The 110559-nt window shown below is 68.1% G+C and carries 114 protein-coding genes, 1 tRNA gene and 1 pseudogene (2 of these 116 cut by a window edge); 57 read left to right on the top strand and 59 right to left on the bottom strand.

All coding sequences use genetic code 11. From position 1 onward, the window contains the following. The 4 genes in view from ODR01_RS18585 to ODR01_RS18570 are tightly spaced (at most 17 nt apart) and all read right to left on the bottom strand, a layout consistent with a single transcriptional unit that may run on beyond the window. Positions 1-441, bottom strand: the start of a protein-coding gene (locus ODR01_RS18585; RefSeq protein WP_316979195.1) for a hypothetical protein. Its footprint begins 1635 nt before the window's first position; only the first 441 of its 2076 coding nucleotides appear in the window; it begins with the start codon at positions 439-441; its stop codon lies off the left edge, out of view. Beyond that, positions 438-3167, bottom strand: coding sequence for a DUF4159 domain-containing protein (locus ODR01_RS18580; RefSeq protein ID WP_316979194.1), 2730 nt, complete (start codon positions 3165-3167; stop codon positions 438-440). The genes ODR01_RS18585 and ODR01_RS18580 overlap by 4 nt, the downstream gene beginning before the upstream one ends. 1 nt (position 3168) lies before the next feature. After that, positions 3169-4050: a DUF58 domain-containing protein gene (locus tag ODR01_RS18575; RefSeq protein WP_316979193.1), complete on the bottom strand. Its 882-nt coding sequence runs from the start codon at positions 4048-4050 to the stop codon at positions 3169-3171. Between the two features lie 17 nt (positions 4051-4067). Beyond that, positions 4068-5060: an AAA family ATPase gene (locus ODR01_RS18570; RefSeq protein WP_449441457.1), complete on the bottom strand. Its 993-nt coding sequence runs from the start codon at positions 5058-5060 to the stop codon at positions 4068-4070. A 56-nt stretch (positions 5061-5116) separates the two neighbouring features. Here ODR01_RS18570 and ODR01_RS18565 point away from each other — a divergent pair, with 56 nt between their 5' ends. From ODR01_RS18565 to ODR01_RS18530, 8 genes are all read left to right on the top strand, one after another. Continuing rightward, positions 5117-5686, top strand: coding sequence for a DUF1285 domain-containing protein (locus ODR01_RS18565; protein ID WP_316979191.1), 570 nt, complete (start codon positions 5117-5119; stop codon positions 5684-5686). After that, positions 5683-6291 carry a CoA pyrophosphatase gene (locus tag ODR01_RS18560; RefSeq protein WP_316979190.1) on the top strand — a complete coding sequence of 203 codons (609 nt, stop codon included), beginning with the start codon at positions 5683-5685 and terminating at the stop codon, positions 6289-6291. The genes ODR01_RS18565 and ODR01_RS18560 overlap by 4 nt, the downstream gene beginning before the upstream one ends. After that, a complete protein-coding gene (locus ODR01_RS18555) occupies positions 6288-6560 on the top strand; it encodes a DUF6111 family protein (protein ID WP_316979189.1) in 273 nt (90 codons plus the stop codon). Before ODR01_RS18560 ends, ODR01_RS18555 begins: the two co-directional genes overlap by 4 nt. 90 nt (positions 6561-6650) lie before the next feature. Then, complete coding sequence (locus ODR01_RS18550) at positions 6651-7046, top strand: response regulator transcription factor (RefSeq protein ID WP_316979188.1); 396 nt, start codon at positions 6651-6653, stop codon at positions 7044-7046. Next, positions 7043-8299, top strand: a complete 1257-nt coding sequence (locus tag ODR01_RS18545) for a YaiO family outer membrane beta-barrel protein (protein ID WP_316979187.1) — start codon at positions 7043-7045, stop codon at positions 8297-8299. The genes ODR01_RS18550 and ODR01_RS18545 overlap by 4 nt, the downstream gene beginning before the upstream one ends. A 16-nt stretch (positions 8300-8315) precedes the next feature. Then, a complete protein-coding gene (locus tag ODR01_RS18540; protein ID WP_316979186.1) occupies positions 8316-9422 on the top strand; it encodes a HEAT repeat domain-containing protein in 1107 nt (368 codons plus the stop codon). Next, positions 9419-10867, top strand: coding sequence for a glycosyltransferase family 2 protein (locus tag ODR01_RS18535; protein WP_316979185.1), 1449 nt, complete (start codon positions 9419-9421; stop codon positions 10865-10867). Before ODR01_RS18540 ends, ODR01_RS18535 begins: the two co-directional genes overlap by 4 nt. A gap of 58 nt (positions 10868-10925) precedes the next feature. Beyond that, positions 10926-12191 carry a CCA tRNA nucleotidyltransferase gene (locus tag ODR01_RS18530; RefSeq protein WP_316979184.1) on the top strand — a complete coding sequence of 422 codons (1266 nt, stop codon included), beginning with the start codon at positions 10926-10928 and terminating at the stop codon, positions 12189-12191. Between the two features lie 166 nt (positions 12192-12357). Here the strand turns inward: ODR01_RS18530 and hemF are convergent, their stop codons facing one another. From hemF to ODR01_RS18510, 4 genes are read right to left on the bottom strand one after another with little or no spacing between them, the layout of a single operon-like run. Beyond that, positions 12358-13236: an oxygen-dependent coproporphyrinogen oxidase gene (hemF, locus tag ODR01_RS18525; RefSeq protein WP_316979183.1), complete on the bottom strand. Its 879-nt coding sequence runs from the start codon at positions 13234-13236 to the stop codon at positions 12358-12360. Next, entirely contained in the window at positions 13236-13700 is a 465-nt protein-coding gene (locus ODR01_RS18520; RefSeq protein WP_316979182.1) for a tRNA (cytidine(34)-2'-O)-methyltransferase, read from the bottom strand. Before ODR01_RS18520 ends, hemF begins: the two co-directional genes overlap by 1 nt. A gap of 33 nt (positions 13701-13733) precedes the next feature. After that, the gene (locus tag ODR01_RS18515) at positions 13734-14351 is read right to left on the bottom strand and encodes a cation transporter (protein ID WP_316979181.1); all 618 of its coding nucleotides are present in this window, start codon (positions 14349-14351) and stop codon (positions 13734-13736) included. Further along, positions 14352-14651, bottom strand: a complete 300-nt coding sequence (locus tag ODR01_RS18510; RefSeq protein ID WP_316979180.1) for an ArsR/SmtB family transcription factor — start codon at positions 14649-14651, stop codon at positions 14352-14354. It lies immediately after the preceding gene. Positions 14652-14865: 214 nt separating this feature from the next. Here ODR01_RS18510 and petA point away from each other — a divergent pair, with 214 nt between their 5' ends. The 4 genes from petA to ODR01_RS18490 all read left to right on the top strand — a co-directional run bounded on the left by petA (position 14866) and on the right by ODR01_RS18490 (position 18710). Next, entirely contained in the window at positions 14866-15420 is a 555-nt protein-coding gene (gene petA / locus ODR01_RS18505; RefSeq protein WP_316979179.1) for a ubiquinol-cytochrome c reductase iron-sulfur subunit, read from the top strand. A gap of 11 nt (positions 15421-15431) precedes the next feature. Continuing rightward, positions 15432-16688 (top strand): cytochrome b, encoded by a 1257-nt coding sequence (locus tag ODR01_RS18500; protein ID WP_316979178.1) that lies wholly within the window; start codon positions 15432-15434, stop codon positions 16686-16688. Further along, positions 16688-17446, top strand: a complete 759-nt coding sequence (locus tag ODR01_RS18495) for a cytochrome c1 (RefSeq protein WP_316979177.1) — start codon at positions 16688-16690, stop codon at positions 17444-17446. The genes ODR01_RS18500 and ODR01_RS18495 overlap by 1 nt, the downstream gene beginning before the upstream one ends. Before the next feature lie 73 nt (positions 17447-17519). Continuing rightward, positions 17520-18710: an MFS transporter gene (locus tag ODR01_RS18490; protein WP_316979176.1), complete on the top strand. Its 1191-nt coding sequence runs from the start codon at positions 17520-17522 to the stop codon at positions 18708-18710. Between the two features lie 54 nt (positions 18711-18764). Here ODR01_RS18490 and ODR01_RS18485 read toward each other — a convergent pair whose 3' ends face one another. The 6 genes from ODR01_RS18485 to ODR01_RS18460 all read right to left on the bottom strand — a co-directional run bounded on the left by ODR01_RS18485 (position 18765) and on the right by ODR01_RS18460 (position 23824). Next, on the bottom strand, positions 18765-19160 hold the full coding sequence (locus tag ODR01_RS18485) for a c-type cytochrome domain-containing protein (protein WP_316979175.1): 396 nt from the start codon (positions 19158-19160) through the stop codon (positions 18765-18767). Positions 19161-19285: 125 nt separating this feature from the next. Further along, on the bottom strand, positions 19286-20173 hold the full coding sequence (locus tag ODR01_RS18480; protein ID WP_316979174.1) for an S-methyl-5'-thioadenosine phosphorylase: 888 nt from the start codon (positions 20171-20173) through the stop codon (positions 19286-19288). 98 nt (positions 20174-20271) lie between these two features. Next, a complete protein-coding gene (gene ychF / locus ODR01_RS18475; RefSeq protein WP_316979173.1) occupies positions 20272-21372 on the bottom strand; it encodes a redox-regulated ATPase YchF in 1101 nt (366 codons plus the stop codon). A 111-nt stretch (positions 21373-21483) separates the two neighbouring features. Beyond that, on the bottom strand, positions 21484-22110 hold the full coding sequence (gene pth, locus ODR01_RS18470; RefSeq protein WP_316979172.1) for an aminoacyl-tRNA hydrolase: 627 nt from the start codon (positions 22108-22110) through the stop codon (positions 21484-21486). Positions 22111-22143: 33 nt separating this feature from the next. After that, positions 22144-22791, bottom strand: a complete 648-nt coding sequence (locus tag ODR01_RS18465; RefSeq protein ID WP_316979171.1) for a 50S ribosomal protein L25/general stress protein Ctc — start codon at positions 22789-22791, stop codon at positions 22144-22146. Between the two features lie 100 nt (positions 22792-22891). Next, positions 22892-23824, bottom strand: a complete 933-nt coding sequence (locus tag ODR01_RS18460) for a ribose-phosphate pyrophosphokinase (protein WP_316979170.1) — start codon at positions 23822-23824, stop codon at positions 22892-22894. A gap of 377 nt (positions 23825-24201) precedes the next feature. Here ODR01_RS18460 and ODR01_RS18455 point away from each other — a divergent pair, with 377 nt between their 5' ends. The 4 genes from ODR01_RS18455 to ggt all read left to right on the top strand — a co-directional run bounded on the left by ODR01_RS18455 (position 24202) and on the right by ggt (position 30069). Further along, positions 24202-25164, top strand: coding sequence for an extracellular solute-binding protein (locus ODR01_RS18455; protein WP_316979169.1), 963 nt, complete (start codon positions 24202-24204; stop codon positions 25162-25164). Between the two features lie 70 nt (positions 25165-25234). Further along, positions 25235-26311, top strand: coding sequence for an ABC transporter ATP-binding protein (locus tag ODR01_RS18450; protein WP_316979168.1), 1077 nt, complete (start codon positions 25235-25237; stop codon positions 26309-26311). Further along, positions 26311-28380, top strand: coding sequence for an ABC transporter permease (locus ODR01_RS18445; protein WP_316979167.1), 2070 nt, complete (start codon positions 26311-26313; stop codon positions 28378-28380). Before ODR01_RS18450 ends, ODR01_RS18445 begins: the two co-directional genes overlap by 1 nt. 96 nt (positions 28381-28476) lie before the next feature. Beyond that, on the top strand, positions 28477-30069 hold the full coding sequence (gene ggt, locus ODR01_RS18440; RefSeq protein WP_316979166.1) for a gamma-glutamyltransferase: 1593 nt from the start codon (positions 28477-28479) through the stop codon (positions 30067-30069). 14 nt (positions 30070-30083) lie between these two features. On the opposite strand, the gene ODR01_RS18435 is transcribed toward ggt, so the two are convergent. Both ODR01_RS18435 and ODR01_RS18430 read right to left on the bottom strand, forming a co-directional pair. Further along, a complete protein-coding gene (locus tag ODR01_RS18435) occupies positions 30084-30896 on the bottom strand; it encodes a DUF6973 domain-containing protein (RefSeq protein WP_316979165.1) in 813 nt (270 codons plus the stop codon). A 30-nt stretch (positions 30897-30926) separates the two neighbouring features. Further along, positions 30927-31340, bottom strand: coding sequence for a hypothetical protein (locus ODR01_RS18430; RefSeq protein ID WP_316979164.1), 414 nt, complete (start codon positions 31338-31340; stop codon positions 30927-30929). A 442-nt stretch (positions 31341-31782) separates the two neighbouring features. Here ODR01_RS18430 and ODR01_RS18425 point away from each other — a divergent pair, with 442 nt between their 5' ends. The 4 genes from ODR01_RS18425 (at position 31783) to ODR01_RS18410 (ending at position 34440) form a co-directional block, all read left to right on the top strand. Further along, positions 31783-32211: a DUF1127 domain-containing protein gene (locus ODR01_RS18425; RefSeq protein ID WP_316979163.1), complete on the top strand. Its 429-nt coding sequence runs from the start codon at positions 31783-31785 to the stop codon at positions 32209-32211. A 174-nt stretch (positions 32212-32385) separates the two neighbouring features. Continuing rightward, positions 32386-33117: a sulfite exporter TauE/SafE family protein gene (locus tag ODR01_RS18420; protein WP_316979162.1), complete on the top strand. Its 732-nt coding sequence runs from the start codon at positions 32386-32388 to the stop codon at positions 33115-33117. A gap of 299 nt (positions 33118-33416) precedes the next feature. Then, positions 33417-33851, top strand: a complete 435-nt coding sequence (locus ODR01_RS18415; RefSeq protein ID WP_316979161.1) for a hypothetical protein — start codon at positions 33417-33419, stop codon at positions 33849-33851. A gap of 304 nt (positions 33852-34155) precedes the next feature. Beyond that, a complete protein-coding gene (locus ODR01_RS18410) occupies positions 34156-34440 on the top strand; it encodes a hypothetical protein (RefSeq protein WP_316979160.1) in 285 nt (94 codons plus the stop codon). A gap of 26 nt (positions 34441-34466) precedes the next feature. On the opposite strand, the gene ODR01_RS18405 is transcribed toward ODR01_RS18410, so the two are convergent. From ODR01_RS18405 to ODR01_RS18380, 6 genes are all read right to left on the bottom strand, one after another. Continuing rightward, positions 34467-35369, bottom strand: a complete 903-nt coding sequence (locus tag ODR01_RS18405) for a hypothetical protein (RefSeq protein ID WP_316979159.1) — start codon at positions 35367-35369, stop codon at positions 34467-34469. A gap of 122 nt (positions 35370-35491) precedes the next feature. Next, positions 35492-36259 (bottom strand): peptidoglycan editing factor PgeF, encoded by a 768-nt coding sequence (pgeF, locus tag ODR01_RS18400; protein WP_316979158.1) that lies wholly within the window; start codon positions 36257-36259, stop codon positions 35492-35494. A gap of 81 nt (positions 36260-36340) precedes the next feature. Beyond that, on the bottom strand, positions 36341-37435 hold the full coding sequence (locus ODR01_RS18395) for a class I SAM-dependent methyltransferase (protein WP_316979157.1): 1095 nt from the start codon (positions 37433-37435) through the stop codon (positions 36341-36343). A 3-nt stretch (positions 37436-37438) separates the two neighbouring features. Then, positions 37439-38233 carry a prolipoprotein diacylglyceryl transferase gene (gene lgt / locus ODR01_RS18390; RefSeq protein ID WP_316979156.1) on the bottom strand — a complete coding sequence of 265 codons (795 nt, stop codon included), beginning with the start codon at positions 38231-38233 and terminating at the stop codon, positions 37439-37441. Positions 38234-38260: 27 nt separating this feature from the next. Beyond that, complete coding sequence (rfaD, locus tag ODR01_RS18385; RefSeq protein WP_316979155.1) at positions 38261-39247, bottom strand: ADP-glyceromanno-heptose 6-epimerase; 987 nt, start codon at positions 39245-39247, stop codon at positions 38261-38263. Between the two features lie 80 nt (positions 39248-39327). Continuing rightward, complete coding sequence (locus ODR01_RS18380) at positions 39328-39684, bottom strand: hypothetical protein (protein WP_316979154.1); 357 nt, start codon at positions 39682-39684, stop codon at positions 39328-39330. 98 nt (positions 39685-39782) lie between these two features. On the opposite strand from ODR01_RS18380, the gene ODR01_RS18375 reads away from it, so the two are divergent. From ODR01_RS18375 to ODR01_RS18355, 5 genes are all read left to right on the top strand, one after another. Next, complete coding sequence (locus tag ODR01_RS18375) at positions 39783-40070, top strand: HigA family addiction module antitoxin (RefSeq protein ID WP_316979153.1); 288 nt, start codon at positions 39783-39785, stop codon at positions 40068-40070. Between the two features lie 106 nt (positions 40071-40176). Further along, complete coding sequence (locus tag ODR01_RS18370; RefSeq protein WP_316979152.1) at positions 40177-40503, top strand: accessory factor UbiK family protein; 327 nt, start codon at positions 40177-40179, stop codon at positions 40501-40503. 228 nt (positions 40504-40731) lie between these two features. Then, a complete protein-coding gene (locus tag ODR01_RS18365) occupies positions 40732-41235 on the top strand; it encodes a type III secretion system chaperone family protein (protein ID WP_316979151.1) in 504 nt (167 codons plus the stop codon). Between the two features lie 8 nt (positions 41236-41243). Continuing rightward, positions 41244-42056, top strand: coding sequence for a pyrroline-5-carboxylate reductase (proC, locus tag ODR01_RS18360; RefSeq protein ID WP_316979150.1), 813 nt, complete (start codon positions 41244-41246; stop codon positions 42054-42056). 92 nt (positions 42057-42148) lie between these two features. Beyond that, on the top strand, positions 42149-42811 hold the full coding sequence (locus ODR01_RS18355) for a TetR family transcriptional regulator (protein ID WP_316979149.1): 663 nt from the start codon (positions 42149-42151) through the stop codon (positions 42809-42811). Here ODR01_RS18355 and ODR01_RS18350 read toward each other — a convergent pair. Together ODR01_RS18350 and ODR01_RS18345 are read right to left on the bottom strand one after the other, a co-directional pair. After that, positions 42808-44130 (bottom strand): ATP-binding protein, encoded by a 1323-nt coding sequence (locus tag ODR01_RS18350; protein WP_316979148.1) that lies wholly within the window; start codon positions 44128-44130, stop codon positions 42808-42810. The genes ODR01_RS18355 and ODR01_RS18350 overlap by 4 nt on opposite strands. Before the next feature lie 5 nt (positions 44131-44135). Then, a complete protein-coding gene (locus ODR01_RS18345; RefSeq protein ID WP_316979147.1) occupies positions 44136-44825 on the bottom strand; it encodes a response regulator transcription factor in 690 nt (229 codons plus the stop codon). Between the two features lie 169 nt (positions 44826-44994). Between ODR01_RS18345 and ODR01_RS18340 the strand changes: the two genes are divergently transcribed. Beyond that, positions 44995-46002, top strand: coding sequence for a zinc-dependent alcohol dehydrogenase family protein (locus ODR01_RS18340; RefSeq protein WP_449441456.1), 1008 nt, complete (start codon positions 44995-44997; stop codon positions 46000-46002). Between the two features lie 11 nt (positions 46003-46013). Here ODR01_RS18340 and ODR01_RS18335 read toward each other — a convergent pair whose 3' ends face one another. Then, the gene (locus tag ODR01_RS18335) at positions 46014-46511 is read right to left on the bottom strand and encodes a MarR family winged helix-turn-helix transcriptional regulator (RefSeq protein ID WP_316979146.1); all 498 of its coding nucleotides are present in this window, start codon (positions 46509-46511) and stop codon (positions 46014-46016) included. A 112-nt stretch (positions 46512-46623) separates the two neighbouring features. On the opposite strand from ODR01_RS18335, the gene ODR01_RS18330 reads away from it, so the two are divergent. After that, complete coding sequence (locus ODR01_RS18330) at positions 46624-47517, top strand: branched-chain amino acid aminotransferase (RefSeq protein ID WP_316979145.1); 894 nt, start codon at positions 46624-46626, stop codon at positions 47515-47517. 71 nt (positions 47518-47588) lie between these two features. On the opposite strand, the gene ODR01_RS18325 is transcribed toward ODR01_RS18330, so the two are convergent. From ODR01_RS18325 to uvrC, 8 genes are all read right to left on the bottom strand, one after another. Beyond that, the gene (locus ODR01_RS18325) at positions 47589-48407 is read right to left on the bottom strand and encodes an LOG family protein (RefSeq protein WP_316979144.1); all 819 of its coding nucleotides are present in this window, start codon (positions 48405-48407) and stop codon (positions 47589-47591) included. Positions 48408-48450: 43 nt separating this feature from the next. Continuing rightward, entirely contained in the window at positions 48451-49098 is a 648-nt protein-coding gene (locus ODR01_RS18320; protein WP_316979200.1) for an HAD family hydrolase, read from the bottom strand. 19 nt (positions 49099-49117) lie between these two features. Next, entirely contained in the window at positions 49118-49582 is a 465-nt protein-coding gene (locus ODR01_RS18315) for a molybdenum cofactor biosynthesis protein MoaE (RefSeq protein WP_316979143.1), read from the bottom strand. Between the two features lie 3 nt (positions 49583-49585). Continuing rightward, complete coding sequence (moaD, locus tag ODR01_RS18310) at positions 49586-49837, bottom strand: molybdopterin converting factor subunit 1 (protein WP_316979142.1); 252 nt, start codon at positions 49835-49837, stop codon at positions 49586-49588. Further along, positions 49834-51090, bottom strand: coding sequence for a molybdopterin molybdotransferase MoeA (locus tag ODR01_RS18305; RefSeq protein WP_316979141.1), 1257 nt, complete (start codon positions 51088-51090; stop codon positions 49834-49836). The genes moaD and ODR01_RS18305 overlap by 4 nt, the downstream gene beginning before the upstream one ends. Next, positions 51074-51604, bottom strand: a complete 531-nt coding sequence (mobB, locus tag ODR01_RS18300) for a molybdopterin-guanine dinucleotide biosynthesis protein B (protein WP_316979140.1) — start codon at positions 51602-51604, stop codon at positions 51074-51076. The genes ODR01_RS18305 and mobB overlap by 17 nt, the downstream gene beginning before the upstream one ends. A 77-nt stretch (positions 51605-51681) precedes the next feature. Then, entirely contained in the window at positions 51682-52257 is a 576-nt protein-coding gene (pgsA, locus tag ODR01_RS18295; RefSeq protein WP_316979139.1) for a CDP-diacylglycerol--glycerol-3-phosphate 3-phosphatidyltransferase, read from the bottom strand. A 52-nt stretch (positions 52258-52309) separates the two neighbouring features. Continuing rightward, positions 52310-54289: an excinuclease ABC subunit UvrC gene (gene uvrC / locus ODR01_RS18290; protein WP_316979138.1), complete on the bottom strand. Its 1980-nt coding sequence runs from the start codon at positions 54287-54289 to the stop codon at positions 52310-52312. A 9-nt stretch (positions 54290-54298) separates the two neighbouring features. Here uvrC and ODR01_RS18285 point away from each other — a divergent pair, with 9 nt between their 5' ends. Next, positions 54299-54670 (top strand): hypothetical protein, encoded by a 372-nt coding sequence (locus ODR01_RS18285; RefSeq protein WP_316979137.1) that lies wholly within the window; start codon positions 54299-54301, stop codon positions 54668-54670. Here the strand turns inward: ODR01_RS18285 and ODR01_RS18280 are convergent. The 15 genes and pseudogenes from ODR01_RS18280 to rplU all read right to left on the bottom strand — a co-directional run. Then, on the bottom strand, positions 54667-55080 hold the full coding sequence (locus tag ODR01_RS18280; RefSeq protein ID WP_316979136.1) for a dihydroneopterin aldolase: 414 nt from the start codon (positions 55078-55080) through the stop codon (positions 54667-54669). The two genes, ODR01_RS18285 and ODR01_RS18280, sit on opposite strands and share 4 nt — an antisense overlap. A gap of 41 nt (positions 55081-55121) precedes the next feature. After that, complete coding sequence (locus ODR01_RS18275; RefSeq protein ID WP_316979135.1) at positions 55122-55892, bottom strand: SDR family oxidoreductase; 771 nt, start codon at positions 55890-55892, stop codon at positions 55122-55124. A 14-nt stretch (positions 55893-55906) separates the two neighbouring features. Beyond that, positions 55907-56431, bottom strand: a complete 525-nt coding sequence (locus tag ODR01_RS18270) for an RNA pyrophosphohydrolase (protein ID WP_316979134.1) — start codon at positions 56429-56431, stop codon at positions 55907-55909. Beyond that, positions 56428-57744 (bottom strand): divergent polysaccharide deacetylase family protein, encoded by a 1317-nt coding sequence (locus ODR01_RS18265; RefSeq protein WP_316979133.1) that lies wholly within the window; start codon positions 57742-57744, stop codon positions 56428-56430. The genes ODR01_RS18270 and ODR01_RS18265 overlap by 4 nt, the downstream gene beginning before the upstream one ends. Before the next feature lie 45 nt (positions 57745-57789). Beyond that, positions 57790-59076, bottom strand: coding sequence for a S41 family peptidase (locus tag ODR01_RS18260; RefSeq protein WP_316979132.1), 1287 nt, complete (start codon positions 59074-59076; stop codon positions 57790-57792). Beyond that, positions 59073-60395, bottom strand: coding sequence for a murein hydrolase activator EnvC family protein (locus tag ODR01_RS18255; protein WP_316979131.1), 1323 nt, complete (start codon positions 60393-60395; stop codon positions 59073-59075). Before ODR01_RS18255 ends, ODR01_RS18260 begins: the two co-directional genes overlap by 4 nt. Position 60396: 1 nt before the next feature. After that, complete coding sequence (gpmI, locus tag ODR01_RS18250; protein WP_316979130.1) at positions 60397-61938, bottom strand: 2,3-bisphosphoglycerate-independent phosphoglycerate mutase; 1542 nt, start codon at positions 61936-61938, stop codon at positions 60397-60399. A 91-nt stretch (positions 61939-62029) separates the two neighbouring features. Beyond that, entirely contained in the window at positions 62030-62500 is a 471-nt protein-coding gene (gene rlmH, locus ODR01_RS18245; protein ID WP_316979129.1) for a 23S rRNA (pseudouridine(1915)-N(3))-methyltransferase RlmH, read from the bottom strand. Between the two features lie 52 nt (positions 62501-62552). Further along, entirely contained in the window at positions 62553-62903 is a 351-nt protein-coding gene (gene rsfS, locus ODR01_RS18240) for a ribosome silencing factor (RefSeq protein WP_316979128.1), read from the bottom strand. Positions 62904-62955: 52 nt separating this feature from the next. Further along, the gene (locus tag ODR01_RS18235; protein WP_316979127.1) at positions 62956-63567 is read right to left on the bottom strand and encodes a nicotinate-nucleotide adenylyltransferase; all 612 of its coding nucleotides are present in this window, start codon (positions 63565-63567) and stop codon (positions 62956-62958) included. After that, positions 63564-64844, bottom strand: coding sequence for a glutamate-5-semialdehyde dehydrogenase (locus ODR01_RS18230; RefSeq protein WP_316979126.1), 1281 nt, complete (start codon positions 64842-64844; stop codon positions 63564-63566). Before ODR01_RS18230 ends, ODR01_RS18235 begins: the two co-directional genes overlap by 4 nt. Positions 64845-65011: 167 nt before the next feature. Further along, the gene (gene proB / locus ODR01_RS18225) at positions 65012-66136 is read right to left on the bottom strand and encodes a glutamate 5-kinase (RefSeq protein ID WP_316979125.1); all 1125 of its coding nucleotides are present in this window, start codon (positions 66134-66136) and stop codon (positions 65012-65014) included. Then, positions 66133-67170, bottom strand: coding sequence for a GTPase ObgE (gene obgE / locus ODR01_RS18220; protein WP_316979124.1), 1038 nt, complete (start codon positions 67168-67170; stop codon positions 66133-66135). The genes proB and obgE overlap by 4 nt, the downstream gene beginning before the upstream one ends. Positions 67171-67267: 97 nt before the next feature. Further along, entirely contained in the window at positions 67268-67528 is a 261-nt protein-coding gene (gene rpmA, locus ODR01_RS18215; RefSeq protein WP_316979123.1) for a 50S ribosomal protein L27, read from the bottom strand. 264 nt (positions 67529-67792) lie between these two features. Next, positions 67793-68101, bottom strand: a pseudogene (gene rplU / locus ODR01_RS25370) (50S ribosomal protein L21); the annotation flags it as partial. Between the two features lie 253 nt (positions 68102-68354). Between rplU and ODR01_RS18205 the strand changes: the two are divergent. Further along, positions 68355-68444, top strand: a tRNA-Ser gene (locus tag ODR01_RS18205). Between the two features lie 206 nt (positions 68445-68650). Beyond that, entirely contained in the window at positions 68651-68788 is a 138-nt protein-coding gene (locus ODR01_RS18200) for a hypothetical protein (RefSeq protein WP_316979121.1), read from the top strand. 13 nt (positions 68789-68801) lie between these two features. Here ODR01_RS18200 and ODR01_RS18195 read toward each other — a convergent pair whose 3' ends face one another. From ODR01_RS18195 to ODR01_RS18180, 4 genes are all read right to left on the bottom strand, one after another. Next, positions 68802-69728: a bile acid:sodium symporter family protein gene (locus ODR01_RS18195; protein WP_316979120.1), complete on the bottom strand. Its 927-nt coding sequence runs from the start codon at positions 69726-69728 to the stop codon at positions 68802-68804. Between the two features lie 89 nt (positions 69729-69817). After that, positions 69818-73051, bottom strand: a complete 3234-nt coding sequence (locus ODR01_RS18190) for an efflux RND transporter permease subunit (protein ID WP_316979119.1) — start codon at positions 73049-73051, stop codon at positions 69818-69820. A gap of 34 nt (positions 73052-73085) precedes the next feature. Continuing rightward, positions 73086-74297 carry an efflux RND transporter periplasmic adaptor subunit gene (locus tag ODR01_RS18185; RefSeq protein ID WP_316979118.1) on the bottom strand — a complete coding sequence of 404 codons (1212 nt, stop codon included), beginning with the start codon at positions 74295-74297 and terminating at the stop codon, positions 73086-73088. Between the two features lie 18 nt (positions 74298-74315). Beyond that, positions 74316-75065 (bottom strand): SDR family NAD(P)-dependent oxidoreductase, encoded by a 750-nt coding sequence (locus ODR01_RS18180; protein ID WP_316979117.1) that lies wholly within the window; start codon positions 75063-75065, stop codon positions 74316-74318. A 102-nt stretch (positions 75066-75167) separates the two neighbouring features. Here ODR01_RS18180 and ODR01_RS18175 point away from each other — a divergent pair, with 102 nt between their 5' ends. Together ODR01_RS18175 and ODR01_RS18170 are read left to right on the top strand one after the other, a co-directional pair. Next, positions 75168-75779 (top strand): TetR/AcrR family transcriptional regulator, encoded by a 612-nt coding sequence (locus tag ODR01_RS18175; protein ID WP_316979116.1) that lies wholly within the window; start codon positions 75168-75170, stop codon positions 75777-75779. 198 nt (positions 75780-75977) lie between these two features. After that, entirely contained in the window at positions 75978-77906 is a 1929-nt protein-coding gene (locus tag ODR01_RS18170) for a potassium/proton antiporter (protein WP_316979115.1), read from the top strand. Between the two features lie 12 nt (positions 77907-77918). Here the strand turns inward: ODR01_RS18170 and ODR01_RS18165 are convergent, their stop codons facing one another. Both ODR01_RS18165 and ODR01_RS18160 read right to left on the bottom strand, forming a co-directional pair. Then, on the bottom strand, positions 77919-78758 hold the full coding sequence (locus ODR01_RS18165) for a 23S rRNA (adenine(2030)-N(6))-methyltransferase RlmJ (RefSeq protein WP_316979114.1): 840 nt from the start codon (positions 78756-78758) through the stop codon (positions 77919-77921). A gap of 76 nt (positions 78759-78834) precedes the next feature. Beyond that, the gene (locus ODR01_RS18160) at positions 78835-79473 is read right to left on the bottom strand and encodes a LysE family translocator (RefSeq protein ID WP_316979113.1); all 639 of its coding nucleotides are present in this window, start codon (positions 79471-79473) and stop codon (positions 78835-78837) included. 328 nt (positions 79474-79801) lie between these two features. On the opposite strand from ODR01_RS18160, the gene ODR01_RS18155 reads away from it, so the two are divergent. Both ODR01_RS18155 and gltA read left to right on the top strand, forming a co-directional pair. Beyond that, positions 79802-80566: a TrmH family RNA methyltransferase gene (locus tag ODR01_RS18155; RefSeq protein ID WP_316979112.1), complete on the top strand. Its 765-nt coding sequence runs from the start codon at positions 79802-79804 to the stop codon at positions 80564-80566. Between the two features lie 362 nt (positions 80567-80928). Beyond that, positions 80929-83940: an NADPH-dependent glutamate synthase gene (gltA, locus tag ODR01_RS18150; protein WP_316979111.1), complete on the top strand. Its 3012-nt coding sequence runs from the start codon at positions 80929-80931 to the stop codon at positions 83938-83940. Positions 83941-84072: 132 nt separating this feature from the next. On the opposite strand, the gene ppnP is transcribed toward gltA, so the two are convergent. Then, positions 84073-84354, bottom strand: coding sequence for a pyrimidine/purine nucleoside phosphorylase (ppnP, locus tag ODR01_RS18145; RefSeq protein WP_316979110.1), 282 nt, complete (start codon positions 84352-84354; stop codon positions 84073-84075). A gap of 278 nt (positions 84355-84632) precedes the next feature. Between ppnP and ODR01_RS18140 the strand changes: the two genes are divergently transcribed. The 4 genes from ODR01_RS18140 to ODR01_RS18125 all read left to right on the top strand — a co-directional run bounded on the left by ODR01_RS18140 (position 84633) and on the right by ODR01_RS18125 (position 88812). After that, complete coding sequence (locus ODR01_RS18140; RefSeq protein WP_316979109.1) at positions 84633-85565, top strand: sugar ABC transporter substrate-binding protein; 933 nt, start codon at positions 84633-84635, stop codon at positions 85563-85565. 22 nt (positions 85566-85587) lie between these two features. Next, the gene (locus tag ODR01_RS18135; protein ID WP_316979108.1) at positions 85588-86727 is read left to right on the top strand and encodes an ABC transporter permease; all 1140 of its coding nucleotides are present in this window, start codon (positions 85588-85590) and stop codon (positions 86725-86727) included. Next, positions 86727-87521 carry an ATP-binding cassette domain-containing protein gene (locus ODR01_RS18130; protein ID WP_316979107.1) on the top strand — a complete coding sequence of 265 codons (795 nt, stop codon included), beginning with the start codon at positions 86727-86729 and terminating at the stop codon, positions 87519-87521. The genes ODR01_RS18135 and ODR01_RS18130 overlap by 1 nt, the downstream gene beginning before the upstream one ends. Before the next feature lie 163 nt (positions 87522-87684). After that, complete coding sequence (locus tag ODR01_RS18125; RefSeq protein WP_316979106.1) at positions 87685-88812, top strand: Gfo/Idh/MocA family protein; 1128 nt, start codon at positions 87685-87687, stop codon at positions 88810-88812. Here ODR01_RS18125 and ODR01_RS18120 read toward each other — a convergent pair. From ODR01_RS18120 to ODR01_RS18110, 3 genes are all read right to left on the bottom strand, one after another. After that, on the bottom strand, positions 88809-88964 hold the full coding sequence (locus ODR01_RS18120; RefSeq protein WP_316979105.1) for a DUF1127 domain-containing protein: 156 nt from the start codon (positions 88962-88964) through the stop codon (positions 88809-88811). The genes ODR01_RS18125 and ODR01_RS18120 overlap by 4 nt on opposite strands. Positions 88965-89117: 153 nt before the next feature. Beyond that, positions 89118-89615, bottom strand: coding sequence for a DUF2937 family protein (locus tag ODR01_RS18115; protein WP_316979104.1), 498 nt, complete (start codon positions 89613-89615; stop codon positions 89118-89120). Between the two features lie 40 nt (positions 89616-89655). Continuing rightward, positions 89656-90285: a LysE family translocator gene (locus ODR01_RS18110; RefSeq protein WP_316979103.1), complete on the bottom strand. Its 630-nt coding sequence runs from the start codon at positions 90283-90285 to the stop codon at positions 89656-89658. Between the two features lie 179 nt (positions 90286-90464). Here ODR01_RS18110 and ODR01_RS18105 point away from each other — a divergent pair, with 179 nt between their 5' ends. The 5 genes from ODR01_RS18105 (at position 90465) to ODR01_RS18085 (ending at position 95360) form a co-directional block, all read left to right on the top strand. Beyond that, positions 90465-91181: a GntR family transcriptional regulator gene (locus ODR01_RS18105; protein ID WP_316979102.1), complete on the top strand. Its 717-nt coding sequence runs from the start codon at positions 90465-90467 to the stop codon at positions 91179-91181. Next, a complete protein-coding gene (locus ODR01_RS18100) occupies positions 91178-92323 on the top strand; it encodes a mandelate racemase/muconate lactonizing enzyme family protein (protein WP_316979101.1) in 1146 nt (381 codons plus the stop codon). Before ODR01_RS18105 ends, ODR01_RS18100 begins: the two co-directional genes overlap by 4 nt. Positions 92324-92374: 51 nt before the next feature. Beyond that, positions 92375-93343: a tripartite tricarboxylate transporter substrate binding protein gene (locus tag ODR01_RS18095; RefSeq protein WP_316979100.1), complete on the top strand. Its 969-nt coding sequence runs from the start codon at positions 92375-92377 to the stop codon at positions 93341-93343. A 70-nt stretch (positions 93344-93413) separates the two neighbouring features. After that, positions 93414-93842 (top strand): tripartite tricarboxylate transporter TctB family protein, encoded by a 429-nt coding sequence (locus ODR01_RS18090; protein ID WP_316979099.1) that lies wholly within the window; start codon positions 93414-93416, stop codon positions 93840-93842. Between the two features lie 33 nt (positions 93843-93875). After that, positions 93876-95360, top strand: a complete 1485-nt coding sequence (locus ODR01_RS18085) for a tripartite tricarboxylate transporter permease (protein WP_316979098.1) — start codon at positions 93876-93878, stop codon at positions 95358-95360. A gap of 9 nt (positions 95361-95369) precedes the next feature. Here the strand turns inward: ODR01_RS18085 and ODR01_RS18080 are convergent, their stop codons facing one another. Next, positions 95370-96593 carry an ROK family protein gene (locus ODR01_RS18080; protein ID WP_316979097.1) on the bottom strand — a complete coding sequence of 408 codons (1224 nt, stop codon included), beginning with the start codon at positions 96591-96593 and terminating at the stop codon, positions 95370-95372. Positions 96594-96858: 265 nt separating this feature from the next. Here ODR01_RS18080 and ODR01_RS18075 point away from each other — a divergent pair, with 265 nt between their 5' ends. The 14 genes from ODR01_RS18075 to puuE all read left to right on the top strand — a co-directional run. Next, entirely contained in the window at positions 96859-97359 is a 501-nt protein-coding gene (locus ODR01_RS18075; protein WP_316979096.1) for an ureidoglycolate lyase, read from the top strand. Between the two features lie 42 nt (positions 97360-97401). Next, positions 97402-98172: a (S)-ureidoglycine aminohydrolase gene (allE, locus tag ODR01_RS18070; RefSeq protein ID WP_316979095.1), complete on the top strand. Its 771-nt coding sequence runs from the start codon at positions 97402-97404 to the stop codon at positions 98170-98172. Between the two features lie 44 nt (positions 98173-98216). Further along, positions 98217-99242, top strand: a complete 1026-nt coding sequence (locus ODR01_RS18065) for an aspartate/ornithine carbamoyltransferase family protein (protein WP_316979094.1) — start codon at positions 98217-98219, stop codon at positions 99240-99242. Between the two features lie 30 nt (positions 99243-99272). After that, entirely contained in the window at positions 99273-100310 is a 1038-nt protein-coding gene (locus tag ODR01_RS18060; protein WP_316979093.1) for an asparaginase, read from the top strand. A 54-nt stretch (positions 100311-100364) separates the two neighbouring features. Beyond that, the gene (arcC, locus tag ODR01_RS18055) at positions 100365-101336 is read left to right on the top strand and encodes a carbamate kinase (RefSeq protein ID WP_316979092.1); all 972 of its coding nucleotides are present in this window, start codon (positions 100365-100367) and stop codon (positions 101334-101336) included. An 81-nt stretch (positions 101337-101417) separates the two neighbouring features. Then, on the top strand, positions 101418-102617 hold the full coding sequence (locus ODR01_RS18050) for an ABC transporter substrate-binding protein (protein ID WP_316979091.1): 1200 nt from the start codon (positions 101418-101420) through the stop codon (positions 102615-102617). A gap of 78 nt (positions 102618-102695) precedes the next feature. Next, the gene (locus tag ODR01_RS18045) at positions 102696-103568 is read left to right on the top strand and encodes a branched-chain amino acid ABC transporter permease (RefSeq protein WP_316979090.1); all 873 of its coding nucleotides are present in this window, start codon (positions 102696-102698) and stop codon (positions 103566-103568) included. 7 nt (positions 103569-103575) lie between these two features. Further along, entirely contained in the window at positions 103576-104556 is a 981-nt protein-coding gene (locus tag ODR01_RS18040; protein ID WP_316979089.1) for a branched-chain amino acid ABC transporter permease, read from the top strand. Beyond that, a complete protein-coding gene (locus ODR01_RS18035; RefSeq protein WP_316979088.1) occupies positions 104553-105332 on the top strand; it encodes an ABC transporter ATP-binding protein in 780 nt (259 codons plus the stop codon). The genes ODR01_RS18040 and ODR01_RS18035 overlap by 4 nt, the downstream gene beginning before the upstream one ends. Before the next feature lie 3 nt (positions 105333-105335). After that, positions 105336-106052, top strand: coding sequence for an ABC transporter ATP-binding protein (locus ODR01_RS18030; protein WP_316979087.1), 717 nt, complete (start codon positions 105336-105338; stop codon positions 106050-106052). Positions 106053-106071: 19 nt separating this feature from the next. Then, positions 106072-106782, top strand: coding sequence for an aspartate/glutamate racemase family protein (locus ODR01_RS18025; protein WP_316979086.1), 711 nt, complete (start codon positions 106072-106074; stop codon positions 106780-106782). A 33-nt stretch (positions 106783-106815) separates the two neighbouring features. Further along, positions 106816-108372, top strand: coding sequence for an amidohydrolase family protein (locus ODR01_RS18020; protein WP_316979085.1), 1557 nt, complete (start codon positions 106816-106818; stop codon positions 108370-108372). Positions 108373-108437: 65 nt separating this feature from the next. Further along, positions 108438-109898, top strand: coding sequence for an NCS1 family nucleobase:cation symporter-1 (locus tag ODR01_RS18015; RefSeq protein WP_316979084.1), 1461 nt, complete (start codon positions 108438-108440; stop codon positions 109896-109898). A 163-nt stretch (positions 109899-110061) separates the two neighbouring features. Beyond that, positions 110062-110559 carry the 5' portion of an allantoinase PuuE gene (gene puuE / locus ODR01_RS18010; protein WP_394356850.1) on the top strand. 408 nt of this gene lie beyond the right edge of the window, so only the first 498 of its 906 coding nucleotides appear in the window; its start codon is at positions 110062-110064; the stop codon falls past the right edge of the window.

Here is a 110559-nt window from a genome sequence, read left to right as displayed (position 1 = left end):
GACGACCAGCGCGCCGGCGAAGCGGCCGGCCGGGATGTCGGCCACCGCCGACTCGAGCGCTTCGAACAGCCGGGTGCCGTCGCCGCCGCCCGGACCGTCGCCGCCCGCCTCCACGATCCTGACGTCGAGATCGGCGATCCCGGCCAGCGCCGCCTTCAACTCCTCCAGCGCCGTCGCGGTCTGGGCGCGGCGCTGGCCGACCCCCTGACTGGGCGAGGTGTCGGCCAGAATGACGGCGACGTCCTTCTGGGGATCGGTCTTCTGGTGGATCCAGCGCGGGTTGAAAAGCGCCAGCACCAGGATGGCCAGCGCCGTCAGCCGCCAGAATAGGCCGCGTCCGCGCCGAAGCGCGCCCACCGCCAGCAGGACGGCGCCGACGCCGCCCAGGGCGGCGATCAGCGGCCACGGCAGCAACGGGGCCCAGGCGATGCCGGCACTCATAGCCCCAGCCTTTCCATGATCGCCGGCACGTGCACCTGGTCGGCCTTGTAGTTGCCGGTCAGCGCGTACATCAGAAGGTTGATGCCGAAACGATAGGCCATCTCGCGCTGGCGCTCGCCGCCGGGCACCGCCGGATAGAGGGGGCGCTGCTCGGCGTCCATCGCCCAGGCGGCGGCCCAGTCGTTGCTGCCGACGATCACCGGCGATACGCCGTCGTTGACGCGCTCGCCGGCCCGTTCGACCCACACGGTGCCGCCGGCCCAGCGCCCGGGATAGTCGCGCAGCAGATAGTAGGCGCGCGACAGCACGTGTTCGGCCGGCGCCGGAATCAGCGGCGGCAGCCGCAGGCTGTCGGCCAGCCGGCGCAGGGCACCGATCGACACCGCGCCTTCCGGGTCGCGGGTATCGAACAGGATGACGCCGCCGCCGTCCATGAAGGCCCGGAGCTTGACCGCCGTTTCCACCGACGGGGCGACGGATTCCGTCACCGGCCAGTAGAGGAGGGGGAAGAAGACGATGTCGTCGCGTTCGAGGTCGACGCCGACCGGGGCTTCCAACTCGACCGCGGTGCGCCGGCCGGCGATGACGCTAAGGCCGACGAGGCCGGCGCGGCTGACCGCGTCGATGCGCTCGTCGCCGGTCATCACGTAGGCGAGGCGGGGTGAGCGGCTGGCCTCTTCGGCGAAGGCCTCGCCGCCAAGGCCGTCCAGCGACTGGGCCCGCGCCGCCGGGGGCTGGGCGACGACGAGCAGCGCCACCATCGCCACGACGGCGGGTGCGGCCCGGGTGCGGCCGCGCAACAGCCCGCGCAGCATCAGGCTGGCGGCGAGGTCGATCAGGGCCAGCAGCAGGGCGGCGGCCAGCAGCCAGGGCTGGAACGCCACCTGGCGGTCGCGGCCGTAGGTCTCGGTGGCGACGCCGGCCGGCGTCGCCGCCAGGGCGCGGGGGTCGGGCAGGCTGGCCGACAGGTTGAGCGCGCGTCGGGCGTCGGCCTGGCCGTAATAGCCGGGCGGATGCTCGGGGCCGGGCACGGCGCCCTCGAAACCGTCGGCGGCGAGGCCCAGCGCCCCACTCGGCGGCGCACCCAGGCGTCCGAAGCCGTCCAGCGATTCGAGCGGCGGCAACGGTGGTCCGCCCGGCTGCGCCACCGCCCCGTGGCTCAAGTCGACCACGCGGCGCAGCATTTCGACGAACAGGCCGGAAAGCGGCAGGTTCGACCAGCTGGTGTTGGAACTGGTGTGGACCAGCGTCAGCCAGCCCTTGCCGCGACGCTCGGCGGTGACCAGCGGCGTGCCGTCGGCCAGCGTCGCCCAGGTCTTCTCGGCAAGATCCAGCGCCGGGCTGGCCAGCACCTGGCGCGCCACCGCGACGTCGGCCGGCAGCGCCAGCCCGGCGAAGGGGCTGGCGGCGGCGAACGGGGCGAGACGGGCCGGCCGCGCCCACGACATGGCGCCGCCCAGGGTGCGGCCGCCCTGGCGCAGGGCCACCGGCACCAGGGGGTCGTCGAGGGTGGCGTCGTCGGCCAGGCGCGGCCCGGCGAAACGCAGAAGGATGCCGCCGTCCTCGATCCAGCGGGCGATGGCCCGGCCCTCGTCCTCGGAAAGCGGGCTCGAATCGGCCAGCACGAGAACCGCCAGCGTGCGCCCCAGAAGGTCGGCGACGGCGCCGCGCCTGACTTCGGTGAACGGCTCCAGCGCACGGTTGACGTAATAGAACTCGCTCAGCAGGGGTTGCGTCTCGGAACGCTGTGGGCCGGTTGCCAGGCCGACCGGGCGGCGGCGCCAGCGTTCGTCGAGCAGGACCACGGCGCCGGCGGTGCCCTGGTCTTCGATGTCGAAGCGGGCGAGGCGGTTGCGCATCTCGGCCGGCAGGTCGAGCGCCGCCTCGGCCTCGGCCTTGCCGTCGGCGAAGCGAAGCGGCTGGCGGGCCAGAAGCCGCCCCTCGGCGTCGTGGGCGCGAACCCACACGTCCAGCGCGCCGGCCGGGCTGTCGCGCGACGCCCGGAACCGAAGCGCGTCGCGCTCGGCTTCCGGCGGGCGCAGGATCACGGCCGGCCGTCCCGGCTCGTCGCGCATCAGCCGCACGGGGCCGAAGCGCTCCAGGCCGCTCAGCCAGGCGTCGGTGTCGCCCTCCCTCAGGCCGTCGCTCAGCCACACCACTTCGCCCGCCGGCACGCCGGTCCGCTGCAGCGCGCCGGTCAGGCGCTCCAGCGTGGCGGCGCGATCGCCGGCCCATGGCTTCGGTTCCAGCGCCAGGGCGCGCGTTCGGGCTTCCTCGGCCCGCGTCACTTGAAGGTCGGGCACGGCGCCGCCGGTCGGCGCCGTGCCGGTCAACAGGACCGGCCGGCCCTCGCGCGCCGCCTGGTCGAGCAGGCCGGCCATCGCCGCCTGCCGTCCGGCCCAGTCGCGCGCCGCCGCCCAGCCGTCGTCGACGACGACGATGACCGGCCCCTGGCCGCCGAGGCCGCGCGCCGCGTTGAGCACCGGGTCCGACAGGCCGAAGATCACGGCCACCGCCAGCGCCACGCGCAGCAGGATCAGCCACAGCGGCGACTTGGCGGCGGTCTCTTCCCGCGCCGTCAGCCCCAGCAGCAGGCGGAGCGGCGGGAAGACCACGCGCAGCGGGGTGGGCGGCGTGATCCGCAGCAGCCACCACAGGGCCGGCAGGGCGAGCAGCGCCGCCAGGGCCCAGGGAGCCGCGAAGGAAAGGGAGCCAAGCGTCCACATGTCAGGCGTCCACTCCCTGCGAGAGGGCCAGGAAGAGGGCCAGCAGCGGCGTCTCGGCCGGGCGGTCGGTGCGATGCGTGGCCAGCGACCAACCGGTCTGGCGGGCCAGCGCCTCCAGGCCCCGCTGATGGGCGGCCATCGCCTCGCGGTAATCGTCGCGCACCGATTCGGCGCGTCCGATCAGCAGGCGGCCCTCGTCCTCCGGCCCCTCGAACTGAATGCGGCCGGCAAACGGAAAGGTTTCCTCGGCCGGATCGAGGATCTGCAACAGGTGGCCCTTGACGCCGCGCGCCGAGAAGGCGGCCAGGGTTTCGCGCAGCCTGGCAAGCGGCACCAGGAAGTCTCCGACCATGACGATCCTGGCATAGCGCGGCAGCGGCTCGGCGGCGGGCAGGCTGGTTCCCGCCGTGCGCCCGAATTCGATGGTGTCGGCGATGCGCAGAAGCGCGGCGCGCCCGGCGGCCGGGGCGACGCCGGTGCCGATCAGGGCGATGTGCTCGCCGCCGCGCACCAGCAGCGAGGCCAAGGCCAGGGTCAACAGGTCGGCCCGCGCGCTTTTGAGGGGCACGGCCTCGCTGGAGCGGTAGGCCATCGACGGCGAGCCGTCGCGCCACAGCCAGACGCTTTGCGCGGCCTCCCACTCGTTCTCGCGGATGTAGACGGGCTGCGACTTGGCCGACTGGCGCCAGTCGATGCGGCCGGCCGAATCGCCGGCCTGGTAGCGGCGGAACTGCCAGAAGGTTTCGCCCTGGCCGATCCGGCGCCGGCCGTGCACGCCCTGCGAGACGGTGGCGGCGACCCGTTCGGCCGCCACCAGCAGCGGCGGCAGGGTGGCGGCCAGCGCCTCGGCCCTATGGTGCAGTCTGGTCCGCGCTTCGGCCATCGCGGGCGGCTGTCCTTTCAGGCGACGCTGGCGTTGAGCAGGTCGATGACGTCGCCGACGGCGACCCCCTCGGCCCGCGCGGCGAAGGTCAGCGCCATGCGGTGGCGCAGCACCGGATGGGCCAGCGCCAGCACGTCGTCGATGGACGGCGCGAGGCGCCCCTGCATGGCGGCGCGCGCCCGCACCGCCAGCATCAGGGCCTGGCTGGCCCGCGGCCCCGGTCCCCACGAGACGTGCTTCTTCACCTCGGGGATCGACGAGGTTTCGGGCCGCCCGTTGCGCACCAGGGTGAGGATGGCCTCGACCACGCTTTCGCCGACCGGCACGTGACGGATCAGCCGCTGGGCGGAAATCAGGTCGAGCGGGTTCATCACCCGCTGGGCCTCGGCCTCGTTGGCGCCGGTGGTGGCGATCAGGATCTGGCGCTCGGCCTCGCGGTCGGGATAGTCGACGTCGACCTGCATGAAGAAGCGGTCGAGCTGGGCCTCGGGCAGCGGATAGGTGCCCTCCTGCTCCAGCGGGTTCTGGGTGGCCAACACATGGAACGGGGAGGGCAGGTTGTGATAGTGGCCGGCCACCGAAACGCGGCGCTCCTGCATGGCCTGCAGCAGGGCCGACTGGGTGCGCGGGCTGGCGCGGTTGATCTCGTCGGCCATCAGAAGCTGGCAGAACACCGGCCCCTGGATGAAGCGGAACGACCGCCGGCCGGTTTCGGATTCCTCCAATACCTCGGAGCCCAGGATGTCGGCCGGCATGAGGTCGGGGGTGAACTGCACCCGCCTCGCTTCCATGCCGAACACCGTGCCCAGCGTCTCGACCAGGCGGGTCTTGGCCAGGCCCGGCACGCCGATCAGCAGCAGGTGGCCGCCCGCCAGCAGCGTGATCAACGTCTCCTCGAGGACCCGGGGCTGGCCGAAGATGACCCGCCCGATGCCGACGCCGGCCGCCGCGATTTGCACGCCCAGCCGGTCGATTTCCGTGACAAGGTCCTTGGAGTCCGACAAATTCACGTTATCTTTTGCCTTACCCGTCACCGCGTTCTCTCCGCTAAGGTTGGCCCTCGGGAATGAATCATACCCCCTCGGAACTCCCCGATCCCGCCTCATCTTCCGAAACGGGCCTGCTGCCAGTTCCCGCCGAGGGCCGCACGCTGTGCGGCGACCTCGACATCCGCATCGATCGCAACGGGGTCTGGCACTACCGGGGTTCGCCGATCCCGCGCAAGGAAATGGTCTGTCTCTTCGCCTCCGCCCTCTGCCGCGCCGCCGACGGCGGCTACTGGCTGGTGACCCCCGCCGAGATGGGCCGCGTCGAGGTCGAGGACGCGCCGTTCCTGGCGGTCGAACTGTTCACCGCCGGGGCGGGCCGCGAACAGGTGCTGAGCTTCCGCACCAACGTCGACGAAATCGTTACCCTCGATAACGACCATCCGCTCGACGTCGCCACCGATCCGGCGACCGCCGAACCGTCGCCCTACGTCCTGATCCGCGACGGCATGCCGGCGCGCCTGACGCGGTCCGTGTATTATGAGGTGGTGGCGCGGGGCCTCGAAGAAAAGATCGACGGCGAGCAATTCTACGGGGTGTGGAGCGCCGGCTCGTTTTTCGCCATCGGCCGCCTGGACCACGGGGAATGAGGCGCCGGCGGTTCGTCGAGGAATTCCACGCGAGCGCGGGGGGCAACGGCGGCGCGGCCCGGCTGCATGGCGATTCCGATCTCAACCCGGACATGGTGGCCCGCCGGGCGCTGGTGCCGGCCGCCGTCCTGGTGCCGGTGATCGACCGCAAGGACGCCCTGACCGTGCTGTTCACCCGGCGCACCGACGACCTGCCCGAGCACGCCGGCCAGATCTGCTTTCCCGGCGGCCGCATCGAGCCCGACGACGCCAGCCCCGAGGACGCGGCGCTGCGCGAAACGGAAGAGGAGATCGGCCTCGATCGCCGCCACATCGAGGTGCTGGGCCGCCTCGACGACTACATGACCGGCAGCGGCTTTTCCATCACCCCGGTGGTCGGCGTCGTCGCCCCGCCGTTCACGCTGACGCCGCAAGTCCGCGAAGTGGCGGAAGCCTTCGAGGTGCCATTGGCCTTCCTGCTCGATCCCGCCAACCACCAGCGGCACGAGCGCATCATCGCCGGCCGCGATCGCCATTTCTACGCCATGCCCTACGAGGGATACTTCATTTGGGGCGCCACTGCCGGTATGCTGATCAATCTGTACCAACGGCTGAATCGCCGATGATCCGCATCCTGTTTCAATATCTGTTTCCGCTGATCCTACCGGTCGCCGTCTACCTGGTGTGGACGTGGATCGCCCGTAAGCACCGGCGGACGGCCGAGGAGCCGCCGCTGTGGTACGAGGGGCCGTGGTTCTGGCTGATCGTCGCCGGCTTCTTCCTGATGCTGGCGGTGCTGGGGATCTCGGCGCTGACCGGCGGCGGTTCGCCCGAGGGCACGTACGTGCCGCCCCGCACCGAGAACGGCCGCATCGTGCCGGGATACGTCGAGTAGGCCATTTCGGTTCAATCGCCGGGTCCGACACGCTATGATGCAGGCGCCGAGCCTGCGGCGAGAACGGCTGGGAACGAAAGGTTCTCGGGAATGCAGAAAACATTCCAGGGGCGGCGCGTGCTGGTCGCGGAGGACGACGACCTTATTGCCGATCTGATCGGGCACAAGCTGCGTCTCAAGAAATTCGAGGTCGAGATCGTCGCCGATGGTGCCGAGGCGTGGGAACGCATCCGGACCGGGCGGCCGCACGTAGTCATCCTCGATGGCATGCTGCCGGGCCTGGACGGGCTTGAGGTGCTGCGCCGCATGCGCGAAGACCCGACCCTCGCCACCATTCCCGTTGTCATGCTGACGGCCCGGCGGCGGGGACAGGACATCGTCAATGCGCTCGCACTCGGTGCTTCCGATTACCTGGTGAAGCCCTTCATGCCCGAGGAATTGCTGGCCCGAGTCGAACGGCTGCTGACCGGAGCACCATCTTCGTGAGGATCGGGCAAACCCGCCTTGGCGTCCTTTTCGGGGCACTGGCGCTGCTCGTTCTGACCGGGGTCGGGGCATTGGCGGCCGATTTCGAGACGCTGATGCGGGATGCGCTGGTGGCCCGCTCGGCGGGCAACTACGCCGCCGCCGAAGCAGGGTTGAAGGCAGCGTTGGAAATACGGCCGCATGATCCGGCCGCCCTTTTGCACCTTGGCCTCGTCCAGGGCTACCAAGGGCGCCACGCCGAGGCGCTGGCCACGGTGCGGCGTGGCCTGGTCCTGGCGCCTGGCGATTTCGATCTCCGTCTGGCGGCAGCCCGCATCGAAGGGTGGATGGGCCGCCATGACGAGGCGGCGGCCGATGTCGAGGATCTGCTTGGCGACTTCCCCGGCAACGTCGACGTTCTCAACCTTCAAGGCCGCCTGGCCCTATACCGGGGCGACGCCACGGCCGCCACGGCCGCGTTCACCAAGGTTCTTCGTCTCGCTCCCGGCAATGAGGAAGCCAGCAAGGGGATGGCCGACGCCGAGGCTGCGCAGTCGGCCATGGCCCACCGCGGACGCATCGCGCTCGGCTATTCGCACAGCACGTTTTCGCGCAGCGGCAACCGGGATTGGCGCGAGGTCGAGGCCGACGGCTCGTTCGATGTCGATGACGATACCCGCCTGCTGGGCGGAGTGCAGGTCAGCCGCCGTTTCGGGCAGACGGACACCTATCTGCGGGGAGGCGTCGAGCAGCGCGTGGGGCCGGATCTCCGCGTCCGCCTGCAGGTGGGGGCGACCCCGGATGCCGACTTCCTGGCCCGCTGGACTGCCGAGGCCGGCGCCACCCTGAGGCTCTGGGCGGGGGGGGCTGTGATCGGGCCGACAGAGGCCCTCGCCGATATCAGGCACAGCCATTACGCAACCGGCGATGTTCGGACCGTCAACCCGGGACTTCAGCAATACCTGTTCGATGGGCGGGTCTGGCTGACCGGGCGCTGGCTCAACAGCTTCGACGCCGAGGCGGGCAACAAGCGCGCGGCGGGGTGGTCGCTGCGGGCCGATTGGCAGGTGCTGGACAGCCTGCGGTTGTTTGGCGGCAGTGCCGTGGCGCCGGAGACCGAACTCGGCACCACCGTGGAAACCCGTTCGAGTTTCGGCGGCATCGTGTTCGGCCTGACGCCTGACGTCGACCTGACGGTCTCCTACAGCCACGACAATCGCAAGAACACCTATATCCGCGACGTGGTTTCCGCCACCGTCGGCTATCGCTTCTGACGCGCGGGCGCCGGCCATGCTGCTTTGGCTCATCTGGTTCGCTTCCCTGGCTCTGGCAGCGGCATCCCTGGGAACGATGTTGGTCCTGATTATCCGGCGCCTCGTCATCGACCGGTGGGCCCGTCTTCGCAAGGCCCGTCAGAAGGCGCTGCGCGGCTTGGTTTTCGAGTATCTGGAGGACCCCCAGGAAGGCAGGGATCTGATCGATCATCTGACGGAAGACGACCGGAACGACATCCGCGACATGCTCGAGGATCTGGCGCGCTTGGTCCGGGGCCCGGCGCGCGACAACCTTCTCCGCATGGTCAACGAATTGGGTGGCTGCAAATTTTTCTTGGACGTTCTGGGAAGCGGCAGCGGCGAGCGACATCCTCGTGCCGGGGCCGTCGCGGTCAATTGGTTCCTCCCTCCCGGTTGGGGAAACGAGGAGCATCGCCTGCGCGCCGTCGCCGCGCTGGCGCTGTTTGACGACCCGCAGGCGATTGAAGCATTGACAGCGGCACTTGGCGATCGTTCGCCGCGGGTTCGGCTTGCCGCGACGCAGGCGCTGGTCGATGCGGGGGCGGAGCAATCATTACGGGCCCTTATCGAGCCCCTCGACATCGGCGGTGCCATTCACTCGCGGGCCATGCGCGAGATCTTCCGCGACCTGGCTCCCCGACGCACCGCGGAGATGCTGGACCTTCTCACTGCCAAGGTCCCTGACACGGTAAAGGTGCTCGCCCTTTACGGCCTGGCCGGCACACGGGACCCCACCTTGCTGCCCGCCATCATCGTTCTGGCGGCGTCTTCGGCGGTCGACGTGCGGGCTGAGGCCATGCGGGCGCTGGCGCTGATCGGCCACCCTGGCGCAGCCACGACCGTTCTGGCCGGGCTTGCGGACGAATCTTGGGTGGTGCGGGCCCAGGCTGCCATCTGCGCCGGCACCATCGGACTTGCGGACGCGGTGCCGGCGCTCGTCTCGTTGCTGGCCGACGGGGAATGGTGGGTGCGTTTCCGTGCCGCCCGCGCTCTGGCTCAGATCGGTGGGGAAGGACTACGCACCCTCGAACGGCTTGCCGCCGAACCCGGTTCGGCCCGGGAAATCGTGACGGCAGTGCTGGCCGAGGCGGAGGCCGCATGATGCCTGGCCTTCAGGCGCTGCATGCAGCGGTTGGCACGGCGGCCGTCGCCGTTGGCCTCGCCATCATTGCCGCAGGCGCGCTTCAGAACCTTCTGTACCTCGTGCAGTTCACCATTTCCTTCGTTGCCCTTCGCGCGCGTCCGCCCGTTCCCGATCGGCGCGAAGTATGGCTGCAACTCAGCGATTCGACCATTCCCATCTCGCTGTTGGTTCCCGCCTTCAACGAACAAGCGACGGTGGTCGAGAACATTCGCTCCCTGCTCGCCCTTACCTATCCCAACTTCGAGATCATCGTGATCAATGACGGTTCGACCGATCGCACGCTCGGCGAAATGATCGGAGCGTTCGATTTGCGTCCCGCGGCCCGCGCGTTCGAGGAGGCGGTGCCTCACCGGCCGATCCGCAACATCTACAGGTCGTCCCGCCATCCCCAATTGATGGTCGTCGACAAGGAGAACGGCGGCAAGGCCGATGCCTTGAATGCCGGCATCAACCTGGCGCGCATGCCTCTCGTATGCGCCATGGACGCCGATTCACTGCTGGAGAACGACTCGCTCCTGCGGGCTGTCCAGCCGTTCGCAGACGATCCCATCCAAGTCCTGGCGGTGGGCGGCACCATCCGCGTTGTCAACGGCTGCACCGTGCGGGCCGGGCAGGTGGTCGAAGTGGGGCTGCCCGGCGAGCCGCTCGCCCTCTTCCAAATTGTCGAATACCTGCGGGCCTTCCTGATGGCGCGGCTGGCCTGGAGTCGCCTTAACGCTCTCATGGTGATTTCCGGCGCCTTCGGCATTTTCAAGCGGAGCGCGGTGGTTGCCGTCGGCGGCTACAGCCTCGGCACGGTCGGCGAGGACATCGACCTCATCGTCAAGATCCATCGCCTGATTCATGAACGGGGCATCAACGGCGAAGTCCGCTTCGTGGCCGACCCGGTGTGCTGGACCGAGGTGCCAGTCACACTGCGGCAACTTGGCCGCCAGCGCCGTCGCTGGCAGCGCGGCGCGCTGGAAACCTTCTTCACGCATTTCCGTATGCTGGGCAATCCCCGCTACGGGGCGGCGGGCTTGGTCGGGTTCCCCTATCTCTTTCTCGCCGACGTCCTGGGACCGCCGCTGGAGGTCCTGGGTTACTTGCTGATTCCGCTGCTTTGGGGGACGGGGCTCCTCGGCGTGGAGTACCTACTGGCTTTCCTGGCCCTGACTTTCGTCTTCGGTGTCTGCGTCAGCGTTGGAGCGCTGATCCTCGAGGAACTCCAGTTGCACCGCTATCCGCGCCCCCGCGATCTTGCCTTGCTGACCCTGGTGGCGGTGGCCGAGAACTTTGGCTATCGCCAGATCAACAATCTGTGGCGAATCGCCGGTTACTGGCAGTTCCTGCGCGGTGCCAAGGGTTGGGGGTTGATGGAGCGGCGGGGTTTCGGCAAGGGCGAGGGCCGCCGCCTGCCTTGACAGGGTCAAGCCGTCCGGCCACCCTCGCCTGCCTGTCATGGCCAAGGATCGCCCATCCGTGCAACCGACCGGCAAGATCGCCCCGCAGCCCTGGATGACGGCGCCGGAAACGCGGGCCGTCATGGCCGCGCTGACCGCCCGGGGCGCCGACGTGCGCTTCGTCGGCGGCTGCGTGCGCGATGCCGTGCTCAAGCGGCCGGTCAAGGACGTCGACATCGCCACCCCCGACCCGCCGGCCACGGTGACGGCGCTGCTGGAGGCGGCCGGAATCAAGGTCATCCCCACCGGTATCGCCCACGGCACCGTCACCGCCATGATCGGCGCGGCCAAATTCGAGATCACCACGCTGCGCCTCGATCTCGCCACCGACGGGCGCCACGCCAAGGTGGCCTTCACCGATAACTGGATCGCCGACGCGGCGCGCCGCGATTTCACCTTCAACGCGCTGTCCTGCACATCGGCGGGCGACATCTACGATCCGTTCGACGGCCTGGCCGACCTCGGCGACGGCGTGGTGCGCTTCGTCGGCATCCCGCGCGAGCGCATCGAGGAAGACTACCTGCGGCTGCTGCGCTTCTTTCGCATGTACGCCACCTACGGCCGGCCGCCGCCCGACGCCGAGGCGCTGGCCGCCTGCCGGCAACTGGCTCCCGGCATCGCCAGGCTGTCGGGCGAGCGGGTGCGAGACGAGATGTTCCGCATCCTGCTGGCCCCCAACGCGGCCGATACCGCGGTGCTCATGCACGACACCCACGTGCTCGAACACGTCGTGCCGCCGCCCACCGACATCGGCCGCCTGCGCATGATGACCTGGCTCGATTCGACCGCGCTCAAGCTGGCAAGCGTCAGCCCCGACGCGCTGCGCCGCCTGGCCGCCCTGCTCCGCACCGATGCCAATGGCGCCGCCGTCCTGGCCGAACGCCTGCGGCTTTCCCGGCGCGAGGCGGCGCGGCTGGCCGCCCTCGCGGCCCCGGCCTTCGAACTGACGCCGGAGGCGGGTACTACGGCGCTGCACCGCGCCGTCTATCATTGCGGCAACGAAACGGCTCGCGACTGGGTGTTGCTGGCGTGGGCCGGCGAGCTGGCCGTGGCGCCGCGCAAAGGCGGCGGGCGCAACGCCGCCTGGGCCGCCCTGCTGGAAACGGCGGCCGGCTGGCCGGCGCCGATCTTTCCGCTCAAGGGCGCCGACGCCGCCGCCCTCGGCGTCACCCCGGGGCCGCGCCTCGGCGAACTGCTGAAGGCGGTCGAGGCGTGGTGGGAAGCCGGCGACTTCACGGCCGATCGCAAGGCCTGCCTAGCCCGCCTGCGCGATTTGGCCGGTTAGGGTCTTGCGATCCGATAGGATCGCCTCCTCGCTCGGCATCAAACTCTCGGCCCCCCCCTCCCTGTCCCTCCCCCGCGAGGGGGTGGACGCCATGGCAAGCACCTTTCTTCCCCCTCCCCCTCGACGGGGGAGGGTTGGGGTGGGGGTGTATCGGAGTTGCCCCCAGCTACGGCCACGCCGTCATCGGCGGCAGGCTCATCAGGATGGCTTCGACGTTGCCGCCGGTCTTGAGGCCAAAGAGCGTGCCACGGTCGTAGAGCAGGTTGAACTCGACATAGCGGCCGCGCTTGACCAACTGGCGGCGGCGGTCTTCCTCGCTCCACGGCTCGGCGGCGTGGCGGCGCACGATTTCGGGATAGATGCCAAGGAAGGCGCGCCCCACCGCCTGGGTGAAGGCGAAGTCCCGCTCCCAGTCTCCGGAATCCAGGGTGTCATAGAAGATGCCGCCGACGCCCCGGGTTTCGCCGCGATGGGGCAGGAAGAAGTACTCGTCGCACCATTTTTTGTAGTCGGCGTAGGCGCCGGCCCGATAGCCGTCGCAGGCGGTGGCCAGTGCCGCGTGGAAGTCGGCGGTGTCGGCGGGGACCTCGACGACCGGCGTCATGTCGGCGCCGCCGCCGAACCATCCCCGGGTGGTGACGATCATGCGGGTGTTCATGTGCACCGCCGGCACCTTGGGCGAGCGCGGATGGATGACCACCGAAACGCCGGAGGCCCAGAAACGGGGGTCCTCGGCGGCGCCCGGCATGCGCTGGCGGAACTCCTCGGAGAAGGTGCCGTGGACCAGCGAGACGTTGACCCCGGCCTTCTCGAATACCTGTCCGCGCAGAAGCCCCATCACGCCGCCGCCGCCGTGGGCCCGGCCGCCTTCCTCGATCTCGCGCGCCCAGCGGGTGCGCTCGAAGCGGCCGGGCGGGGCGGTGTCATAGGGGGGCGCATCGGCGAATTCGTCCTCGAGCGCCTCGAGCGCCGCGCAAATATCGTCGCGCAACCGCTTGAACCAGATGGCGGCCCGCCGCTTGTGCTCTGCGGTGAAGCGCTCCATCAGGCATCCCCTCCGAAGCCGCCGGTCTGGCGCAAAGCCTCGCCCAGGACCAGGGCGGCAGTCACCGCCACGTTGAGCGAGCGCTCGCCCGCCGCCATCGGGACGACGAGACGGGCGTCGGCGGCGGCGTGCACGGCCTCCGGCGCGCCGGCGCTCTCGCGCCCGACGATCAGCACGTCGTCGGGCCCAAAGCGGAAATCGATATGGCGAACGGTGCCCTTGGTCGTCAGCAGCACCAACCGGCGATGGGCCGCGCGGCTGGCCGCCAGGAAGGTCTCCCACGATTCATGGCGGGTGATCCCGGCACGCTCCAGGTAGTCCATGCCGGCGCGGCGGAAATGGCGGTCCCCCCACACGAAGCCGCACGGCTCGATAAGGTCGACCGGCACGCCGAGGCACACCGCGGTGCGGATCATGGTGCCGGCGTTCTGCGGAATGTCGGGTTCGAAAAGGGCCAAACGCATGGCCGCGATGATAGCCGAGGCGATGGGCCGCCGCTATGCTGCCGCGAGCCCCCATTCGGCCCTGGCCTGGCGGATCACCTGATAGGAGGAACTCATCGCCAGGATCGCCATGATGGCGCCGACGATGAGGTCGGGCCAGGCGGTGGCGGTTGCCCACACGCCGCTGGCGGCGATGATGACGGCGATGTTGGAGATGGCGTCGTTGCGGCTGCACAGCCACACCGAGCGCATGTTGGCGTCGCCCTGGCGGTGGCGGTAGAGCAGCAGCGCGCTGGTCACGTTGGCGATCAGCGCGGCGGTGCCGATGCCGCCCATGATCGGCGCGCTGGGCAGGCCGGGATAGAGGACATGGTAGGCCGAGGTGCCGATCACCCAGACGCCAAACAGGCCCATCGAGGCGCCCTTGACGAGGGCGGCGCCGGCCCGCCAGCGCAGACTCATGGCGAGCACCGCGAGGCTGATCCCGTAGGTCAGGGAATCCCCCAGGAAGTCGAGCGCGTCGGCCTGCAACGACACCGAGCCGGCGATCAGGCCGCCCGTCAGCTCGACGACGAACATGGTGGCGTTGATGGCGATGACGATCCACAGCACCCGGCGGTAGGCGCCGACGGCGGCCGAGTTGTCGATCTCGCAATGACACGAGCAGGCCATTCAGACGGTCTCCGTTTCCGGTTCGCGGACGTGGTCGATCATGTCGACGAGGATGCAGCGCACGTGCTCGTCGGCGGCGGTGTAGTGGACCTCGCGGCCGTGCCGTTCGGCCCGCACCAGGCGGGCGGCGCGCAGCAGCCGCAGGTGATGGCTGACCAGCGAGGGCGAGACCTCCAGGGCGTCGGCGATGTCGCCGACGGCGCGCGCCTCGGTGAGGCAGGCCAGGACGACGCGCAACCGGGTGGGATCGCCCAGCAGGCGGAAGACCTCGGCGATTTCGACCACCTGATCATCGGGCACGGCGTTCTCCTGAAATGTGAACAGGTCGATATATGAACATTTGTTTGATTGATGCAAGGCTTTTTTCGGGCATCCGGGCGTCCTTTTTCTTGATCTTGGTTATTTTCATTCGCATCTAATGCGGGTATATCCTTCGCCCCTACGGCGGTTGCCCCGCTGTGGGGGCGAAGCCGTGTTTGTGCATATGGATAATTACTATCATTAAGGAGTGTTCATGACCGACAAGGCCACTCCGGCTTCCCTCGGCCATCCCGAGGATGGTTCCCGACGCGACTTCCTTCTGATCACCACGGCCACGGTCGGCGCCGTCGGCGCCGCCCTGGCGGCCTGGCCCTTCATCGATTCCATGAACCCGGCGGCCGATGTCCTGGCCCTGGCGTCAACCGACGTCGATCTCACGCCCGTTCAGGAAGGCCAACGGATCACCGTGGTATGGCGCGGCAAGCCGGTGTTCATCAGCCATCGCACGGCCAAGGAGATCGAGGAGGCCCGCGCGGTGAAGATCGAAACCCTGCCCGATCCGCAGCCCGACGAAGCGCGGGCGCAGAAGCCGGAATGGCTGATCATGGTCGGCATCTGCACGCACCTGGGGTGCATCCCGCTGGGCCAGAAGTCGGGCGATCTCAGGGGCGATTTCGGCGGCTGGTTCTGCCCCTGCCACGGCTCGGTCTACGACACCGCCGGGCGCATCCGCAAGGGGCCGGCGCCGACCAACCTGGAAGTGCCGCCCTACACGTTCGGCGACGACAACACCATCCGGATCGGTTGAGGGGGGCGGCCATGGCTAGTCCGAAGTGGATTGACGCGACCGTCAAGTGGATCGACTACCGTCTGCCGGTGTTCACCTTCGTCGACCATCACCTGATCGACTACCCGACGCCCCGGAACCTGAACTACTGGTGGAATTTCGGCTCGCTGGCCGGGATCGTGCTGGTCATCATGATCGCCACTGGCATCTTCCTGGCGATGAGCTATACGCCGCACGTGGATTACGCATTTGCCAGCGTCGAGCGGATCATGCGCGACGTCAATTACGGCTGGTTGATGCGCTATCTGCACATGAACGGCGCCACCATGTTCTTCATCGTGGTCTACATCCACATCTTCCGCGGCCTTTATTACGGTTCCTACAAGGCGCCGCGCGAGCTTCTGTGGATCATCGGCGTGCTCATCCTGTTCGCCATGATGGCCACCGCCTTCGTCGGCTACGTGCTGCCCTGGGGCCAGATGAGCTTCTGGGGCGCCACCGTCATCACCAACCTGTTCTCGGCCATTCCACTGGTCGGCCCCAAGATCGTCACCTGGCTGTGGGGCGGATTCGCGGTCGACAACCCGACGTTGAACCGCTTCTTCGCCCTGCACTATCTGCTGCCGTTCGTCATCTTCGGGCTGGTCTTCCTGCACCTGTGGGCGCTGCACAGCCACAAGTCCAGCAATCCCTTGGGCATCGACGTCAAGGGCGAGCAGGACACCATTCCCTTCCACCCCTACTACACGGCCAAGGACTCGCTCGGCCTCGGGGCGTTTCTGATTGTCTACCTGGCTTTCGTCTTCTTCGCTCCCGACTTTTTCGGCGAGCCCGACAACTACATCGAGGCCAACCCGCTGCAGACGCCGCCGCACATCGTGCCGGAATGGTACTTCCTGCCGTTCTACGCGATCCTGCGCGCCATCACGTTCGACATCTGGTTCATTCCGGCCAAGCTGATCGGCGTCGCCATGATGTTCGGCTCCATCGCCGTCCTCCTGGTGCTGCCGTGGCTCGATACCTCGAAGGTGCGCAGCGCCCGCTTCCGGCCCCTCTACAAGCAGTTCTTCTGGCTGTTCCTTGTCGACTGCCTGGCGCTGGGCTACATCGGGGCCAATCCGCCCGAGGGCCTTTTCGTCATCGCCGGGCAGGCGGCCACCTTCTGGTACTTCTTCCACTTCCTGGTCATCGTGCCGGTGCTGGGGAAGCTGGAACGGCCGCGGCCGCTGCCCGAAAGCATCAGTGCCGCCGTCACCCGACGCGGCGTCAAGACAGGGGGGGCTTCGTGATGCGCCGGATCGTCCTTTCCGCCATGGCCGCGCTGGCCTTGGGCGCCGCCCCGGCCGTCGCCGCCGAGACGACGGCCTTGCCCCAGCAGGACTGGCTGTTCGCCGGCCCCTTCGGCCATTTCGAGGAATCGGCGCTGAAGCGGGGCTTCGCCGTCTACAATCAGGTCTGCGCCGCCTGCCACGGCATCACCGGGCTGGCCTACCGCAACCTCGCCGGCATCGGGCTCGACGACAACCAGATCGCCGAGATCGCCGCCGAGAAGGAAGTCGAGGACGGCCCCAACGACGAAGGCGACCTGTACATGCGTCCGGCCCGGGCGGCCGATCGCGTCGTGCCGCCGTTCGCCAACGAGCAGGCGGCGCGGGCCGCCAACAACGGCGCCTATCCGCCCGACCTCACCCTCATCGTCAAGGCCCGCAAGGGCGGCGCCGACTACATCCATGGACTGCTGACCGGCTACAAGGACGAGCCGCCGGCCGGCGTCACCGTCGGCGAGGGCATGTACTACAACGAGCATTTTCCGGGCCACCAGATCGCCATGCCGCCGCCGCTCAGCGAAGGCGGCGTCACGTTCGAGGACGGCACGCCGGCCACCGTCGAGCAGATGGCCCACGACGTGACCACGTTCCTTGCCTGGGCGGCCTCGCCCGAGCTCGAGGCGCGCAAGCGCCTGGGGCTCAAGGTGCTGATCTTCCTGGTGGTGCTGACCGGGATGCTCTACGCGCTCAAGCGCCAGGTGTGGTCCAAGCTGCACTGACGGCCGGCGATCGCCTGGGGCTCTTGCATGGGCCGCCGGCTGCCGCCGGCGGCCCGTTCGTCAAGGGGATGACGTGACTCTCTCTCGCGACCGCCGCAACGTCCTGATCCTGGCCGCCTGCCAGGGCCTGTTCACCACCGGACAGAGCATGCTGATCATTCTCAGCGGCCTGGTCGGGGCGACGCTCGCGGTGGAGCCGGCGCTGGCCACCCTGCCGGTGTCGATGGTGGTGGTCGGCACCCTCGTCGCCACGGTGCCGGCTTCGCTGCTGATGAAGCGGGTCGGCCGGCGGCCGGGTTTCCTGCTGGGCGCCGCCATCGGCCTCTCGGGCGCCCTGACGGCGGCCTTCGCCATCTATGTCGGGGCCTTCTGGCTGTTTTCCTTCGGCTGCTTCCTGATGGGGCTCAACGGCGGCTTCGGCCAGTATTTCCGCTTTGCCGCCGCCGACGTCGCGGCCCCCGCCTTCAAGAGCCGCGCCATCTCCCTCGTGCTGGCCGGCGGCGTTGCGGCGGCGGTGGCCGGGCCGGAGCTGGTCAAGCTGACGGCTGACGTCCTGGCCCCCATTCCCTTCCTCGGCGCCTACGTGGCCCTGGCCGGGCTGCCGATCCTTTCCGCCCTTTTCCTGGTTTTCCTGGACATTCCGCTCCCCTCGGCGGCGGAAGCGAGCGAAGGCGGGCGGCCGCTTCTTGCCATCGTCCGCCAGCCGACCTTCGCGGTGGCGGTGCTGGGCGGCATGGTCGGCTATGGGGTGATGAGCCTGGTGATGACGGCGACGCCGCTGGCCATGGTCGGCTGTGGCTTCGGCGTGCCCGACGCAGCGCTGGTCATCCAGTGGCACGTGCTGGCCATGTTCGCGCCCTCCTTCGTCACCGGCGCCATCATCCAGCGCTTTGGCGTGCTCAACGTCATGCTGGCCGGCACCGCCCTGCTGGCCGCCTGTGCCGCCGTCGCCCTGGCCGGCCTCGACATCGGCCATTTCTGGGTCGCCCTGGTCGCCCTCGGCCTGGGCTGGAACTTCACCTTCGTCGGCGCCTCGACGCTGCTGACCGAAACCTACCGGCCGGCCGAGCGGGCCCACGTGCAGGCGGCCAACGACTTCCTGGTGTTCGGTTCGGTGGCGACGGCCTCGCTGTCCTCGGGCGCGGTGCTGCATTTCTTCGGCTGGAACGCGGTGCAGGTTTTCGCGCTGCCCTTCGTCGTCGCCGCCGCCCTGGCCATCCTGTGGCTCAGGCGGGCCCGCCGCCTGGCCGCGCCGGCCGGATGAACGAACGGCCCCGGCGGGGCCGGGGCCGCGACATCTTCTCCGGAAAGAAGGATCTCAGTTGTTCTTGGCGCCGGAATTGACCCAGCGGCGCAGGATATCGATCTCGCACTTGGTCAGCTTCTTGCGCTCGTGCGGCATGCGGATGGCCTGCGAGGCGCGGCCGTCGACGACGACCAGGAAGTTGCTGGTCATGGCATCGCCGGGCACCACCACGGGCCCGAACTTGGTGCCCTTCATGACCCCGGCGTAGGAGCTGAGGTCGAGGCCGCTCTGTACGAAGCCGTCGCCGCCCGGCTGATGGCATTCCAGACAGCGGATCTGGATGATGGGGGCGACGTCTTCCTTGAACGAGATGGGCTCCTCGGCGACGGCTGCGGCGGCGGCCATGGCCAGGACCGCCGCGGCGGTTGCGCCCGCGGCCCACGACAGGCGACGCATACGGGTGAACATCGGTACCTCCCAGGCTTGGTTCCGGACGGCGCTTTTCCTTCCGATCAGTGTAACACTCGGGCGCGGAAAATTACACATGCTCTCAACCGCCGCGCGCTTCCCGCGTGCCGTTTGCCCGGGTTCCGTCAGCCGGCCAGCACGCGCCCGGCCACGGCATCCAACTTGGCGATCACCGCCGGGTCGCGGGCCTCGGGCGCGGTGATGAGCGCCATGTCGAGCGCCGTGTGGCAGCCCTTGGCGCACGGGGCGGCGCGCCCGGCCAGCTTGGGGACCACCCGGCGGACCAGGGCACGGCCCTTGTCGGCATTCTCCAGCAGCGTCTTGATGACGGCGTCGACCGACACGTGGTCGTGGTCGGGGTGCCAGCAGTCGTAGTCGGTGACCATGGCGACGGTGGCGTAGCACATCTCGGCCTCGCGGGCCAACTTGGCCTCCGGCATGTTGGTCATGCCGATGACGTGGCAGCCCCACGACCGATAGAGGTTCGATTCGGCGAGTGTCGAGAACTGCGGCCCTTCCATCACCAGGTAGGTGCCGCCGCGCGCCATCGGCAGGCCCAATTCGCGCCCCGCCGCCTCCAGGGCATCGCCCAGGCGGGCGCACACCGGATGGCCGAAACCGACGTGGGCGACCAGGCCGGTGGAAAAGAAGCTTTTCTCGCGCTTGAAGGTGCGATCGATGAACTGGTCGACCACCACGAACGTGCCGGGCGCCAGCTCTTCCTTGAACGAGCCGCAGGCGCTGACCGAGATGATCTCGGTGACCCCGGCCCGCTTCAGGGCATCGATGTTGGCCCGATAGTTGATCTCGCTGGGCGGCACGCGGTGGCCGCGGCCGTGGCGCGGCAGGAACACCATCTTGCGGCCGTCCAACTCGCCGATGAGCAGGGCGTCCGACGGTTCGCCGAAGGGGGATGTCACCTTCTCCCAGCGGGTGTTGGTCAGGCCGTCGATCTGGTAGATGCCGCTGCCGCCGATGACGCCGACGACCGGGGGCGTGCCGGGTTCCGCCATGGTTTCAATCCTTTCCCTCGCAAGGTCGCCGCTGGCGGCCAGTCTTCCAGGTTCGGACGGCCCCCGCAACCAGCAAGAGCGTCGCGACTCGCCGCTGCCTAGACGTTGAAGCGGAACAGCATGATGTCGCCGTCGCGCACCTTATACTCGCGGCCTTCCTGGCGCATCTTGCCGGCTTCCTTGCAGGCCTGTTCGCCGCCCAGCGCGATGAAGTCGTCGTAGCCGATGGTCTCCGCGCAGATGAATCCGCGCTGGAAATCGGTGTGGATGACGCCCGCCGCTTCCGGCGCCGTGGCGCCGCCGTGCGCCGTCCAGGCACGGCTTTCCTTGGGCCCGGTGGTGAAGAAGGTGAGCAGGTCCAAAAGTCCGTAGCCGGCCTTGATGACCTGGGCCAGCCCGGTTTCCGTAAGCCCCAGGGTTTCCAGGAAGTCGCGCTTTTCGGCGGCGTCGGCCAGTTGGGCGATCTCGGCCTCGATCTTGGCCGAGATGACTACCGCGCCGGCGCCCTCGGCCTTGGCCATGGCGGCGACCTTCTCGGTCAGCGCGTTGCCGGTGGCGGCCGCCGCCTCGTCGACGTTGCAGGCATAGAGCACCGGCTTGGCGGAGAGCAGTTGCAGCAGGCGCAGCTCGCGCTTCTGCTCGGGCGGCAGGGGGACGCTGCGCGCCGTGCGGCCGGCCCGCAAGGCTTCCAGCACCGGCTCGATGACGGCCATCCTGGCCCGCGCCTCCTTGTCGCCGCCCTTGGCCTTTTTGGCCGTCTGGTCGGCCCGCCGCTCCAGGCTGTCGAGGTCGGCCAGCAGCAACTCGGTCGACACCACCTCGGCGTCGCGCACCGGGTCGATGGAGGTTTCCGTGTGGGTGACGTTCTCGTCCTCGAAGCAGCGCAGCACGTGGATGACGGCGTCGACCTCGCGGATGTTGGCCAGGAACTGGTTGCCCAGCCCTTCGCCCTTGCTGGCGCCGCGCACCAGGCCGGCGATGTCGACGAATTCGAGGAAGGTCGGCGTCTTCTTGGCCGACTTGGTGATGGAATGGATGCGGTCCAGCCGGGCATCGGGCACGGCGACGCGCCCGGTGTTGGGCTCGATGGTGCAGAACGGATAATTGGCGGCCTCGGCCTGGGCCGTCTCGGTCAGGGCATTGAAAAGAGTCGACTTGCCGACGTTGGGCAGGCCGACGATGCCGCAGTTAAATCCCATTGCCGGGGCTCCGTTTCCGCTCGTTTCACAGTTTTGGGGACACCATACTAAATTCAACCGATTTCCGGGATCGCGCAGCCACCCGTCGAATTTAGTATGGTGTCCCCAAAACTACTCTCGTTCCTGGCTGTTTCCGTTGTCGTCGGCCTCTTTGCGCGGCTTGTGGACCGGCGGGTTGAGAATGAGCGAGACGCGGGTCATGAAGCCGGCGTCGTCGTCGACCACCAGGAAGGGAAAGGCCTCGGCCATCGCCTCGACCATCCGCTCCACCTCGCCGGCCTCGGCCTTCGAGAAATCCTTCAGCACGTGGCTGGCGACGCGGTCCTTGTCGCCGGGATGGCCGACGCCGATGCGCACCCGCCGATAGGCCGGGCCGATCCGGGCGTGGATCGAGCGCAGCCCATTGTGGCCGGCGTGCCCGCCGTCCCGCTTGACGCGCAGCTTGCCGCGGGCGAGGTCGATCTCGTCGTGGAAGACCAGCACGTTCTCGGGCGGCACTTTAAAGAAGCGCTGGGCGCCCAGCACCGAGTCGCCCGAGCGGTTCATGAAGGTCATCGGCTTCAGCACGCAGATCCTGCGGCCGGCCACCTCGCCTTCGGCGATCTGGCCCTGGAACTTGCCGCGGAACGACGAGAACCGGTAGCGGTGGACGATACCGTCCACCGCCATGAATCCCACGTTGTGCCGGTTCCTGGCGTAGTCGGAACCCGGATTGCCGAGGCCGACCACCAACAGCATGCCGATTCCTCCGTCGTGAGGGGACGGGAGGGCTTACTCCTCCGAAGTCGCTGCCGGCTCGGCGGTCGGCGCCGCGAGTTCCTCTTCCGCACCCTCGGCCTTCTCCACCACTTCCACGGACGGAGAGGCGATGGTGGCGATGGTGAAGTCACGATCCGTGATCGCCGGCTCGACGCCCTCGGGCAGCTTGACGTGGCTGATATGGATCGAATCGCCGATGTCGAGCCCGGTCAGGTCGACGACGATACTCTCCGGGATGCTCTCGGGCGAGCACACCAGCTCGACGTCGCGGCGCACCACGTTGAGCACGCCACCCCGCTTGAGGCCCGGCGACGCCGTTTCGTTCTGGAAGTCGACGGCGACCTCGACGTGAACCTTGGTCTCGGCCGAGAAACGCAGGAAGTCGAGGTGGATCGGGCGGTCGGTCAGCGGATGGTACTGCACGTCGCGCGGCAGGACGGCGAACTTTTCCTTGCCGAGGTCAATCTCGAAGACGCGGCCGAAGAAGCCGGCCTTGTTGATTTCGATGTTCAGCTGGACGGGGTCGAGCGAGACCATCTTGGGTTCCAGCTTGTTGCCGTAGAGGACGGCGGGAATGCGACCTGCGCGACGAGTTGCGCGGGCTGCCCCCTTACCGGCCCGCTCGCGGAGCTCAGCCGCGAGAACCGTATGCTTTGCCATGGGTACTCTCCTTGTTGGCAAGAGCGCCGGCCTCCAGGGGTGCCGACGCCGAAAACGGCCCGCAATACCGCTCGGTGGGCCTTGCGGTCAATGCTTTTGTTCAGTTGAACAGAATCGAGATCGACGATTCCTCGCTGATGCGGCGGATCGATTCGGCCATCAGGGGCGCGATGGAAAGCTGCTCGATGCTGGGCGATTCGCGCAGCGCCTCGGTCGCCAGGATACTGTCGGTGATGACCATTCGTTTCAGCGGGGAAGCCGCGATGCGCGCCACCGCGCCGCCCGACAGCACACCGTGGGTGACGTAGGCCCACACCCCCTCGGCGCCATGTTCGATCAGGGCCACCGCGGCGTTGCACAGCGTACCGCCCGAATCGACGATGTCGTCGACCAGGATGCACTGGCGGCCCTTGACGTCGCCGATGATGTTCATCACCTCGGACACGCCGGCCCGTTCGCGGCGCTTGTCGACGATGGCGAGGTCGGCGTCCAGCTTCTTGGCCATGCCGCGCGTGCGCACCACGCCGCCGACGTCGGGCGACACCAGCACCAGCTTTTCGCTGTCGAAGCGCTCCTTGATGTTCTGGTTGAACACCAGCGAGCCGTAAAGGTTGTCCACCGGAATGTCGAAGAAGCCCTGAATCTGCCCGGCGTGCAGGTCCATGGTCAGCACCCGGTCCGCCCCGGCGGTGGTGATCAGGTTGGCCACCAGCTTGGCCGAGATGGGGGTGCGCGGTCCCGACTTGCGATCCTGCCTGGCATAGCCGAAATAGGGGATCACCGCGGTGACCCGCCGGGCCGAGCCGCGCCGGAGCGCGTCCAGCGTGACCAGCAGCTCCATCAGGTTGTCGTTGGCCGGGAACGACGAGGACTGGATGACGAAGACATCCTCGCCGCGCACGTTCTCCTGGATCTCGACGAACACTTCCTGGTCCGAGAATCGGCGGATGACCGCCTTGGCCAGGGGGAGATGCAGATAGGCGGCAATCGCTTCGGCCAGCGGGCGATTGCTGTTGCACGAGATGATTTTCATGGACGCGGAATTCCCTTGGCCGCGGTGTTCAGGCGCCGCAAAAGGCCCGGACTCTTTCTTGCGGATTAGGCCCGGGGCCGGCGCCGCGGAATGTATCAGCGTGCCGGAGGTCTGTAAACGCCCTTGCGGGGGCCGCTCGACGCCGGCGCCGTCGGGCGGGGCGGCCGAGGATTGCCACATAATCGGTCAAATAGCGGCACATGAAAGTTAAAAATCCAACATGAAGGCAATGATTACAACATTACTTCCCGATTATCGAAAGGTCCTGGGCATCTTCTTGTATTGGGACGGATCGTGAAATAATGTCGCCCGTTCGAATTCCTTATAAAGGTCATGGATTTCCGGCATACGGGGATTTTTTCCCCTGGAGGGGACAGATGAGAAGGACGCTTTTCTCGACGACACTTTGCCTTTCCGTCCTGCTGTCGGGAGCCGCCCTGGCGGCCGGCGGCAACGAGCTGCTGGTCTATACGGCGGCCGATGACGGCAAGCTGCACGCCGCGCTGGCCGATGCCTTTTCCAAGAAGTATCCGGACATCCAGGTCAAGCAGGTGATCCTGAGCACCGGCCCGGTGACCGAAAAGACCATCGCCGAGCGCGCCAATCCCCAGGCCGACGCCATCTACGGGGTCAATTCGTTCGCCCTCGATCAGTTGAAGAACGCCGGCGTCATCGAACCCTATGCGCCGAAGGGAACGAAAATTCCCGGCCGCTTCGCCGACGCCGATGGCTTCTATGTCTATCATTGGCTGACCCTGATGGTGGCGGCCGTCAACACCCAGATGATGGAGCAGAAGGGCAAGCCCGTCCCCGCCTCGTGGAAGGACCTGGCCTTGCCCGCCTACAAGGGCCTGATCACCATCGCGGCGCCGACCAAGTCGGGCACCGGGCTCACCATCTTCACCACGCTCAAGGACGCCTACGGCTGGGACTACGTCGACGCGCTGCATAAGAACATCTTCCAGTACAATTCCTCGGGCAGCGCGGCCGGCCGTCAGGCCGGCGCCGGCGAGACGGCCATCGGGCTTACCTACGACACCGCCGTCATCAACCAGGTCAAGGCCGGGTTGCCGGTCAAGATGGTGTTCCTCGACATGACGCCGAACGTCAAGGAGGGGGGCGCCCTGGTGCTCGGCGCGCCGCATCCCGAGAACGGCAAGAAGTGGCTCGACTTCATGGCCAGCCCGGAAGGCGCCGCCGTCTATGCCCCCTTCATCGGCGTGCCGACGACGCCGGGCCTCGGCGAGATCGACGTCTCCAAGGTCCAGCTCTGGGAATACAAGGCCCCGGTCGACGCCGCCGCCTTCAAGAAGGAATGGGCCCAGAAGTACGAGAAGTAGGCGGGACGGAAAACCGGCCCCGCGGGCCCGTTGCCCGCGGGGCCGCCGTCCGTGAAGCCGGAGGAAGAGCGTGGCCCGTCTGCGAATCGACAATGTCGTCAAGCGCTTCGGCGAGTGCGTCGCCGTCGACGGCGTGTCGCTCGACATCGCCTCGGGCGAATTCGTCACCCTGGTGGGGGCCAGCGGCTGCGGCAAGACCACGCTGCTGCGCCTGATCGCCGGCTTCACCCGGCCCGATCGCGGCGAGATCTGGATCGGCGAACGGCGGGTCGACGACGTGCCGCTGCGCAAGCGCAACATCGGCTTCGTCTTCCAGTCCTATGCCCTGTTTCCGACCATGACGGTGGCCGGCAACATCGGCTTCGCGCTGCGCCTGCGCCGCCGCCCCAAAGCCGAGGTCGAGTCCCGCGTCGCCGAGTTGTGCGCGCTGACCCGCCTGGAGGGGATGGAGGGCCGCTATCCCCACGAACTCTCCGGCGGCCAGCAGCAGCGCGTCGCCCTGGCCCGCGCGCTGGCCCCGCACCCGGCCATCCTGCTCCTGGACGAGCCGCTCTCGGCGCTGGACGCCAAGATCCGCGCCCACCTGCGCGCCGAGGTCAGGGCCGTCGTCAAGGAACTGGGCATCACCACCGTCTATGTCACCCACGACCAGGAAGAGGCGCTCTCGATGTCCGACCGCGTGGCGGTGATGGATGGCGGCCGCTTCCGGCAGGTCGGGCGGCCGATGGACGTCTATGCCCGCCCGGCCGGCGCCTTCGTCGCCAACTTCATCGGCACCAGCAACCGGCTGGACGGCCGGGTGGTGAACGGCACCGTGCGCATCGACGGCCTGGCCGTCCCCATGTCGGCGGCCGGCGCCGTCGACGGCGAGTGCGTGGTCTGCCTGCGCCCCGAGCACGTCCGGCTGGCGTCCCGCTCGTCGGGTACCGGCGTCTGGGCGCGCGCCGAGATCGAGGCCTTCGCCTTTCTGGGGCAAAGCGTGCGGGTCACCACCCGCCTGGCCGACGGCAGCCGCCTGCTGGCCGACATGCCGACCGAACGATGGCTCGGCCTCGGGCTCGCGCCCGGCGATCCGGTGCTGTGGTCTGTCGATCCCGAGGCCGTGCTGGTCTTCCCCGGAACGGACGCGGGCACGGCGGGCGCGTGATGGCCCGCACGTCGACGTACGTGGTGTCCCTGCTGGCGGCGGCGTTGCTGTTCGTCTTCATCGTGGTGCCGCTGGGGGCCGTCCTTCTGAAAAGCGTCTATGTCGAGGGGCCGCTGCCGCCGCGCGTCGTGCGCGCCGCCGTGCTGGATGCGCTGGATCGTCTGGACGGGGCCGGGCGCGTCCGCTCGATGGCCCAGTGGGAAGCCTCGCTGACCGAAGTCCAGCGCATGGAAACGACGGCGGCGACGCTCGCCGCCATCGGGGTGCCGCCGACCTGGGACCGCAAGGCCGACTACGCCTCCCAGTTCGTCGCCGCCGGCCAGGCGACGGCGGCGCTCGACGCCACCAGTCGGGCTGCCTTCGACGCCGAATATCCGCTCCAGATGGTGGTGCTGCACAAGCGCATTCCGCTGGCCTTCATGCTGCGCGGCCAGCTTGCGCCCGAGGAGTTCGAGCGCCTGCGCACCGGCGCCCGCAAGGGCTTCAGCCTGGAAAACTACCGCGCGTTTCTGGAGGATTCGCACCTGCTGCGGGCCGGGCGCAACAGCCTGATCGTCTCGACGCTGACCAGCCTGATCACCGTCGTGCTGGCCTATGCGCTGGCCTTCGGCATCAACCGCAACGGCATCCGCGCCCCCGGCCTGGTGCGCGGCCTGGTGCTGCTGCCCCTGGTCTCGCCCCCCGTCATCATGGCGTTTGCCGGCATCCTGCTGTTCGGCCGCCAGGGGCTGATCACGCGCAAGGTGCTGGAGGACATGCTGGGCCTCATCGACGCCGACGTCACCAACATCTACGGCTTCGTCGGCGTGGTGACGGCGATGGTGCTGAGCTATCTGCCGCACGCCTACATCGTGCTCGACGACGTGCTGGCCCGCCACGACGGCCGGGTCGAGGAGGCGGCGGCCAGCCAGGGCGCCACCGCCTGGCAGGTGTTCGCCCACGTCACCCTGCCGCTGACCCGCCCCGGCGTCATCCGCACCGCGCTGGTGGTCTTCATCCTCAGCATGACCGATTTCGGCAATCCGCTGGTCATCGGCCGCAACTATCCGGTGCTGGCCGGCGTCATCTATGACGAGATTGTCGGCTTCCAGAACGTGTCGCTGGCGGCGGCGCTTTGCGTGTGGCTGATCCTGCCCACCCTTCTCGCCTATTTCCTGTTCGAGCGCTTAGGGAAGCGCCACCGCTTCGTCTCGGGGTCCGGCACCGGGGCGCCGCCCGAACTGCCGCTGCCGCTGGCCGCCCGCCTGGGGCTGGAAACGGTGGCCGTTGGCGTGGGCGCCGTCGTCGTCGTCTTTTTCGGCATCATCGTGGTGGGTTCCTTCACCCGCGTCTGGGGCATCGACTTCACGCCGACCCTGACGCATTACAGCGTCCATTCCGAACTCTACGCCAGCTTCAGCGAGGCCATGGGCATCCCCACCGTGTGGACCAGCCTCAAGATCGCCGGCGCGGCGGCCGTCTTCGGCGGCGTCTTCGCGGTGCTGGTCGCCTATCTCGTGGAACGCACCCGCATCCCCGGGCGCCATGTCATCGGCTTCGTCGCCCTGCTGCCCGGCGTCGTGCCCGGCGTGCTGCACGGCATCGGCTATCTGGTCGCCTTCAACCGGCCGTTCGGGCTGACCGAACTGTCGCTGGTGGGCACGCCGGCCATCCTCATCCTCAACGTGCTGTTCGCCAACATCTTCGTCGGCGTGCTGGCGGCGCGCGCCACGCTTCAACGCATCGACACCGGCATCGACGAGGCGGCCGAGGTGCTGGGCGCCAGCATGATCCAGACCTTCTTCCTGGTCACCCTGCCTTCCATCCGCCGGGTGCTGCTGCTGGCCTCCCTCTATGTTTTCGTGCACGGCACGGTGACGCTTTCCGCCGTCATCTTCCTGGTCAGCCCCGATACCATGATGGCCTCGGTCGGCATTTTCCTGCACGCCGAGAACGGACGCTACGGGCTGGCCTGCTCGATGAGCGTGCTGATCCTGGCCCTGGTCGTCGCCGTGATGGGCCTGATCCGCCTGATCGAGCGGCGCGGCGAAGGCAGGCCCGTCCTGCGGGTGTTGCCGCAGACGGATTGAGCCGGCGGGGTGCGATTCCGCTTGCCTGGGTCGGCGGCGCCGTCAAGAATCGCGCCCGTCTTCGCGCCTCCAGGAAAAAACCGGAAAGGGCACATCGTGCGCAACCTCGAACTCCCCGGCCGCTCGCCGGTGCATGGCACGCGCGGCATGGCCGCCTCCTCGCATCCGCTCTCCACGCTGACCGCCATCACTATTCTTCAGAAGGGCGGCAACGCCATCGACGCGGCGGTGGCCGCCATCGCCGTGCAATGCGTGGTCGAGCCCGGCTCGACCGGCATCGGCGGCGATTGCTTCTGCATCATCGCGCCGAAGGGCCAGGACAGGCTGATCGGCTACAACGGCTCGGGGGCGGCGCCGGCGGCGGCGACGCCCGAATGGTTCGCCAGCCAGGGCATCGCCAAGATCGAGCGCCACACCCCGCATGCGGTGACCATCCCCGGCGCCGTCGACGGCTGGGCGCGGCTGGTCGCCGATCACGGGCGGCTGCCGCTGGCAGACGTGCTGGAGCCGGCCATCGGTTTCGCCCGCGACGGCTATCCCATCGCTTCGCGCGTCGCCTTCGACTTCGCCAACGAGGTGGCGACCCTTTCCAAGGACCCGACGGCCAGGCGCATCTTCCTGCCGGGCGGCCGGCCGCCCACGGTCGGGCAGTTGCACCGCCAGCCGGAACTCGCCAAAACCCTGGCGCTGATCGCCGAGAAGGGCCGCGACGCCTTCTACACGGGGCCGGTGGCCGAGGACATCGTCTCCTACCTGCGCGGCCTGGGCGGCCTGCACACCCTGGACGACTTCGCGGCGCATGCGGGCGAGTACGTGACCCCCATTCGCACCGCCTATCGCGGCTACGATGTCTGCGAGATCCCGCCCAACGGCCAGGGCCTGACCGCGCTGATCCTGCTCAACATCCTCTCGGGCTACGACATGGGGGGCTACGCGCCGATGTCGCCCGAGCGCCTGCACATGGAAATCGAGGCGACGCGCCTGGCCTATGCCGACCGCAACGCCTTCATCGCCGATCCCCGCCACGCCACGGTGCCGGTTGCCGAACTGCTGTCGGCCGGGCACGCCGACGCGCTGCGCGCCCTCATCACCCCCGGCAAAGCCATGAAGTCGGTGCCGCGCCCGCAACTGCCGGCCCATCCCGACACCGTCTATCTGTGCGTCGTCGACGAGGAGAGGACGGCGGTCAGCTTCATCAACTCGCTGTTCAACGGCTTCGGCAGCGGCCTGGTCAGCCCCAAGAGCGGCGTCGTGTTGCAGAACCGCGGCTGCGGCTTTGTGCTCGATCCCGCCCATCCCAACTGCATCGCGGGCGGCAAGCGGCCGTTCCACACCATCATCCCGGGGATGCTGGTCAAGGACGGGCGCGTCGTCATGCCGTTCGGCGTCATGGGCGGTGCCTATCAGGCGTGCGGCCATGCCCACGTTTTGGGCGGATTCCTCGATCACGGCCTCGACATCCAGGAGGCCATGGACCAGCCGCGTGTCTTTCCGACCGCCGAGGGCATCGTCGAGGTGGAAAGCGGCCTGCCGGCAGAAACGCTGCACGCCCTGCACCGCTATGGTCATCGCACCGGCGCGCCCGGCAAACCCCAGGGCGGCGGCCAAGCCATCTGGATCGATTGGGACGAAGGCGTGCTGACCGGCGGTTCCGACCCCCGCAAGGACGGCTGCGCGCTGGGCTACTGAGCCCCTCGCCGGGATCAGCGGGCCGGCGGCCGCCGGTCGTGGGCGTCGACGTCCACGCGGCCGCCTTCGCGGCTGTGGGCCCGCACGTGTACCGGCCCACCGGCCGCGCCCGCGGCATCGATCCGCGGTTGCCGCAACGGTCCGTCGACCTGCCGGCCGGTGGCGTCGCGGCGCACCGGCCGGTTGCCGTAGGCCCGCTCGAACCAGGCCCGCACCCGGGCGTGGGTTTCCGCCTGGGCCGGATGGCCCGCTTGCCGGTAGGCATCGGAGGCCATGACCGCCCTGACGTCGTCCTCGTTCCACGACCCGACCGGCCTGCCGGAAAAGGAGGGCGCGCCGTACTCGGGATGACGGTCCCGTTCGTCGTCGGAGTTGTAGGACTCGGCGGGCGGCGCCACTTGGCTCCAGTCCGGTGGCCAGTTCATGTCGGGGGAATCCGATTTGCCTAAGGGCTGGTTGAGCCAGCGGGCCGTGCCGCCCCTGCCGCTGCCACCCTGCGGGATTGCTGCGTCGATCGCCGCGCGGGCGCGTGTGACGACCTCGTCGTAGGTGACGGCCCGGCGGCCGATGGCGATGCCGATTTCATTGTTGTGCTGGTCCATCTTGCGTTCGTCATCGGACTGTCCAGCCCCTTGATACGTTTCATGCGCGTTCAGCGCGGCAAGGGCCATCGCCGCCCCATAGCGCCGTGTCATTTCGGCGGCGCCGATGATGTGGCGGTAGGCGTCGCCCGGTCCGTTGTGCAGGCCGGGCAGGCGAGAAGCCCCCGCCTCCCGGTACGCCGGGCCGACGCCGACGGCTTCCCTATATATTCTCTCAAGATCCATCGATCCGGCTTCCCAGTCTCAAACGCTGCGTTAGAAGAAGATGCATTTGATCAACTCGGCGTCGACGCTCCGCGCGCGGATATGAATGTCATAAAAGCACCAGTTCGCCCCGAACTTGGGCTGCAGACGGATGGCGTGTTTCTCGCTTTCGCCGCGTCCGGGGCGCTTCAGGATGATTTCGAGACGACCGCGTCTCGACCATTCGTCGTACCCTATGGTGATCGTTTTGCTCCACGAATCGCCAAGCGACCTCCCTTCCACCCGAACGCCCTCCTTCAGGGCTTTGCCCTCGAAAATCACACGTTCGATAACAACCGGCGCGCCCGACTCATTTAGCAGGCTGATGTTGACTTCGAGCGGTTGGATGGCGGCAACAAGAAAGGGGAGAAGGTAATAGTAGACCACCCCAACCAACATCACGACGCCGCCGATGGCTGTTGCCACCCACCGAGCCCATCTTGCCAGTCGGTGCCAGTTCATCGCTCCGCCTCCCCGCTGCCACGCAATCAGTAATAATGGAACATACCAGGAACAATCGGCGTGGTCAAGAAAATATTCCTCGCTCGTTTCGCGGGCGCTGCGATCTATCCTTCTCGCAAAAGAATTAACCGCCGGAGCGGCGGAAGTTCCGGCGCCCCGCGTGGCGGAGCGGCCATGCCGATGGCGCATTCCAGGCCGGCGATTCCGGCATGGCGATTCCCGCCTTCCTGTATTGAAGCGCTTCCCCGTCCTTCCCAGGTGTGATGCGAACCGTTCGCAACGCGAGCGGCCGCGGCCACGCCGCCGGAAGTGGCACGCGAATTGCGAGGAAATCGCAAAAGCCTATGGGAGCCTGCACGTCCGTGGATGCGCAATCGCAGACACAGATTGCTGACCACGGAGGTTTATGATGGAACGTCGACTGCCAGAACTCGAATCCCTACGCTTTCCCAGTCCCTATTCCCGCGACGACTTCTCCCTTCTCGAAAAGGAGGTCGCCCGCCTGCAGGGCGAGATCACCCGCCAGATGGCGGCCAGCCTGTGGCGGGGCATCCGCAAGACGGCCTCGGCCGTGGCGCGGATCTTCGTCCTCATCGCCAGGGCCGGGGCTGCGTCCCGCCTCTACGACGAGTTGAACCGCATGGACGACGCGACGCTGGCCAACCTCGGCCTCAGCCGTGAAGCCATTCCGCAGTACGTGCAGGCTTCGATGGAAGACGGGGCCATGCGGTGGCCGACGGCCGCGCCGGCCGCCACCCTGCGGGAAATCGACGGCGATCCGTCCGACGCCGCCGTTGCCGACAACGACGGGGCGCAACGCCGCGCGGCGGCCTGACGGCGCGGTCGATCCTCGAAGGGGCTTGCCCGACTGGCGCCGATGCGCTGAGATGCGAGGTCGCGGTCGCGCCGCAACCGCCCGACCGGGCGGAACCGCGGCGGGCCGTCGCATCCAGCGGGGATGGGTGCCGGGCCGGCCGTGGCGGCCGGCCTTCCCGGGGGGGGAGACGAGGTGAGCCTGTTCCTGTTCGTGCTTGCCGGCGCCTGGCTGGGCGGTTTCGTTTCCGGCCTGGCGGGTTTCGGCACCGGCCTGGTGGCCCTCGGCCTGTGGCTGCATGTCGTCGAACCCGCGCTGGCCGCGCCCCTCGTCGTCATCTGCTCGGTGGTGGCCCAGCTGCAATCGCTGTTCGTCGTGCGCCGTGCCATGAATTGGCGGCGGCTGTGGCCGTTCATCGCCGGCGGCCTCTTTGGCGTGCCGCTCGGCGTGATGGCCCTCGACCTGGTGCCCGCGGCCACCTTCAAGGCCGTGCTCGGCGCCTTCCTGGTGATCTATTCGGCGGCGATGCTGTTGTCCGGCCGGCTGCCGGTGGTCGCCTGGGGCGGACGGGCGGCCGACGCCGTCGTCGGGTTCGGCGGCGGCATCCTGGGCGGTGCCGCCGGCCTGTCGGGGCCGCTGCCGACCCTGTGGTGCGGCCTCAAGGGTTGGAGCAAGGACGAGCAGCGGGCCGTCTTCCAGACCTTCAATTTGAGCATCCTGGCCACGGCGCTCGTCGCCTATGGCGTGCAGGGCGTGCTGACCGCCGAGGTCGGAAGGCTCGCCCTCATCTGCCTGCCGGGCACGGTTCTGGGCGTCTGGCTCGGCATGAAGACCTATGGCCGGGTCGACGACCGCCAGTTCCGGCGGATCGTGCTGTGGCTACTGCTGGTGTCGGGTGGCTTCCTGGTGGTTTCGCGGTTCTTCTGACCGGCCCCCATTCCATCCCACGATGTGGAGTGGTCATATTTTAAGCAGGCTGTGCCCGCAAAATAACCAGCTTTCCGGCGGATATCCGCCAAAATCGAATGTTACCACATTGTGAAATAACATCCCACTTGCCTTGACGGCGGGGAGGGCGGGGTGCATATGCTCTCGTACTGAGAATGACTATTAAATAAAACAATGCTCGGGGCGCGGCGCGCCACCGGGTGTCGCAAGCGGCGGGGGGCCGCACGTCCGTGGGGTGCAATCGGCAGAAACCGTTTGGAAACCTACGGAGGAAGATCATGCAACGATACGATGCAGCACCGGACTATCTCGAGCGTGCCGGCACGTACACCTTTCGCGATGTCGCCCGCGTGCAGGAAGACGCTGCCCGTCTGCAGGCAGAGGTCAACGCCCAGGTGATGGGCGCGCTGGTCGGCGGAATCGGCCGCGCCGCCCGCTGGCTGGCTTCCGGCACGGCCCGGGTTCTCAGCGATCATTGGGCCGGCGTCGCCGCGGGCCGCCTGACCAGCGAGCTCGGACGCTTCAGCGACAGCCAGTTGGCCCGCCTCGGCATTGCCCGGGAGGACATTCCGTCCTACGTGGCGACACGGGTCGGCACGCCGCTGAGGGGCGACCGTCCGGTCATCGATTCCCTCCGACCGTCCATGCTTGGAAGCGACGTCGCCGACGAGGCCGCCGCCAACGAGGACCCGGTCCGTCGACGCGCCGCCTGAAAGCCCGCGGGGACCGGGCACGCCGCATCGGGCGGCGCGCCCGCCGCGGGCCGGAGGCGGCCGAGCGCCCGTCATCCCGGCTCCGCCATGCGATTCATGCATGGCTGGCCGGCGCCGGGACGAAACCGGTTTTCCTTGCACGGCGGATCATTTTTCGTACGTTGTCGGCAACCGACAGTTGGGGTAATTCCCGACGATCAACAAGACGCCCCCCACAAGGCGCACCCTCAGCCCAGCAGTGGAATGGCCGCGCGTCCGTGGAAGCACGACGACGAAACTTTGGATGCAGACCACGGAGTGTCAGATGAATTACCAAGCGATCGGACGAATGGTCAAAATGGGCGTCGGCGTCGGGCTCTACATGTTCGGCGCGGTGCAGCGCGCCACCGAATCTCTCCGCCTGTACAACCAGTTGCAGCGGCTCGACGACGATGAACTGGCGGCGCTGGGCATCCCGCGCGACCGCATCGGGCGTCACGTGGCCGAAAACATGGACCCGGTGACCCTGAAATCGATGAGCGCCTCCATGGCGCCCGAGGCCCGTCCCGTCCCGGCGGAAGACACCGTCCTGCAGCGCCGCGCCGCCTGAACGCCGGCGTACCGCTCGGCCGCGGCCTAAGGCCCGGCCGGCGGCGGCAGGTCGCTCGACGGCGGCAGCACGATCGACGGACGGCCCGCCGCCGAACGGGCGGGGTCGCCGTCGCCAGCCCGCTGGAGAATCTCGACGATCCCTTCGGCCGCCGCCTGCGCGGCGAGGCCGGCGATGCCGCCCCACCGACGGTCGAGGCGGCCGGCCGGCACCATGTTCTCCTGGTTCGCTTCGCCCACGTCCCGGCCGTCCGGCGTGCTCACCCGCCATGCGATGGCGATTCGCTGGTTGCCGTCCTTGGGCGGATCGGCGGTGACGGTGCCCCGCACCACGTGGGTGGCGCCGTCGGCGGTCTCGGCCAGCCCGAACGGTCCGGCCTCCAGGACGCGGCGCAGGGCGGTGGCCAGCGCCGCGTTGCCATCGCCGGGCGCCCCGGCGACCTCGCTCAGAAACACGCCGCGACGCACGTCGGGTCCGGCGGCCGGCAGCTCGGCATCGACACCGACGAGGGCGGCCAGCGCCTTGGCGGGCCGCTGGCCGGCCACCCCGATGGCGCCGGGGTCGGTGGCGAACGGGGCCTCGACGGCCTGGGTGTGGATGCCGGTGGCTTCGCCCTCGGCGTCGTAGAGCGTCCACAGGATGGCGGCGTCGGCGGGCGTCGCGGCGGCGGGGGCGGCATAGACGCCGCGCAGCACGAATCGGCTGGCGGTGCCCGGGCGCGAGGTGGCGGTCACGCCATAGGCGCCCAGGTTTTCGGCCACCGCGCGGGCCAGCGCTTCGCCGCTCGAAGCCGGCAGCCCGGCGACCGGCGCCACCCGCACGTCGATCGCCAATTCGGCCAAGGGATAGGCCGAGCCCTGGGCGACGTGCTCGAACGGCTGCGGCAGCGGCCCGCAAGCGGCCGCCAGCAGCAGAAGGGCTAAGACCAATCCGCGACTCACACGCATGTCACATCAGGGCGCAGGTGGCGACCAATCCGACAACCAGAACGAAGATCAGCAGAATCATATAGGGCATGGCGGCGATATTCAGCCCCCCGCCGCCCGCCGCGTCAATCGCCGAGGATGACCGCCGACAGGTTGCGCCCGCAGGCGGCCTCGCCGGCCAGCGTCGATCGGCGGTGGCTGAAGAAGCGGTCGGCCTCGCGGCAGGTGTCGATCTGCAGCATCTGGATGTGCTTGAGGCCGATGGCATCGATCCGCCGGAACAGATAGGTCGGCAGGTCGAACAGGAAACGGCCCGGATTGCGCGACGGCGCGAAGAACGAATCGTTGGCGGCGGCGTCGGCGAGGAAGGTGTCGCGGAATTCGGGTCCGACCTCGTAGGAACCGTGGCGGATACACGGACCCATCACGGCGACGATGCGGCTGACCTTGGCGCCCGCCTGTTCCATGGCGGCCACCGTCGCCTCGGCGATGCCGGCCCGCGCCCCCCGCCAGCCGGCGTGGGCGGCGCCGATCACCTTGGCCCGCGGATCGGCGAACAGCACCGGCATGCAGTCGGCGGTAAGCAGGCCGAGCGCGATGCCGGGAACCGCCGTCACCAGGCCGTCGGCCTCGGGCGCGTCTTCGCGCGCCCACGGCTTTTCCACCACCACGGCCGTGGCCGAATGGACCTGGCGGGCGGTCAGCAGGGCCTCCGCCGGCTGGTCCATCATGGCCATGGCGCGGGCCCGGTTGGCGGCGACGCTCTCCGCCGCATCGCCGTTGCCGTAGCCGCAGTTGAGGGAGTCGTAGACTCCCTGGCTGACGCCACCCCGGCGGGTGAAGAAGCCGTGGCGGACGCCCTTCAGGCCATTGAATGCCGATGACGTAATCATGGCCGCTTTATAGCGGTGAAGACCCCAGTCGATAAAGGGATTTCGTCGCATCCCCGGCTCGCAATGCGCGTGCCGCGCGCATCAGGCGAAGCCCGGCGGCGGCGGCAGGCCGGGATGCTGCAGGGAAACCGCCTTGAACAGCGTGCCCATTTCTCCGGCGGCGGTCAGCCGATGGCGGGCGGCGCGGATGGCGTCGGCCTGTGCCGGGCTGGCGCCGGCGAGAAGGGCGTCGGCCCGCGCCCCGAGACCCAGCCGCTCGAGGAAAAGGCCTTGCCCGATCGGCCCGAACGGCCGGGCGCCGGCCTCGCCGGCAGCGCGGGCCACCGCCTCGAAGTCGACATGGGCGGTGAGATCGGCTTGGCCGGGGTCGGCGAGCGGGTCGTGGTAGGCATGGCCGCGCACCGCCTGCAGGGTGTCGCCGGGGGCGCTCCGCGGGTGGCCGTAATCGACGATCAGGGCGGCGCCGCCCGTTCCGGCCAGCCGCCGGCCGATGGCGTCGATCACCCCGATGACGGCTGGCGAGACCTCGGCGATGGCGCCCACCGGCGCGTCGATGACGGCGGCCGGCAACAGCGGCGGCCGTCGGCTTGGCGGCGACAGCACGAAGATCAGCCGGTCGCCGCCCGGCCCGGCCGCCACCAGGCGCTCGCACCAGCCGGCGGCGGTGCGCTCGAACTGGCGGATGGGCAGGGCGTCGAGGAATTCGTTGGCGACCAGGATCATCGGGCCATCGGGGACGCCGGAAAGGTCGGCGTGCCACAGCGGCGGGTGCGGCGGGGCGGCCTTGGCCAGGGTGGCGGCCTGAATGCGGCGCAGGACGGGGCTGGTTTCGACCAGGTGAAGACGGGCGGCCTCAACGAAACCCGGCACCGTGCGGCTGGCCCGGATGGCGTCGGCCATCAGCGTGCCGCGACCCGGTCCCAGCTCGACCCACCGCACCGGATCGGGCCGGCCCATGGCCTGCCAGACTACCGCGCCCCACAGTCCGATCAGTTCTCCGAACATCTGCGAGACCTCGGGCGCGGTGACGAAATCGCCGGCGGCGCCGAACGGATCGCGCGTCGCGTAATAGCCGAAGCGGGGGTGGCCCAGGGCTTCCGCCATGTAGTCGGCCACCGTCAGCGGCCCGCCAAGGGCGATGCGGCCGAGCAGGACGTCGAGAAGGCCGCCGGCCATGGATCAGGTTCGCGGCCGCGCCCGCAGGATCAGGTAGAGGCCGACGGCCAGCATCGGCGCCGACAGCCATTGGCCCATGGTGGTGCCGCCCAGCAGGAAGCCGATGTGGGTGTCGGGCTGCCGGAACAGTTCGGCCACGGTGCGGGCCAGGGCATAGCCGATCAGGAAGGCGCCGGTCAGGATGCCGGGGCGGCGGCGCACCGTCTTTCGCCGCCACAGCAGGTGGAGGACGACGAACAGCACCACGCCCTCCATCAGCGCCTCGTAAATCTGGCTGGGATGGCGCGCCATGGGCCCGCCGTTGGGAAAAACCATGGCCCACGGCACGTCGGTTTCGCGTCCGAACAACTCGCCGTTGATGAAGTTGGCCAGCCGCCCGAAGAAAAGCCCGATCGGCGCCGCGCAGGCGATGGTGTCGCCGAAGGCGAGCAGCGGGATGTTGCGGCGGCGCACGAAGAGGAGGAGGGCGACGAGAACGCCCAGGAGTCCGCCGTGGAACGACATGCCGCCGGCCCATACCTGGAAGATGGCCAGCGGATTCGAAAGGTAATAGGCGGGCTGGTAGAACAGCACATACCCCAGGCGCCCGCCCAGCACCACGCCGAGCGTCGCCCAGACCAGGAAATCGTCGACGTCGCGGGCCGGGGTGACCGGCGGCGGCCCGTCGACCAGGCGGCGCACATAGCGCCAGCCGAGGATGAGGCCGGCGACGTAGGCCAGGCCGTACCAGCGGATGGCCAGCGGCCCGAACTCGATCAGCACGGGGTCGATGTTGGGGAAGGCGATCGCGAAGGTCATGGCGGCGTCCGTCCCGTGGGGTGCGTTTCAGCGATAGGGGTCGGGGGCGTCGAGGAAATCCTGGACGTAGTGCGCAACCCCGTCCTCCAGGGCCGTGAAGGGCCGCTTGAAGCCGGCGCCGCGCAGCCGGGTGGTGTCGGCCTCGGTGAAGTACTGGTACTTGTCGCGGATGGCTTCCGGCGTCGGCACGTACTCGATATCGGCATTGCGCCCCAGCGCCCGGTAGACGGCGCCGGCCAGGTCGGCGAAGCTGCGGGCTTTGCCGGTGCCGCAGTTGAGCAGGCCGCTGACCCGCGGGCTTTCGAGAAGCCAGAGGATGACCTCGACGCAGTCTCCGACCCACACGAAGTCGCGCAACTGCCCGCCGTCGGGATAGTCGGGGTGGTGCGACTTGAACAGCACCGCCGGCTTGCCCGCCTTGGCCACCGGATAGAGGTGGGAGACGACGCTGGCCATCTTGCCCTTGTGGTACTCGTTGGGCCCATAGACGTTGAAGAACTTGAGGCCGGCCCATTGCGGCGGCTTGGGCTCGCCGTCGGCGAGCAGGCGGGCGACCCGGCGGTCGAACAGAAGCTTGCTCCAGCCGTAGGGGTTGAGCGGCCGCAACAGGGCCTGGGCGGCGGGGTCGGCGTCGTCGACGAAGCCGTGGCCGCCGTCGCCGTAGGTGGCGGCGGAAGAGGCATAGATGAAGGGCGCGCCGCGTTCCGCGCACCAGCGCCAGAGGTCGAGCGACAGCCGGAAGTTAGTGGCGACGATCAAGTCGGCGTCGGTCTCGGTGGTCGAGGAGATGGCCCCCATGTGGACGATGGCGCGAACGGCGTTGCGATGCTCGTCCAGGAATTCGAACAATCGGTCGGGGGGGATGACGTCGACGAGTTCGCGCTTGGCGATGTTGCGCCATTTGTCGCCGTTGCGCAGGCGGTCGCACACGGCGATCGGCCCCATTCCCCGCTCTTCGAGGGCGGCGACGACGTTCGACCCGATGAAGCCGGCCCCGCCGGTGACGACGATCATGGTGCGTTTATAGGGCGGCCGACGGCGCCCCGCAAGCCGCGGCGACTGGTCGCTGTTGCGAGGAAAACGGCCACCTTGTTTTAGCAATCCATGACTGCATAGGCGTCGAAGACCTTCTCCAACTCTCGTTTGTAATCTGAGACCTGGCGCACGTTACGCGGATTCAGCCTCTTAGTCCGCGCGGGCTGGCCATTGCTAAAATATCGGCAGAGCTTTTTTGCTGGGCCTGATGCGTATACCACAACCAGCGTCAAATCTTTGCCAGTCTTCCTCATTTCGGCTTCGTAAATGGGGTCCAGTACCGTGTTCCATGCTTGACGTGGCAAGCGAAGGCCGAGTTCCTTCGCCAAGTTGCCGTACGTGATGGTCTCTCGACGTTTCGCTGTATTGCATAGAATTTTGCGGCATTGGTCGTAGTGATCAAGAAGGCTTGGCATCACAACCTCCCTTCATTATAGATTTTCGACCACTTCACACTATTTTATATCGAGCCGCTTATGACATCCAGATCATCGACCGCCACAAAGGATGGCCTATGCTCCCGATCTCCCACCCCGGCCGGCTGCTCAAGCGCGAGCTGGTGGCGCGCGATTTGAGCGCCAACCGGCTGGCCCTCGACCTTGGCGTTCCGTCCGGCCGCATTACGGACGTCCTCAACGGCCGCCGCTCGATCACCGCCGACACGGCCGTGCGGCTTGGCCGGTATTTCGGCAACAGGCCGCAGTTCTGGCTCGATCTCCAGAGCCAGTACGATATTGCCGTGGTCGAAGGCGAGCGCGGCGAAGAAATCGAGCGACGGGTGAAACCGGCGGACGCGGCGTGACTCCGAGGAACGAGGCGGCCACCGGCGGGAACCGCCGGTTGCGTCCACCGCCGCCGGGCCCCATAATGACTTCCTAAGCAAATCCGCTTCGCGGAGGGACCCGATCATGCAGACCAGCAACCGTATCCTCGACGATCTCGCCCGCGTCGCCAACGGCGCCGTTTCGACCTTGACGGGCATCAAGGGGGAGCTGGAGGCCATGATCCGCCATCAGCTCGAACGCATTTTGGCCGACCGCGACACCGTGCCGCGCGAGGAATTCGAGGCCGTCAAAGCGATGGCCGCCAAGGCGCGGGCCCAGCAGGAGACGCTGGAAAAGCGCGTGGCGGCGCTGGAGGCCAGGCTGCCCGGCGAGGGGGCGCCCAAGGCCGCCAAACCGCGGCGCGCCAAACCCGCCGCCAAGCCGGCCGGGAAACCCGACGCCCAGGGTTAATGCGGCCTCGGCCCGCCGCCTTTTGCGCCTCATCCTTATCCACAATAAACCGGCCTTCCCGCCAAAAGGAGGCTTGCATGGCGAGTCGCCTTTTGGCAGGCTATAATTGGTATCAAAGAGTGCGATGGGCCACTACATATCGGGCGGTGCCTTTTATGCAGGGGTGAGGGACGGTCCATCCCACACGGCGGCCGAATGCCTTACCTGGCTATTGGGGGAGATGCGGCCATGCGGGCTTCCACCCTTTCCGACGAAAAGTCGATTGTCGATCCGCTCGATGTGGTGGAACGGGTCGTCACCGCCAACGACTGGATGTTCGACCGGCGCAGCGATCAGGAGATGGCTGCCCAGGTTCCCGGCCATTGGTGCGACTACAGCCTCTACTTCGCCTGGAACGAGGAGGTCGGCGCGCTTCATTTCACCTGCGCCTTCGACATGCGGGTGCCCGCCGAGAAGAAGGCCGGCATCGGCCAGTTGCTGTGCCTGGTCAACGAGCGCATGTGGCTCGGCCACTTCGGCATGTGGGAAGAGGAGGGGCTGCCCATGTACCGCCACGCCCTGCCGCTGCGCGGCACCGGCGGACCGACGCCCGAGCAACTGGAAGACCTGTTGGACAACGCGGTCGCCGAGTGCGAGCGCTTCTATCCGGCCTTCCAATTCGTCATCTGGGGCGGCAAGTCGCCGCAGGACGCGCTTTCCGCCGCCATGGTGGAAACCGTCGGCGAGGCCTGAGCGTTTCGATGGCGTCTTCGCTTATCCTGGTCGGCTGCGGGAAGATGGGTGGCGCCCTGCTTGAGGGCTGGCTGGAGCGCGGCGTCGATGCGGCCGATGTCGTCGTCGTCGAGCCCCACGCCCCGGCGGCCGGCCCGGCCACGGCGCGCGGGGTGGCGGTCGTTGCCTCGGCCGACGCCGTGCCGGCGGCGAAACGGCCCGACGTCGTGATCTTCGCCGTCAAGCCGCAGATGATGGACGGCGTCCTTCCCGGCTATGCGCGGTTCGCCGCCGACGGGCCGGTTTTCCTGTCGATCGCGGCCGGCAAGACCATCGGCTATTTCCGGCGCCACCTCGGCAAGGATGCCGCCATCGTCAGGGCCATGCCCAATACCCCGGCGGCGGTGCGCCGCGGCATGACGGTGGCCTATGCCAGTCCGCCGGTCGCCGAAACCCAGCGCCGCCTGTGCGACGGCCTGCTATCCGCCGTCGGCGAAGTCGCCTGGATCGACGACGAGGCGCATCTCGATGCCGTCACTGCCCTTTCCGGCGGTGGGCCCGCCTATGTCTTCCTGCTGGCCGAGGCCCTAGCCCAGGCCGGCGTCGAGGCCGGCCTGCCGGCCGATCTGGCGGCGCGCCTGGCCCGCGTCACCGTTGCCGGTTCGGGCGAACTGCTGTACCGCTCGCCGGAGCCGCCGGCGGTGCTGCGCCAGAACGTCACCAGCCCGGGCGGCACCACCGCCGAGGCGCTCAAGGTGCTGATGGCCGCCGATGGCTGGCAGCCGCTGCTGACCAAGGCCATCGCCGCCGCCACCCGCCGCTCGCGCGAACTCGCCGGCTGACGGCCGGCTTGCCGCCGCCGCCGTCGCTACCTAACATTATGGTGGGGGAAGATGCGCGGCGAACTGTCGCCGCGAAGGATAAGGAGGAGGCGATGGCACGCCGACCGGCTGACCATCCGCGCGCGCCCAAGGGCGCCGGCACCGACGACCGGGCCGGGCGCATCATCGACGCCGCGCTGGACCTTGCCGCCATCGAAGGCTGGAGCGGCCTCGGCATGACGCAAATCGCCCAGGCGGCCGGCCTGACGCTGGGCGAACTCCATGCGGCGTTTCCATCCAAAAACTGCCTGTTCGACGCCTTCATCCGGCGGGTCGACGGCGAGGTCCTGGCGGCCGGTCCGGCCGACGCCGACGAGGCGGCGCGCGATCGCCTGTTCGAGGTGCTGATGCGGCGTTTCGACGCCCTGGCCCCGCACAAAGCGGCGGTGGCGGCGATCCTTCGGGACATCGTCGATCCCACCGTCGGCCTCGTCGGGCTGCCGGCCATGGCCCGCTCGATGGCATGGACGCTGGAGGCGGCGGGGCTGTCCTCGGCCGGCTTGGGCGGGCTTGTCCGCGTGCAGGGGCTGATGCTGGTCTATGCCGATGCCGTGCGGGTCTGGCTGCGCGACGACACGCCCGACATGGCGAAAACGATGGCGGCGCTGGACAAGGGATTGCGGCGCGCCGAAACGCTGGTTCATCTGGCGTCGGGCCTGGCGCCGTGCCGGCGCCCCGCGGCCCGGCCGGCCGCTGGCGAGCCGCCGCCGGCCTAGACCGGCAGCCGCACGCGGGCGCGAAGCCCGCCGGTCGGGGCCTCGCCCAATTCGATGTCGCCGCCGTGGCCGCGCACGATGTCGCGCGCGATGGCCAGCCCCAGGCCACTGCCGCCGGTTTCCGGATTGCGCGAACTGTCCAGCCGGAAGAACGGCTTGAAGACCTCGTCGCGCTTGTCGGCGGGAATGCCCGGTCCGTCGTCGTCGATGAGAATCTCGATGGCGTCGGCCCGCCGGCCGGCGCGAATCCACACGTGCTCGGCGTAGCGCAGCGCGTTGTCGATCAGGTTGGCGATGGCCCGCTTGAGCGCGTTGGGGCGCAACGGCATGGTGAAGGGGCCTTCGCAGTGAAGGTCGATCTGGCCGCCGTTGCGCCGGGCCTGCTCGGCGACCTCGGCCAGAAGGTCGGTCAGGTTGGCCAGCCGGGGCTGTTCGGTGCCCTCGCCGCGGGCGAAGGCCAGATAACCCTCCAGCATATGCTCCATCTCGGCGACGTCGGTCCGAAGATCGCTGATGCCGTCGGCGTCGCCGCTCATCGCCAGTTGCAGCTTCATGCGGGTCAGCGGCGTGCGCAGGTCGTGCGACACCCCCGACAACATGTCGGTGCGCTGGCTGATCTGGCGCTGGATGCGCTCGCGCATGGCAAGGAAGGCGGTGGTCGCCTGGCGCACCTCGGTGGCCCCCTCGGGCTTGACGCGGACCACCTCGCGGCCCTTGCCGAAGTTGTCGGCGGCGACGGCCAAGCGACGGATCGGCTTCACCTGGTTGCGCATGAAGATGGTGGCGACCCCGAACAGGATCATCGAGGTGCCGATCATCCACAAGACGAACACGTAGACGGTGGAACTGAACAGCCGCTTGCGGGGCACGATGACCTCGAGCACGCCGGCCGGCAGCTGGATGCTCGCCACGTAGAAGCGATCGAGCGACTCGGTGTCGAGCACGAACGGTTGGGTGACCTGTTCGCGCAGGGCGTCGTCCATCGCCTGCTCGGTCACTCCCCGGGGTTGGGCCGGCTGGTTGGGCAGGATGGCCTTCTCCTGGAGGGCGACCGTCAGCTCCATGTGATCGGCGGCCAGCCTGAAGATCCAGTTGCGGTCTTCGGCATCCGGAAACTGGCGAAGCAGCGAGATGACGGTTCCGATGTCGCCGGCCACGCCGCGCGCCAGGCGCAGCGAGATCTTGTCCCAGTGGCTTTCGTAGAAGATGGCGGCCGACACCAGCTGCAGCAGCACCAGCGGGGTGACGATGATCATCAGCGAGCGGCCGAGAAGGCTGCGCGGCAGAAGTCGCTTGGCGGTGTCGGTCAGGAAACCCATCGGCGTCAATCCGGGCGCAGCACGTAGCCCCGCCCCCGCACCGTCTGCAGATAGCGGGGGAAGCGGGGATCGGGCTCGATCTTGCGCCGCAGCCGGGTCACCTGCACGTCGATGGCGCGGCCGTCGCCGGTGGCGCCGGTGCGCGCGATCAGCTCCTCACGGCTGAGGATTCCGCCCGGCGTTTCGGCCAGCGCGTTCAGCAGCGCGGCCTCGACCGAGGTCAGGCGGACGTCGCGACCCTTGCGGCGGAGCCGCTCGCGCTTCGGATCGTAGGTGGCGTCCCCCATGTGGATCTCGACGTCGCCGGGGGCTGCCGCCTGGGGCACCCGGCGCAGGATGCTGCGCAGGCGCAGCAGAAGTTCGCGCGGCTCGAAGGGCTTGGACAGATAATCGTCGGCGCCGCGCTCCAGCCCGGCGATGCGATGCTCGGCTTCGCCCATGGCGGTCAGCATGAGGATCGGCACGCTGCTGCGCGTCCTCAGGTCGGCGGCGAAATCGAGCCCGCTTTCGCCCGGCATCATGAGGTCGAGCACGATCAGGTCGAAGGCGATGCCGGCCAGCCGTTCGCGGGCGTCGGCGGCGTCCTTGGCGGTCGACACGCGAAAGCCGTTCTCGCTCAGGAACTTCTGAAGAAGCCCCCGCAGCCGGGTGTCGTCGTCCACCACCAGGACATGCGGAAGATCGTCGCTCGCCACCGCCCTATCCAATTTCCCGTTCTCTCCCGGCCCGTCCGGGACCGGCGCTAGACTAGCACAACCGCGGGGAGTCGCGTCAAAGGAAGCGCAGTGCGGGCGCCTTGGCCGCGGTTCCCACGACGGGGCGCCGTCTGCTATTTTGAGGCCCGTCATCGCCGGGAGAAAAGCCATGCCGTCTGCCGTCTCCATGCGCGCCATGGTTCTCGATGCCGCGGGCCTGCCGCTCCGCCTGCGCCGGGTGGCGCGCCCCGAGCCGGCCGCCGGCCAGATTCTGGTGCGGGTCGCCGCCTGCGGGGTCTGCCGCACCGACCTGCACGTCGTCGACGGCGAGTTGACCGAGCCGAAGCTGCCGATCATCCCCGGTCACGAGATCGTCGGCCGGGTGGCGGCGCTGGGCCCCGGCGTCGAGCGCTTCGCCGAGGGCCAGCGGGTGGGCATTCCGTGGCTGGGCTTCAGTTGCGGCGTCTGCCGCTTTTGCCTGGAGGGTCGCGAGAACCTGTGCCGGGCCGCCCGCTACACCGGCTATCAACTGGACGGCGGCTATGCCGACTACGCGCTGGCCGACCAGCGCTATGTTTTCCCCATCGGCGGCGACTATTCCGACGCCGAGGCGGCGCCCCTCATGTGCGCCGGCCTCATCGGCCACCGCTCGCTGCGCATGGCCGGCGATCCCGTCCGCCTCGGCCTTTACGGCTTCGGCGGCGCCGCCCACATCGTCGCCCAGGTGGCGGCCTTCGAGGGCCGCCAGGTGTTCGCCTTCACGCGGCCGGGCGACGACGCGGCCCAGGCCTTCGCCCGCGACCTGGGGGCGGTGTGGGCCGGCCCGTCGGACGCGCTGCCGCCCGAGCCGCTCGACGCCGCCATCCTGTTCGCTCCGGTGGGCGCCCTGGTGCCGGCGGCGCTCGCCGCCGTCGGGCCGGGTGGCCGGGTGGTCTGCGCCGGCATTCATATGAGCGACATCCCCAGCTTTCCCTACCGGCTGTTGTGGGAGGAGCGCGAGATCGTCTCGGTGGCCAACCTGACGCGCAAGGACGGCGAGGATTTCCTGGCGCTGGCCCCCAAGGTGCCGGTGCGCACCACCGTCGAATGCTTTCCCCTGGAGCAGGCCAACGAGGCGCTGGCGCACCTGCGCGATGGCCATGTCCACGGCGCCGCGGTCCTGATGACCGGGGCTTAGGGCCGGGCGGATCACAGGGGGTCGAGGTCGAGCCGCTCGATGCGGGGGCGGTCCTCGGGGTTGATGATGGCGCGCAGCACATTGCGGAATTCATGGCCGTTGCCGGACTTCGTCTCGGCATAGGCGCGAGCGATGCGGCGGGCCTGCAGCGCGGTCAGCGTGGCTTCCAGTTCGCGGCCCTTGTCGGTGAGGTGGAGCAGGCGGTGCCGGCGGTCGCGGGCATTGGCCTTCTGGATGACGAAGCCTTCATGCAGCAGCTGGTTTAGCACCCTTCCCAGGCTTTGCTTGGTGATCTTGAGGATGCCCAGCAGGTGGCTGACGGTGGCGCCCGGATGGCGGCCGACGAAATAGATGACCCGATGATGGGCGCGGCCGAACCCATAGCGCGCCAGGATGGCGTCGGCCTCGGCGGTGAAGTCGCGGTAGGCGTAGAACAGAAGCTCGATGGCCTGGCGCAACTCGGCCTCGCTGAGCGAGGGCTCCACGGGGGCGGGGGTGGGGGTGTCCATCGGGATGGGAGTGCCTCAAAAAAATACGTCAGTGTTGTTGACGTATATCGCAAAAAATGGTACCAGACGCAACAACCTTTTCGATATTGACCCCGGGATGAAAGATAATTCCATGGCTGCGGCAACAACCCCCTACGACGACCGCGACGGTTTCATCTGGTACGACGGCAAGCTGGTTCCCTGGCGCGACGCCAAGGTTCACGTGCTGACCCATGCGCTTCACTACGCCTCCTCGGTGTTCGAGGGCGAGCGTTCCTACGCCGGCAAGATTTTCAAGTTGACCGAGCACACGGAACGTCTGGTGAAGGGCGCCGACACCATGGGATTCAAGATTCCCTTCTCGGTGGCCCAGATCGAGGAAGCCTGCCGCGAAACCTGCCGCGCCAACGGAATCGTCGATGGCTATGTGCGCCCCGTGGCGTGGCGTGGCAGCGAGATGATGGGCGTTTCGGCGCAGCACAACACCATTCATCTGGCGGTCGCCACGTGGTCCTGGCCGGCCTACTTCTCGCCGGAATTCCGCAACAAGGGGATCCGCCTGACCATGGCCGAATGGCGCCGGCCCGCGCCGGATACCGCGCCGGCGGGCACCAAGGCGGCAGGGCTTTACATGATCTGCACGCTTTCCAAGCACTCGGCCGAGAACAAGGGGTTCCACGACGCCCTGATGCTCGATTACCGCGGCTTCATCGCCGAGGCGACCGGCGAGAACGTGTTCCTGGTGATCGACGGCAAGCTGCACACGCCGCTTGCGGAATGCATCCTCAACGGCATCACCCGCCAGACGGTGATGGGCTTGGCCCGGAAACGCGGCATCGAGGTGGTCGAACGTCACATCAAGCCCGAGGAAATGGCCAACGCGACCGAGCTGTTTTTGACGGGCACCGCCGCCGAGGTCACGGCGGTCGGCAGCATCGACGCCTACAATTTCACGGTCGGCAACGTCACCCAGACGCTGCGCGACGATTACGAGCGCCTGGTCGGCAAGGCGCCGGTCGCCGCCTGACGCCGGGTTCATTCGCCGGAATCGCAAAGGCCGGGCCTGGTGCCCGGCCTTTCGCGTAGGGCGGGAAGCGGCTACAGGCTCCAGCCCGGGCGCTGCACGGCGTGTTCCTGGAGTTGTTGGGTGACGTGCGCGAAGGCTTCGTCGACCGAGTCGGTCTTGAGAAAGAGGTCGAGGTCGGCCGCGTCGATCATGCGATAGCGGACCAGGGCGTCGAAGTTCAGCACCTCGTTCCAGAACGAGGCGCCGAACAGCACGATGGGGATGCGCTTCTTGAGCTTGTGGGTCTGGGCCAGGGTCAGCAACTCGAAAAATTCATCGAGAGTTCCCATGCCGCCGGGGAAGCAGATGATCGCCTTGGCGAGATACACGAACCAGAATTTGCGCATGAAGAAGTAGTGGAACTCGAACAGAAGCTGGCGGGTGACGTAGGGGTTCTCGTGCTGCTCAAAGGGCAGCGAGATGTTGAGCCCCATGTTGAGCCCCTTGGCCTCCGAGGCGCCGCGGTTGGCCGCCTCCATGATGCCCGGGCCGCCGCCGGTGCAAACGATGAAGCGTCGCCGGTTGTCGTCCAATCCCTTCGACCATGTGGTCAGGCGGTTGGCCAGTTCGCGCGCGTCCTCGTAATAGCGCGACATGCCGAGCCACTCCTCGGCCTCGGCAACGTCGCCGCCCGCCGCGCGGACTTCGGCGAGTTGCTTCTCGGCATCCTCGCGCGACGGAATGCGGGCCGAGCCGTACATGACGATGGTGTCGCTGATGCGCAGGCTCTCGAAGCGGGCTTCCGGTTCCAGGTATTCGGCCAGGATGCGCACCTGCCGGGCCTTGCTGCTGTGCAGGAAGTCCTCGTTGAGGTAGGCCTTGACCAGGCGGTTCTTGGGGGACTTGGGCATGTTCCGGTCCAATCGTTGGGTTTCGGCTTGGCGGGGACGGTCGTCAGGCATGGGCGGTCTGCGGCGGCCTGGCCAGCCGTTCGGCCAAGTCGCTCAAGTCGGCCGCGGTTTCGGTGCCCGCCGGGAAAGGGCTGGGGCGGCCGGGGGGGACGCGCCCGATGAAGCGCAGGCCGGTTTCGTGGGCCGTCTCGTGATCGAAGAGGGCGTCGCCGATGAAGACGGCGCGTTCCGCCGCCAGCCCATGGCGGACCAAAAGCTCGCGCACGATCGGTGGCTTGCGGGGCGGCGAGCCGCGCAGTTCGCGGAAATAGCCGGTCATGGCCCGCCGCTCGGCGATGCGCCTGATCTCGCCTTCCGGCGTGCCGGTCACCACGAAAAGCGGCAGGCGGTGGGCGTGCGCCTCCAGGAAGTCGCGGGCGCCGGTTACCCACGGGCAGGTCGCCACCGCATCCTCGACCGTGCGCGAGTAGCGCTCGGCGAGGAGGCCGAGTTCGGCCTCGGTAAGGTGGATGCCCAGGAAGGCCTCGTGGGCGTGGCGGATCTTCTCGACCCGCGAGATGCCTTCCTTGCCGTCGATATAGTCCATGACGCGCGCCAGAATGGACGGGCCGTAGCCGGCGTACAGCCGCTCGAAGGCCTCGACCTTGATGGCGTTGGATTCGACGAGGACGCCGTCGAAGTCGAAAAAGATGGCTTCGGGGAAAATGGCCTCACTCCTTCCTGTCGTCGCCGCGCCAGCGCGCCGCCGCGTCGTCGTCCTCGGCCCGCGCTTCCACCCAGCGGGGGCCGTCCGGTCCCTCTTCGCGCTTCCAGAAGGGGGCTCGGGTCTTCAGCCAGTCGATCAGGAACTGGCAGGCGTCGAACGCCGCCTGGCGGTGGGCCGACGCGGTGGCCACCAGGACGATGCGCTCTCCCGGCGTGAGCCGGCCATGGCGGTGGACGATCAGCACGTCCTCGAGCGGCCAGCGGGCGCGGGCCTCGGCCTCGATGCGGGCCAGCGCCTTCTCGGTCATGCCCGGATAGTGCTCCAGCGTCATCGCCGTCACCGGGCCCGCCGGCGAGCGGTCGCGCACCAGTCCGACGAAGGCGCAGACGCCGCCGATGGTGGGGTCGCCCTCGCCCAGACGAGCCAGCTCGACTCCGGGGTCGAAATCCTCGCGCTGCAGGCGGATCATCGCTCAGCCCCCCGTCATCGGCGGGAAGAAGGCGACCTCGTCGCCGGGGCCGACCGGGTGCTCGGGGCCGACCGCCTCCTGGTTGACGGCGACCCGCACGCGGCCGGGATCGCCCAAGGCCTCGGCGTGCCCCTCGCTGCGGCTCTTGAGCCAGGCGACCAGCGAGCCGACGTCGCCGACGGCGGCGGGCGGGCTCACCTCCTCGCAGTCGACGCCGATCCGTTCCCGGACCCAGGCGAAATAGAGAACCTTCATCGAAAGACCTCCGCGAACGGCAGGAAGTCGACGGCATCGCCTTCCTTCACCGCTTCCATCCATTCGGGCAGCTCGACCAGGCCGTCGGCGGCGACCATCGAGGTCAGGATGCCCGAGCCGTCGGCGGCGTACTTGACGGCGCGCGGCTCACCAGCGGCGTCGGTGACGAGATGGGCACGCAGGAACTCGCGCCGCCCGACCTTCTTGCGGTAGGCGAAGGCGGTGCGCACCTTGTAGAAGCGGGGGGCCGTGTCGCGCCGTCCGGCCAGGGCCAGGATCACCGGGCGCACGATCCTTAAGAAAGTGACCATGGCGGCCACCGGGTTACCGGGCAGCCCGGCGAACACGGCGCCGCCCACCTGGCCCAGGGCCAGCGGCCGCCCCGGCTTGATGGCGAGGCGCCACAGGTGCAGGCGGCCCAAGGCCTCGACGGCGGCGCGCACGTGGTCCTCGTCGCCCAGGCTGATGCCGCCCGAGGTGACGATCAGGTGATGATCCGCCGCCGCCCGCTCCAGCGCCTCGCGCACGGCGGCAAGGGAATCGGGCAGGATGCCCAAGTCGGTGACGGCGCAGCCGAGGCCGGCCAACAGCCCGCCGACGACATAGCGGTTGGCGTCGTAGATGCAGCCGTCGGGCGCCGGGGAACCCGGATCGCGCACCTCGTCGCCGGTCGAGAACACGGCGGCCCGCAAGGGGGTGCGCACGGCGAGCGTGGCCCGGCCCACCGAGGCGGCCAGCCCGATCTCCTGCGGGCGCAGGCGGACGCCCTCCTCCAGGATGATGTCGCCGGCCCGCACGTCCTCGCCCCGGCGGCGGGTGTTGACGCCGGCCCGCAGGCCGGGGCCGAACACCACCGTTTCGCCCTCCAGCCGGCAGTTCTCCTGCATGACGATGGTATCGATCCCTTCCGGTACCGGGGCGCCGGTGAAGATGCGCAGCGCCTCGCCCGGCCGGGCCGGCCGTTCCAGCGGATGGCCGGCGGCGACGCGCCCGGTGACCGGCAGACGGGTTTCGCCGTCGGCGGCGACGTCGGCGAAGCGCACCGCGAAGCCGTCGACGGCGGCGTTGTCGTGCGGCGGCACGTCGCGCTCGGCCTTCAGCGTCTCGGCCAGCGTGCGCTCCAGCGCCCGGGCCAGCGGCACCGTCTCCACCCCGGCCACCGGCTTGATCCGTTGGGCCAGCAGCGCCAGCGCGGCGTCGAGTTTCATCAACTCGCCGGCCGGCGTAAAACAGTCGTTAGCAGCCGTGGTCATCGCCGCCTCCGCGCCCGAGGTTGAAGTGGGTCATGACGAAGGCGGCGATCGCCCCGACGTCGGCCAGCGGCAACACCGGCAGCGCCAGGCCCGGCAGCGCCTCGTCGCTGGCCACCGCCACGACGGTGGGGTCGGTGGTCGCCAGCAGCGGCTTGCCGAGGGCCGGCCGGTGAACCTCCAGCTTGGCGAAGCGGTGGCTCTTGAAGCCCTCGACCAGGATCAGGTCGACGGCCGCCATCCGGCGGATCAGCGCCTCCATGTCCGGTTCCGCCACGTCCCGGAGTTCGTGGATGAGGGCCCAGCGCTTGGGCGAGGTCACCAGCACCTCGGTGGCGCCGGCTTCGCGATGGCGGTGCGAATCCTTGCCCGGCTTGTCGATGTCGATGTCGTGATGGGTGTGCTTGACAGTGGAAACCGCCAGGCCGCGGCCGACCAGTTCGGGGATGAGGGCGGTCACCAGCGTCGTCTTGCCGCTGCCGCTCCACCCCACCACGCCGAACACCCGGGCCGCCACCGCGTCATGCCTCCGCTGTGATCGACGGAAAGAAGAAGACTTCCTCGGCGCGTCGCGGACCCGTCATCGCCCGGGCCTCACCCGCCGCCGTCGGTATCGGTCATGTGACGGAGGCCGACCCGCAGATAGTCGTACCCGGTGATCAGAGTCAGGACGGCGGCGATCCACAGGCCGCAGATGCCGATGTCGGCGGTGCCGACGGGGCCGAAATCGGGGCCGACGTCGCCGACGATGAGAAAGCCCAAGGCGATCATCTGCAGCGTCGTCTTCCACTTGGCCAACTGGCTGACCGGCACGCCGACCCGAAGTCCGGCCAGGAACTCGCGCAGCCCCGAGACCAGGATCTCGCGGCACAGGATGACCATGGCCGGCAACACCGTCATGCCGGCGATGCGGTCGTTGGCGACCAGCATCAGCAGCACGGCCGAAACCAGCAGCTTGTCGGCGATGGGATCGAGAAAGCGGCCCAGCGCCGACTGCTGGTGCAGCGCGCGGGCCAGGTAGCCGTCGAAGAAATCGGTGACGCAGGCATAGGTATAGGCGGCCAGCGCCAGCCAGCTGCCCAGCGGCGGGTCGAGCAGCAGCAGGCCGATGATCAGGCCGATGGCCAGGATGCGCGACAGGGTGAGCAGGTTGGGCAGGTTGTTGGCCATGGGTGCTTTCGAAGTCGGAGGCGCGGCGCACGGCACCGCTCGCGCGGCTATTTTAGCCGCCCGAGTGGAACCATTCATAGATTTTGTTGGCGATCTCCCGGCTGATGCCGTCGACCGCTTCCAGATCCGTCCGCCCGGCCTCGGCCACCGCCCCGGTCGAGCCGAAGTGATGGAGCAGCGCCTTCTTGCGCTTGGCGCCGATGCCGGGGATGGCGTCCAGCGCCGACTTGCCGAGCCCCTGGGTGCGCCGGGCGCGCTGGGTGCCGATGGCGAAACGGTGCGCCTCGTCGCGCAGCCGCTGGAGGAAATAGAGCACGGGGTCGCGCGGCGCCAACGATGCCGGCGGCCGGCCGGGCAGGAAGATGCGCTCGCGCCCGGCATTGCGATCGGGCCCCTTGGCGATGGCGGCTACCGCGACGTCGTCGATGCCAAGTTCGGCGAACACCTCGAGCGCGATGGCCAGCTGGCCGGCGCCGCCGTCGATCAACACCAGGTCGGGCCACTGCTCGCGCCGGCGCTCGGGATCCTCCTTGAGCGCGCGGGCGAAGCGCCGGGTCAGCACCTCGCGCATCATCGCGTAGTCGTCGCCCGGCGCCATCGCCTCGTCCTCCGTCGCCGCGTCGCCGCCGCGGATGTTGAACTTGCGGTAGGCCGGTTTCATGAAGCCGTCGGGGCCGGCCACGATCATGGCGCCGACCGCCTGGGTGCCGCCGATGTGGCTGTTGTCGTAAACCTCGATGCGCCGGGGCGGCGCGTCGAGGTCGAGAGAGTTTGCCAGCCCTTCGAGAAGCTGGCGCTGCGTCGTGCTTTCGGCCAGCCGGCGGGCCAGGGCGTCGCGGGCGTTGGCGGTGGCGTGACGGACCACGTCGTGCTTCTCGCCGCGTTCCGGCACCACCAGGCTGACCCGCCTGCCGGCCCGCACCGATAAAGCTTCGGCGACCAGGGCGGCGTGGGGCGGCCGGTGGCTGAGCAGCAGGGTGGGCGGCGGCGGATGGCTGGCGTAGAACTGGCCGAGGAAGGCCTCCAGGACGTCGCCGATCTCTTCCTCTCTGGCGTGACTGGGAAAATAGGCGCGGTTGCCGTAGTTGCTGCCGGCCCGGATGAAGAACACCTGGATGCAGGTCTGCCCGCCCGCCTGGTGGGCGGCGATGACGTCGGCGGTGCCGACGCCCCTGAGGTTGACGTCCTGGTGGGCCTGCACCCGGGTCAGCGCCTGGATGCGGTCGCGAAGCTGGGCCGCCGCCTCGAACTCCAGGCGGTCGCTGGCCTCCTGCATGTGCTGCGCGAGCTGGCGCTGGATGGCCTGGCTGCCGCCGGTGAGAAACTCGCGGGCCTGTTCGACCAGGGCGTTGTAGCGGGGGGCGTCGATGCGCCCCACGCAGGGCGCACTGCACCGCTTGATCTGATGCAAAAGGCACGGCCGGGTGCGCGCCGCGAACACGGCGTCGGTGCACGAGCGCAAAAGAAAGGCGCGCTGCAGGGTGGCCAGCGTCTCGTTGACCGCCCAGGCCGAGGCGAAGGGCCCAAAATAGTCGCCCTTGCGGGCGCGCGACCCGCGATGCTTGAGCACCTGGGGAAATTCGTGGTCGCCGGTGACCAGGATGGCCGGGAACGACTTGTCGTCGCGCAGCAGGATGTTGTAGCGCGGCTTCAGGCGCTTGATCAGGTTGGCCTCGAGCAGCAGGGCCTCGGCCTCGGTATGGGTGGTGACGAACTCCATCGAGGCCGTCTCCGACACCATCCGGCGCAAGCGGTTCGGCTGGCGCGCCAGTTTGGTGTAGCTGACCACCCGCTTGCGCAGGTTCTTGGCCTTGCCGACGTAAAGCACGTCGCCGGCCTTGTTGATCATGCGATAGACGCCCGGCCCGGCGGGCAGGGTGCGCAGGTGGCCTTCGATGACGGCGACTCCGGCGACGGGCGGTGGTTCGCCTATAGGTGGTGGCGAATCGGCGGCGGCCACCGGCTCTCCGTCGCGGCCGTCGGCGGCGGCAAGGTTCGCGGGGTTCCAGGCGCTCGTGGGTTCGCGATTCATGTCTGCTATGTGGCCGATTCGAAGCGTTCCGTCAACGCGGCTGGGGGGCCGATCGCCAACGGCGAAGCCGAATTTCCGGGGCCCGCCGAACTATCCACGATTCCTGTGGATAACACTGTTGATTTCACGATTCGGCTGCCCGCCGTCCTATTGATTCCGCCGCTTTTCTCTCTATGCCTAAAAAAAGTGCAACTGGCTAACGTACTGATTTTAAACGCCAAATCAAAAGTCAAGCAAAGTCCAGGGGAATATGTGGAAAAACTGCAATACTTTCGTCATCAAAGGGAAATATTCCGGCGCCTGTGCACAACTCTCCCGGAAAAAGCAGTGAAGACCCGATTCTGCAAGGGCTTGCGCGGAGATTTGAAATCGACGGCCTAATGGCGCACGCGCTCGATCTCGACGCCCACGCTTTGGGCGTCGGCGAAGACGTCCAGCTTCTCGACGCGCACCCGGGCCGACAGGATGCGAATGTCCTTCAGGCAAAGGGCCGCAATGTCCTCGGCCAGGGTTTCCACCAAATTGACGTGTCCTCGCGCGACGATTGCGCGGATGCCGTTGGCGACGGTCTCGTAGCAGACGACATTGGCGAGGTTGTCGCCCAGCGGCTCAACCGCTTCGCGGACCGCCAGGTCGAGGTTGATGCGGATGCGCTGCGCTTCGAGCTGCTCGTGGCGATGGACCCCGATCGAGCACGGCAGCACCATGTCGCGGATGAACACGTGGCGCACGGCGTTTCGCGCATCGGCGATTCTCAAGGGACGGACGACATTGGCGCGGTCGGTGGTCATGGAATGGTCTCCTGGCGGGCGGCCGTCCGCCCGTCTTCTCCTTATTCGTCGGCGGCCTTGGTCCGGCCCGACGGCGCCCAGCCCAGATGCTGGCCGCCGTCCAAGGCGATCATTTGGCCGGTCATCGAGGGGGCGTCAAGGATGAAGCGGATGGCCTCGCAGATTTCGCCGGGGTCGACCTTGCGGGCCAGGGGCACCGCCTGCCACTGGCGGCGGAACTGTTCTTCGCTCTGGCGCAAGCTGGGCAGCGTCGGTCCGGGGCCGACCGCGTTGACGCGGATGCGGGGTGCCAGGGCCAGGGCCAGGGTGCGGGTCAGCGTCCACAGCGCCGCCTTGCTGACGGTATAGGAGGTGAACGCGCCGGTCAGGTTCCACACCCGCTGGTCGATGACGTTGATGACGTTGCCGGCAACCCCTTCCGGCAGTTGGGCGGCGAAGCGCTGGACCAGCACGAAGGGCGCCCGCAGATTGATCTGCATGTGCGCCTCCCACGATTCCTTGGTGGCGGTCTCGGGCGAATCCTTCTCGAAGATCGAGGCGTTGTTGATCAGGCAACCGATCGGCCCGACCGCGTGGGCGGCGCGATCGAGCAGGGCGGCGCACTCCGCTTCGACGGCAAGGTCGGCGCGCACCGGCTGGGCCCGGCCGCCGCTCTTGAGGATCTGTTCGCACACCGCCGTCGCCTCGGCTTCCGACGTGTTGTAGTGGACGGCGACGGTCCAGCCGCGCTCCGCCAGGTCGAGCGCGACCGCCCGGCCGATCCGCTTGGCGGCGCCGGTGATCAGCGCGGAACGGAGAGGTGTTGCATCCATGGCCCGAGAATGGGTCACCGCGGGCGGCGATGCAAGGGGCTGGCGGACGCCTCGCCGGCGCCGGCCAGCGGGCCGAAGCGGGCGACCAGCGCCTCATAGACCTGCCGCTTGAAGGGGACGGCCAGCACGGGCAGGGCGTCGACGGGCACCCATTTCCAGTCGCTGAACTCGGGCCGTTCGCTGGCGGCGAGGTCGATGTCGGCGTCGCGGCCCTCGAAGCGCAGCGCGAACCACTTCTGCTTCTGGCCGCGATAGCGGCCGTTCCACAGCCGGGCGGCCAGGCTGCCGGGAAAGTCGTAGGCGACCCAGCCGGGCATCTCGCCGATCACGGTGGCCCGGTCGGTGCCGATCTCCTCGGCGAGTTCGCGCAGGACCGCCTGGCGGGGCGTCTCGTTTCGCTCGATGCCGCCCTGCGGCAGCTGCCAGGCCGGCTCGTCGCGGTCGGCCCGCTGGCCGACCAGGACCCGGCCGTCGCGGTTGATCAGGAAGGCGCCGATGCAGCGGCGATAGGGGCGGGCCCCGGCGCGTCGGGCGGTCATGGCAGGGGCTGGCGGTCGGTGACGGCGGACACCGGCGCCAGCACCACGTCGCGTCCCTCCAGCGAGGCGGTCCAGGCGATCAGTCGCTCGACCGTCACCGGCAGCGGCTGGGCGAGGGCGACGGCGGCGCCGTTCTTGCGCGCCAGATCCTCCATTTCGGTCAACCGCTTGGTGATGGCGGCGCGCGAGGGAATCTGGTCGATCTGCACGTCGGCCAGCGCGCGCGGCATGCCCATCTGCTTGGCGATGGCGGGGCCGACCGATTTGCGGCTGGCGCCCGAATCGACGTACAGCAATCCCCGCCGGCCGATGGCGTCGAGCATGGGACCCATCTGCACGTCCTCGACGGTGAACTGCGAGCCCATGGCGGTGACGACGCCGACATAGCCCGACATCCGGCTCAGCAGATAGTTCAGGCGCTTCAGGTTGTCGCCCGGGCCGATCGCCGTGACCAGGGCCCGCGGCCCGGCGTCGCGCACGGGAAACTCGCTGGCTTCCATGGGCAGGGTCAGCAGCACCTCGTGGCCCAGCTTGCGGGCCGCGGCGACCCACTCCTGCAGGCCCGGGGCATAGGGATCGAAGGCCAGGGTGACGGCGGCCGGCAGATACTGGATGGCGCCCTGCGTGGCGTCGCGGGCAAGTCCCAGTCCCGTCATGATGACGGCGATGCGCGGCCGCCGGTCTCCGGCCGGGAAGGGGCGCGCATAAACCTGCCAGGCCAGGCGGCCGTCCTCGCCGATCTTGGGCAGCGGCCCTTGCGGACTCTGCTCGACGAGCCCGGCGTCGGGGGCCGGGACGAGCGGCGGCGAGGATGGCGGCAGCGGCAGTTCGGCGAAGGTGGCCAGCCGGACCGGCGGCGCGACCACCCCGGCCCCCGGTCCCTCGGCCTGGCCGGCCAGGGAGTTGAGCGTATCGGTGGCGCTTTTCGGCGGACCGGCCGGCTCGCGCGGCTGGCCGGGGCGGGGCGGAATGTCGAGGATGACGCGGTTGGGATCGAGGTGGGTCAGGCTGCCCACGCCCGGCAGCATGTCGTCTCCCAGCAGCCACCACGCGCCGCCGGCCACCGCGCCGACGGCCACCAGCAGGACGGCCGCCGCCAGCACCAGGGTCTTGCGGCTTTTGCGTCCGCCGCCGGATGTCTCCTCGGCGAGGAAGTCGTCGCCCTCGTCGCCCTCGCCCTCGCCTTCACCCTCGGCGTCCGGCGGCTCCTTCTCGGGTTTGACCGCGGCCGGTTCGTCCTCGGCGAGCCCGTCGTCTTCGTCGAAGTCTTCTTCTGCCGCGGTCTTCTTGCCGAAGAGCTTGGGAAATTTCACGCCGCCGCTTCCTTCATTGCGTCGCGCCGCAAAGCGGCCGCCCGGCTAGCGGGCGGCGCCGGCCCGACTGGAATAGAGCGAGATCCCCCGCAGCAGGTCGAGCGCCCGGGCCAACTGGTAATCCTCGGCCGCCGGCTCGTCGGTGGCGACGGCCGGGGGCACCGGCTCCGTCGGCGCGTCGCCGTTCTTCAAGGCGCCGCGAAGATCCGCCTCGCGCCGCCGCTCGGGCACCGCGTCGGCCTCGATATGCGCCTGCTGCACCTCGATGTCGGGGGCAATGCCGACCTGCTGGATGGAGCGGCCCGACGGCGTGAAATAGCGCGCCGTGGTCAACTTCATGGCGCCGCGTCCGGCGGCCAGCGGGATGATGGTCTGCACCGAGCCCTTGCCGAAGGACTTGGTGCCGAGGATCAGCGCGCGGCCGTGGTCCTGAAGTGCGCCGGCCACAATCTCGGAGGCCGACGCCGAGCCGGTGTTGATCAGCACGACCATCGGCAGGCCCTTGATGACGTCGCCCGGCCGGGCGTTGAAGCGCTGGGTGTCCTCCGGCCGGCGCGAGCGGGTGGAGACGATCTCGCCCTTGTCGAGGAAGAGGTCGGACACGCCGACCGCTTGGTCCAGAAGGCCGCCCGGGTTGTTGCGCAGGTCGAGCACGATGCCTTGCAGGTCTTTGGCGGATTCCTCGTAAAACTTCTCGACCGCCTTTTCGATGCCGGCCTTGGCCTGCTCGTTGAACTGGGTGACCCGGACATAGCCGATCTTGCCCTCGAGATGCGAGCGCACCGATTGGATCTTGATGATGGCCCGGGTCAGCGTCACCTCGAACGGCTCGCGGCCGCCGCGGCGGATGGTCAGCTTGATGTCGGAACCGACCTTGCCGCGCATCCGCTTGACGGCCTCGTCGAGGGTCAGGCCCATGACCGGCTCGTCGTCCAGGTGGCTGATGATGTCGCCGGCCTCGACGCCGGCCTTGGCGGCCGGGGTCTCGTCGATGGGGGTCACCACCTTGACCAGCCCGTTTTCCATCGTCACCTCGATGCCGAGGCCGCCGAACTCGCCGCGCGTCTGCACCTGCATCTCGCGGAAGCTTTTGGGGTTCAGGTAGGACGAATGGGGGTCGAGCGCGCTCAGCATGCCGGTGATCGCGGCCTCGACCAGTTGCTCGTCGGTCGGTTCCTCGACGTAGTCGGAGCGCACCCGCTCGAAGACGTCGCCGAACAGGTTGAGAAGCTGATAGGTGTCCGAGCCCGGCTTGCCCTCATCCTGCGCCCGCGCGAAGGGAGCGGCCAACACGGCCGTGACGATGGCGACCATGAAAAGACGGTATTTCATCCGCTTACCTTGTCCTTCTGCGATGCCAGCCAGGGAAGGGGGTTGATTGGCTGTCCGTTGCGCCGTAGTTCCATGTAGAGAACCGGAATCCCCCGGTCCGCACTTTCCATCACACCGACCGGTTCGCCAGCCGCCAGCCATTGTCCAGGGACGGTGTCGATCCGGGTCAGCCCGGCGAGCAGGGTATGATATCCTTCGCCGTGTTCGAGGATCAAGATTTGCCCATAGCCGCGGAACTGGCCGGCATAGACCACCAGGCCGTCGTAAGGGGTGACGACCTGGGCGCCGATGCGGGTCTCGATGGAAATGCCCTTGCGGGTCAGCCCGGCGTCGGTGGTCTGCCCATAGCGGCCCACCAGGTGGCCGACCACCGGAAAGGGCAGCTTGCCGCGGGCCTTGCTGATGGGGATCAGGTCGCCGCTTTCCGCCGGCGCCCGTTCGGCGGCCGGCGGCGGCGCGACCGGGGTCGCCGGGGTCAACGCCGCGACCTTCGCTTTCTCCCGCTCCCGCTCGCGGCGGGCTTTTTCCTCGGCCGCCCGCGCCTGCCGTTCGGCGTCGCGGCGGCGGCCTTCCTCCTCGATCTTGGCCAGCAGGTCGCGCAGGTCGCGGGCCTCGCCGGCCAGGGCATCCACCCGTACGGCGGCGGCGCGGCTTTCGGCGTCGGCCTGGCGTTTGAGCGCGCTCTTGCGTCCGACCAGGCCGTCCAGCCGCCGGCGTTCGGCCTTTAATCCCTCGGTCGCCGCCGCCAGTTCGACCCGCCGTTGCGACGCCGCCTGCCGGATGGTGCCGATTTCGGCCAGCTCGGCGCGCAACGCCTCGGTGCGCCGCTCGATCTCGGGCACGGCGGCACGCAGCAGGATGGCGCTGCGCACGACGTCGGAGGCTGCCATCGGCTGCACGATCAGCGCCTCGGGCGGATGGCGCGCGATGCGCTGGAGCGCCATCAGCGCGCGGTCGAACTGCGTGCGCCCGGTGGCGAGGCCCGCCGTCTTCGCGGTTTCGGCACGGCTCAGCTCGGCCAGCCGCGCCTCCAGGCGGGTGACCTCGGCCTCGTGGCTCTGGGTGGCGGCGGCGGCGGCGATCATCTCGCGGCGCAGCGTCTGGACTTCGTGGTCCAGGGCCTCGGCCTTGCGCTGGCTGGCTTCGCTTTCCCGGCGCTTTTCCTCGATCGCGCGATCGATTTCCTTAAGCCGGGTCCCCGGATCGCCAAGCCCCTGGGCGGCGACCGGAGCGGCAGCCGATGCCAGGAGAAGGACGGAAATCAGGGCGGTGGCCGAAAGGCCGCAATGCAATCGCCAGCGGGGTGGGGGGCTCGACACCTTATCCGGCGGCGGCTTTGCGCGCGCCCTCTTCAAGAAGCAGCGATCGGCCGGTCATCGCGGCGGGCTGCGGCAGGTCAAGGAAGCGAAGCAGCGTCGGCGCGATGTCGGCCAGGCGTCCGTCGCGAAGTTCCCCGGCCCAGGCGGGCCCGTTGACGAGCACGATCGGCACCGTGTTCAAGGTGTGGGCGGTGTGCGGCTGTCCGGTCTCGGGGTCGCGCATCATCTCGCAGTTGCCGTGGTCGGCGGTGACCAGCAGCACGCCGCCGGCCTTGACGATGGCGGCCTCGACGCGGCCCAGGCAGGCATCCACCGTTTCCACGGCCTTGACGGCCGCCTCCAGGATACCCGAATGGCCGACCATGTCGCCGTTGGCGAAATTGGCGACGATCAGGTCGTACTTGCCCGAGCCGATGGCCTCGACCAGGCGGTCCGTCACCTCGGGCGCCGACATCTCGGGCTTGAGGTCGTAGGTGGCGACCTTGGGCGAGGGCACCATGATGCGGTCCTCGCCGTCGAACACCTTCTCGCGGCCGCCGTTGAAGAAGAAGGTGACGTGGGCGTACTTCTCGGTCTCGGCGACCCGAAGCTGGGTGAGGCCGGCCTCCGACACCACCTGGCCCAGGATGTCCTTGAGGTCGACCGAGGTGAACAGCGCCGGGAAAAAGGCGTCGAGCTCGTCCGAATATTCGGCCATGCCCAGGCGGGCGGCGAAGGCGGGGACGCGCCGGCGCGTGAAGCCGCTGAACGCCGGATCGGCAAGCGCGGTCAGGATCTGGCGCACGCGGTCGGCGCGGAAGTTGGCGACCAGAAGGCCGTCGCCGTCCTTCATGCCGGCGTAGCCGTCGATGACGGTGGGCAGCACGAATTCGTCGGCAATGCTTTCGTCATAGCTGCGCTGGATGGCGCTGACGGCGTCCGGGGCCTGGCGCTCGGCCGCGGCGTCGACCAGGGCGTTGTAGGCCCTTTCCACCCGCTCCCAGCGCTTGTCGCGGTCCATGGCGTAGTAGCGGCCGCTGACCACGCCGACGCGAAGCCCCGTCACGTCGGCGGTGTCGGCCAGGAATTTCTCCATGTAGCCCCTGCCGCTGCGCGGCGGGGTGTCACGGCCGTCCATCAGGGCGTGGACGATCACCGGCACGCCGGCCGTCCCCACCGCGCGGGCCAGGGCCACCATATGGTCCTGGTGGGAATGGACGCCGCCCGGCGACATCAAGCCCATCAGATGGCAGGCGCCGCCGCTTTTCCTGAGCGCCGCGATGAAGTCCAGAAGCGCCGGATTTCTGGCCATCGAGCCGTCGGCCGCCGCCAGGTCGATGCGCGGCAGGTCCTGCATGACCACGCGGCCGGCGCCGATGTTCATGTGGCCGACCTCGGAATTGCCCATCTGGCCGTCGGGCAGGCCGACTTCCAGGCCCGAGGCGTAGAGCCGGGCGCGCGGGTTGGTTGAGGAAATGCGATCCCAGTTCGGCGTCTTGCCGATGGCGATGGCGTTGAAGTCGGTGTCGGCGCGGTTGCCCCAGCCGTCGAGGATGCACAACATCGCGGGACGCGGCCGGGCGCGGCCTGGTTTTTCGGTCAACATGCCTTGAATATAGGTCGAATTGCCGGGGTTACGATAGGGTCTAGCCACTTTATGCCCGATGATACGGATGGCCGGCAAGAATGGACTGGGCGCGGAAGATCTGCTCGGCGATCAGCCCGCGCACCAACAGATGAGGCCAGGTCATCGGGCCCAGTGACAGCACCAGATTCGCGGCCTGGCGCACCGCCTCGTCGAGGCCGTCGGCGCCGCCGATCACGAAGGCCACGTGGCGGGTCCCCTCGTCGCGCAGGCGGCCCAGGCGTTCGGCCAACCCGGCGCTGGTCAGCGGACGCCCCTTCTCGTCCAGCGCCACCACAAAGGCGCCGGCCGGCAGCGCCCCCAGCAGCAGTTCGCCCTCGCGGCGCCGCCGCTCGGGCGCCGCCAGCGGCCGTTTCTCCTCGACCTCGATCAGGACCGGCGGCGGGACGACGCGTTCGGCAAAGCGTTCGAACACCGCCCGCTCGGCGGCGTGCGCGCGCCCTCCCCCGAAGCGGCCGACCGCCGCGATATGAAATTGCATGATCCGGCTCCGCCCCGATGGCGCGTGGGCTTCCGCCCCCGCCCGGCGGGGTTCAGGCGTTGATCTGGACCGTGGACTCCGTGGGGCGGGCGGCCGCCGGCTCGCTCCACATCTTTTCGAGGTTGTAGAACTCCCTCACTTCCGGGCGGAACAGGTGGACGATGACGTCGTGGGTGTCGAGCAACACCCAGTCGCACTGGGTGGCGCCCTCGACGGCGACGCCGGCGACGCCCTTGGTTTTCAACTTTTCCCGGAGATGGTCGGCCATGGCGCCGACCTGGCGCTGTGAGGTTCCCGAGGCGATGACCATGAAGTCCGCGATGCTGGTCTTGCCGTTCAGATCGATGACGACGACGTCCTGCGCCTTGTCGTCATTCAGGGACTGTTGCACCAGCGCGAGCACGTCTGCCGCCGCCGGTGGCTTCTGGGTGCGTCGTGGGATGACCGTTCCTTTCCTATCCGTTGTGATCTGCGGTTCGCCGGGCGCGGATACGGCTGGCTGACGCCCCGTGCAGCGGGGTTCTCAGGAAAACCCAGGCCGGCGGCGTCATCGCCGCCAGATCCGAGGCCCGAGAAGCCAATTGCCGGGCCGCCGCAAATTGCCGGGCCGCGCGCCCGAACCGTGCCTTTAAAGAATACGAAGGCCTCGCGAAAACTGCAATGGGAACGGCGCGAAAGACATCGCGCCAGCGCTTCCAGCGCGGCAACTGCACCAGGATGTCGGCGCCCATCAGCCAGACGAAGCGGAGCCCGGGAAAACGGGCCTTCAGCGCAACCAGGGTGTCGGCGGTGTAGCGGGTGCCGAGTTCCGCTTCGATGGCGCCGACGCGGATGCGCGGATCGGCCGCCGCCCTCGCGGCGCCGGCCAGCCGGTCCTCCAGCGGCGCCATGCCGGCCTGCGGTTTCAGGGGGTTCTGCGGCGACACCAGCCACCACACCTGATCGAGCTTCAGGCGCCTGAGCGCCAGCAGGCTGACGTGCAGGTGCCCGGCGTGGGCCGGGTTGAACGAGCCGCCCAGCAGCCCGACCCGAAGCCCGGCGGGCGGATCGGCCGGGATGACGTTCAAGGCCGAACCTGCCCGGTTCCGCGCACGACGTACTTGAATGTGGTCAGCTGCTCGACGCCGACCGGGCCCCTGGCGTGCAGCTTGCCGGTCGAGATGCCGATCTCGGCCCCCATGCCGAACTCGCCGCCGTCGGCGAACTGGGTCGAGGCGTTGTGCATGACGATGGCGCTGTTCACCCGGGCGAGGAACCGCTCGGCCGCCGCCGCGTCCTCGGTGATGATCGATTCGGTGTGCTCCGAGCCGTACCTGGCGATATGGGCGATGGCGGCGTCGATGTCGTCGACCACGGCGACCGACAGGATGGCGTCGAGGTATTCGGTCGACCAGTCTTCCTCGGTGGCCGGCCCGATGCGGGGATCGGCCGCCCGCGCGCGGGCGTCGCCGCGCAGCTCGCAGCCGGCGGCGATCAGGTCGTCGGCGATCGGCTTTAAGTGGGTGGCCACGGCGTCCCTGTGGACCAGCAGCGTCTCGGTGGCGCCGCAGATGCCGGTGCGCCGCATCTTGGCGTTCAGCGTCACCTTGCGCGCCTTGCCCAGGTCGGCGGCGCGGTCGATGTAGGTGTGGCAGATGCCTTCCAGGTGCTTGAACAGCGGGATGCGGCTTTCCGCCGTGATGCGCTCGATCAGCGAGCGGCCGCCGCGCGGCACGATGACGTCGATGGTGTCGGTCATGGTCAGCATGACGCCGACCGCGGCGCGATCGGCGGTCGGCACCAGCTGGATGGCGGCGGCGGGCAGCCCGGCCTCGGCGAGGCCGGCGGCCAGGCAGTCCATGATGGCGGCCGAGGAATGGAAGCTTTCCGAGCCGCCGCGCAGGATCGCCGCGTTGCCGGCCTTGAGGCACAGCGCCCCGGCGTCGGCCGTCACGTTGGGCCGCGATTCGTAGATGACGCCGATGACGCCCAGCGGCGTCCGCACGCGGGCGATGCGCAGGCCGTTGGGGCGGTCCCATTCGGCCATCACGGACCCGACCGGATCGGGCAGGGCGGCCACGTCTTCCAGGCCCTTGGCCATGGCCTCGATGCGGGCGTCGTTCAGCATCAGGCGGTCGAGCAGGGTGGCGCTCAGGCCCTTCTGCTTGCCGGCCGCGATGTCCTTGGCGTTGGCGGCCATGATCGCCGCGCGGTCTTCGCGGATGCGGCGGGCGGCGGCCGTCAGCGCGGCGTTCTTGGCGGCCGTCGGCGCGGTGGCCAGTTGGGCGGCGGCGGCCTTGGCGGCGGCGCCTATCCCTTCCATCAGAAGGTCGATATCGGCCTTGTCCGTTGTGGCGATGGTCATGGTTCTGTTCTCCGGCGTCCTGTGGCCAGACTGCGGAAAAATTCGCTATTTCCCGTCACTCCCGCGAACGCGGGAGTCCAGAAGCCGGGGGTGAACCTGGATTCCCGCCTGCGCGGGAATGACGTCATGGATATAGCGAGCATTTCATCACTCTCCAGGCGCCGCTCTCAGGTCAGCACCAGGTCGTCTCTGTGGATCATCTCGTCGCGGCCGCGAAAGCCCAGGATGGCTTCGATCTCGCGGCTCTTGTGGCCGAGAATGCGCCTGGCGTCCTCGGCCGAATAGGCGACCAGGCCGCGCGCCACCTCGCGCCCGCCCTCGTCGCGCACGATCACCGCGTCGCCGCGCTCGAAGCTGCCCGACACCTTGGCCACCCCGGCCGGCAGGATGCTCTTGCCGGCATGCAGCGCCTTCAGCGCCCCGTCGTCGAGCACGATGTCGCCGACCGCCTTGAGCGTGCCGGCGATCCAGCGCTTGCGCGCGGTGTGCGGCGTCGCGCCGGGCAGGAACCAGGTGCAGCGCGCGCCTTCCTCGATCCGCTTCAAGGGATTCAGGTGGTTGCCGGCGGTCAGCACCATGCGGCAGCCGACGTTGAGGCAGACCCGGGCCGCCGCCAGCTTGGTGACCATGCCGCCGACCCCGAAGCCGGGCAGCGAGGCGCCGGCCATGGCCTCGATCTCCGGCGTGATCTCGGTAATTTCCGGCAGGTGGCGGGCGTTGGGGTCGGTGTGCGGGTCGGCCGTGTACAGGCCGTCGATGTCGGATAAGAGGACCAGGACGTCGGCGGTGGTCATGGCGGCGACGCGGGCGCCCAGGCGGTCGTTGTCGCCGAAGCGGATCTCGTCGGTGGCCACCGTGTCGTTCTCGTTGATGATCGGCACCGCGCCCAGCTTCAGGAGCGTGTTCAGCGTGTTGCGGGCGTTGATGTAGCGCCGGCGGTTCTCGCTGTCGTCCAGCGTCAGCAGGATCTGGGCGACGGTGATGCCGTGCACGCCCAAGCACTCCTGGTAGGCGCCGGTCAGGCGGATCATGCCGGTGGCGGCGGCGGCCTGCTTTTCCTCCAGCCGCAGCTCGCCGTCGGCGAAGCCCAGCTGGCGCCGGCCGGCGGCGATGGCGCCCGAGGAGACAAGGATCACTTCCTGGCCGCGCGCCCGGCAGCGCGCCACGTCGTCGGCCAGCGCCTGCAGCCATTTCTTGTGGATGGCGCCGCTCTTGGCGACCAGCAGGGCCGATCCGATCTTGACGACGATGCGTTTGCCGGTCGCCAGGTAATCGTTCTTCGCTCCGCTCATGGCACGAACGGTCCTCCGCCTTCCTCGCTGTCCTGGGCCTTGTCCCGGCCCTTGGTGATGAATGCCCGAAGCTCGCGCAGCACCGCCTCGACGCCGAGCCCGGTGGCGCCCGACAGGATGGCGACGGGGTGGCCGGCGGCGGCGGCGAGTGCCGCCGACTTCTCGGCGATGGCCTCCGCCGTCAGGGCGTCGCACTTGTTGAGCGCCAGCACCTCGGGCTTTTCGGCCAGCCCGCCGCCATAGGCGGCCAGCTCGTTGCGAATGGCGCCATAGGCCTCGGCGACGTCCTCGGCGGTGCCGTCGACCAGGTGCAGCAGCACGCCGCAACGCTCGATGTGGCCGAGGAATCGGTCGCCCAGGCCGGCCCCCTCGTGCGCCCCCTCGATGAGGCCGGGGATGTCGGCCAGTACGAACTCGCCGTTATCGACGTGAACGACGCCCAACTGCGGATGCAGCGTGGTGAAGGGATAGTCGGCGACCTTCGGACGGGCGCGCGACACGGCGGCCAGGAAGGTCGACTTGCCGGCGTTGGGCAGGCCGACCAGTCCGGCGTCGGCGATCAGCTTGAGGCGCAGCCACACCCAGCGCTCCTGGCCGGGCCAGCCGGGGGTGGTGCGCCGCGGCGCCTGATTGGTCGAGGACTTGAAATGGGTGTTGCCGAAACCGCCGTCGCCGCCGCGCGCGAGGTACGCGCGCTGGCCGACCTCGGTCATGTCGAGCAGCACGGTCTCCTTGTCCTCGTCGAGGATTTGCGTTCCGACCGGCACGCGGATGACGGTGTCCTTGCCGCCGGCGCCGCTGCGGTTCTGGCCCATGCCGTTTTGGCCGCGGTCGGCCTTGAAGTGCTGGCGGTAGCGGAAATCGATCAGCGTGTTCAGCCCGTCGGCGCACTCCACGACGACGTCGCCGCCGCGCCCGCCGTCGCCGCCGTTGGGGCCGCCGAACTCGATGAACTTCTCGCGGCGGAAGGCCACGCAGCCGTCACCGCCGTCTCCGCTCTTCACGAAGATCTTGGCTTCGTCGAGAAACTTCATTTCCCGGTCCCCGAAAACCCGCTTGACGACCCCCGAATCAAAAAGGGGGAATGGCTGGCCATTCCCCCGCTTTTTTCAGCGAATGGCCAGGGCCTCCTCAGGCTTTCGACGGCTCCACCACGATGTAGGTGCGGCCTTGCGCCTTGTGCCGGAACTTCACCTTGCCCTCGACCTTGGCGAACAGCGTGTGGTCGCGGCCCATGCCGACGTTTTCGCCGGGATGGAACTGGGTGCCGCGCTGGCGCACGATGATGTTGCCGGGCGCCACCAGTTCGTCGCCGAAGTGCTTGACGCCCAGGCGCCGGCCGGCGCTGTCGCGTCCGTTGCGGGAACTGCCGCCTGCTTTCTTATGCGCCATGACCGGTTACTCCTTCGACTTGGCGGGTTTCTTGGCGCCGGCCTTGGCCGTGCCGCCCGACTTCGCCGCCTTGGGTTTGGATTCGCTCTTGGCCTTCGCCGCCGCTTTCGGCTTGGCCTTCGATTCGGCCTTCGCCTTCGGCGCCGCCTTGGCCTTGGCTTTCGCCTTCACCGGGGCGTCGCCGTCGTCCTCGGCGGCCTCGACCTTCGGCTTCGCCGCCTTGACCTTGGCTTTCGCCTCGAAGGCCGGCTTCTCGCCGGTCGGGCTGATCGCCTCGATGCGGAGCACCGTCAGGTTCTGGCGATGGCCGATCTTGCGGCGGTGGTTCTGCCGGCGCTGCTTCTTGAAGACGATGATCTTCTCGCCGCGCGTCTGGTCCAGGACCTCGGCGAACACCGCCGCCTTGTCGACGATCGGCGCGCCGACGGTCGGCTCCTGGCCGTCCTCGCCCAGCATCAGCACGTCGCCGACCTGGATCAGGTCGCCCGGCGCACCGGCCAGCGTTTCGACGGCCAGCACGTCGTCCTTGGACACCTTATACTGCTTACCGCCGGTCTTGATGACTGCGAACATCTTCGCCCCACTGCGTTCATCACGAACACGAGCGCCCGCGCTGCCGCGAGGCTCGCGAAAAGAGGCGGCAATATAGCCGCAAAACCCCCGATGTCAACGATGATTGGCGGGGGCGGCCCGGCCTTTTGCGACTCGCGGCCGATTCCGCCTCCCGCATCGCCGCGTTAGGTGCTTGCGGCGCGGCGCGCCCTCGGCTAATCTCCGCGCCCCGTGCCGGCCGCCCTCTGCCAAAGAGGAATGGAACCCGATTTGCGGAGGGGTGCCAGAGTGGTCGATTGGGACGGTCTCGAAAACCGTTGTACCCTTGCGGGTACCGTGGGTTCGAATCCCACCCCCTCCGCCACCCTACGCCTTCGGCTTCGGGTGGCAGGCCATTCCTGGCCTGACACACGAAGGCGTTTAGGCGTAGGAGTGTCTCCCGAAGCTCCGTGAGGAGCGAAGGGAGGCCGGTGCCATGTGGTACGTCTACTTCCTTCAATTGGCTAACGGCGACATCTACGTCGGCTCCACGGTCTCCGTCGCCGGGTCGATTCGCATCGGCAAGGCCGCGTGGATTCGACGAAGGCGCATCTGCCGGTCGACCTGAAAGCTTGTGTCGCCGTATCGGCCGAGCCCAACGCGCGGGACCTCGAACGCTACTTCAAGTCCGGTTCCGGCAAAGCCTTCGCCAAGAAACGCTTCTGGTAAGGCCAAATCGACTTCATGAGTCCTGGCGCCGGAAATAGCTGGCCAGCAGCGTTCCCGAGATGTTGTGCCAGACGCTGAACACCGCGCTCGGCACCGCCGCCAGGGGCGAAAAGTGGGCCAACGCCAGGGCCGATCCCAGGCCGCTGTTCTGCATGCCGACCTCGATGGTGACCGCCCTGATCTGGGGGGGCTCCATATGGAACGCGCGGCCCGCCCAGCAGCCCAGCAGCAATCCCAGGACGTTGTGCGTGGCGACCACGGCGGCGATCAAAAGACCGCTTTGAGCCAGCGCCGGCCGGTTGACGGCGACCACGGCGGCGACGATGAGAACGATGCCGCCGACGCTGACCAGCGGCAGCGCCGCCACCAGCCGCTCCGTGAGTTTCGGGAAGAGCGTCTTCGCCGTCACCCCCAGGGCCAGGGGCAGGAGCACGATTTGGGCGATGCTGAGGAACATGCTGGCGGCGTCGACCGGCAGGTACTGGCGGGCCAGCAGCCACACCAGGGCCGGCGTCGCCAGGGGGGCAAGCAGCGTGCTGCCGGCCGTCATCGTCACGCTGAGCGCGACGTCGCCCTTGGCCAGGTAGGTGACGACGTTGCTGGCCGTGCCGCCGGGGCAGCAGCCGACCAGGATGACGCCGGCCGCGACGTCGGCGGGCATGGGGACCATCTGCGTCAGGGCAAACGCGAGGCCCGGCATCAGGGTGAACTGGGCGGCGACTCCCAGGGCGATGGCGCCCGGGCGGCGCGCCACCGCAAGGAAGTCGCCGGGGGCGAGCGTCAGGCCCATGCCGAACATCACCAGCCCGAGCAGCCAGAAGATGTGCGGGGCGACCGGCGCGAATCCGGCCGGGGCGGCGTAACCCGCCGCGGCGCCGACGATCACCCACAGCGCGAAGGTCCGCCCGACGAACCGCGACGCCGCACCCAATGCCTCCATGGCCGATCCCCCCGGAGCCCCTTCGAGGCGGCAACCATGACCGAACCCGGCCGCAGTTTCCAGTGCCGTGGAGGCCCGGGGAGGGGGACTCACCCCTCCGGCGTGCGGGTCAGCGCCAGGGTCAGTTGCGGTTCCCCCTCCGGGGCCAGGATCGGCGACTCCGGATGGCCCTCTCCCCCATGGTGGCGCAGCGGCCGGTTGCCGGCCAGCGCGCGGACCAGCAGATAGAACATCGGGGTCAGGAAGATGCCGAAGGCGGTCACCCCGATCATGCCGGCGAACACCGCCACGCCCATGGCGTGGCGCATCTCGGCGCCGGCCCCGGTGGAGACGACCAGGGGCACCACGCCCATGATGAAGGCCATCGAGGTCATCAGGATCGGCCGCAGCCGGAGGCGCGCCGCCTGCAACGCCGCGGCGCGGGGCGTAAGGCCGGTGAACTCGAGCTCGCGGGCGAACTCGACGATCAGGATGGCGTTCTTGGCCGACAGGCCGACCAGCACGATCAGGCCGATCTGGGTGAAGACGTTGTTGTCGCCGCCGGTCAACCGGATGCCGGCCATGGCCGCCATCAGGCCCATCGGCACGATCAGGATGATGGCGACGGGCAGGGTCAGGCTTTCGTATTGCGCGGCCAGCACCATGAAGACCAGCAGGATGGCCAGCGGGAAGACGATGAGCGAGGAATTGCCGGCCAGGATCTGCTGGTAGGTGAGGTCGGTCCATTCGAAGGTGAAGCCGGTGGGCAGCGTCTCGGCGGCGATCCTCTCCACCGCCGCCTGCGCCTCGCCCGACGAATAGCCGGGGGCGGGGGCGCCGCTGATGTCGGCGGCCAGGAAGCCGTTGTAGCGCATGGCCCGCTCCGGCCCGGCGGCGGGATTGACGGTCAGCAGCGCGGCCAGCGGCACCATCTCGCCCGAGCCCGAGCGTACCTTGAGCTTGCCGATGTCGTCGGACCGCGCCCGGAAGGGGGCGTCGGCCTGCACGCGCACCGAATAGGTGCGGCCGAACTTGTTGAAGTCGTTGACGTAGAGGCTGCCCAGATAGATCTGCAGGGTGTCGAAGACGTCGGTCACGGCGACGCCCAACTGGCGCGCCTTGGTGCGATCGACGTCGGCGTAAAGCTGGGGCACGTTGACCTGGTAGGAGGAAAACAGGTTGGTCAGTTCGGGCGTCTGGGCGGCCCGCCCCAGGAAAGCCTTGAGCGCGCCGTCCAGCGCCTCGTAGCCATAGGACGCGCGGTCTTCCACCTGCAACTTGAAGCCGCCGGTGGTTCCCAGCCCCTGCACCGGCGGCGGCGGGAACATGACGACGAAGGCGTCCTGCAACCCGGCGTAGCGGCCGTTCAGCCGCCCGGCGATGGCGCCGGCGCTCTGGTCGGGGCGGGTGCGCTCGTCGAAGGGCTTCAGCGTCACGAAGACGATGCCCGAATTGGTGCTGTTGGTGAAGCCGTTGATGGACAGGCCGGGGAAGGACACCGCGTGCTCGACGTCGGGATCGGCCAACGCGATGTCGCCCATGGTACGGATGACCTGCTCGGTGCGATCGAGCGTGGCGGCGTCGGGCAACTGGGCGAAGCCGATCAGGTATTGCTTGTCCTGCATGGGAACGAACCCGCCCGGCACCGCCTGGAACAGGCCATAGGTCACGCCGACCAGCGCCAGGTAAAGGCCCATCATCAAGGCCTTGCGCGAGGCCACCTGGCCGACGCCCCGGCCATAGAGACGGGCGCCGCCCCCGAAGGCGCGGTTGAAGCCGCGGAACAGCCAGCCCAGCGACCAGTCCATGAGCCGCGTCAACCAGTCCCTGGGCGCGTCGTGGCTCTTCAGCAGCATGGCGGCCAAGGCGGGCGACAGGGTCAGCGAGTTGACGGCCGAGATCACGGTCGAAATGGCGATGGTCAGCGCGAACTGCTTGTAGAACTGCCCGGTCAGCCCGCTGATGAAGGCCAGCGGCACGAACACCGCCACCAGCACCAGGGCGATGGCGACGATGGGACCCGACACCTCGCGCATGGCGCGATAGGTGGCCGCCTTGGGGGCGAGGCCGGCCTCGATGTTGCGCTCGACGTTCTCCACCACCACGATGGCGTCGTCGACGACGATGCCGATGGCCAGCACCAGGCCGAACAAGGACAGCGCGTTGATCGACACTCCCAGCAGGTGCATGACCGCGAAGGTGCCGACGATGGAGACCGGCACCGCCAGCAGCGGGATGATCGAGGCCCGCCAGGTCTGCAGGAACAGGATCACCACCAGCACCACCAGGGCCACCGCCTCCAGCAGGGTGTGGACCACCGATTCGATGGAGGCGCGCACGAACTGGGTGGGATCGTAGACGATCTCGTAGTCGATGCCCTCGGGCAGGTAGGCCTTCATCTCGGCCATGGTGGCGCGCACTTCGTCGGAGATCTGGATGGCGTTCGACCCCGGCGCCTGGAAGATGGGAATTGCCACCGCCGCCTTGTTGTCCAAGAGCGAGCGCAACGCGTACTGCGCCGCCCCCATCTCGATGCGGCCGAGGTCGCGCAGGCGCGTCACCGCCCCGCCGGCGTCGGTCTTGACGATGATGTCGCCGAATTCCTCCTCGCTTTGCAGGCGGCCCTGGGCGTTCACCGACAGTTGCAGGTCGACATCGGGCAGGCCGGGCGAGGCGCCGACCACGCCGGCGGCAGCCTGCACGTTCTGTTCGCGGATGGCCGCCACCACGTCGCCGGCCGACAGCCCGCGCTCGGCCACCTTCGGCGGGTCCAGCCAGACCCGCATGGAATAGTCGCCGGAGCCGAACAGGCGGACCTGCCCCACCCCCTCGATGCGGGCCAGCCGGTCCTTGACGTTGAGAAGCGCATAGTTGCGCAGGTACGTCATGTCGTAGCGGTCGTTGGGCGACAGCAGGTGCACGACCATGGTCAGGTCGGGCGAGCTCTTGACGGTGGTGACGCCCAGGCGCCTCACCTCCTCGGGCAGGCGCGGCTCGGCCTGGGCGACCCGGTTCTGCACCAGCTGCTGGGCCTTGTCGGGGTCGGTGCCCAGCCGGAAGGTGACGGTCAGCGTCATCACGCCGTCGGTGGTGGCTTGGCTGCCCATGTAGAGCATGTTCTCGACGCCGTTGATCGCCTCCTCGATCGGGGTGGCGACGGTTTCGGCGATGACCTTGGGGTTGGCGCCCGGATACTGGGCGCTTACCACCACCGTCGGCGGCACCACCTCGGGGTATTCCGAAATGGGCAGGTTGCCCAGCGCCAGCAGGCCGGCCACGAAGATCAGGGTCGAAAGGACAGCCGCGAAGACGGGGCGGTCGATGAAGAATTTCGAGATGTTCATGGATCGCTCCCGTCCTTCCCGGTTGCGTGAAGGGTCAGCGTTGCGCCACGGCCTTGAGGCGGGTCGGGGCCATCGAGACTTCCTTGGGCGCCACCAGGGCGCCCGGCCGCAGGCGTTGCAGGCCGTTCACCACGATGCGCTCGCCGGCCTTCAAGCCGTCGGCGACGACGCGCAGGCCGCCGGCCGTGGCGCCCAGGCTGATTTCGCGGTAGGCGGCCTTGTTGTCCTCGCCCACGACCATGACGAACTTCTTGTCCTGGTCGGTGCCGACCGCCCTCTCGCTGATCAGCAGCACCGGCTCGGACTTGGCCTGTCCCATGCGCAGGCGCACGAACTGGCCGGGCATCAAGACCCCTTCGCCGTTGTCGAAGACGGCGCGCACGCGCACCGTGCCGCTGCCGGCGTCGACCACGTTGTCGATCATCTGCACCCGCCCCGGCACCGCCGCACCGTCGGCCGTCGGGGCCTCCATCCGCACGGGGACACGTTCCACCGCCAGGGCCCCGCCCGCGCCGTCGCGCAGCGAACTCAGGGCCCGCATGACCACCTGTTCGTCGGCATCGAAGCTGGCGTAGATGGGGTCGACCGAAACCAGCGTGGTCAGCACCGGCGCGCCGGCCCCGGCGGCCACTAGGTTGCCAACCGTCACCTCGGCCTTGCCGACGCGGCCCGAGACGGCGGCGCGGATCTGCGTATAGCCGAGATTAAGCTTGGCCGTTTCCAGCGCCGCCTGGGCGGCGCGCAGCGAGGACTGGGCCTCGGCATAGGCGTTGGTGCGGCTGTCCAGTTCGCGCAGCGGAATGGTGCCGGAACCCGACAGTTCCCGGGCCCGCTCGTACTCCCGCTTGGTGAAGGCCAGGCGCGCCCGGGCCGACGCCGTCTGGGCCTCGGCGCGGGCCACCTCGGCGGCGAAGGGCGCCGGGTCGATGGTCACCAGCAGGTCGCCCTGCTTGACCAGCCCGCCCTCGCGGAAATGCAGGGCCTGGATCTGGCCGGCGACGCGCGAGCGCACCTCGACCCGTTCCACCGCTTCCAGCCGGCCCGAGAATTCCTCCCAGGGAACGATGTCGCGGCGCTCCACGGTGGCCACCGACACCGGGACCGCCGGCGGCGGAGCGGCCTCGACCGCCTCGGTGGCCTTGGCGTCGTGGCCGGGCAGATAGGGCAGCGTGGCGAAGCCGCCCACGACCGCCGCCAACATGGCCGCCGCGCCCCACAGCACGTAATGGGAATGAACCTTCTTCATGGGAAACTCCTTCAAGATTCAGGCGGTATAGCCGCCGTCGACATTGAGAACCGTTCCGGTGACATACGAGGCGCCCGGGCTGGCCAGGAACACCACGGCTGCCGCAATCTCCTCGGGACCGGCGAAGCGGCCAAGCGCGGTCGTCGCCCGCTGGTCGTCAGCCGAAGCGCCGTCCGCCGGGTTCATGTCGGTGTCGACGGAGCCGGACTGGACGACGTTGACGGTGATCCGGCGCGGCGCCAGATCGTGGGCGGCGCTCCTGGAATAGCCGACGACGGCGGCCTTGGTGGCGACGTAGTCGGCAAAGCCGGGGAAACCCGCCCGCGCCGCCAGGGCGGAGCCGATGGTGACGATGCGCCCGCCCTCGGCCATCGCCTGCGAGGCGGCGCGGATGGCGGCGACGACACCGTGCAGGTTGACGGCGTAAACGCGGTCGAGCGCCGCCACGTCGGCGGCGGGATCGTCGACCTTGGCCGCCGCCGCGACGCCCGCGTTGTTGACCAGGATGTCCAGCCTGCCGAAACGGGCCACCACGTCCTTCACCAGTTTCTCGACTTGCGCCGGATCGGCCTGGTCGGCCTTGACGGCGGCGGCCCGCACCCCCAACTTTTCGAGTCGAAGAGCCATGGCCGCGGCTTTCGCGTCCGAGGATGCGTAGCTGATGGCCACGTCGGCGCCCTCGGCGGCAAGGCCTTCGGCAATCGCGGCGCCAATACCGCGAGATCCGCCGGTGACCAGGGCGACCTTGCCCTTCAGCAATTGGGACATTCGAAAGCTCCATGTTCTGTACCGATCGGTAAGAATATGGAGCTGGACGTCGCCCTTTCAACTGAATAAATTACCAAGCGGTATAAAAAAAGGAGACGGGATGTGCCGATAGGTCGGCCGCGCGCCTTTTGCATCGATACGGCCCTCAACCGCGCGCTGGAGGTGTTCTGGCGCAAAGGCTACGAGGGAGCGTCGCTCAGCGATTTGACCAAGGCGATGGGCATCAACCGTCCCAGCCTTTACGCCGCCTTCGGCAACAAGGAGGCGCTGTTCCGCAAGGCGCTGGATCGCTACATCGAGGAAAAGGGCGCCTACGTACGCGAGGCGCTGGAGGCGCCGACAGCACGCGGCGTGGTAGAGCGGCTGCTTTTCGGCGCGGCCGACATGTTGACCAACCCCGACCACCCGGTGGGATGCCTGACGGTCCAGGGCGCGCTGACCTGCGGCCAAGAGGCCGAATCCATTCGGCAGGAACTCGCCGGCATCCGCGCCCAATACGAGACGAGAATCCGCCAGCGCATGGAGCAGGCGCAGCGCGAGGGCGATTTGCCGCCCGGCGCCGATCCGGCCGAGGTGGCCCGCTTCATCGCCACCATCGCCCAGGGCATGGCGGTCCAGGCGGCCGGCGGCGCCAGCCGCGAGAGCCTGTGCCAGGTGGCGGAAACCGCGCTTCGGGTGTGGACGCAGCAATCCGTTCCCGCCACCCCTGTCTGAGCTGGCGATCCTGACCCGCCCGACTTTTCGCTTTTCCGCCCGCCGGGCGGATTGTGGAACCATTCTCAACAATACATAATAAAGCGACGAGTTGCCCTCAGCGGTCGCTTTCCAACGTGTACGAGCACCTGCCGGAACCAGGCGCGGGCGCGCGAGGGGCTTGTGCAATCTTTTGCCGGGAAACGGGGTGCGGCTGCCATGCTCGAAGTCATGTTCATGGTCATCCTGCTGGGCGCCGGACTCATCGGCGTGGCGGTCTTGACCAGCCTGGTCTCCTTCCGCATCGGGGCGCCCTTGCTTCTGGTTTTCCTGGGGCTCGGCCTGCTGGCCGGCGAGGATGGGTTGGGCCTGCGTTTTGACGATGCCCGGATGGCCTATTTCGTCGGCAGCCTGGCCCTGGCCGTCATCCTCTTCGACAGCGGCTTCGGCACCCGCCTGTCGTCCTTCCGGGCCGCTGCCGGCCCGGCCTTGACCTTGGCCAGCCTCGGCGTCCTGCTCACCGCCTTGCTGGTCGGCGTCGCCGCCCGTTTTGCTGTGGGTCTGCCTTGGCTGCACGCTTTTCTCATGGGCGCCATCGTCAGTTCCACCGATGCCGCGGCGGTTTTCTTCCTGCTTCGGGTCGGCGGCATCACCATCCGCGACAGGGTTCGCTCGACCCTCGAAGTCGAATCCGCCTCGAACGATCCCATGGCCATCTTCCTGACCATCACGCTGGTTGAATTGATCGTGGCCGGCGATGCCGCCGCGGACACGGCCCTGAGAGAGTTCCTGATCGGCTTTGCCCAACAGATGGGCCTCGGGGTGATCCTTGGGCTTCTCGGCGGCTTCCTGATCGTCCGCCTGGTGAACAGGCTGGAACTCGCGGCGGGCCTCTATCCGATCCTCGTGATGTCGCTGGCGCTGGTACTGTTCGGCGCCGTCGGCCTGGCCGGCGGCAGCGGGTTCCTGGCGGTTTTCGTCGCCGGGCTCTATGCCGGCAATCGCCGCATGCGTTCGCAGGCGACCTTGCGCCGTTTTCAGGACGGCCTCTCCTGGCTGGCCCAGATCGTAATGTTCCTCGTCCTCGGCCTGCTGGCGACGCCGAGCCACTTTCCGGTGGTCGCGCTGCCGGCCATCGCCCTGGCCCTTTTCCTGACCTTCGTCGGTCGGCCGCTGGCGGTATGGTTGTGCCTGCTGCCGTTCCGCTCGCAACCGAACGAGACGGCCTTCATCTCGTGGGTCGGGCTGCGCGGCGCCGTGTCCATCCTGCTGGCCATCCTGCCGCTGGTCTATGCTGTCCCAGACGGCCAGATCTTCTTCAACATGACTTTCATCATCGTGCTCACCTCTCTGCTCGTCCAGGGGTGGATCATCCCGACGACGGCGCGCTGGCTCGGTCTCGTCGTGCCGCCCAGCATCGGGCCGCTGGAGAAGGTGGAACTCGAGCTTCCCGGCGATGCCCATCACGAACTGGTGGTCTACCGCGTCGTGCCCGACAGCCCGGTGGCGCGGGGCGAGCGGGTGCCGCGGTGGGCGCGCCCGTCGCTTGTCGTGCGCGACGGACAGTCCATGGGCTACCATTACGCCGGCCGGCCGCAGGCGGGCGACCGCGTCTACCTGTTCGTTCCGCCGCGCTATACCCGGCTTCTCGACCGCCTGTTCGCCAGCCCGGCCTCGGTCGAGGACGACGACAAGGACTTCTTCGGGGAATTCACCGTGGACCCCACCAGGTCGCTGGGGGACCTCGCCCACGCCTACGACGTGGCGGACGGCGATCTCGATTCCGCCATGCCGATCGCCGACTTCATCGAGAAACGCCTGGGCGGGCGCACCGAGGTTGGCGACCGCGTCGCCTGCGGCGGCATCGAGTTGGTGGTTCGCGAACTGGACGAGGCGGGAAACATCAAGGCGGTCGGCGTGGCGATTCAGCCCCAGCCGTCCGGCCCAGCCAAGGTTCCTCTTTTCCTGAACGCCCGGCAGATCAAGGAACGGCTGCGGGTTCGGCGCCGCCGGAGGCGGGAAAACGTGGTCCCTTCAGATCCGGACAAGGAGCCCTTTCGCCTCAACGCCCGGCAGATCATCGACTACCTGGGCGCCCGGCGCAGCCAGAAACCGGGTCCCTCTTCCCCCGCCAACGACGGCGAATGACGACCGGCCCTTCTATTCGGGGACCAGCCATTCCGCCACCGCCGGCCCGCGGGCGCCCAGCCGTTCGGCCAGCCACGGCAGGGCCACCCCGGCGGCCCCCGGCAGCGTGAAGGGCGGATTGACGACGAGCATGCCGGACGCGGTCATGCCATAGCCCGGCGCATCGGGCGCCATGCCCAGCTCCAGGCGATAGACCTTGCGAATTCCGGCCGCCGCCACGGCGGCCAAAAGCGCGTCGATGCGGGGCCGCTCGATCACCGGATACCACAGGATATAGACGCCGGTGGCGAACCGGCGCACCGCCTTGGCCAGCGCCGCCGCGACCTTGTCGTAATCGGTCTTGATCTCGTAGCTGGGGTCGATCAGCGCGAGGCCGCGCCGTTCGGCCGGGGGCAGGTGGGCGACCAGGCCCTTGAGGCCGTCGGTCCGCTCGACGGTAACGCCCCGGCGGCGGGCGGTCAGATCGGCCAGCTTCCGGTGATCGGCCGGGTGCAGCTCGTGGAAGGCCAGGCGGTCCTGCGGCCGTTTCATGGCCAGCGCCAGGACCGGCGACCCGGGATAGACGGCAAGCCCGCCCCCGGGGTTGCGCGCCTTGACCAGGGCCAGATAACCCGCCAGCAGCTCGGGTGCGTCCCTGGCGCCGGCCGCGAGGCGGCCGATGCCCTCCCTGAACTCGCCGGTCTTCGCCGCCTCGGCCGAGGCGAGATCGTAAAGCCCGGCCCCGGCGTGGGTGTCGAGCACCAGAAGCGGTCCCGCCTTGCGTTGCAGATGGCCGAGCGTGAAGACGAACACCGCGTGCTTGAGCACGTCGGCGGCGTTGCCCGCGTGAAATCCGTGGCGGTAGGACAGCATGATCAGGTCGCCGAGGCAGCGAAGCGGCGGCCATTGTGCGAGGGCCGGCCCTCGCAAGGCAAGGGGCAGGGCCCCGTCAGGCGGGGCGGCGTTCGAGCGCCAGCTTGACCGCGAAGGCGGCCAGCACGCTGGCCATCAGCCAGCGCTGGAGCTTGAGCCAGGTCGGCCGCCTTGCGAACCAGGCGGCCACCGAGCCGGCGGCCAGCACGATCAGGAAGTTGACCGTGACGCTGACGGCGATCTGGGCGAGGCCGAGCGTGATGCTTTGGGCCAGCACGTGGCCCATGGCCGGGTCGATGAACTGCGGCAGCAGCGACAGATAAAGGACGGCGATCTTGGGATTGAGCAGGTTGGTGAGGAAGCCCATGGCGAACAGCCGGCCGGGTCCGTCGACGGGAAGGTCGGTGCGCGGCTCCAGCAGCGAGCGGGCTCCCGGCTTCACGGCGTTCCAGGCGAGGTAGAGCAGATAGGCCGCCCCCGCCCAGCGGATGGCGTCGTAGGCGAAGGGCACGGCCAGCAGCAGCGCGGTCAGGCCGAAGGCGGCGGCGAACATATAGAAGACGAAGCCCATCGCCACGCCCATCAGCGAGATCGTCCCGGCCATCTTCCCCTGGGCGATGGAGCGGCTGATCAAATAAACCATGTTGGGGCCGGGGGTGAGCACCAGGCCGAGGGCGACCAGGGCAAAGGCGGCCAGCGTGCCGGAAGCGACCATGACGGGCAAACTCCATTCCACCGTTACGCCGCTTAAGGTGCGTCGGGCGCCCGCGCCGTTCAACCCGAAACTTGTCTCGGTGCAATGGGGCGGTCTTTCAACCCCGACAGCGTCAATCTGTCCTTTCCCACCCGTCATTGCCCGGCGAAGCCCGGGCAATCCAGGGCTCTGGAAGACTGGATGCCCCGGGTTGAACAACTGACGCCGGGGCATGACGACTTTGGGGAACGGTATCGGCGCAAGCCGGCATTTGCCGGTAAGCCCCGCCCGCTTCTCCCGGCGCTTGATTCCGGCTAACGTGGCGGCCTTACCGCCGCCGGGGCCGACCATGCCAGAGCCGCTTGCCGTCATCGACAGTTTTCACAATCCCAAGGCCAAGCGCTGGGCGGCCCTGCTGGAAAGCCGCGGCCTGCGCAAGCACCGCCAGTTCCTGCTGGCCGGCCGCAAGACGGTGCCCGAGGCGCTGGCCCGCCATCCCGATCGCTTCCACGCCCTGCTCACCCCGGACGCCTCGCTGATCGACGGCTGGGCCATCCCCGCCGCCATCGCCCGCTACCGGCTGGGCCGGGCGCTGTTCGAGCGCCTCGACGTCTCGGGCACCGGATTCCCGCTGCTGGTCGGCGACGTGCCGGCGATGCCCATGGCCGACCTGAGTGCGCCGCCGGTCGGCCTCGAGGTCATCTGCGCGCTCGGCGATCCCAGCAACCTCGGCGCGCTGATGCGCAGCGCCGCCGCCTTCGGGGTGGCCCGCCTCATCCTGCTCGCCGAATCGGCCCACCCGTTCCATCCGCAGGCCTTGCGCGCGGCGGCCAACGCGCAGTTCGAACTGGCGCTGGCGCGCGGTCCGGCCTGGGCCGATCTCGACCGGGCTGCCGGGCCGATCTTCGCGCTGGCCGGCGACGGCGAGGACCTGGCGGGCTTCGCTTGGCCGGAAAATCTCCGCCTGGTGCTGGGCGAGGAGGGCCTGGGGCTGCCGGCCGGGCTCGGGCTCAGCCGCCTGGCGGTGCCGACCACCGGCGCCGTCGAATCCCTGAACGCGACGGTGGCGGCCAGCCTCGCCATCTTCCTGCGCTTCCTGCACGCGCGGAAGTAACGGCGGACCCCTTCTTCAACCCCTTTTTTCGCATGACGGAAACGATCCGCAAGCCGTGGAATTCGCCGTAGCCCACGGATTTCGCGGGCTCTTGGCCGATTCGGTCGATTTGGGGGCCCGCCGCCGGCGCTTGCCCTCGCCGGGGGTCTGAGGTATCAACCGCCATCCGTCCTGCGGATGATCGCGGTCGAAATGGGTCCGGCGCCAGGGCGTCCGGAGTCCGAAAAGGACACTTCCGTTTTTCCGCAGGAGAAAAAGGGCCCGTTCCCGGACCGCCAGAGGGGGAACCGAGGCCTAATCAACAGGGAATGCGGTTCGGTCCACGACCGGCGAAGCCGGCTAGCGAGGAAGTCCATCCCACCATGTACAAGATTCTCCGCCGTGAAGAGTTTTCCGACACCACCTTCCTGTGGGAGGTCGAAAGCCCCGACGTCGCCCATTCGGCGCAGCCCGGCCACTTCGTCATGCTGCGCCTGCACGAGGAAGGCGAACGCATTCCCCTGACGGTCGCCGACTTCGACCGCGAGAAGGGCACCATCACCATGGTGATCCAGGCCCTCGGCAAGACCACGCGCGACATGCGCGACCACTACAAGGAAGGCGACAGCTTCCTCGATTTCGTCGGGCCGCTCGGCCTGCCCCAGCATGTCGAGAAGGTCGGCCACGTGGTGGTCGTCGGCGGCGGCCTCGGCGTCGCGCCGATCTATCCGCAGCTGCGCGCCTTCAAGGAGATGGGCAACCGCACCACCAGCATCATCGGCTTTCGCAACAAGGACCTGCGCTTCTGGGAAGATCGGTTCGCCAAGTACTCCGACAAGCTGATCGTCTGCACCGATGACGGGTCCTACGGCCGCCCCGGCTTCGTCACCGACGCCTTGAAGGACGTGCTGGAGGGCGACAAGCCGGACCTGGTGGTGGCCATCGGCCCGCTGCCGATGATGAACGCCTGCACCGAAACGACCCGCCCCTTCGGGGTCAAGACCATGGTTTCGCTCAACGCCATCATGGTCGACGGCACCGGCATGTGCGGGTCGTGCCGCGTCACGGTCGACGGCAAAGTGAAGTTCGCCTGCGTCGACGGCCCCGACTTCGACGCCCACAAGGTCGACTTCAAGGAACTGATCACCCGCCAGAAGCGCTTCAAGAAGCAGGAGTCGCAGGCGGCCGACGATTTTGCCCACGTCTGCAACCTGGAAAAGCAGCTCATCGAGCAGGAGCAGCGCAACTACAAGAAGCTCAAGGACCTGGCGCCCCACCAGACCAAGATGCCGGAGCGCGATCCCCACGAGCGGGCCCGCAATTTCGAGGAGGTCAACCTCGGCTACACCATGCAGGACGCGCTCCAGGAAGCCGAGCGCTGCATCCAGTGCAAGAAGCCGATGTGCGTGGCCGGCTGCCCGGTGTCGATCGACATTCCGGGCTTCATCCGCCACGTGCTGGTGCGCGACTTCGACGGCGCCCTGGCGGTGATCAACGACGCCAACCTGTTCCCCTCGATCTGCGGCCGCGTCTGCCCGCAGGAAATGCAGTGCGAGGCGCAGTGCATCCTGGCCAAGAAGATGGAGCCGGTGGGCATCGGCCGGCTGGAGCGCTTCGTCGGCGATAACGCCCAGGCGCCCAAGGTGGTGCCCCCAAGGTTCGCCAGGACGCTGGGCAAGGTGGCCATCGTCGGGTCCGGCCCGGGCGGCCTTGCCGCGGCGGCCGATCTCGTGCGCTACGGCTGCCAGGTCACCGTCTTCGAGGCGCTGCACGTGGTGGGCGGCGTGCTGCGCTACGGCATCCCGTCCTTCCGTCTGCCGCGCACCATCATCTCGCGCGAGGTGCAGCGGCTGCGCGAGCTGGGGGTGAAGTTCGAGACCAACAAGGTCATCGGCAAGACCTTCACGGTGAAGCAGCTGATGACCGAGATGGGCTTCGATGCCGCCTTCGTCGCCGCCGGCGCCGGCGCGCCGTCGTTCCTGGGCATCCCCGGCGAGTTCGCCGGCCAGGTCTATTCGGCCAACGAATTCCTGACCCGCGTCAACCTGATGGGGGGCGACAAGTTCCCCTATCTCGACACCCCGGTCAGCCTGGGCGACAGCGTCGTCGTCATCGGTGCCGGCAACACGGCCATGGACTGCCTGCGCGTTTCCAAGCGCCTGGGCGCGCCGACCGTGCGCTGCGTCTACCGCCGTTCGGAAGCCGAGGCCCCGGCCCGGCTCGAGGAACTGCGCCACGCCAAGGAGGAAGGCATCGAGTTCTTCTTCCTGCATTCTCCGGTCGCCATCCACACCGACGCCGAGGGCAACGTCACCGGCATGCGGGTGCAGAAGATGGTTCTGGGCGAACCCGATGAAAAGGGCCGCCGCCGGCCGATACCGCTTGACGAGTTCGTCGAGCTGGAATGCGACACCGTCATCTACGCGCTCGGCACCAATGCCAACCCGATCGTCACCGAATCGACGCCCGGCCTCGGCCTCAACAAGTGGGGCTACATCGTCGCCGACGAGGCCACCCAGTCGACCACGCTGCCCGGCGTCTTTGCCGGTGGCGACATCGTCACCGGCGGGGCCACGGTGATCCTGGCCATGGGCGCCGGCCGCCGTGCCGCGCGGGCCATGGGGGCCTGGCTCAAGGGCGGCAAGAAGACGTGGCCGATTCCGGTCGAGGAAGCCGAAGCCTTCCAGCCGGCTCCGCAGATCGGCGAGCTGGAGCAGGCGGCGGCGTCCGAAATCGTTGTCGAGAAGGAAGGGAAGGGCGTCATGCTGTGTCCGAAATGTCATCGCCCGATCGAGGGTGAGGAGCTTTACATCTGCTGTGCCGAGACCGAGCTGCAATGGCGCTGCCAGGACTGCGGCAAGGTCAGCGAAGGCTTCGCCTTCCCGTACGGGGCCTGCCCCCACTGCGGCGGCACGCTGGAAGTGATGGGCAAGCGCGAGATCGCCGACGCCGAGGCGCTGGCCGCCATCACGCTGGCCTTCGAGATCGAGTTGAGCGGCCAGACCTTCTATCGGCAGGCCGCCGAGCAGGCCAAGGAGCCGGCGATCAAGGATCTGTTCCGCCGGCTGGTCGACATGGAGCAGGACCACGTGGCGACGCTGGCCAAGCGTTACCGCGTCGAGGTGCCGAAAGCGGTCGCCGGGTTCAAGCCCGAGCAGGCGGCCCTTTATGCCGGCCTCGAGCATCACGCCGGGGACCCGGCCAACCTGTTCGAGATCGCCATCGAGTTCGAGAAGCGGGCCGTCGAATACTTCACCGAACGCGGCGACGCCGCGCCGGAAGGCTCGATGGAACGCCAGCTCTACAAGGAACTGGCCGCCGAGGAGCGCGAGCACGCCGATCTCCTGCGGACCGAACGCGACCGCTGGAGATCCGGCAAGGCCGGCATCCTCTAGGCCGCCCGACCGTCCATTGCAAAAGGGCCCGCCCCCGGCCGGGAGCGGGCCCTTCTCTTAGTTTTGGGGACACCATACGAAATTCCTCTTTGAATTTCGTATGGTGTCCCCAAAACTATGGCGTCTGCCTCCTCAGCCGTAGGTGCAGAGATAGGCGGTGTCGACCGCGACCTTGAGCTGGAACTTGCGGTCGGCGGCCACCACGAAGGACTGGCCCTTCCCGAAGGTCTGCCAGTCGCCGCCGTCGGGCAGCTTGACGGTCAGCGCCCCGCTGACCACCGTCATGGTTTCCTTCTGGCTGGTGCCGAATTCGTACTCGCCCGGCGCCATGACGCCGACGGTGGCCGGCAGCGTCGCCGTCTGGAAGGCGATCGACTTCACTTTGCCGTCGAAATAGTCGTTGACCTTGAACACGGGGGTCCTCCGCTGGTTGTGGCGGGCGGATTATGGCGGCGCCGGCGGCGCCGCGCGAGGCCTTTCTTGCCCGCCCGCGGGGCGCAACTTTGCGATCCGACGGTCACGAAATAAACACGAAAAAAGTGTTTCGCCCGTTCTCTTGAACATGTATTCTAAAAAACATAAGAATTAAAAAAATCGTTCAAATGCATCCCTCCGGCGGGCTGGAACGGTCGCGGCCGTACAGCCGGCAAGGATCGAGCGGGAAGGCCTTCAACGAGAGAGGAGAGACTGGGATGAAAGGTTTCGCATCGCTTCTGGCGGCCGCGGCGGCGGCCCTGTCGTTCGGCCTGGGCGGCGCCCAGGCGGCAGACCCCGTGCGCATCGTCGTCGTCACGCACGGCGCCAACACCGATTCCTTCTGGAACGTCGTCAAGAACGGCGTCGCCGACGCCGCCAAGGCGATGAACGTCACCGCCGAGTACCGCAACCCGCCGACCGGCGACCTGACCGAGATGGCGCGCCTGATCGACGCCGCCGTCGCCTCCAAGCCGGCCGGGCTGATCGTCTCGATTCCCGACCCCGACGCGCTGGGCAACGCCATCAAGGGCGCGGTGGCGGCGGGCGTTCCCACCGTCTCGATCAATTCCGGCAGCGAGGTCCGCGAAAAGCTGGGCGTGCTGTTCCATGTCGGGCAGCCCGAATACGCGGCCGGACTCGGCGCCGGCAAGCGGGCCAAGGCGGCCGGCGTCAAGGACGGCCTCTGCATCAATCACGAGATCGCCAACGCGGCGCTGGAACAGCGCTGCCAGGGCTATGCCGACGGCCTCGGCGTCAAGCTCACCATGCTCGACGTCGGTTCCGATCCCACCGAGATCCGCAACCGCATCAGCGCCACCATGTCCCAGCACAAGTACGACGGCGTTCTGACCCTGGGTCCGACCGGCGCCGATCCCGCTCTGGCCGCGCTGCAGGAGGGAGGCATGGCGGGCAAGGTGCATTTCGCCACCTTCGATCTCGGCCCGAAGATCATCGAGGGGATCAAGTCGGGCGCCATCGCGTTCGCCATCGACCAGCAGCAGTACCTGCAGGGTTATCTGCCGATCGTCGCCCTGGCGCTTCATGCGCGCCACGGGCTTCTGCCCGGCGGCGACATCCTGTCGGGTCCAGGCTACGTCACCAAGGGCAGCATCGGCATGGTCGAGAAACTGGCCGGCACCGTCCGTTGAACGGCCCCGCCAGGGGAAGGCCATGAGCAACCCACCGACCGAGGGGGCGCCGGCCGCTGCCGAGCCGGCGCCGCCCCTTTCCGACGAACGGCTGCGCCGCGAGGGGCGGCTGCGGCGCGCCTTCGGGCGGCCCGAGCTGGGCGCGCTTGCCGGCACGCTGCTGGTCTTCCTGTTCTTCGGTATCGTCGCCGGCGATACCGGCATGTTCTCGGCCAAGGGCGTGCTGAATTGGCTGGAGGTGTCGGCCCAGCTGGGCATCATCGCCATCGGCGCCTGCCTTCTGATGATCGCCGGCGAATTCGACCTGTCGCTGGGCTCGATGATCGGCTTCGCCGGCATGGTCATCGCCATTCCGGTCACCCAGTACGGCCTGCCGGTGTGGGCGGCCATCCTGCTCGCCTTCGGGTTTGCCATGGCGGTCGGCTATCTGAACGGCATCATCGTCATTCGCACCGGCCTGCCGTCCTTCATCGTGACGCTGGCCTTCCTGTTCATCCTGCGCGGGCTGACCATCGGGCTGTCGCGGCTGCTCACCAACCGCACCCTTGTCGGCGGCGTCCGCGAGCATGCCGAGGGCGACTGGTTCGCCGCCCTTTTCGGGGGCAAGGTCGGCGGCCCCATCTTCGTCTGGATGGCCCAGCACGGGTGGATGGACACGCTGCCCAACGGCCAGCCCGTGGTGCAGGGCGTTTCCATGGTCATCGTCTGGTGGCTGGCGCTGGCCGTGCTTGCCAACTGGCTGCTGAAACGCACCCGCTACGGCAATTGGATCTTCGCCTCGGGCGGCGACGCGGTGGCGGCGCGCAACGTCGGCGTGCCGGTCAGCCGGGTCAAGATTTCGCTGTTCATGTTCGCCGCCGTCTGCGCCACCGTGTTCGCGGCCTGCCAGGTGGTCGACTTCGGCTCGGCCGACAGCCAGCGCGGCATGCTCAAGGAATTCGAGGCCATCATCGCCGCCGTCATCGGCGGCGCGCTGTTGACCGGCGGCTACGGCTCGGTCGTCGGCGCCTGCTTCGGGGCGCTGATCTTCGGCGTCGTGCAGATGGGCATCTTCTATACCGGCGTGAACACCGACTGGTTCCGCGTCTTCCTGGGGGTCATGCTGCTGATCGCCGTGATCTTCAACAACTACGTCCGCAAGAAGGTGACGGGGGGCCGCTGATGGAGGCAACCGTTCCGCTCATCGAGGTCCGCCGCCTGTCGAAGTTCTTCGGCTCGGTGATCGCTCTCAAGGACGTGTCGATGGACGTCCATGCCGGCGAGGTGATGTGCCTGCTGGGCGACAACGGCGCCGGCAAGTCCACCCTGATCAAGGTGCTGTCCGGCGTGCACCGGCCGTCCGAAGGCGAATACAGGGTCGAGGGGCGGGCCGTCGACTTCGACTCGCCGCGCCAGGCCCTCGATATGGGCATCGCCACCGTCTATCAGGACCTCGCCATGGTTCCCCTGATGTCGGTGACGCGCAACTTCTTCCTCGGCCGCGAGCCGGTGACGGGCGTGCCGCCCTTCCGCCGCTTCGACTTCGCCGCCGCCGATGGCATCGCCAGGCAGGAGATGGCCCGCATCGGCATCGACGTGCGCGACCCCCAGCAGGCGGTCGGCACCCTTTCGGGCGGCGAGCGCCAGTGCCTGGCCATCGCGCGCGCCGTCTATTTCGGCGCCAAGGTGCTGATCCTGGACGAGCCGACCTCGGCCTTGGGCGTCAGCCAGGCCTCGATGGTGCTCAAATACATCATGCAGGCGAGGGCCCGGAACCTGGGCGTCATCTTCATCACCCACAACGTCCATCACGCCTATCCGGTGGCCGACCGCTTCACCATGCTCAATCGCGGCCGCACCCTCGGCACGTTCAGCAAGGCCGAGATCAGCAAGGACGAGGTCATCGACATGATGGCCGGCGGCAAGGAACTGCAGGACCTGAGCGCCGAAATCGCCGGCATGACCGAGCGCATCTAGGAAACGGTAAGCCGAAGAATCACCACGGAGAACACTGAGAACACAGAGGGTCACAGAGGAATTCGAAAATGCGGGCGAAGCCCGCGCGACCTTTCCTTCTCAGTGTCCATCTCGGTGTTCTCAGTGTTCTCCGCGGTTCAAGCGTTCCGTGAGGAGGGGCGGTATGGACGACATCGGCGTCGGGCTGATCGGCACCGGCTTCATGGGCAAGTGCCATGCGATGGCGTTCGGCGCGGTGAAGGCGGCGTTCGCGCCGCCGATCGCGCCCCGCTTGGCCGTGCTCTGCGACATCGAGCCCGCCGTCGCCCGCCGCGCGGCGGCCGAGTTCGGCTTCGCCCGCTGGACCGCCAACTGGCGCGACCTGGTAAACGATCCCGCCGTCGGGCTCGTCGCCATTGCCGCGCCCAACGCGCTGCACCGCGAAATGGCCCTGGCGGCGGCGGCGGCCGGCAAGGCCATCTATTGCGAAAAGCCGATGGCCCTCATGCTCGAAGACGCCGCCGCCATGGCCGAGGCGGCGGCCGCCGCCGGCGTCGCCACCCTGGTTGGCTACAATTACGTGCGCAATCCGGCCATTGCCCACGCGCGGCACCTGATCGCCGAGGGCGCGATCGGCGACGTCGCTTATTTCCGCGGCGTTTATGACGAGGACTACATGGCCGATCCGGCCCGGCCCTATTCCTGGCGCTGCCGGGTCGCCGAGGCCGGCCTCGGCACGCTGGGCGACCTCGCCTGCCACCTGGTCTCGGTCGCCCACTTCCTGGTCGGCCCGGTGGCCGAGGTGTCGGCCGACATCGAAACGGTGATCAAGGAACGGCCCGATCCGGCGCGGCCGGGCGAAAGCGGTGCGGTGGAGAACGAGGACATCGCCCACGCGCTGCTGCGATTCGAGAACGGCATCGCCGGCACGCTGGCTTCCAGCCGCGTCACGTGGGGCCGCAAGTGCCGGCTGGCCTGGGAGGTCACCGGCAGCCGGGGCACGCTGGCCTTCGACCAGGAGCGGATGAACGAGTTGCGTCTGTTCGTCGCCGACGGGCCGGCCGAGCGGCGCGGTTTCGCCACCGTGCTCAGCGGCCCCGACCATCCGCCCTACGGGCGTTTCTGCCCGGCGCCCGGCCACGGCCTCGGCTTCAACGACCTCAAGGTGATCGAGGTCGACCATCTGCTGCGCGGCCTGGCCGGCGAGCAGGCGTTGTTCCCCGACTTCGCGGCGGCGCTGGCCATCGAGCGGGTGATCCACGGCATCGTGCTTTCGGCACGACGCCGGGAATGGGTCGCCGTTAAGGCTTAGCGGCCGTAGACGGAACGGTGGGCGATGTCGCGGATCTGCCAGGGGGCGATGCCGATGTCGTCGAGCTCGCGGCGGTCCAGCGAAAACAGCTCGCGGCAGGTCCGGCGATAGGTCAGCCAGGCGGAAAACCGGGTCTTCAGGGAAGCGAACATTGTCATTCCTCATAACGTCTGTTGGCCGGCCGGGTTTGCCCGGCTCGGGTTGGGATCGGGCGGGACACTACCGCCGGGGCCGTATATGAGGAATTGCAATTGTTGCAGGGCTGGGTTGCGAATCCCTGCGGGCCCCGCTACCGGGCCCAGGGATCAGGGGCCGGGGCGGCCGGCCGCCCGTTCGCTCCGCCGCCGCCGGAAGGGAAGCGCGAGGACCCCCTTGATCAGCTCATAGAGGATGAGGCCGAGGAGGAGCCCGGTTGCGGCATAGACCAGCCCGGCGGTGTCGAAAGGCAGCGCCGGGATGAAGCTTTCCCCGGTGCGCCCGGCGATGGCGAGGTCGAGGTGGCGAAAGAAGGCGAAGGGGCGCGAGATCAGGTCGCCCTCGAGGATGGCGTCGCGGGCGGCGCGCAGTTCGTTGACGCGGGCCAGGGCATCCCCGACGATCAACTCGCGGGTGGCCGCGTCCATCTGGCGGTAGCGCTCGCCCTGGCCGATGGCGTCGAAGGCCCGCTGCGCCTCGTCGACGTGGCCGCCCAGGCGCTGGAGGTATTGCACCATGAAGGCCTGGAGCTGCGAGGCCGCCGCGCCGGCGCCGCCGGCGATCACGGCGCCGCCCAGCAGGTCGAGCTTGCGAAACAGCCATCCCATGGTTTTCTCCCGGACAGGGGCGTCGCCCCAAGGATAGCCCCTAGAGCATGCGGTACAAGAGCAAGGCGGCGAGAACGAGCAGCAGCGCGCCGATGGCGCGGTCCACCCGCGAGGCGTGGCGGCGCAGCACGTGGATCAACCCGGTCCCCGACAGCGCCAGGGCGACCAGGCTATACCAGCCGGCATCGATGACGCCGGCGGTCACGGCCAGGATGGCCTTTTCGGTGGCGTTGGCGTCGAGGCGGATGAAGGGCGCAAACACCGCCATGAAGAAGGCGGCGATCTTGGGGTTGAGGAAGGCGATGAGAAAGCCCGCCGCGAAGCCGCCGCGCGGGCGGCCCGGTTCCGTCGGCGAAGAGGCTTGCCGTCCATTGCCCGTCGCCGGCCGGCGCACGCCGATGAAGGAAAGCCCCAGCCAGATCAAAAGCCCGATGCCGGCGTAGCCGATGGCCGCCTCGACGGCGGGAAAGGCGGCGAGCGCCACCGCCAGGCCGGTCACCACCAGCCCGGCATAGATGAGGATGCCGATGCCGTGGCCGACCCCGGTCAGCACGCCCTGCCGCTTGCCGCCGGCCATCGTGTTGCGCAGCACCACGGCCAGGCTGGGGCCGGGCGACACCGCGCCCATGGCGCACACCAGCGCGACTTGCAGCCAGGCGATCGGGTCCATTTGCCGTCATTCCTTCCGGGGGCCGGCAGGATGCCGGCACGGCGACACCATTCCACCAAGCCGCGCCGCCGGCAAGCGGGAATGCCCCTTGATCTCGGCGGGGCTTGACGGCTCTGTCGACAATTCATAGAATTGTTCACAAGAATAAGAATTGCATACAATCATGCGGGGCGGACGAAATGGAGCGCAATCGATCTTCCTTGAACGAGCGGGTCCAGTGCGAACTGGAACGCCTGATTCTCAGGGGCATCCTGAAACCCGGCGAGCACATCAAGGAGCAGGCCCTGGCCGACCGTCTGGGCGTCAGCCGCAGTCCCATCCGCGAGGCCTGCCGGGCGCTGGAACGGGCCGGCCTGGTCGAAACCATTCCCCATCGCGGCGTCTTCGTGCGCGAGGTCAACCTGCAAGACGCCACCGACGTCTTCGACATCCGTGCCGAACTGGCCGGCATCGTGGCGCGCCAGGCGGTGCATAACGTCAGCCCGAAGTGGGCCCGCGTGATGGCCGAGTTGATCGAACGCATGGACGAGGCGGCGGCCCGCCAGGACGCCGGGGCCTATCTCGACCTCAATCTCGAATTCCACGCCACCCTGTACCAGCTGGCCGACAACCGGCGCGTCGCGGCCCTCGATCGGGCGCTCGGCAACGAGCTTCTGGTCTACCGCCGGCGCGGCCTCGCTTCCGGCGGCGGGCTCGAGGTCTCCAACCGCGAGCACCGCCAGATGCTGGCCCTGCTGGTGGAAGGCAATGCCGAGGAGCTGGAGCGTCTTCTCAAGCAGCACATCAGCGGCGGCAAGCACCGCTTCCTGATCGCCATCGGCGCCGAGGCGCGCGAGCGCGCGGCCGATGCCGGCGTCACCGACTTTCCCCAACCGACGACAAGGACGGATCAATGAAGATCACCAAGGTCACCCATCTCACCGTGCATCCCGGCTGGCGGAAGAACTGGATCTTCGTCAAGGTCGAGACCGACGAGGGCATCACCGGCTGGGGCGAAGCCTATACCCAGTACGACCGCGATCGCGCCGTCGTCACCCATATCGAGGAAATGAGCCGCTATCTGGTCGGCCGCGATCCGTTCCGCATCAAGCACTTCACCACCATGTTCTACGACGATTTCGCCCAGCGGCGCGGCTCGCTCGAATTCTACAGCGCCGTATCGGGCATCGAGGCGGCACTGTGGGACATCGTCGGCAAGGCTGCCGGCCAGCCTGTCTACAACCTGCTGGGCGGCGCCTGCCACGAGCGCATCCGGGTCTACGCCAACGGCTGGAGCTACAAGAAATCCAAGCCCGAGGACTATGCCGAGGCGGCCGCCAAGACCGTCGAGATGGGGTTCACCGCCCTTAAGTTCGATCCGCTGCCCCGGCCGTGGCGTACCTTCATTCCGACCGAGCACGAGCACCATGCGGTCAAGGTGGTGGCCGCCATCCGCAAGGCGGTCGGCCCCAAGGTCGACCTTCTCATCGACCTGCACCGCCGGCTGTCGTCGCGCCACGCCATCCGGCTGGCCAAGCGGCTCGAGGAGTTCGAGATCTATTGGTACGAGGAGCCCTGCCAGGCCGAGAACCTGGACGCCATCGCCGAGGTGCGCGACCACGTCAGCATCCCCGTCGTGACCGGCGAGAACGTCTTTGCCAAGATGGGCTTCCGGGCCGTCTTCGACGCCAAGGCGGCCGACATCATCAATCCCGACGTCGCCAACTGCGGCGGCATCCTTGAGCTCAAGGAGATCGCCGCCATGGCCGAGCCCCACCTGGTGGCGGTGTCGCCCCACAACTACAACTCGACGACGCTGGCCTTGGCCGCCACCGTGCACGCCTCGGCCACCATGCCCAATTTCATCATCACCGAATATTTCCTGCCCTTCGTCGAACTGGGCGGCGAGGTGTGCCCCAATCAGCTCAAGCCCGTCGACGGCTACATTTCGTTGCCGACGGGCCCCGGGCTGGGCGTCGACATCGACGAGGCCGCGGTGGCCCGCCACCCCTACAAGGCGTTTCCCATGCGGACCCTGCCCATCCCGGCCGCCGAGTAGACATGACCGCATCCAAAAACCAAGAAGGCATCACCGAGAGGAGATTTCACCATGCAATTCAAAGGTAAGCTGAGATCAGTCGCGTCCCTTGCCGCCGTCCTTGTCACCGTCTGGCTGGCGCCGGCCGAGGCCGCCTACCCCGAGAAGCCGATCAATTTCGTCTGCTGGTCGGCGGCCGGTTCGCCGATGGACATCATGATGCGCAAGCTGGCCGCCCTGACGGAAAAGGAGATCGGCCAGTCGATCGTCGTCGAGAACCGCGCGGGCGGCAGCGGCGCCGTGGCCATGGCCTACGTCATGTCGCAGCCGGCCGAGGGCTACGTCGTGCAGTCCACCAGCACATCCATGACCTTCACCATGGCGAAGGGCCAGGTGCCGTTCACGCCCGACGACTTCATCATGCTGCGCGCCCTGCAGGCGGAACCCTCCTCGGTTGCCGTGCGCAAGGACAGCCCGCTCAAGTCGATGAAGGACTTCGTCGATACCCTGAAGGCCAAGCCGAACGGGCTCAAGATTGGCGGCTATGCCTCGGCCGGCTTCCATCAGTTCGTCTTTTACCAGGTTCTCAAGGCGACCGGCGTCAAGGCCGCGTGGGTTCCCTTCGACGGCGGCAACCAGGCGGCGCTCGCCCTGCTGGGCGGCCACATCGACGCCGCCTTCATGACCCCCAGCAGCGCTCTTGCCCAGGTCAAGAGCGGCGAACTGCGCCTGCTTGGCGTCAGCACGGCAGAACGCTCGATGTTCCTGCCCGACGTGCCGACCATGAAGGAACAAGGCGTTGACGTGGTCGAGGCGATCTGGCGCGGCATCATGGTCAAGAAGGGGACGCCCAAGAGCGCCCTCGATCCGCTGCTGTCGGCCGTCCGCAAGGTCGAGTCCAGTCAGGAATGGAAGGACTTCATGACCCAGCAGCAGCAGGACTTCATGAACCTTGACCCCGAGCAGTTGACGGCCAAGGTCCGCAAGGAACTGGTCGAGCAGCGCACCTTCCTCCAGGAAGGCGGCTTCCTCAAGAAGTAGTGGGGCCGAAGGCGGACCGGCGGTTCCCGGTTGGGGGCCGCCAGTTCGCTGTCGCGGCAAAGGACAAACCATGCGCATCGGACTGAGTATTGTCTCGGGGCTGTTTCTCTTGCTGGGGGCGGCCATGATCGTCGGGGCCAGCGGTTTCAGCGATTCCTCCATGACCCTGGGCGCTCCTGGTCCGGGCCGGATGCCGACCGTCTGCGGTTGGGCCATCGTCGTGCTCTCGGCCCTCATTCTTGTCCGTGTTCTCTGCCAGGGGCCGACCAAGCCCCTGGCATTTCCCCAGCTTCCCCGGGTTGCGGTAATGGCGGCGGCAGGCGTGCTTTACGTCGTTGTGTTGCCGGTTCTCGGCTACTACGTGGCGACCCCGCTTTTCCTGGCGCCGGTTCTTCTTTTGTTGCGGGCCTCCCGGGTCACCGCTGTCGCCGTGGCGGCGGGCTTCGTCGGCTTTATTTTCGTGGTTTTTGACAAGTTGCTGGGCGTGCCCCTGCCCTGACGGGCGGTGGCGCGACAGCATGGGAGATCCGTGGTGGAAAACTATCTGATCGGGGCGGCCGAGGTCTTCACCGTGCCGGGCATCCTGGCGATCCTGATCGGTTCGGCGGCCGGCATCTTGGTCGGAGCCATGCCGGGTCTTGGCCCGTCCATGGGCGTGGCCCTGCTGATCCCGGTGACGTACGGCCTGCCCGCCGCCATGAGCCTCAACATGCTGGTCGCGCTTTACCTGGCGGCCGAATACGGCGGCTCGATCTCGGCCGTGCTCATCGGCACGCCGGGCACCGCCGCGGCCACCGCCACCATCATGGACGGCTATCCCTTGAATCAGAAGGGACAGCCCGGCAAGGCGCTGGGGGCCTCGCTGGTCGGCTCGACTTTCGGCGGCGTTGTCGGCGGCGCCGCCTTGATGCTGATCTCCGAACCGGTGGCGGTCGTCGCGCTCAAGTTCGGCCCGGTGCAGTTCTGCGCGCTCGGCATCTTCGGGCTGGCGATCATCTCCAGCCTCAGCGGCGACAGTCCCTTGAAGGGGTTGCTGATGGCCGCTGTCGGCGTCGCCCTGACCATTATCGGCGTCGACCCCATCTCGGGCGGGCTCCGATTCACCTTCGGTTTTTACGAGCTCTACGAGGGCATTCCCTTCCTCACCGCCCTGATCGGCCTGTTCGCCTTGACCGAGGTGTTCTCGATGATCGAGGAGATCGGCACCGGCAAAAAGGCGGATTCAAAGGCCGCTCGCGGCTTCCTCACCCTTCGCGAAAGCATCCGCCTGATTCCCACCTTCCTGCGGGGTTCGGCGATTGGCACCATCGTCGGCGCCGTGCCGGGGGCCGGCGCCAACATCGCCGCCTGGATCGCCTATGACCAGGAAAAGCGCTGGTCGGGCAAGGGCGACCAATTCGGCAAGGGGTGCATCGAGGGGGTGGCCGCCCCCGAGTCGGCCAACTCGTCCAGCGTCGGTGGCGCCCTCATCCCGCTGCTCACCCTGGGCCTGCCCGGCTCGCCGACCACGGCGGTGCTGATCGGCGCCCTTATCATTCATGGCCTGACCCCTGGGCCCGAGCTGTTTACCAAGAACCCCGAAGTCGTCTACGGCCTGTTCGTCGGGTTGATGGTGGCCTATGTCGCGATATTCGCCCTGGGCCGCATGGCCATGCCCCTGTGGGTGCGGGTCATCGACATCCCTAAAGGGGTGCTGGCGGCGGTGGTCTTTGGGCTCGGCACCGTCGGCGCCTATACCATCCGCAATCTGGTGTTCGACGTCTGGCTGACGGTCGGCTTTGGCATCGCCGGCTATTTCCTCAAGAAGTTCCGTTTCCCGATGGCGCCCCTCGTGCTCGGCATGGTGCTGGGCTACATGGTCGAGTCCAACTACCGACGGGCGATGATCATGTCGCAGGGCAGCCATTCGATCTTCTTCGAGGATCCGATCAGCCTGGCCCTGCTGGTGCTGGCCGCGATGTCTTTTTTCTGGCCGCTGATCCAGCAGTGGCGCCGCCAGAGGGCGAAAAGGGCCTGACCGCCGCCCTCAGATCCGGACGTCGCGGGCGACCAGGAAGGGGCGCAGGCTTTCCTGGAAGAACGACGTCGACACCCCGATGACGGCGTCGTCGTCGTTGGGGTCCTTGACTTCGAGGATCACCCGGCCCTGCGCGTAATGCGGCATGTTGGCGAAGAAGAGGCGGCGTACCCGCTCGGAAATCCAGGGGTTTTCCGGAAAATAGCCCGACAGCACGATGCGGTCCGGGAAGAACGTCTTGAACAGGTTATGCAGCGACAGCGCGAACAGCCGCGTCGCGTGCTCGATGCGCGGCAGATGGGAAATGTCCCGGCTTTGCAGCAGGGCGCGGATGGTCGGCGGATGGTTGCCAACGTCGGGGAAGGCCTTGCGGATTTCCGGCATCAAGGCCCACAGCGCGGCGTGCGCCTCCAGGCAGCCGGTCTGGCCGCACAGGCACTTGCGGCCGCTTTCCGGTTCCACCAGCCAATGGCCGAGATCGCCGAATCCGCCCATGGCCGACGTCAGCACGGTGCCGTTCTGGGCATAGGCCGAGCTGATGCCGTAGCCCCAGCTGACGAACAGCGTGCCGCCGCTGCGTTCCTCGGGATGGGTCTGGAAATGGGCGCGCAATTCCGACTGGCGCTTGCGCTCGATCCGCACGGTCAGCCCGGTTTCCTCGGCCAAACCATGGAAATCCATGTTGGTCATGCGCGGCCAGCGGGCCGCCGAAATCCAGGTCAGGTTCCGCTCGTCGACGATTCCCGGCAGCGAAATGCCGATGCCGGGGATGACGGCGCCGGCCGGGCGCTGGGCCAGGACGTCGCCGGCGACGGCCTTGAAGGCGGCCAGGACGTTCGCCTGTTCGGCCTCGTCCTCCTCGATCGCCAGGCTGGCCTCGGCCACCGTGCGGCCCTCGAGGTTGACCAGGACGCCGCGGATGGTTCTGGACGTCACCTCCATCGCCGCCGTCACCATGCGGTTGGCCTGAAGCCGCAGGCAGGCCTCGGGGCGGCCCTTGCCGGTGGCGGCGGTGCGGTCGGTTTCGGCGATCAGGCCATCCGCGATCAGTTCGCCGACCATGGCCGAAACCGTGGCTGGCCGGAGCGAGAGATCCTGGGTCAGGCTGCGCCGGGTGTGGGCGTCGTCCTGGCCGCGCTCGAAGACGGCGAGGAAGATCCGTGCCTTGGCCAGATCGGTCCGGCGGACCCGGGCGTCGGCGAAGATCTCGTCGGCCGTGAAGCGCGCTTTCATGCCCATCCCCCTGGCGTTTCCCCGATTGGCGCCTGCACTGCTGTTGTTTACGGCCCCGTGCGCGATGTCAACGGTCTTGTGCCGGAACGCCCAGGCCGCCGTCCACAATTTTTTCCGATTGCCGGAATTAAAACGCTTGCCCCCAGAAAATGGGTGGTGATATTCTTTCCGACAAGCGGATAAATATCGGGTGGCGAGCGATCGCCATCACTTAAAAGAGAGCCTCCTGCAGGGAAGGCGGGAAGCTCCGGGGTGGAGTGGCCGGATGTCCTTGAATTGGGAACCCTTGCATCGCGACCGGTTCGCGCCTTTCGGCGACGTCATCGAGGTGGGTGGCGGCACGCCTATCCCCATCAATGATGGCACCACGGTTCGCCACAGCGACCTGGCGGCGATCGACGTGACGGAAGGCGGCGGCCGCCCCGTGGTCAGCATTTTCGAGAGCCGGCCGTTCGGCTTCCCGCTGGCCATCCGCGAGCTGGAGCGCCACCCGCTGTCCAGCCAGGCCTTCGTGCCGCTCGACCGCCAGCGCTTCTTCGTCATCGTCGCCCCGGCCGGCGACACGGTCGATGCGGCCGACATTCGCGTTTTCTTCACCAACGGCGCCCAGGGCGTGAATTTTCGCCGCGGCGTCTGGCACCATCCCGCCATCGTGGTCACGCCCATGCGCTTCCTGGTCATCGACCGGGGAACGGCGGAACCCAATTGCGATCTTTTTCCCCTGCCCGCAACCGGCGAGCCGCTGGTCCTGGCCGCGCCGCGCTAGGCGGGGATTGCTGAAGCGTTTTTCGTTCGAAAGGAGATAGGAATGCCGTATCCCGTGGGATTTCTCGAATCGCGAGCCGTCGTCAAGCCGGGCAGCTACGCGGTCATCCCGCCTGAAGGTCGCGTCATCAATTCCGTTCCCGGTTTTTCGGGATGCCGCCTGACCATCATCTGCTCGCCCAAGATCGGCGCCAGCTTCGTGCAGTACGTCGGCGCCGTCGAGGCGGGCGGCAAGACGACGACGCCCTTCGTCGCCGATCCCGGCGTCGAGACCTTCCTTTATGTCGTCGATGGCGAGGGGGCGCTTCGCGTCTCCGTCGGCGGCCAGACCGAAACCTTGAAGGCCGGCGGCTACGCCTTCGCGCCGCCCGCCGAGGGCATCGAGTTCGAGAATGCCTCGGGCAAGCCGGTGCGCATCCTGCTTTATAAGCAGCGCTTCGTGCCGCTGGGGGACTTGAAGCCGTGGCGCGTGTTCGGCGACATCGCCTCGGTCAAGGAAGTGATCTACGACGGCATGGAAAACGTGCTGCTGCGCGACCTGCTGCCCTACGAGCCGGCCTTCGACATGAACATGCACACGCTCAAGTTCCTGGCCGCCGGCTGCCATCCCTTCTGCGAGACCCACGTGCAGGAGCACGGCGCCTACGTGCTGGGCGGGCAGGGCATGTACCTGCTGGGCGAGGACTGGCTGCAGGTCAAGAAGGAAGACTTCATCTGGTTCGGCCCGTTCTGCCAGCAGGCCACCTACGCCACCGGCCGCGAGCCCTATTGGTACATCTACAGCAAGGACATGAACCGCGACGCCCCGATCTGAGCGGCCGTTCGTGCCTGATCTGTTTTAGAGGAAAGAGACGAACCATGACACTGACCACGGATTTCGGGCCGCGCGACATCTACAAGCAGGTCGAGAAGACCGGCATTAAAGGGCGCCATCTGATCTTCATCGACGACCTGTCGCGCCAGCAGCTGGCCGATCTGTTCAAGACGGCCGAGATGCTCGAGCCCTTCTATCGCAGCCGCATTCCGCTGCTCGAGGGCAAGGTGCTGTGCACCCAGTTCTTCCAGCCCAGCACGCGGACCCGGTTCAGCCACGAGACCGCCATGTACCGCCTGGGCGGCAACGTCATCACCGAATCCAACCCGCTGGTCAGCTCGTCGGCGGCCAAGGGCGAATCGCTTTACGACTCCCTGCGCGTTACCTCGCAGTACGCCGACGTCATCGTTCTGCGTCACCCCGACGAGGCGGTGATCGAAGTGATCAAGCAGCTCGGCGACAAGTCCGTTCCGATCATCAGCGGCGGCTACGGCAACGTCACCCATCCGACCCAGGGCCTGCTCGACATGTACACCGCCTACCGGGCGATCGGGCGTCCCTTCGCGGAGATGACCGTGATGATCGCCACCCCCGACCTGTCGCGGGCACGCTCCGGACAGTCGTTCGGTCTCGGCCTCGCCCGCATGGGCGCCAAGATCATCTATTCCGGGACCACCGGCCTCGGCACGCCGAAGGTGATCAAGGACAAGCTCGACGGCATGAAGGCGAACTACGAGGAGCACTTCGACCTGACGATCGGCCAGCAGGAAGAACTGATCGCCGACAAGGGCGTCGATTTCGTCTATCTGCCCGGCTGCTCGGTCAAGAAGGGCGATCCCGGCCGCGACGAATTCATGAAGAAGATGCAGGAGTACTACTTCACGCTGGAAGGCCTGCAGAAGATCGAGAAGAAGACCGGCCGCACGGTGGGCATCAGCCACTCGTTGCCGCGCAACGAGGGCGAGTTCGACTTCGCCATCGACGAGAGCGCCCATCAGCTCTACTTCAAGGCGATCGGCTTCTCGGTTGCCTTGCGCATGTCGCTGCTGGCCAACATCGTCGGAGTCTGACGGAGCGGCGGGTCAAAGGAGCGGGCGGATATGGCTGGGAAGGCGAAGATCCTGGTGCTCGGCACCGGCGGCACCATCGCCGGGGCCGGCCAATCGGCGACCACCGCCACCTACAAGGCCGGGCAGATCGACGCCTCCCGGCTGATCGCCGGCATCGCCCAGCTCGACCGCCTGGCCGAGGTCAGGGCCGAGACCCTCTATGCCAAGCCGTCCGGCGACCTGGGGCCAGCCGAGTGGCTGGCCCTGGCCCGGCGGGTCCAGGCGGCGCTGGATGCCGGCGAGGCCGACGGCGTCGTCGTGACGCACGGCACCGACACGCTGGAGGAGGCGGCCTTTTTCCTCGGTCTCCTCCTCAAGACCGACAAGCCGGTGGTCTTCACCGCCGCCATGCGGCCGGCCACCGCCTTGGGGGCCGACGGCCCGGCCAACCTGTTCCAGGCGGTGCGGGTGGCCGCCGCGCCCGACTCCGCCGAACGGGGCGTCCTGGTGGTCATGAACGACACCGTGCTGCCCGGCTGGATGGCCGTCAAGACGGCCTCGCTGCCGGTGCAGGCGTTTCGCGCCTATCCGGGCGGGCCGCTGGGCCGGGTCACCGGCGAGCGGCTGACCTGGTTCGAGCCGCCCCGCCGCTCGCCGCTGGCCGGCCGCTTCGTTTCCCGCCTGGGCGGGCAGGGCGACCTGCCGGCCGTCGGCATCGTCATCGTCCACGGCGGCTGCGGCGCGGCGCCGCTGGCCGCCTGCCGCGACGCCGGCTATCCCGGCGTCGTCATCGCCGGTTTCGGCGGCGGCACCATGCCGGCCCCGATGGCCGAGCTGGCCCGCAAAATGGCGAAGGACGGCACGGCCATCGTGGTTTCATCGCGGGTCGGCGACGTCGCCGTCATGCCCGAGGTCATGGACCTTCGGGAGGACGCCGACATCGTCGCCGCATCGGGTTTTCTCAACCCCCAGAAATCCGCGCTTCTGCTTTCCCTGGCGCTTGCCGAGGGCCGGAAGGCGGCCGAGATCCCCGCTCTTTTCGGCTGCCTTCCGGCCGGTCTCGGCGACAGCTACGGAAGCTGCCTGTAAGGGCGGCCGGCGAAGCGCGTATTTCGGATCTGGGTTGACTGAGGAGTGACAGACGTGAAAGCCAACCAGACTCTCCCCAAGCGCCTGCTCGTTGCCGTCGGCGGCAACGCCATCCAGCCGGCCGGCATCAAGGGCACCTCCGAGGAGCAGATGACGATCGCCGCCAGCACGGCCAAGGCCCTGCTGCCGCTGCTCGAACTCGACAACCAGCTGATCATCACCCACGGCAACGGCCCCGCCGTCGGCAAGGTGCTGATGCGCAACGTCCTGGCCCGCGAGCGGGTGGTGCCGATGACGCTCGACATCCTGGTCGCCGACACCCAGGGCGCTACCGCCTACATCCTGATGCAGGCCTTCGAGAACGCGCTGCGTGAGGTCGGCAACCCGCGCCACGTGGTCGGCCTGGTGACCCAGGTCGAGGTCGACGCCGACGATCCCGGCTTCAAAAACCCCACCAAGCCGGTCGGCTACTTCTACAGCGAGGCCGAGGCCAAGGACCTGACTGCCCAGATGGGCTGGGTCATGCGCGAGGACGCCGGCCGCGGCTGGCGCCTGGTGGTCGCCTCGCCCAAGCCCAAGCACATCTGCGACATTTCGCTGGTCGAGGCGCTGGCCAGCCGGGGCACGGTGGTGATCGCCGCCGGTGGCGGCGGCATCCCCGTGGTGCGCGACGCCCGCGGCGTGCGCCGCGGCGTCGAGGCGGTGATCGACAAGGACCTGACCTCGGCCCACATGGCCAACGTGCTCGGCATCGACACCATGATGATCCTGACGGCGGTGTCGCGGGTGGCGGTCAATTTCGGCAAGCCCGACCAGCGCGAGCTGGACGAGGTGCCGGTTTCCGAGATGCGCAAGTACCTGGCCGAGGGCCATTTCCCCGAAGGCAGCATGGGCCCGAAGATCGAGGCGGCCATCCGCTTCATCGACGGCGGCGGCAAGCGGGCCATCATCGGTCATCTCGACCAGGCCCTGCCCGCCCTGCGCGGCGAGGCCGGAACCCACATCGTCGCCGACAAGGGGGCGTGAGGAGTCCCCGCGATTCGGGAGACGGCGTAAGACGGGAAGAACCCGGAAAAAGCGTTCAAACATCACAATAGGGAGAACACCATGTTGAATCGGAGAATCTTCGTGCAGGCGGCCATCGTGGCCGGCATCGCCGCGGCCGCCGGCCTGGCGGCGCCGCAGGGGGCAATGGCGGCCAACGAGAAACTGCGGATCGGCTTCGTCGGCGTGACCAGCGGCCCGGCCGCGGCCTGGGGCATCTCGAACGTGCGCTCCATGCAGACCCGCGCCGCCTGGATCAATGAAAAGGGCGGCGTCAAAATCGGCGACAAGACCTACGACGTCGAAATCGTCACCTTCGACGACCAGAAGGACCCCAAGCGGGCCATCGCCGGCATGGAGAAGATGGCGCAGGAACGCATCCACTACGTCGTCGGGCCGAACGTCGACGACGGCGCCGCCGCCGTCCGCCCGGTCGCCGAGCAGAATGGAATCATGTACTTCCCGTACTCGTTCCCGAAGTCGCTCTACACCCCGCCGGCCTCCAACGCCATCCTCGGCATGGTCGCCAACTACCAGTCCGGCCCGGCGATCTACAAATACCTCATGGAGAAAAAGGGCGTTAAGAAGATCGCCTTCGTCTGCGCCAACGAGTCCGATCCGCTCAGCCAGCGCGAAGGCGGCATCGCCGCGGCCAAGTCCCTGGGGCTGGACGTGGTGTCCAGCAACATCACCTACCAGGTCGACACCACCGACTTCACGCCGGTCCTGACCCCGGTCGTGCGCACCAAGCCGGACCTGCTGGTCCTTTCCGGCGCCGCGCCGGCCAACACCCCGCAGCTCATCCGCGCGGCGCGCGAACTCGGCTACAAGGGCCTGATCTCGGCCGAGACGGCCCAGGACGCCAATGTCATCAAGGAAGGCGCCGGCGACCTCGCCGATGGCTTCATTTCGGTCGGCGGTGCCTCGACCCCCGAGATCGCCAGCGATGCGATGCGCGAGTTCGTCGCCCGCTACACCAAGATGTTCGGCGAATACAACGACGAGTCGAACACCAAGGTTTACGCGCTCGAATACATTCTCGAAACGCTCAAGGTCAATCCGAAGGCGATCGACAATGTCGACGAGTTCAAGAAGACCATGGAAACGTTCGAGGCCTCGAACGTCTTCATGAAGGGCGACGCCAAGCTGAAGTACGTCGGCATGAAGTCGTTCGGCCAGAAGCGCCAGATCTCGGTGCCGATGGTGGTCAACGAGTACAAGAACGGCAAGTTCGAAACGCTGTTCATCGCCGAAGTCGACTGATCGACGGACGGTGCATGTTTCCTGAAGGGCTCGGGGCCTTTGCCTAGGTTCTGAGCCCTTCAAACCCGGACTTGTCTCATGGAACAGATCATTGCCAACGGTTTGTACCTGGGCGCGCAATACGCGCTGATCGCCCTGGGGCTGACCCTGATTTTCGCCCTGATGAACGTGCTGAACTTCGCGCACGGGCAGATGTACGTGATCGGCGGTTTCGTCACCTACACCGTCTACGCACAACTGGGCCTGCCCTTCATTGTCGGGGTGGTGGCCTCCGGGGTGACGCTTGCGATCATCGGCGCTCTCGTGCAGAAGTTTCTGTTCGGGCCGGTGACCCGCAGGTCGGTGCGCGAGGAGAGCACGATGCTGCTGGCCGCGGGCCTCTCCTTCTTCCTCGACGCCATCGTGCTTCTGCTGTTCGGCGAGAAGCAGCGCGGCGTGCCGAAGATCGTCAACGGCATCTTCAACTACAACGATTTCACGATCGTGATGCCCTACGACAAGATCCTGGTCGGGGTCCTGGCGATCCTGGCGATCGCGGCGTTCATCCTCTACATGCAGTATTCCAGGACCGGCCGGGCCATGCGCGCCCTGGCGCAGGACAAGATTGCCGCCCAGCTCATGGGCGTCGACGTCGACCGCTACTCGATCATCGGATTTGCCTTGGGCGCGATGCTGGCCGGCGTGGTCGGCGGCCTGCTGGTGACTGTCACCGGCATCAACCTCGGCATGGGCGGACCGACGGGGATCAAGGCCTTCATGATGGTGATGATCGGCGGCGCCGGCGTGATTTCCGGCGCCATCGCCGGCGGCTTCATCCTCGGCATGCTGGAATCCATCGGCCTTACGGTGCTGGCCGCCTATGGCGACATCACCTACCTCGCGATTTTCGCCTCCTTGATGGTGTTCCTGGCCATCCGCCCGCAAGGGCTGATGGGCAAACCCTGGGGTTGATCGAAAGATGATAACAAGAAACCAACTTGTGGTCGTGGGGGCGTTCCTGCTGACCGTGTTCGCGGTCGTCCCCTGGCTGATCCATGTCTCCGGCCGCTGGGATTTCTATTACACCCTCACCTCGGTGGCGCTGCTCTCCATCGCCAGCGGCGGCGTCTGGCTGACCTTCTACATCGGCCGCATCAACATCGGCCAGGGGGCCTTCGCCCTGGCCGGAGGCTATGTCTCGGCCATCCTGATCAGCAAGTACGACGTCTCGTTCTGGCTGACCCTGCCGCTTTCCGGGTTGTTCTGCGCCGCGCTTGCCGTGCTGATCGGCCTGCCCATCCTGCGCCTCAGGGGCGTCTACTTCGCGATGATCACCCTGGTCCTGACCGAGGTCGCCCGGCTCACCGCCCTGGCGCTGCCGATCACCAACGGCGCCCGCGGCATCTCGTCGATTCCGCTGCCGGGCGAGCTTTCCCTTTTCGGGCTGACGATCATCCCCGACTTCTCGACCATCGGCAACGTCAAGCTGGCCTTCTACTACCTGGCGACCGTTCTGATGGTGTTCAGCTTCGCCGGCCTCTACCGGCTGGTGAATTCGCGGGTCGGCCATCTCTGCCGTTCGCTGCAGCAGAACGAGGAACTGGCCTCTTCCATCGGCGTCAACATCGCCTATCTGCGGGTCGTCGCCTTCGCCACCTCGTCGTTCCTCGGCGGCATCTCGGGCGCCATCTTCGTCGCCATTTCGCGGTCCATCTATCCGGCCAGCTTCCCGGTGAAGGACTCCGTCGACTTCATGCTCAACTGCTTCCTGGGCGGCCTCGGCTACGTCTTCGGGCCGATGCTGGGCACCCTCATGATCTACTTCGGCTGGGATCTGCTGTTCACCACCGGCAAGTTCCAACTGCTGATCTACTCGACGATCCTGATCCTGCTCATCGTGTTCCTGCCCAACGGCATCCTCAGCCTTCCCCTGTTCAACAAGCGGGGGGCCAGCAAATGACCGCGCTCCTGGAAATCAAGGGCCTGACCAAGAAATTCGGCGGCCTGACCGCGGTCGGCGACGTCTCCTTCGGGGTCGAGGAGCGGGAGATCCTCTCGGTCATCGGGCCGAACGGGGCCGGCAAATCCACCCTGTTCAAGCTGATCGCGTCATTCCTGAGGCCGACCCACGGCGAGGTCCTCTACAACGGCGAGCGCATCTCCGGCCTGGCGCCGCACATCGTCGCCCGCAAGGGCGTCGTGCGGACCTTCCAGGAAACCACCATCTTCAAGGACATGACGGCCCGCCAGAACGTCGTCGTCGCCCATCACCTGCAAAGCAAGGCCAGCCTGCTCGGCCACTATGCCGGCACGCTGACGGCGCGGCGCGACGAGGCCGACTTCAACGAGTCGGCGGCCGAGATTCTCGACTATCTCGGGCTCGGCCATGTCCAGGACGAGGTGGCCCGCAACCTGCCGCACGGCTATCTGCGGGCGCTCGGCATTGCCATCGGCCTGGCCGCCAGGCCGCAGGTCCTGCTGCTCGACGAGCCCTTCGCCGGCATGAACCACGACGAGACCATGAAGGCGGTCGAGATGGTGCGCGGCGTGCGCGACCGCGGCATCACCATCCTTCTGGTCGAGCACGACATGAAGGCGGTCATGAAGATCAGCGACCGCATCGTCGTGCTCAACTTCGGCCAGATGATCGCCGAGGGCACGCCGGCGGAAATCCAAAGCAACGAGCGGGTGATCGAGGCCTATCTCGGGCGCGAAGACCAAGAAATCGGGATCTGAGCCATGTATTTCGAAGTCAGGAACATCAGCCTCAGCTACGATCGGGTCCGCGCCGTCCGCAACGTCTCCATCTCCATGGAAGAGGGCGAGACCATCGCGCTGATCGGCGCCAACGGCGCCGGCAAGTCGTCGACGCTGCGCGCCATCACCGGCCTCAAGAAGCTCACCGAAGGCGAAATCTGGTTCGACGGCACCCGCCTGGATACGCTGCCGCCCGACCAGATCGTGCGCAAGGGCGTGGCCATGGTCCCCGAGGGGCGGCGCGTCTTTCCCCTCATGTCGGTCAAGGACAACCTGCTGATGGGTGCCTTCACCCGCAGCGACAAGAAGGCCATCGCCGCCGACCTCGAAGGCGTGCTGGCCCGCTTCCCGCGGCTCAAGGAGCGCTATTCCCAGGCCGCCGGCACGCTCAGCGGCGGCGAGCAGCAGATGCTGGTGATCGGGCGGGCCCTGATGGCCGCGCCGCGCCTGCTGCTGCTCGACGAGCCGTCGCTCGGCATCGCGCCCAAGCTGGTCCAGGACATCGCCCGCTCGATCGTCGCCATCAACCGCGACAGCAACGTCTCGGTGATCCTCGTCGAGCAGAACTCGCGCATGGCGCTGGCCATCTCGCACCGCGCCTACGCCTTCTCGACCGGCGAGATCGCCATCGAGGGGATCTCGGCCGAGCTGCGCCGCGACCCCCGCATCCAGAAGCTCTACCTGGGCGGCGAACTCTAGGAGCGCGGAGACAACGTCCATGAAGATCAAGATCGTCAACCCCAACTCCACCGCCTCGATGACCGACAAGATCCGGCGCTGCGCCGAGGTGCTGGCGGCGCCGGGGACCGAAATCGTCGCCACCAACCCCACCGACAGCCCGGCCAGCATCGAGGGCCACACCGACGGCGCCCTGGCGGTGCCGGGCCTGCTGGCCGAGATCCGCAAGGGCGAGGCGGAAGGGTGCGACGGCTATGTCGTCGCCTGCTTCGACGACACCGGCCTCGACGCCTGCCGCGAGGTGGCCGGCGGCCCGGTGCTCGGCATCTGCGAGGCGGCCATGCACGCGGCCTCGATGATCTCCTCCAGCTTCTCGGTGGTCACCACGCTGTCGCGCTCGGTCCCCATCATCGAGGACCTGGCGGTCAAGTACGGCATGGAGCGGCGCTGCCGGAAGGTCAGGGCCTCCGACCTGCCGGTGCTGGCGCTGGAAGAGAAGGGCGGCCGGGCCCGCGAAATCATCCGCGACGAGATCCTTCGCGCCGTGCGCGAGGACCGCTGCGAGGCCGTCGTTTTGGGCTGCGCCGGCATGACCGACCTCACCGCCTGGCTTAGCGCCGAGACGAAGATTCCCGTCATCGATGGCGTCGCCGTCGCCGTGAAGATGGTAGAAGCGCTCCTCGGCGCCGGGCTCAGGACCAGCAAGGTCGGCGCCTACGCGGCGCCGCGGGCCAAGGAGAAGACATCATGACGCAGGTGCGCCGGTGAGAGAGTGAAAAGCGCCATGCCGGAAAACGCCACCGTCACGCTGTTCCGCGGCCGCCATGTCCTGATCGACGCAGAGGACGGGACCGGCCGGTGGATCGACGACGGCGCCGTCGCCGTCGCCGGCGATACGGTGCGCGAGACCGGCCCCTTCGACGCCCTGCGCCGCCGCTTCCCGAACGCGACGATCGTCGGCGATGGCCGCCAGATCGTGATGCCGGGACTGATCGACGCCCACACCCACGGCTATGGCATCACCCGCATCCAGGCCGGGGTCGGCTACGACTTCCTGGAGAACATGCTGCTCGACGAACCGTGGCGCGTTTCGCTGCCCGCCGATCTCGGCGCCGCGCTGACGGCGGTGCGCCACCTTGCCAACGGCTGCACGGCCCTCCATCACACCGGCTGGGACGATCTCGGGCCCGACGCCGTCGGCAACGCCGAAAGGGCCATCGGGGCCTACAAGGAAACCGGGATTCGGTTGGCCTATTCGCCGGCCATCCGCAACGTCAACCGCTTCGCCTGCGACGAGAAGGCGTTTCTCGAAACCCTGCCGCCCGACCTGCGGGCGCTGGCCCGGCCGTTCACCGAGTACGATCCGGACGAGGACGAGGCCCGTTTCTTCGAGGTCTTCGAGCATCTCCATGCCAAGTACGACGGGCCGGATATGCGCATCCTGCTGGGGCCGAGCTGGGCGCACGGCGGCACCGACCGGCTGATGGGCCGCATTCGAGACCGCGCGGCCGCGCTGGGCGGGCTTCCCATCCACATCCACACCTTGCAGACGCCGCATCAGCGCGCCTACGGCTTCAAGAAGTACGGCCGCTCTCTTCTGGCCGTTCTCGACGACATGGGCCTGGTGGCGCCGAACGCCGTTTTCGGCCACATGGTCTGGATTTCGGCCGACGACATTGCGCTTCTCGCCGCCCGCGGCGCCTCGATCACCCACCACGCCAGCTGCAACCTGCACGTCCGCAACGGCATCTCGCCGGTCTACGAGCTGCTGCGGGCCGGCGTCAACGTGGCGATGGGGATCGACGACAAAAGCATCAACGACGACGAGGACCCCTTCATGGAAATGCGGCTGATCCATCAGCTGCATCGCATCCCGGGGTTCGATCTCGAACGGACGCCGGCCATGACCGGCGCCCAGGTGCTGCGCATGGCGACGGTCAACGCGGCCCGCGTCATCGGCTTCGAAGGCCGCCTGGGCACCCTGGCGGCGGGGCGGCTTGCCGACCTCATCTTTGTCGATGCCGGACCCGTCTTCGACGCTCCGTGGACCAGCCCCGATGCCGATTTGCTGGAGACCCTGGTCCTCAGGGCCAAGGGATCGCATGTCCATACCGTCGTGGTCGGCGGCCAAGTGGTGGTCGAGGACGGCCGCTTCGTCGGCTATGATGTCGAGGCCCTTTTCGCCGAGGTGCGCGCCTTCTGCGGGCGTGGCGTTTCCGAAGCGCAGCGGGCCCGCCAGGAACCCATCCGCCGGCTGATGACCCATCACCAGCGCTGGCACAACGCCATGCTGGAGCATCTGGAGATGACGGAACCGTTTTATCGGCTGAACGGCCGATAAAGTCTCAGCAAGTGATATGGTGTGAACGTGCAAGACAAAACAACAGGTAAAGAATAGGGGGAACCATGGATACCCGCGATCTCGGAATCAAAAAGATCGACCCAACCCTGTACAACGAGGATTTGGCGCCCATTCCGCATGCAAAGCGGACGTGGGGCTGGTTTGAAATCTTCAATGTGTGGTCGAACGACATCCAAAGCCTTTTCGGCTACACGCTGGCCGCTTCGCTGTTCATCACCTACGGCCTCAACGGTTGGGCGGTGATGGCGGCGATCATCCTGGCCGGCTTCATCATCATGGTGCTGGTCAACCTCTCGGGGCAGCCCAGCGTGCGTTACGGCATCCCCTACCCGGTGATGGCCCGCGTCAGCATGGGTGTGCGCGGTGCCAACTTCCCGGCTATGGTCCGGGCCGTCGTCGCCATCTTCTGGTACGGCGTGCAGACCTACTTCGCCTCCACCGCGTTGACCCTTCTGATCAACGCGCTGACGGGCAGCGCCGGCGGGGCCGAATTCCTCGGCATGACCGCCATCGGCTGGTTCTCGTTCGTGGTCGTGTGGCTGTTCCAGCTCTACATGTTCTGGCGGGGCATCGAATGGATCCGCCATTTCCTCAACTGGGCCGGTCCCTTCGTCTACGTGGTGATGCTCGTCCTCATGGGGATCATCTGGGTCAAGGCGGGTGGCGGCCTGATGTCCGAAGTCGGCAAGATCTTCAGCGGCACCGGCACCTACGCCGGCGGCCCGGTCGCGGCCTTCCTCGGCATCACCGGCACGATGGTCGCCTACTTCGCCGCCGTGGTCATCAACTACGGCGACTTCTCGCGCTTCGTGCGCAGCGAACGGGAAATGAAAATCGGCAACCTGCTGGGGCTGCCGCTCAACGTCGCCTTCTTCTCGTTCATCGCGCTGTTCGTCACCGCCGGCACCGTCGTGCTGTTCGGCGAACGGCTGACCAACCCGGCCGACATCGTGGCCCGTGTCGACAACCTGGGGCTCACCGTGATTGCCGCCATCACCTTCTTCGCGGCGACGGTCGGCATCAACGTGGTGGCCAACTTCGTGCCGCCGGCTTACGACCTCGCCAACCTGATCCCCAGCAAGATCAACTTCAAGATCGGCGGGCTGATCACCTCCATCGCCGCCTTCTTCGTCGGCGCCTTGTGGGTCTCGGTGATCAGCAACATCGGCATCGCCGGCTTCGTCAATACCCTGGGCGCCATCCTGGCCCCGGTCTACGGGATCATGATCGTCGACTACTACCTGGTGAAGAAGCAGAAGCTGGACATCCAGCAGCTGTTTTCCTCCGAACCGGGCAGCAAGTACTACTACGTCAACGGCTGGAACCAGCGGGCGCTGATCGCCTTCGGGGCGGCCGCACTCTTCTCGATCTCCTCGGTGTGGGTGCCGGCTCTGGAAGCCCTGTCCGGCTACGGCTGGGTGATCGGGGCGTGCCTGGGCGGCCTGTTCTACTATGGCCTGATGGCCACCAGCCCGCTGGCGGCCAGCGCCGCGGCGGACGACTGACGACCCAAGGGAACCGGCGCGCGGGAAACCTCCCGCGCGCCGGACCTTTTTCGGGCCGGCCGGGCCTGGGGCCGGGGATACCCCGAGGAACGATCTCGCCAGGCGGAGCGGGCGTGGGGCGCCCGCGCAAGAAGCAAGAAGAAAGGCATTGGAAATGACCACCATGAAGACCGACTACCCGCGCGACATGACCGGTTACGGCCCCGATGTGCCGCATGCGAAATGGCCGGGCGGCGCCCGCATCGCGGTGCAGTTCGTGCTCAACTACGAAGAGGGCGGCGAGAACTGCGTGCTGCATGGCGATGCCGCCTCGGAAACCTTCCTGTCGGAAATGGTCGGCGCGGTGCCGTTCGTCGGCGCCCGCCACATGAGCATGGAATCGCTCTACGAATATGGCAGCCGGGCTGGCGTCTGGCGGGTGCTGAAGCTGTTCCGCGAACGGCGGCTGCCGATCACCGTCTTCGGCATCGCCATGGCGCTGGAGCGCAACCCGCTGGTCGCCGAGGTCGTCACGAAGGACGGCCACGAGATCTGCTCGCACGGCTACCGCTGGATCAACTATCACGGCATGCCGATCGAAGAGGAGCGCGAGCACATGCGCCTCGCCATCGAGATCCAGAAGCGCATCACCGGCTCCCGCCCGCTCGGCTGGTACACCGGG

Source organism: Shumkonia mesophila, assembly GCF_026163695.1.
GTDB classification, from domain to species: Bacteria; Pseudomonadota; Alphaproteobacteria; order Rhodospirillales; family Shumkoniaceae; genus Shumkonia; species Shumkonia mesophila.
Note: the sequence above shows the minus strand (reverse complement) of the source record. Positions and strands in the feature narration are given on the sequence as shown.

Excerpts from the sequence above, each read along its gene's own strand:
- ODR01_RS18115 (WP_316979104.1), bottom strand. The coding sequence starts at position 89,615 with ATGGGATGGCTGTTTCGCAAGCTCGACCTGCTGGGCGGCGCCGTGATC.
- ODR01_RS18105 (WP_316979102.1), top strand. The coding sequence starts at position 90,465 with ATGGAGCGCAATCGATCTTCCTTGAACGAGCGGGTCCAGTGCGAACTG.
- ODR01_RS18110 (WP_316979103.1), bottom strand. The coding sequence starts at position 90,285 with ATGGACCCGATCGCCTGGCTGCAAGTCGCGCTGGTGTGCGCCATGGGC.
- ODR01_RS18140 (WP_316979109.1), top strand. The coding sequence starts at position 84,633 with ATGAAAGGTTTCGCATCGCTTCTGGCGGCCGCGGCGGCGGCCCTGTCG.
- ODR01_RS18515 (WP_316979181.1), bottom strand. The coding sequence starts at position 14,351 with ATGGCCTGCTCGTGTCATTGCGAGATCGACAACTCGGCCGCCGTCGGC.
- ODR01_RS18340 (WP_449441456.1), top strand. The coding sequence starts at position 44,995 with ATGCCGTCTGCCGTCTCCATGCGCGCCATGGTTCTCGATGCCGCGGGC.
- ODR01_RS18280 (WP_316979136.1), bottom strand. The coding sequence starts at position 55,080 with ATGACCACCGACCGCGCCAATGTCGTCCGTCCCTTGAGAATCGCCGAT.
- lgt (WP_316979156.1), bottom strand. The coding sequence starts at position 38,233 with ATGACCTTCGCGATCGCCTTCCCCAACATCGACCCCGTGCTGATCGAG.
- ODR01_RS18520 (WP_316979182.1), bottom strand. The coding sequence starts at position 13,700 with ATGCGTTTGGCCCTTTTCGAACCCGACATTCCGCAGAACGCCGGCACC.
- ODR01_RS18355 (WP_316979149.1), top strand. The coding sequence starts at position 42,149 with ATGGCACGCCGACCGGCTGACCATCCGCGCGCGCCCAAGGGCGCCGGC.
- ODR01_RS18565 (WP_316979191.1), top strand. The coding sequence starts at position 5,117 with ATGAATCATACCCCCTCGGAACTCCCCGATCCCGCCTCATCTTCCGAA.
- ODR01_RS18025 (WP_316979086.1), top strand. The coding sequence starts at position 106,072 with ATGAAGATCAAGATCGTCAACCCCAACTCCACCGCCTCGATGACCGAC.
- ODR01_RS18165 (WP_316979114.1), bottom strand. The coding sequence starts at position 78,758 with ATGCTGTCCTACCGCCACGGATTTCACGCGGGCAACGCCGCCGACGTG.
- rpmA (WP_316979123.1), bottom strand. The coding sequence starts at position 67,528 with ATGGCGCATAAGAAAGCAGGCGGCAGTTCCCGCAACGGACGCGACAGC.
- ODR01_RS18485 (WP_316979175.1), bottom strand. The coding sequence starts at position 19,160 with ATGTTCACCCGTATGCGTCGCCTGTCGTGGGCCGCGGGCGCAACCGCC.
- ODR01_RS18130 (WP_316979107.1), top strand. The coding sequence starts at position 86,727 with ATGGAGGCAACCGTTCCGCTCATCGAGGTCCGCCGCCTGTCGAAGTTC.
- ODR01_RS18575 (WP_316979193.1), bottom strand. The coding sequence starts at position 4,050 with ATGGCCGAAGCGCGGACCAGACTGCACCATAGGGCCGAGGCGCTGGCC.
- ODR01_RS18040 (WP_316979089.1), top strand. The coding sequence starts at position 103,576 with ATGATAACAAGAAACCAACTTGTGGTCGTGGGGGCGTTCCTGCTGACC.
- rfaD (WP_316979155.1), bottom strand. The coding sequence starts at position 39,247 with ATGATCGTCGTCACCGGCGGGGCCGGCTTCATCGGGTCGAACGTCGTC.
- ODR01_RS18035 (WP_316979088.1), top strand. The coding sequence starts at position 104,553 with ATGACCGCGCTCCTGGAAATCAAGGGCCTGACCAAGAAATTCGGCGGC.
- ODR01_RS18375 (WP_316979153.1), top strand. The coding sequence starts at position 39,783 with ATGCTCCCGATCTCCCACCCCGGCCGGCTGCTCAAGCGCGAGCTGGTG.
- ODR01_RS18125 (WP_316979106.1), top strand. The coding sequence starts at position 87,685 with ATGGACGACATCGGCGTCGGGCTGATCGGCACCGGCTTCATGGGCAAG.
- obgE (WP_316979124.1), bottom strand. The coding sequence starts at position 67,170 with ATGAAGTTTCTCGACGAAGCCAAGATCTTCGTGAAGAGCGGAGACGGC.
- ychF (WP_316979173.1), bottom strand. The coding sequence starts at position 21,372 with ATGGGATTTAACTGCGGCATCGTCGGCCTGCCCAACGTCGGCAAGTCG.
- ODR01_RS18015 (WP_316979084.1), top strand. The coding sequence starts at position 108,438 with ATGGATACCCGCGATCTCGGAATCAAAAAGATCGACCCAACCCTGTAC.
- ODR01_RS18075 (WP_316979096.1), top strand. The coding sequence starts at position 96,859 with ATGTCCTTGAATTGGGAACCCTTGCATCGCGACCGGTTCGCGCCTTTC.
- ODR01_RS18480 (WP_316979174.1), bottom strand. The coding sequence starts at position 20,173 with ATGGCGGAACCCGGCACGCCCCCGGTCGTCGGCGTCATCGGCGGCAGC.
- ODR01_RS18155 (WP_316979112.1), top strand. The coding sequence starts at position 79,802 with ATGCCAGAGCCGCTTGCCGTCATCGACAGTTTTCACAATCCCAAGGCC.
- pgsA (WP_316979139.1), bottom strand. The coding sequence starts at position 52,257 with ATGGCCAACAACCTGCCCAACCTGCTCACCCTGTCGCGCATCCTGGCC.
- gltA (WP_316979111.1), top strand. The coding sequence starts at position 80,929 with ATGTACAAGATTCTCCGCCGTGAAGAGTTTTCCGACACCACCTTCCTG.
- ODR01_RS18190 (WP_316979119.1), bottom strand. The coding sequence starts at position 73,051 with ATGAACATCTCGAAATTCTTCATCGACCGCCCCGTCTTCGCGGCTGTC.
- ODR01_RS18170 (WP_316979115.1), top strand. The coding sequence starts at position 75,978 with ATGCTCGAAGTCATGTTCATGGTCATCCTGCTGGGCGCCGGACTCATC.
- ODR01_RS18120 (WP_316979105.1), bottom strand. The coding sequence starts at position 88,964 with ATGTTCGCTTCCCTGAAGACCCGGTTTTCCGCCTGGCTGACCTATCGC.
- ODR01_RS18370 (WP_316979152.1), top strand. The coding sequence starts at position 40,177 with ATGCAGACCAGCAACCGTATCCTCGACGATCTCGCCCGCGTCGCCAAC.
- ODR01_RS18045 (WP_316979090.1), top strand. The coding sequence starts at position 102,696 with ATGGAACAGATCATTGCCAACGGTTTGTACCTGGGCGCGCAATACGCG.
- ODR01_RS18305 (WP_316979141.1), bottom strand. The coding sequence starts at position 51,090 with ATGACCACGGCTGCTAACGACTGTTTTACGCCGGCCGGCGAGTTGATG.
- ODR01_RS18100 (WP_316979101.1), top strand. The coding sequence starts at position 91,178 with ATGAAGATCACCAAGGTCACCCATCTCACCGTGCATCCCGGCTGGCGG.
- ODR01_RS18460 (WP_316979170.1), bottom strand. The coding sequence starts at position 23,824 with ATGAAAATCATCTCGTGCAACAGCAATCGCCCGCTGGCCGAAGCGATT.
- ODR01_RS18560 (WP_316979190.1), top strand. The coding sequence starts at position 5,683 with ATGAGGCGCCGGCGGTTCGTCGAGGAATTCCACGCGAGCGCGGGGGGC.
- ODR01_RS18550 (WP_316979188.1), top strand. The coding sequence starts at position 6,651 with ATGCAGAAAACATTCCAGGGGCGGCGCGTGCTGGTCGCGGAGGACGAC.
- ODR01_RS18030 (WP_316979087.1), top strand. The coding sequence starts at position 105,336 with ATGTATTTCGAAGTCAGGAACATCAGCCTCAGCTACGATCGGGTCCGC.
- ODR01_RS18315 (WP_316979143.1), bottom strand. The coding sequence starts at position 49,582 with ATGATCCGCCTGCAGCGCGAGGATTTCGACCCCGGAGTCGAGCTGGCT.
- ODR01_RS18365 (WP_316979151.1), top strand. The coding sequence starts at position 40,732 with ATGCGGGCTTCCACCCTTTCCGACGAAAAGTCGATTGTCGATCCGCTC.
- ODR01_RS18185 (WP_316979118.1), bottom strand. The coding sequence starts at position 74,297 with ATGAAGAAGGTTCATTCCCATTACGTGCTGTGGGGCGCGGCGGCCATG.
- ODR01_RS18500 (WP_316979178.1), top strand. The coding sequence starts at position 15,432 with ATGGCTAGTCCGAAGTGGATTGACGCGACCGTCAAGTGGATCGACTAC.
- ODR01_RS18270 (WP_316979134.1), bottom strand. The coding sequence starts at position 56,431 with ATGACCGCCCGACGCGCCGGGGCCCGCCCCTATCGCCGCTGCATCGGC.
- pth (WP_316979172.1), bottom strand. The coding sequence starts at position 22,110 with ATGCTGTTGGTGGTCGGCCTCGGCAATCCGGGTTCCGACTACGCCAGG.
- pgeF (WP_316979158.1), bottom strand. The coding sequence starts at position 36,259 with ATGATTACGTCATCGGCATTCAATGGCCTGAAGGGCGTCCGCCACGGC.
- ODR01_RS18465 (WP_316979171.1), bottom strand. The coding sequence starts at position 22,791 with ATGGCAAAGCATACGGTTCTCGCGGCTGAGCTCCGCGAGCGGGCCGGT.
- ODR01_RS18325 (WP_316979144.1), bottom strand. The coding sequence starts at position 48,407 with ATGCCCAAGTCCCCCAAGAACCGCCTGGTCAAGGCCTACCTCAACGAG.
- ODR01_RS18380 (WP_316979154.1), bottom strand. The coding sequence starts at position 39,684 with ATGCCAAGCCTTCTTGATCACTACGACCAATGCCGCAAAATTCTATGC.
- ODR01_RS18050 (WP_316979091.1), top strand. The coding sequence starts at position 101,418 with ATGTTGAATCGGAGAATCTTCGTGCAGGCGGCCATCGTGGCCGGCATC.
- rlmH (WP_316979129.1), bottom strand. The coding sequence starts at position 62,500 with ATGCAATTTCATATCGCGGCGGTCGGCCGCTTCGGGGGAGGGCGCGCG.
- ODR01_RS18135 (WP_316979108.1), top strand. The coding sequence starts at position 85,588 with ATGAGCAACCCACCGACCGAGGGGGCGCCGGCCGCTGCCGAGCCGGCG.
- ODR01_RS18425 (WP_316979163.1), top strand. The coding sequence starts at position 31,783 with ATGATGGAACGTCGACTGCCAGAACTCGAATCCCTACGCTTTCCCAGT.
- ODR01_RS18080 (WP_316979097.1), bottom strand. The coding sequence starts at position 96,593 with ATGAAAGCGCGCTTCACGGCCGACGAGATCTTCGCCGACGCCCGGGTC.
- ODR01_RS18535 (WP_316979185.1), top strand. The coding sequence starts at position 9,419 with ATGATGCCTGGCCTTCAGGCGCTGCATGCAGCGGTTGGCACGGCGGCC.
- ODR01_RS18275 (WP_316979135.1), bottom strand. The coding sequence starts at position 55,892 with ATGGATGCAACACCTCTCCGTTCCGCGCTGATCACCGGCGCCGCCAAG.
- ODR01_RS18410 (WP_316979160.1), top strand. The coding sequence starts at position 34,156 with ATGAATTACCAAGCGATCGGACGAATGGTCAAAATGGGCGTCGGCGTC.
- ODR01_RS18580 (WP_316979194.1), bottom strand. The coding sequence starts at position 3,167 with ATGTGGACGCTTGGCTCCCTTTCCTTCGCGGCTCCCTGGGCCCTGGCG.
- ODR01_RS18160 (WP_316979113.1), bottom strand. The coding sequence starts at position 79,473 with ATGGTCGCTTCCGGCACGCTGGCCGCCTTTGCCCTGGTCGCCCTCGGC.
- moaD (WP_316979142.1), bottom strand. The coding sequence starts at position 49,837 with ATGAAGGTTCTCTATTTCGCCTGGGTCCGGGAACGGATCGGCGTCGAC.
- ODR01_RS18445 (WP_316979167.1), top strand. The coding sequence starts at position 26,311 with ATGGCCCGCACGTCGACGTACGTGGTGTCCCTGCTGGCGGCGGCGTTG.
- ODR01_RS18260 (WP_316979132.1), bottom strand. The coding sequence starts at position 59,076 with ATGAAATACCGTCTTTTCATGGTCGCCATCGTCACGGCCGTGTTGGCC.
- proB (WP_316979125.1), bottom strand. The coding sequence starts at position 66,136 with ATGAGCGGAGCGAAGAACGATTACCTGGCGACCGGCAAACGCATCGTC.
- ODR01_RS18195 (WP_316979120.1), bottom strand. The coding sequence starts at position 69,728 with ATGGAGGCATTGGGTGCGGCGTCGCGGTTCGTCGGGCGGACCTTCGCG.
- proC (WP_316979150.1), top strand. The coding sequence starts at position 41,244 with ATGGCGTCTTCGCTTATCCTGGTCGGCTGCGGGAAGATGGGTGGCGCC.
- ODR01_RS18350 (WP_316979148.1), bottom strand. The coding sequence starts at position 44,130 with ATGGGTTTCCTGACCGACACCGCCAAGCGACTTCTGCCGCGCAGCCTT.
- ODR01_RS18020 (WP_316979085.1), top strand. The coding sequence starts at position 106,816 with ATGCCGGAAAACGCCACCGTCACGCTGTTCCGCGGCCGCCATGTCCTG.
- ODR01_RS18455 (WP_316979169.1), top strand. The coding sequence starts at position 24,202 with ATGAGAAGGACGCTTTTCTCGACGACACTTTGCCTTTCCGTCCTGCTG.
- ODR01_RS18435 (WP_316979165.1), bottom strand. The coding sequence starts at position 30,896 with ATGGATCTTGAGAGAATATATAGGGAAGCCGTCGGCGTCGGCCCGGCG.
- ODR01_RS18230 (WP_316979126.1), bottom strand. The coding sequence starts at position 64,844 with ATGACCATCGCCACAACGGACAAGGCCGATATCGACCTTCTGATGGAA.
- ODR01_RS18495 (WP_316979177.1), top strand. The coding sequence starts at position 16,688 with ATGCGCCGGATCGTCCTTTCCGCCATGGCCGCGCTGGCCTTGGGCGCC.
- allE (WP_316979095.1), top strand. The coding sequence starts at position 97,402 with ATGCCGTATCCCGTGGGATTTCTCGAATCGCGAGCCGTCGTCAAGCCG.
- ODR01_RS18415 (WP_316979161.1), top strand. The coding sequence starts at position 33,417 with ATGCAACGATACGATGCAGCACCGGACTATCTCGAGCGTGCCGGCACG.
- ODR01_RS18095 (WP_316979100.1), top strand. The coding sequence starts at position 92,375 with ATGCAATTCAAAGGTAAGCTGAGATCAGTCGCGTCCCTTGCCGCCGTC.
- gpmI (WP_316979130.1), bottom strand. The coding sequence starts at position 61,938 with ATGTTGTGCATCCTCGACGGCTGGGGCAACCGCGCCGACACCGACTTC.
- ODR01_RS18540 (WP_316979186.1), top strand. The coding sequence starts at position 8,316 with ATGCTGCTTTGGCTCATCTGGTTCGCTTCCCTGGCTCTGGCAGCGGCA.
- ODR01_RS18330 (WP_316979145.1), top strand. The coding sequence starts at position 46,624 with ATGGCTGCGGCAACAACCCCCTACGACGACCGCGACGGTTTCATCTGG.
- ODR01_RS18090 (WP_316979099.1), top strand. The coding sequence starts at position 93,414 with ATGCGCATCGGACTGAGTATTGTCTCGGGGCTGTTTCTCTTGCTGGGG.
- ODR01_RS18060 (WP_316979093.1), top strand. The coding sequence starts at position 99,273 with ATGGCTGGGAAGGCGAAGATCCTGGTGCTCGGCACCGGCGGCACCATC.
- ODR01_RS18335 (WP_316979146.1), bottom strand. The coding sequence starts at position 46,511 with ATGGACACCCCCACCCCCGCCCCCGTGGAGCCCTCGCTCAGCGAGGCC.
- ODR01_RS18180 (WP_316979117.1), bottom strand. The coding sequence starts at position 75,065 with ATGTCCCAATTGCTGAAGGGCAAGGTCGCCCTGGTCACCGGCGGATCT.
- ODR01_RS18065 (WP_316979094.1), top strand. The coding sequence starts at position 98,217 with ATGACACTGACCACGGATTTCGGGCCGCGCGACATCTACAAGCAGGTC.
- hemF (WP_316979183.1), bottom strand. The coding sequence starts at position 13,236 with ATGGAGCGCTTCACCGCAGAGCACAAGCGGCGGGCCGCCATCTGGTTC.
- petA (WP_316979179.1), top strand. The coding sequence starts at position 14,866 with ATGACCGACAAGGCCACTCCGGCTTCCCTCGGCCATCCCGAGGATGGT.
- ODR01_RS18395 (WP_316979157.1), bottom strand. The coding sequence starts at position 37,435 with ATGGCCGGCGGCCTTCTCGACGTCCTGCTCGGCCGCATCGCCCTTGGC.
- uvrC (WP_316979138.1), bottom strand. The coding sequence starts at position 54,289 with ATGAATCGCGAACCCACGAGCGCCTGGAACCCCGCGAACCTTGCCGCC.
- ODR01_RS18555 (WP_316979189.1), top strand. The coding sequence starts at position 6,288 with ATGATCCGCATCCTGTTTCAATATCTGTTTCCGCTGATCCTACCGGTC.